This window comes from Blattabacterium clevelandi (assembly GCF_003268615.1).
GTDB classification, from domain to species: domain Bacteria; phylum Bacteroidota; class Bacteroidia; order Flavobacteriales; family Blattabacteriaceae; genus Blattabacterium; species Blattabacterium clevelandi.
The window spans coordinates 173,015-288,357 of the sequence record NZ_CP029844.1 but is presented as its reverse complement, the minus strand read 5'-3'; the positions used below and the strand labels follow the sequence as shown (position 1 = coordinate 288,357).

The window sequence follows — 115,343 nt, the reverse complement described above, 5'->3', positions numbered from 1 at the left end:
TGAACATAAATTATTCAAAGATTTATATCAATATTTTGAAGAAGGAGATACTATTATTCTCAATAATACAAAGGTTTTTCCAGCAAGATTATTTGGAAATAAAGAAAAAACAGAAGCAAAAATAGAAGTTTTTTTACTCAGAGAATTGGATATTATAGATAGAACTTGGGACGTATTAGTTGATCCTGCAAGAAAAGTAAGAGTAGGAAATAAATTAAATTTTGGAAGTGGATTAACAGGAGAAGTCATAGATAATACCACTTCTAGAGGAAGAATTTTACAACTTCATTTTAATGGATCACATGAAGAATTAATAAAAAAAATAAAAGAGTTAGGAAAAACACCTTTACCAAAATATATTAAAAGATTACCAGAAAAAAGTGATGAAAAACGCTATCAAACTATTTATGCAAAAATTGAAGGTTCTGTAGCTGCTCCTACAGCTGGATTTCACTTTTCAAAACATTTATTAAAAATATTAGAAATAAAAGGAATCAATTTAGTAGAAATTACTTTACATCTTGGATTAGGTAGTTTTTTACCCGTAGAAGTAGAAGATATATCCAAACATAAAATGGATTCTGAAAAATGTTTTATAGAAAAAAATGTATGTAGTATTATTAATAAAACTATTAAACAAAAAAAACGTGTATGTGTTGTAGGAACTTCATCTATGCGCGCTATTGAAAGTTCAGTTTCTTCTAGTAAATATTTAAATCCTTTTTCAGGATGGACGAATAAATTTATATTTCCTCCTTATAATTTTAGCATAGCTAATTCTATGATTACCAATTTTCATATGCCAAAATCTACATTAATTATGATGACAGCAGCTTTTTCTGGATATGATTTGATCATGAAAGCTTATAAAATAGCTATAAAAGAAAAATACAGATTCTATTCCTACGGAGATGCTATGTTAATTTTATAACATAAATCTTAAAAAAACCATAATATTAAAAAATGAAACATTTAATATTATGAAAAAAATCCTTGAAAAGGTGAAAATTTCCATAAAAAAAGAAATGAAAATTTTCGAAAAACAATTCATTAATATTATAAAAAGTAAGGTATCTATTGTTAATAGAATTACACATTATATCACTAATAGAAAAGGTAAACAAATTCGTCCTATGTTTGTTTTTTTAATTGCAAAAATGTTAGGAAACATACAAAAAAAAACATATCATACTGCATCTTTAATAGAATTAATCCATACAGCTACTCTTGTCCATGATGATGTTATAGATAATAGTTCTCTTCGTCGTGGAACTTTTTCTATCAATGCTATATGGAAAAATAAAGTAGCTGTTTTAATAGGAGATTATTTACTTTCTAAAAGTCTTTTATTAGCTACAAATAATAATTATCATGATCTTCTTAAAATTATTTGTAGAACTATCAAAGATATGAGTGAAGGAGAATTATTACAAATGGAGAAAACTAAAAAATTAGACATTAACGAAAAAATTTACAATCAAATTATTTATCATAAAACAGCTAGTCTAATTGCAGCCTCTTGTGAAGGAGGCGCACGTTCAGTAAATGCAGATGAAAAAACCGCTTTAAAAATGAAAAAATTTGGAGGATTTACTGGAATAGCTTTTCAAATAAAAGATGATTTATTTGATTATGAAGAATCTCATGAAAACTTAATTGGAAAACCTATTGGAATGGATTTAAAAGAAAGAAAAATGACACTTCCACTGATTTATGCTATTCAAAAATCTTCTCAAAAAAATCAAGAATGGATATTAAATTCTATCAATAATTATGATGAAAAAAAAAGAAATCAAATTATTGATTATGTTAAGGAAAATGGAGGTATAGAATATGCTAAAAAAAGAATGATAAAATTTCGTAATAATGCATTAAAAATATTAGATCACTATCCAAAAAGTACAATTAAAGAAGCATTAAAAACAATGGTAAATTTTATTATTGAAAGAAATATATAGAAAAAATTAAGTATTAACAATAAAATGAAAAAAAATTTAGTAATTGTGGAGTCTCCTACTAAAGCTAATACTATACAAATGTTTCTTGGAAAAGATTTTTATGTAGTATCGAGTTATGGTCATCTTATAGATCTTCCAGAAAAAAAGATAGGAGTTAATGTAAAAAAGAATTTTCAACCTGATTATGTCATTTTATCTAAAAAAAGAAAAATAGTTCAAAATCTTAAAGAATTAATTAAAGATTATAATATAATATGGTTAGCCTCTGATGAGGATCGTGAAGGTGAAGCTATCGCTTATCAAATTTATAAAATATTAAATATTCCAAATGAAAAAATTCGAAGAATTGTTTTTCATGAAATAACAAAAAAAGCTATTTTATATGCTATAAATAATCCTAGATTTATTAATTATAATCTTGTTTATGCACAACAAGCAAGACGAATTTTAGATAGATTAGTAGGATTTCAATTATCTCCTATTCTATGGAAAAAGGTTAATTCTGGTCTTTCTGCAGGTAGAGTACAATCCGCAGCAGTTAGACTGATAGTGGAACGAGAACAAAATATTCAAAATTTTATTCCTATTCCTGGATATCAAATATCCGGAATTTTTACTTACGAAAAAAAAATGATTTTTCATGCTAAATTGGAAAAAAAAATAGAAGGAGAAAAAAAAATGAAAAATATTCTATTATCATGTGTTAATGCAAGTTTTTTAATAAAAAAAATTATTCTTAAACAAGAAAAAAAAAGTCCTCCACCTCCATTTACAACATCTACTTTACAACAAGAGTCTTGTAAAAAATTAAATTATTCCATATCTAAAACTATGTTTTTAGCTCAAAAATTATATGAAAAAGGATACATAACATATATTCGTACTGATAGTACTAATTTATCCAAAGATATTTTATCCAAAATAAAGAATTATATTCTTTCTTTGTATGGAGAAAAATATTTATCTCAAAAAAATTTTTTATCTAATAGATTTTCTCAAGAAGCTCACGAAGCTATTCATCCTACAGAAATTAAAAAAATATCTTTAGAAACTTTAGACTTATCTCAAAAACGTCTTTATCAACTTATATGGGAACGAACTATAATTGGACAAATGACTGATTGTCAATTTGAAATAAAAAACTTTTATATTCAATCTTCAAATTTAGAAAATCATTTTATTTACACAAATAAAACCATTAAATTCGAAGGTTTTATGAAAATAAAAGAAAAAAATGTTTCTAATGAAAATAATAAAAAAAAATCATTAGAAATCTTTAAAGAAGGAATTTTTTTACAGAAAAAAGAAATCATAGCAAAACAAATTTTTACAAAACATTTACCAAGATATAATGAAGCTACTTTAGTAAAGAATTTAGAACAATTAGGAATAGGGAGACCATCTACTTATGTTCCTATTATCTCTAATATACAAAAAAGAGATTATATAAACACACAAAAAATTATTAAAAAAACAGAGATTCGTGAATCTTTTATTTTAAAAAAAAATGTTATTATTAAAAAAAAAGATGAAATCATTGAAATAGAAAAAAATAAATTTATTCCTACAGAAATGGGAATTCTAATAACTGATTTTTTAAAAAAAAATTTTCAAGAAATCGTAGATTACAATTTTACAGCAAGTTTAGAAAAACAATTTGATAATATTGCAAAAGGAGAAGTATCCTGGAATAAAATTATTAAAAATTTTTATGATGAATTTCATAAAAAAATAGAACATGTAAAAAAAAATGTAGATAAAATTAACAAAATTCGTTTTTTAGGTATGGATCCAATATCTAATAAAAAAGTTTTTTCTAAAATAGCTCGTTTTGGTCCTATTGTTCAAATGGGAGAATTTAAAGATAAAGAAAAACCAAAATTTTCTCCCTTATTAATTCATCAAAAAATTGATACAATATCTTTACAGGATGCTTTAAAACTCTTAGAATTACCTAAATCTTTAGGATTATTTGAAGAATATGAAATACTTCTAAAAGTGAATAAATATAATATTTATATTAAACATAAAAATCAATCAATTCCTATTGAAGAAAAAATTTTTTTTGATTCATTGAATTTAGAAAAAGCTATTAATATTATATTAATAAGTAGAAAAAAAAATAGTTAACTATCAAAATATCTTTGATTTAAATATGTTGTAGGATATGCTTGATCATGTCCTGTACGTCGAACATGATCTAAATATTTCGGAATATAGGATAAAGCTTTTACTCTATCAGATAAAGACATTCTATTCCATATATTTTCTGCCATTTTTTTTTTACCTACTTTGTATCTATAATCTATCCAAAAACGGTTAAAAGATAAATCTGATGGAATTTCCTCTATAGAAAAGGCCGCTTTTGTTTTTTTCATTTTATTTATAATGGACTCATTATAAGGTATATATTTTCCTATCCATATATAATGTGATAAAGAAAGTCTTTCGGGAAAGATCACTTCCCTTAAAAAACCATTAAGATCATACTTAAAAATAATCTCTCCAGATACTAAACGGCTTCTAAATATATATTCTTTACCTTTCATTTTTTTTTATTTCATCAGCATTTATGAATAAAATTATTAACTATATTTATTTGATAATGAAAATTTAAAAAAACTGAAAAAATATTTTACATAATCTAAATTTATTTTGATTGTAATCTATAAAATAATTCCAAAAAATATAATAGATAAAATGACAAAAGTTATAAATTTTTATTCTATAAAAAATAGATTAAAAAAAAAAAATTATGATCTTTTTTTCATATATTATTCTTTTTTTTTATTCAATTAAATGTTATATATCGTACCTACTCCTATAGGAAATTTAGAAGATTTTACTTTCAGAAGTTTACGAATATTAAATGAAGTAGATTTTATTTTGGTAGAAAATTATAAAGTTTCAAAAAAATTGTTAAATTTTTATAATATTAAAACGCCTATAAAAAATTATCATATTTATAATGAACATAAAATAATTCCTTCAATTTTAGAAAAAATCAAAGATGGAAAAAAATTAGCATTAATTTCTAATGCTGGTACCCCCAGTATATCTGATCCAGGATTTTTATTGATTAGATCTTGTATTAAAAATTCTATTTCTATAGAATGTTTACCAGGTCCAACCTCCATTATCCCAGCATTAGTAATTTCAGGTCTTGCTATTAATGAATTTACATTTATTGGATTTTTACCAAAAAAAAAAAGAAAAGTAAAACTTGAAAAATTGTCGAAAGAAAATAGGACTCTTTTATTATACGAATCTCCTCATAGATTACTACGTACTTTAAACGATTTAAAATTTTTTTTTGGATTGGAAAGAAATATGGTTATATGCAAGGAAATATCTAAAATTTTCCAAGAAACATTGAGAGGGAATATTAAGGAGATGATTTTATATTATAACAATATAAAAAAAATATTGGGAGAATATATTCTTATTATTGATAAAAATAAATAAAAATATTAAATATATTTTTTTTTTATCAATAATTCTGCAATTTGTACTGCATTAGTAGCTGATCCTTTACGTAAATTATCTGCTACAATCCAAAGATTTAAAGAATTTAAAAAGGAATAATCTCTACGAATTCGTCCTACGAATACTTCATCTTTTCCATGAGAAAATAATGGCATAGGATAAATATTTTTTTTTGGATTATCTTGAACAATAATTCCTTTTTTTTTCAAAAAAATTTGATATATATGATCAATATTAGGTTTTTTTTTAAATGTTATATTTACACTTTCTGAATGACCTCCTATAACAGGAACACGTGCAGCAGTAGCTGTAATAGCTATATTTTTATCATTTATAATTTTTTTGGTTTCCTTTATCAATTTTATTTCTTCCATTGTATAACCATTTTTGACAAAAGTATCACAATGTGGTAATACATTTTGATAAATAGGATATGGATATATTTTTTCATAAGAAAAAAAACCATCTTTTTCCTTGTTCATTTGATTTAAAGCTTTTTTTCCTGTTCCAGTAACCGATTGGTATGTAGATACAATAACACGATCTATGCTATATTCTAAATGTAATGGATATAATACCATAACTAATTGAATAGTGGAACAATTAGGATTTGCAATAATTTTATCATCTTTAGATAAAGAAGAAGCATTTATTTCAGGAACTATCAGTTTTTTTTTTGGGTCCATTCTCCATGCAGAAGAATTATCTATTACTGTTGTCCCAATTTTTGCAAATTGAGGGGCCCATTTTTTAGATACATCTGATCCAGCTGAAAATAAAACAATATTAGGTTTTTTTGAAAATAATTCTCTAATACTAATTATTTTATATTTTTTATAATTATGAATAAATTCTTTTCCTATTGATTTTTCAGAAGCGGAAAGATATAATTTTTCTATTGGAAAATTCCTACATTTTAAGAGATCTACCATTACACGTCCTACCATTCCGGTAACTCCTACTATTCCTATTTTCATATTAAATTTAATTCAGATTATTATTATGATATTTTTTGGATTTTTATTTTACTGATATAACATAGATAAAGTTAAAAAATAATAAATAAAATACAGTATATTCTTATTTTCATTCTTAAATGAAATAGATATCATGGAAAAATGAAAAAAGGGAAAATGATTATTTTATCTGGGCCATCAGGATCTGGAAAAACAACTATATCACAGTATTTACTTTCCAAAATTCCAAAATTAAAATTGTCTGTATCATGTACTACACGTTCTATACGGAATCACGAAAAAAATGGAAAAGACTATTATTTTATTTCTACAAAAAAATTTATTTCTAAAATAGAAAATAATCATTTTTTAGAATGGGAAGAAGTTTATCCTAATTTATATTATGGAACCCTAAAAAGTGAAATATCCAAAATTTGGAATAAATGTCAACATGTTTTATTTGATGTAGATGTAAAAGGTGGATTATCTTTACAAAAAAAATATCCATACGATACTTTATCCATATTTATCATGGTAAATTCCCTAAAAATACTAAAAAAAAGACTTTTTTCAAGAAATTATGAGGATTTATCTCAAATTAATATACGTTTAAATAAAGCAAAAATGGAATGGAAATATGCAAGATTATTCGATATTATATTACTAAATCTAAATTTAGATCAAACAAAAAAAAAAGTAATCCAATTAGTTTATAATTTTACAAAAAATCAAAGTTATTGTATTTAAAATATCAAAAATACGTCATTATCAATCTATAAAATTGACCATTTTCAATTTCAATATATGCTCCCCAGGCTGGATTCGAACCAGCGACACCCTGATTAACAGTCAGGTGCTCTGACCATCTGAGCTACTGAGGATTATTTATTTTAATTGGAATTTTTTTGATTCTTATTTTATGTCTTCCTCCTTCAAAATCGGTTTGAATAAATATTTTTACTATTTCTAAAACCTCTTTTTTATTTTCTATAAAACGAGCTGGTAAACTAATTATATTGGCATTATTATGCCTTTTTGCTAAAAAAGCAATTTCTTTTTTCCATACTAATGCAGCACGAATTTTTGGATATTTATTAGCAATCATAGCCGCTCCGTTTCCACTTCCGCAAATTACAATTCCCAAATCAGCTTTTCCTTTTTCTACAAATTCTGCTGTAGGATGAATATAATCAGGATAGTCTACCTTTTCTCCATAACGAAATAATCCAAAATCTTTTACCCGATCTCCTTTTTGAATCAAATAATTAATTATTAATTTTTTATAATCTATTCCTGTATGATCAGATCCTATTGAAATTATCATTTTTCCTCAAATTTTATAAAAATACATTAAAAATTTGGATTTTTTTTTCATTTTATGAGTTCTTTTTTTTCATAATAAAGATTCAATACTTAACATTAAGTTTGTATATTTTAATTTTTATTTATTAATTATAATTATGAAAGAGGATAATATAAAAACTGTTAATGATTTTAATTTTAAAAATAAAACCGCTATAGTAAGAGTTGATTTTAATGTTCCTATCAACAATAAATCTAAAAAAATACTAGATGATACACGGATTCAATATAGTATACCTACCATTAAAAAAATAATTAATGAATATGGAAAAGTAGTATTAATATCTCATTTTGGAAGACCAAAAGGAAAACGTTCCAAAACTTATTCGTTGAAATTTGTAGTTTCTAATTTATCTAATAAATTACAAATTCCTATAAAATTTTCAGAATATTGTATAGGAGAAACTGTAGAAAAACGTATCAATGAATTAAAAAATGGAGAAATTTTACTGTTGGAAAATATTCGATTTTACAAAGAAGAGGAAGAGGGAGATGAAAATTTTGCTTTTCAGTTATCAAAGCTTGGAGATATTTATGTTAACGACGCATTTTCAGTATCTCATCGTTTACATGCTTCTATTACTATTATTCCCAAATTTTTTGGAAAAAATAAATGTATTGGATTTCTCATGCAAAAAGAAATAAATTCTTTAAAAAAGATTTTTGGAAAAGGGAAAAAACCCATTACAATTTTATTAGGAGGAGCAAAAATATATTCTAAAATATCTATTATAGAAAACCTTATTAATTTTGTAGATCATATCCTAATAGGAGGTGGGATGGCCTATCCTTTTATAAAAATACAAGGAGGAAATGTAGGTGATTCTATTGTAGATAAATACAAATATCATGAACTTGAAAAAGTATTAAAAAAGATTTTTGATAAATATAAAAAACAAGATAAAACAAATATATTTTTTCCAAAAGATGTAGTAATAGCAGATTCTTTTAAAAATAATGCTAATACTAAGATTTCTTCCATTTATTCTATCCCAAATGGATGGAAAGGGTTAGATTTAGGTCCTAAATCTATAAAATATTTTTGCAAAATCATCAAAAATTCCAAAACTATTCTTTGGAATGGTCCATTAGGAGTATTTGAATTCTCCAATTTTTCTTTAGGTACTCAATCTATAGCAAGAGCTATTGTCAATGCAACTGAAAATGGAGCTTTTTCTTTAATAGGTGGTGGAGATTCCATTGCTTCATTAAAAATGGAACAGTGTGAAAAAAAAATTAGTTATTTATCTACTGGAGGAGGTGCTATGTTAGAAAGTTTAAAAAATAAAATACTTCCTGGAATAAAATCTATAATTTCATAGTTTATATTTATGAATAATAAATAATTTAACAAATCCTAATATTTGATCTTTTTAATTATATTTGTTTTTTAAATAAAAAAAATATGTCATTCAAACTTCCTAAATTATCTTATTCATACAAGGATTTTGAACCTTATATAGATCAAAGAACTATGAAAATCCATTATATCAAACATCATGCTGGATATACCAATAATCTAAACCAAGTTATTAATGGAACCGATATGGAAAACTTATCTATAAAAGAAATTTTAAGAAGAGCGAATATTGAAAATCCAATAGTAAGAAATAATAGTGGAGGTTTTTATAATCATAATTTATTTTGGGAAATATTAATACCTCATTCAAAAAGTATACCTCCAAGTGAATATCTAAATGAAGTTTTTAAAAAAAAATTCAAAACATTCGATCTTTTTAAAGAAAAATTTACTGCTGTAGCAATGAATCGTTTTGGTTCTGGATGGGCATGGTTATGTGTAAAAGAAAAAGAATTGACTATTTGTTCTACAGAAAATCAAGATAATCCATTAATGTTAGGGATAGGTAATGAAGGGATTCCTATATTAGGATTAGATGTTTGGGAACATGCTTATTATCTACAATATCAAAATCGTAGAATCGATTATATTTCTTCATTTTGGAATATCATTAATTGGAAAAAAGTAGAAGAAAATTATAACTGTTCCATAGTAGAATAATCGAATGGGAAAAATTATTCTAGAGAATATAAAATTATTTGGATTTCACGGTTGCATTCCAGAGGAATCCTTCTTAGGATCTTATTATACAGTCAATATAGAAGTAGAATTAGATTTTCATAAAGCTTCTATTAGTGACGATTTATCAAAAACTATTGATTATGTATATTTATTCCGTGTTGTAAAAGAAGAAATGGCTATTAATTCTAAATTATTGGAACATTTAGCCTATAGAATAATACAAAGGATAAAAAAATATAGGCTAGATTTAGTTAAAAAAACAAAAATAAAGATTTGTAAAGAAAATCCACCTATGGAAAGTAGTATGGATAGATTTTGTATTATTTTAGATGATATAAACTAATTTTGGCATGGTGGCCGATTGGAAAGGCAGGGGTCTGCAAAACCTCTTATAGCGGTTCGATTCCGCTCTGTGCCTTTATATTTTTTAATCAAGTTTTTTAAAAAAAATATTTTTAAATTATATTGGACACTTTTTAAAATATCGATATGATTGTCAATTTTTTTTGTGTGAAAATGGTAATTGTAGAGAAATTTTTTCTCTGTCAGGTTATATTTTTTATAAATTAAATTTACTTCATATTTTTTATGAAAAAAAAAATCCTGTAAAAAAAAAATTTCTGTTAGTAGATTGATCATGTTTTTTTTAGAAATAAAAACACTTATAGGTATACTATTATCTGAATAAATGAAAAAAAATAGTAAAATAATTATTTTTTTTGAAAAAAAAAATTTTTTTATACTAATTAATAATTGTTTTCTTATTCTTTCTTTTTTTGTAAATTTGCGAATTTGAATCATAGTTATAAATTTTTATTCTTTATAAATCAATGATATACACAAAAACAAATGATGAAGATCAATAATATTCTCATTTCACAACCTCTAAAAGGTTCCAATTCTCCATATTTAGAACTAAGCAAAAATGTGAGAATAGATTTTAGATCCTTTATAGAAGTCAAAGGTGTGTCTTCTATTGAGGTAAGAAAACAAAAAATTAATTTTTCTGATTTTACGGTAGTTGTTTTCATAAGCAAAAACTCTGTTGACCATTATTTTCGATTAGCAGAATCTATGCGATTCAAAGTTCCAATTTCCATGAAATATATTTGTCAAACAGAATCTATAGCTTATTATTTACAAAAATATATCGTATATAGAAAAAGAAAAATATACATTGGAAAAAAATATTTTAAAGATATATTGCCTTGTATCAAAAAAAATATAAACGAAAGATTTCTTTTACCATCTTCAGATATATTAAAAATAGAAATACCAAAAATGTTAAATAAACTAAATATTTCATGGAAAAGAGCTATTTTATATAAAACAATTTCTAGTGATTTATCTGATTTAAAGAAGATAATCTATTATGATATATTGGTATTTTTTAGCCCCGCATGTATAAAGTCTTTATTTGAAAATTTTCCTAATTTTGATCAAAATAATATAAAAATTGCTACTTTTGGAAAAAATACTTTAGATGCAGCTTATAAAGCTGGATTAAAAATTGCTATTAGAGTTCCAACTCCTGAATTTCCTTCTATGGCTAAGGCTCTAGAAAAATATATAAAAGAATATCAAAAAAAATAAAAAAAATTATTCTACAGTTACAGATTTCGCTAAATTTCTTGGTCTATCTACGTTTTCTCCTCTTAGGTAAGCAATTTGATATGCTAATAATTGAAGAGGGATTATTGTAATTAAAGGACTTAGTTCTTCCGAAATAATTGGAATTTCTATTACATGATCTGCTAACTTACTTGCTTGAATATCACCTTCATTGACTATAGCTATAATTTTTCCTTTTCTAGCTTTAATTTCTTGAATATTTCCTATTATTTTTTCATAATATCCTTTTTTAGTAGCTATAACCACTACAGGCATATTTTCATCTATTAAAGCAATAGGTCCATGTTTCATCTCTCCTGCAGGATAACCTTCTGCATGAATATAAGAAATTTCTTTTAATTTTAAAGCACCTTCTAAAGATACTGGAAAATTAATTCCTCTACCTAAATAGAGAAAATTATTGACATGATGATATAATTTAGATATTTTTTTTATAGTATTATCTATTTTTAACGTAATATTCATTTTTTTTGGAACAGATATAAGTTCTTTACATAAAAATTCATAACGAATGTCTGTGATAGTGGATCTATATTTTCCTATTTTCAAAGCTAATAAAAAAAGCACTGTTATCTGAGCTGTAAAAGATTTTGTAGAAGCAACTCCAATTTCAGGCCCTGCATGTGTATAAGCTCCTGCATCTACGTTTCGTGCAATATAAGATCCTGCAACATTACAAATACCAAAAACAAAAGCTCCTTTTTTTTTTGCTAATTTTAAGGCAGCTATAGTATCTGCAGTTTCTCCTGATTGAGAAATAACAATAATAATATTTTGTTTTTCTATAATTGGATTTCTATATCTAAATTCCGAAGCATATTCTACTTTGACGGGAATTCTCGATAGTTCTTCTAATAAATATTCTCCAATTAAACTTGAATGCCATGAAGTGCCACATGCAACAATAGTTATCCCTTTTGCATTAAGAAAAATATCTTTATTAGATTCAATTCCATCAATACATATTAATCCATCAGAAATCAATAATCTACCACGTAAAGTGTCCAAAATTGTTTTTGGTTGTTCATAAATTTCTTTTAACATAAAATGTTTATATTCTCCTTTTTCAATCTCTTTGAGATTAATTTTAAGTTCTTTAATGATTGGATTAAGTTTATGATTATCTATAATTTTTCGTAAATCTAACTCTTTATTCTTTCTAAGGATAGCCATTTCTCCATCTTTTAAATAAAGAGCATTTTTAGTATAATCAATAAATGGGATAGGATCAGATGCAATAAAAAATTCTTTTTCATTAATCCCCAATGTAAGGGGACTCCCTAATTTAGCAATTACGATTCTATCTGGATCAGATTTTTCGATTATAGCTATAGAATAAGCTCCAATTACTTCATTCAAAGAAATACGAACCGCTTCTTCTAAAGATAATTGGTTTTTTTTTTGAATATATTCAATCAAATTTACAAGAACTTCTGTATCTGTTTCACTTTTAAAAGTAAAACCATTTTTTAGTAAAATAATTTTAATTGCATGATAATTTTCTATGATTCCATTATGAATCAAAACAAGTTCTTTAGAATTAGAAACATGAGGATGTGCATTAATATCATCTGGAATACCATGCGTTGCCCATCTTGTATGGCCTATGCCTGTTGTTCCTTTTATTGAAAAAATTTTTTTTTCTAATTCAGAAACTCTTCCTTTCGTTTTATATAGACTATATTTTCCATTATAAAAAACAGCTATTCCAGAACTATCATATCCACGATATTCCAATTTTTTTAATCCATTAATAATAATAGGATAAGCTTCTCGATATCCCAAATAACCAATTATTCCACACATTCTAACCTATAGAATTAGAATTTTTCATTTTTTTTTTTATATAGATTAATTAATCTGTTCTAAAACAGTTTTTTTATAAAATTGTTGATAAACAGTTTCTATTTTTTCTACAGGATAATATTTGAACACCAATAATTTGTTTTTTTCTAAATAATCATCTATCTCTTTTGGAAATGAAAGATCTCCTTTTATGATTGCATCAGAAAAGGACATGCATAACTTTATTAGATTAAAATAATTAGGATTTTCTAATAATTTTAATTTTTTAGATTTTATTCCATCTATTTTGATTTTCTTAATAATATCCTTATTCATAGATCCTTTAAATGGTGTATTATATATAGATGTAATAATTTTTGTATTTCTATATATAGGATTTTTTTTATAAAAATTCTTAATATATAGTGGAATAAAAGAACTAATCCAACCATATATATGAATAATATCAGGACTCCAATTCAATTTTTTTACGGATTCCAAAACCCCTTTTGTAAAAAATAAAGCTCTTTCGTCATTATCAGGAAAAAAAATTCCATTTTCATCTTCATACATAGCTTTTCTTTTAAAATAATCTTCATTATCTATAAAATAAACTTGTAGTCTGGCATCTGGAATAGATGCAACTTTAATCAATAAAGGGTGATCTACGTCATTGATCATTAAGTTCATTCCTGAAAGACGAATGACTTCATGTAACTGATGTCTTCGTTCATTGATGATTCCAAAACGTGGAATAAATATACGAATATCATTTCCCATTGATTGCATCAACTTAGTAGCTTTTAAAACCGATAAAGAAATAGTAGTCTCTGAAGAAAAAGGAGATAAATCTGAAGAAACATATAATATACGTTTACCTGTCATCTTAGAGAAATTTTTTTATATTTGAAATATATATAGTAAAATATAGTAAAAAAACGAATCAATCCTTGCAAAGATAATAAATAATATTCAATACTGAGTTACATAATAGTTACATACAAATTTTATAGATATCAAAAATATCTATCATTTTTTTTTAGGTTGTAGATAAAACCTCGTAGATTGTATATTTTTTATTTTAACCGTTAATTAAAATGCCATTTTATTTGGAAAAAAAGAAAAAAAAATATTCCATTGAAAAAAAAATTCAGTATAAAAATTTGACTATTGCAACTGGATTAATCAATATAACTAGTTATGGTTATGCATTTGTTAATGTAGAAGAATTTAAAAATAAAATTTTTATTCCTAAAAAAAAAACTAATCGATCTATAGAAGGAGATTTAGTTCGAATAAAACTAAAAAATAAAAAATTAGGAAAAAAAATGGAAGGGGAAGTTATAAAAATAATCAAAAGAAATAGAGAAAATTTTATTGGAGTATTAAAAATTAAATCTAATTCCAAATATGGATCAGTCATAGTTTATAACAAGACTCTTCATGTAAATATATATATTCCTAAAAAAAAATTACAAGGATATCATCCTAATGAAAAAGTATTAGTTAGAATAATTACATGGCCAAAAAATTTAAAAAATCCTTTAGGAGAAATCATTAAAGTATTTGGAAAATCTGGAGAACATACAACAGAGGTTTATTCTTTATTGGAAGAATACGGCCTATCTGATGAATTTTCTAAAGAAGTGGAAAAAGAAGCAAAAAAAATTGTATTTAAAAAAAATTCAGATAAAAATCTTAGAAGGGATATGCGAAACATTAATACATTTACTATAGATCCTTTGGATGCAAAAGATTTTGATGATGCACTTTCTATCAGAAAATTAAATTCTAATACTTGGGAAATCGGAATTCATATAGCAGACGTTTCTTATTATATAAAAGAAGGAAGTTTATTAGATAAAGAAGCATATACACGTGCAAATTCCATTTATTTTATTGGAAAATCCATACCTATGCTTCCAAAAATATTGTCCAATGATCTTTGTTCTTTACATCCAGAAAAAGATAAATTAAGTTTTTCTTCCATTTTTAATGTAAATAGTAAAGGAAAAATATTAAAAAGTTGGTTTGGAAAAACGATTATACGATCTAATAGAAGATTTACATATGAAGAAGTTCAAAAAATTATAGAAAAAAAAAGAGGATCTTTTCACAAAGACCTTTATACCTTGTTTTCTTTTTCTAAGATTTTTACTAAAAATAGATTAAAAAATGGATCTATTTACTTGGATAAGGTAGAAATAAAAATCCATTTAGATGAAAAAAAAAACCCTTCTAAATTATATTTAGAAAGAAATAACGAAGCTCATCGTTTAATAGAAGAATTTATGTTACTAGCGAACAGAAAAATTTCAGAATTTGTTAGTTTAAATTTAGATGGAGCCCCTTCTAAAAAAACATATATTTACAGAATACACGATAAACCAGATCTTAAGAAGATTTTCATTTTAAAAAAAATAATAGAACCCTTAGGTTATTCCTTAGATTTAAAAAATATCAAAAAATCTCTTAATTGTTTATTAAACAATATTCAAGGTAAATCAGAACAAAATATGATCGAAAATTTGATTCTTCGTTCTATGAGTAAAGCTAAATATTCCACAAATAACATAGGACATTATGGATTATCTTTTATTTATTATTCGCATTTTACTTCTCCTATAAGGAGATATTCAGATATTATAGCACACCGTTTATTAAATGATTATTTAACTAATAATAATGAATCTAAATTAAAATCTCTAGATTTTTATGAAAAACAGGCTATCTATTGTAGTTATAAAGAGCGTTTATCAATAGATGCAGAAAGAGAATTTTCAAAATACATACAAGTTAAATATATCAAGAAATTTATAGGAAAAGAATTTGATGGAATTATTACAGGATTTACAGACTGGAGTGTTTTCATTGATCTATTGGAATTTCAAACAGAAGGTATGGTACGATTATGTGATATTAGAGGAGATATTTATACTCTAAATTCCAACAATTACAGTATAATGGGTAAAAAAAAACGAAAAATTTACCATTTAGGAGATAAAGTAAAAGTAAAACTTTTAGACGCAAATATAGAAAAAAAACAAATTATTCTTGAATGGTTAGATACTTAGAAAAATTTTTTATTAATTCGTACATATTTAGGAACAAATATGGTATAATTTCCTCCATTTTTTATAATATCTCTTACCATACAAGAACTAATATAAGATTTTTCATAAGAAGAAAGAATAAATATTGTTTCAATACAACTATTCTTATCTAATTCTTTATTAGTATAATAAATATTCTTTTCAAATTCAAAATCTAATTGATTTCTAATTCCTCTCAATAAAAATTGAGCCTTTTTTTTTTTACAAAAAGAAATAGTTAAACCTTTAAATAATTCTATTTCTATTTTAGGAAACTTAAAAAAAGTTTTTTTGATCCATTCTTTTCTCTTTTTAATAGAGAACATATTATTTTTTTCCGAGTTATTTCCAATAGCTATAATAATTTTATCAAATAAATTTAAAGATCTAATAATGATGTCGTAATGACCTAGAGTAATTGGATCAAAAGTCCCAGGAAATACAGCTGTTCTATTATTCATATTTATTCATGTATTTATGAATTTATATCAAAAAAAATAAAAAAAGGAATAAAAGTTTTATTTTTGTTTTTAAAATTATTTTAATAATGGAAAAATTATGTTCCGGTTGTTTAACAAATAAATGTTTTATTAACAAGGAAAATAATATTTCCAATAAAAAAAAATGTTTAAAACTTAATGTAGTGGATTGGTTATCTAATATAAAATCTCCTTTTGGAGATGAATATGATATTGTGGAAGTTCAATTTAAAAATGATAGAAAAGAATTTTTTCATAATCAAGATAAAATATCCCTTTGTAAAGGGGATTTTGTTACTGTAGAATCTAAATCTATTGGATATGATATTGGTAGAGTGACTTTAACTGGAGAATTGGTAAAATTACAGATACGAAATAAAAATATTTATTTGAGTTCTTTAAAAATAAAAAAAATATATAGGAAATCTACGGATATAGAAATCAATATTTGGAAATCTCTAAAAAAAAAAGAATCTATATATCTTTCAAAATCTAAAAAAATTGCAAAAAATTTGAACCTTTCTATGAAGATTTGTGATGTAGAATATCAAGGAGATGGAGAAAAAGCTATTTTTTATTATACCTCGGAAAATAGAATTGATTTTAGAAAATTAATTAAAAGATTGGCTTTTTTATTTCGTATTCATATAGAAATGAAACAAATAGGATATAGACAAGAATCTGCAAAAATTGGAGGAATAGGCACTTGTGGTCGAGAACTATGTTGTTCTACTTGGTTAAAAAATTTTAAAAGTGTTACGACTAATTCAGCTAGATATCAACAACTTTCTATAAATATAGAAAAATTAACTGGACAATGCAGTAAATTGAAATGTTGTTTAAATTATGAATTAGACGATTATTTATCAGCTATAAAAGATTTTCCAGATATTAATAGTCAAATATATACAGAGAAAGGAATTGCACAATGTATGAAGATTGACGTATTCAAAAAACAAATGTGGTTTTCTTATATTAAAAATCCAAATACTTGGTTCAGAATAGAAATCAAAAAAATTAAAGAAATTTTAGAAAAAAATAGAAAAAATAAAAAGGCTTCTCCTCTAGAGGAATTATCCACAATTAATGTCATTCAAAAAACAGAATTAACGTTTAAAGATTAATCTATAAATAGATGATTCTAAAATTTAGATTATGCAAATAAAAAAAAGAATTCTTTTAAGTGTATACTAAAAAAAGAAAAAAAATTAGTTTTTATTTTCGTATATTTCTTTTTTATTTTTGGTTTTTCTTTTTTCTAGGAATTTTTTCTATTTTTTTGATATTTTATGCAGCTTCTAAAGGTTATTTAGGTACTTTACCAAGTACTAAAAATATAGAAAATCCTACTATGGAAGTAGGATCAGAAATATATGATTCTAATGGAATTTTATTAGGAAAATTTTTTTCAGAAAATAGAACTCTAATTACTTATAAAAAACTTCCAAAAAATCTTATTAATGCTCTCATAGCAAAAGAAGATATTCGTTTTAAATATCATTCTGGAATTGATGCTAAATCTATTCTTAGAGCTATTGTTTCTTTAGGTAAAAAAGGAGGAGGGAGTACCATTTCTCAACAATTAGCTAAACTTCTTTTTACAGGTCCATCTGCAAAAAACAAGTTACAAAGAATGCATCAAAAAATTTTAGAATGGGTGATGGCTATTGAATTAGAAAAACGTTATACAAAAGAAGAAATTATTACTATGTATTATAATAAATTTGATTTTTTATATAATGCAAAAGGAATTGAAACAGCAGCTCATACTTACTTTAATAAAAAATCTTCTGAACTGAATTTGGGGGAATGTGCTACGTTGGTTGGTATGTTAGAAAATCCTTCATTATACAATCCAAAAATATATCCTTATAGAGCAAAAAAACAAAGAAATTTAGTTTTATCTCAAATGAGAAAATATGATTTATTAAATGAATATAAATATCAAGAAGAATTGAAAAAACCCGTAAAAATAAATTTTAAAATACAGAAAAAAGATTTTGAATTGTTAACTTATTATGGTGAATTTTTGAAAAAAGAAATTCAAGAATCATTAAATGACCATGAAAAAGAAACTGGAGAAAGACTTAATCTTTATTCTAGTGGATTGAAAATATATACATCTATTGATTCCAAAATGCAAGATTATGCAGAAAAATCTGTAAAAAAACACCTTAGTCAATTACAAATTTTATTTAATAATTCTCAAAAAAAAAATAAAAATGCTCCATTTTTAAATATTACTCCAGAAAAAACAAATAGAATTTTTCTATCTGCCATACATAGAACACAACTTTATCAAGATCTTAAACAAAAAGGGATGAAAGAGGAAAAAATTATAAAAGAATTAAAAAAACCAAAGCCTACAAAAATATTTACCTGGAATGGATCCCAAAAAGTATTGATATCTCCATGGGATTTTATTCGTTATCAAAAGAGTATTATTCAAGCTGGTATGTTATCTATAGAACCTTATACAGGATATATAAAAGCATGGGTGGGTGGTGTAGATTTTAATTATTTTCAATATGATCATGTTGCTAAAACAAAACGTCAAGTGGGGTCTGTATTCAAACCTATTTTATATGCTGCAGCAATTAAGGAATTACATTATAACCCTTGCACAAAAATATCAAATGAAAAATTTCATTTAGGAAAATGGAGTCCTAGAAATTCAAATGGAAAATATGGAGGGGCAATTACTTTAAAAGATGGATTAGCGTTATCTGTTAATACTATTTCTGCTAGGCTTATAGCACAAATCACACCAGGTCCAGTAATAGATTTGGCAAAAAATATGGGTATAGAATCCATGATTCCTGAACATCCATCTATAGCACTTGGTTCTTCTGATTTAACCTTATATGAAATGACAGGAGCTTTTAATACTTTTACTAATTATGGTTTTTATATAAAACCAAGTATTTTAGTAAAAATAGAGGATAAATATGGAAAATTAATTAAAGAACGAATAGATCTTAGTAAAAAACAAGTATTTAGTGAAGAAGTTGCCTATATGATGTTAAAATTAATGGAAGGTGTAGTACAATATGGAACTGCTAAAAGATTACATAAGTATAATTTTTTTTGGGAAAATATAGCAGGAAAAACGGGGACTACTAATGAAAATTCGGACGGATGGTTTATAGGAATGATTCCTAATTTAACTACTGGAGTTTGGGTTGGTTGGGAAGATAGATTTGCTCATTTTGAAAATATAAAATTAGGACAAGGAGCAAACATGGCATTGCCTATATGGGCTTATTATATGAAAAGTTTATATAAGGATCCAAGTCTTGTATATCATGAAAAATTAGTTTTTCATAAACCAAAAAATTCCAAATATAATTGGGATCAATGTGAGGAAAATAAAAATAATAATGAGGAAAATAGCGAAAATGAAAATAATCTTATAGAACTTGATGAAAGTGTCAATACTGACAAAACTATAGATTACGATAAATAAATAGTATCTTATTATTGATCAATGTATGATAAAAAAAATTTTAATTTTAGATAAAAATCATCCTTTTATCATATATAAATTAAAAAAAGAAGGATTGATTTGTGATGAAAATTACTATGATCCTATAGAAAAAATTCTAAAAATTATATCTCTATATGATGGAATTATTTTAAGAAGTCGATTAAAAATAGATAAAAAATTGATTCAAAAAGCTATAAATATAAAATTTATAGCTCGTATAGGATCTGGAATAGAACATATAGATCAAGATTATGCTTTCAAAAAGGGGATTACTATAATTTCTTCTCCAGAAGGTAATAAGAATGCAGTTGCAGAACATGCTATAGGTATGATTTTATCTATGATGAATCATATCATTCGTTCTAATCAAGAAATTAGAAAAGGGGAGTGGAATAGAGAAGATAATAGAGGCACAGAAATAATGGGAAAAACTATAGGAATTATTGGATATGGTAATACAGGAAAGGCATTTGCTAAAAAACTTTCTGGGTTTGAAACTAAAATATTTTGTTATGATATCCTTCCTAAAGTAGGAGATATTTATGCAAAGCAAGTAGATATGAAAACAATTTTTATGAAATCGGATATAATTAGTTTACATGTTCCTTATACAAAAAAGACTAAAGGAATGGTTAACGAAAGATTTATAAAAAATTTTTATAACCCTTTTTATTTGATTAATACATCTCGTGGGGGATGCGTACTTACCGAACATTTAGTAATAGCCTTAAAAAATGGAAAAATACATGGAGCCTGTTTAGATGTATTAGAATATGAAAAATATTCTTTTGAACATTTTTTTTATCGTCGTAAACTTCCAAAAGATTTTTTTTATCTTATTCATTCAAATAAGGTAATTTTAACCCCTCACATAGCTGGATGGACTAAAGAATCAAAATATAAGATGGAAAAAAAAATAGTAGAAAAAATTCTTTCCCTAAAAAAAAGTTTATACATTTCTTCAAATTCTTCAAATCAAAATTGAAATCTATAATAATTATTTTTTACATATTTTGTTTAATTAATCTTATGTAATTAAATCATTTAGATAATGTATAAAATATTTGATCAATATGACAAGATATCAAATTTATTTTTTTATCAGGATTCTTTCGAAAGATAGTATTTAATTTTTTTAAAGCTATTTTTCCTTCTCCAATAATGAAAATTGTTAGTTTTTCTAACTGTAGAAAAATAGGAAAAAGTCGATTATTTTCTTTTTTTTTATCATTTATATGAATATGAGTTAATGTAATATTTTGATTACAAGTAAATAAAAAATAACATATTTGATATTATGCTATTTTTATAATAAAGAAGATTTGAATTTAAAATGTTTTCTATCAAAAATGAGACCATTTTCTATAAAAAAAGTATAATTCTATAATTTCCTATTATCTTAAATCAACCAAAAATAATCACATATTTATGTAAAAAAAAATGGACTTTTTTTTTATTTTTTCCTCTTTTTTTATTGTTTTTTTTTCTAAAAAACTATCTTTTTTCATATTATCAATCAATTTAATTATCAAAAAAAAATTTTTAACAAATTAGTATACATCTTTTAAATAACGTCCATTATCTATCATTTTTTTTACAAAAAATTCTGTAGAAGAATATCCACCAACTTCTTTTATTATACGAAATATAGTATTTTCAACATCTATACTCATAGGGATTTTTTCACCACAAACATATATATAAGCACCATTTTCTATCCATGAAAAAAATTCTTTTCTATTTTCCCATATTTTATCCTGTACATAGATTTTATCTTTTTGATCTCTAGAAAAAGCAAGACTTACATAATGTAGTATTCCGTTTTTTTTCCAATTTTGTATTTCTTTCTTATATAAAAAATCCGTGGAAAAGTATTGGTCTCCAAAAAAAAGCCAATTTCTACCCGTTGCTCCTATAAATTCTCTTTCATATAAAAAAGAACGAAAAGGTGCTATTCCAGTACCAGGTCCAATAAGGATAATATCTTTATTGGATTCTGGTAACTTAAATAAATGATTTTTGTGTATATAAAAAAATAAATCATCTTCTACTTTTAATTGAGAAAGAAAATTAGAACAAAATCCATATCTCATTCTACTATTGTTTTGAAACCGATGACGTGATACTGTAATATGTATTTCAGAATGATGAACTTTAGGAGAAGAAGAAATAGAATATAATCTAGGTTTTATAGGATCCATCATTTGAACTAAATCTTTTAAAAGAATTTTCTTTTTTATAGGAAATTCTTTTAAAAGATCAAAAAAATTCCATTTTGTATTATTAGGAATATCTTTTCCTACAAATACAGAATATTTTTTTAACATATTTATAGATAAATAAAAAATACTTAATTTTTTTTTCAATAAATAAAAAAAAATTTTTAATTCATTTGAATTATATAGAATATTTTTCTCTTGGATAAAATTTATAATTTTTTTGACTTCATCTTCATAATTTTCTGCTATAATAGCTACAGAATCTCCTGGAAGATAATTGTTTTTTTCCGATTCATTATTTTTTATTAAAATTTCAATATGATGAATTTCTTTATTAGATCCTCTTTCTTTATCATTTAAAAGTATATTCGTCAAAATTTTTCCATGAATTTTTTTTTTGACCCCATTTTTTTTGAAAATATTTTTTTCTATTTTTTTTATTTGAAAAATTTTTAAAAAATTTAAAAACCAACTTTCTGATTTTGATTCAAAATCAACATCACATTTATATAATGGGATCTTTCTATCTGCACCCATTTCATATAAACGTTTATCTAAATCCTCTCCAGCTTTACAAAAAAAAGAATAAGAACGATCTCCTAATGCTAATACACCATATTTCATATTATCTAAACGAAGATTTTTTTCTTTAAAAAGAAAATTGAAAAAAGATTTTGCGGATGAAGGTGGGTCTCCTTCTCCATGTGTGCTAATAATTATGAAAAAATAATTTTCTCTTTTTAAATCTATAAAATGATATTGATCTAAACTTATTAATCTAATTTGAATTTTTTCTTTTTTAGCTTTTTCTACAATAGAAAAAGCTAAATTTTTAGCATTTCCAGTTTCTGTTCCATATACAAGTGTAATTGTCTCTTTATTTTTTTTCAATTTTTTTGAATTTTTTTGAATTTTTTTGAATTTTTTTGAAAAGAAGATAATATTCCAGATATATATCCATACATCCAAATAATTTCTTCTTTATAATAATTTTTTATTAATTCTACAAATACTTTATTTTTTGATTCAGATAACATTTTATTCAAGTTTAAAAAAAACATAAATAAATAGAAAAAATAGGATTTTAATACATAAAATAATTTTTTTTATCAATAAAATAGGGCGTATAATTCCATTTAAAATAACTATATAGATTTACAATTTTTCTAAAAATTACTATAAAAAATTTTTTTCTTTTTTTATCATATTTTTGAAATTATAAAGAATAATTGTATATACTTTGTGCATAGGATTTGTAGCTTTTTCTACAATATCTATCAATTTATCTGTGTAAATATTCTTTTTATTCATGATTAACTTATCCATAATATGATATAATTTTTGAATACACATGTAAAATACAAAAGTATCCTGAGTATCCATAAATTCATTCTACTGATTTTTATCAATAGAATTTTAATTATGAAGAGTTATAAAACGTTGAATAAACATATACTCTTTCTTTTAGAGGAATTTCTGTATATGAATAGAATAGATCCATCTTCAGTAACTACTGGCATAATTTCATAAAAAATATCATATTTTTTAAGTTCCATTAATTTATCCATAATATTCGAAAAAATAGAAACATCATCTACTTTTAATCTAACTACATATCTTCCTTTTATTTTAAAGAATGATAACCCATGAGATGGTAAATAGTTTTATGAGTATGAGTAAAAAATGATTTTTTCTCATTCTTATTATTATGTATCTCATTATACTTACCTACATAAATAATCTTTTTTTCAGAATTTAAATATTGATTTACTATTTCAGTACTTACAATACGATATACCAATACTATTTCAGATTTTTTAAATTTATTCATAGCTTTAATGGTAATTAAATCATGATATCCTGGTTCATCTGAAATAAAAATTACTTTTTTCATATTTTTTTTTAAATTTTTAAAATATATATAAAAAATTATACAAAAAGATTTTTTACTGATATATATCTTTCTCCAGTGTCATAATTAAATGTAAGTATCCTTGAATTTTCAGAAAAATCAGGTAATTTTTTTGCAATAGCAGACAAGGTAGCTCCAGTAGAAATACCAACCAAAATTCCTTCTTTTCTTGCTATTTTACGAACGTAACTAAATGCTTCTTTTTTGGAAACTAAAAAGGATCCATCCAATATATTTTTATTTAAAATAGTAGGAATAAAACCTGCACCAAGTCCTTGTAATTCATGAGGATTATGCTTCCCTCCAAATATAACTGAAGACTCTATAGGTTCTACAGAAAATATTTTTATCATTGGAAATTTTTTTTTTAATACTTCTCCTACTCCAGTAATATGGCCACCAGTTCCAACCCCCGTAATAAAATAATCTATTCCATCAGGAAATGATTTTATAATTTCCTTTGCAGTGGTATATTTATGAATATTTGTATTTGATATATTATCAAATTGTTTTGGTATCCAAGAATTAGGAATTTTACGATTTAATTCTTCGGCTTTTTTTATAGCTCCTTTCATTCCTTGCTCTCTCGGAGTAAGAAAAAATTTTGATCCAAAAATAGAAAACAGTTTTCTTCTTTCTATACTCATAGAATCAGGCATTACTAGAATAATCCGATATCCTTTTACAGCTGCTACCATGGATAACCCTATTCCAGTATTTCCAGAAGTTGGTTCAATAATGACATTCCCTTTTTTAATAATTCCTCTTTTTTCTGCATCTTCTATCATTGATAATGCAATTCTATCTTTAATACTTCCTCCAGGATTATTTTTTTCCAATTTCATCCAAACTTGATGATATGGATATAAACGACGAAGACGGATATGAGGAGTATTTCCAATAGTTTGCAATATATTTTCTACTTTCATTTTTTTTATTGGTTAACCTTTTTTTTTATATTATTGAGTTAGTTAGAAAAAGTACTATTATTCCGAATTTTTATTTCACTTTTTTGATAAACTATGGAAAAAGGTGGAATGCTATTTGTAATCCATACATTTCCTCCAAGTATACTATCATGACCAATCACTGTATCCCCCCCTAAAATTGTAGCTCCAGAATAAATAGTAACTTGATCTTCTATAGTTGGATGACGTTTTTGATTTTTCAATTTTTTATTTACATAAATAGCTCCTAAAGTAACTCCTTGATATATTTTCACACTATTTCCTATTTTTGTACTAGATCCAATTACTATTCCTGTTCCGTGATCAATAACAAAATCTTTTCCTATTTCTGCTGAAGCATGAATATCTACTCCAGTTTTTCTATGAGCATATTCAGTTATCATTCTTGGAAGAATTGGTATTTTTAAAATCCATAGTTGATGAGCTATTCGGTATAATGCAGTCGCAAAAAAACCAGGATAAGATAGAAAAATTTCCTCTATAACTGTTGCTGCAGGATCGAAATTTAATATTGCATTAGCGTCCGTGATCAATATTTGATAAATATTAGGAATATTTTTAAAAAAAATTTGAACATATTTTTTTGACTTTTTTTCTTCAAAATTAAATTCCATGAAAATAGAATATAATTTATGTTTTAATTTTTGGTAATTTTTTTTTAAGGAATCAATTCCTTCTAAAAGATATTGATCCGGAGTAAAAAGGAAATGAAATAAATCTTCTACAAATTTTTTATATGTATTTTTATTAAGAAATGGATACTTCCATTTGTTTTTATGATTTTCGAATAATTTTTTTAAAAAATTTGGATTAGACATTGTTTTAAATTTTTTCATTATTGAATCATACCATTTTCTACTGTCGAATAAATGATATAATATATTAAAATGGAGAATCTATTTTTTTTCATTTTTTGATAAGTATCATATGGAATAGGGTTAGATGATTTTATTATAACTTTTACCAAATCATTTAATATTGCATATTTTTGACATTTTTTTCTTTTTTTAAAAGTATTCACATCTATACGGTAAATGATATATTTTATAAAAATTGGTACTTTTAAACTATGAATTTGGAATAAATATTTATTTTCTCGTTTCAATAAAAAATTTTCCATCCAAAAAATAATAACATAAAATTCTTTAGAAATGATAGGAATAGGTTCATTACTCTTTACAAGAATAAGATCTCTATGGTAGATATCTATTTCATCTTCCAAATACATAATAATGCTTTGAGAAAAAAATACTTCTTGAATTCTTTTTCTATTCATTTCTATACATCGTCTTTTTGATTGATAAGGGTAAACAATTATTTCATCGCCTACCCTATAAATTCCACTGATAATTTTTCCCTCATATACACGAAGAATATTGCCATTAATATTTTTAGAATGTAAAAAATATTGTACTGGAACTCTAAAAGGTTCTAAATGGAGTAATTTTTGAATAACAATATTTTCTAATAATAAAGAAAGAAGATTAGGCACTGTATCCCATTTCATAAAAGTCGATTTAGACACTACATTATCTCCATTTTTTTCACTTATTGGAATTGTTTCTATTATTTTTTTAAAACCTACTCGAAGAGCATTAATTGGATACTTACTTATTATAGCTTTATATATCCTAAAATCATAATTTATCAAATCCATTTTATTAGATAAAAAAATTTTTGGAACATTGAGAATTTACAGTATTAAAGAATGTCTTTGGATTTGTTCTATTACTTCATAAAGTTCATCAATTAATTAATACAATTACTAAATATTTATAAGCTACTTTTCCCCTATTTTTAGTATATTGAAAATGTTTAGTAGTATCTTCTATAATAAATTTTTTTTTAGATGTAGAAAAATATTTATTAGCTACATCAATAGTAATTCCTTGTTTTCTCTAAGCACGTAATCCATTTTTTAATAACGATAAATTTATTGTTTTATTTTCTTTTACCTTTTTTTCCATTATCTACACTTTCCGATGTAATGAACCTTAAAGTATCCATAATTTTTTAAAAATATCCTTTTTTTTTCTATCTTTTATGTATTTTTCATAAATAGTATCATCAATTCTTTTTTTTCCTCTCTCACTAATTTTATTATTTAAAAGTTCCTTGATAATTTTTTCTACATTTTTAGAATCTGATTATATAGCTTCTGTATAATTCATATCTCATATAGTGCGATATCGAACTTTTTTTACATGAATATTTTCATTATTTTGAGGATTAATTAATTTAGAATATATAGCTATACATTTTACTTTAAAATTAATAACTTTTCTCTTATGTGAAAAATAAATAGAAAGCAATAAGATATTTTTTTTTTATATATAATTCCATACATATCATTTGGTCCAATTACTAATAATAAAAATTATTATATTTTCTCCTTTATGTATTTTCCCATTATATATAAAAAGATTCCATAATTAAGATCTTTGTCATTTTGGATTCCAAAATCCAAATTCATTTCGAATAGAAAAAATTTTTTTTTTAGACCTATCTTTTTCTTCATCTCTACGTCCACCTACAATAAATGAATCAAATTTAAATTCTTCAATTGTATCTATAAGTGTATATGATTGGAAAATATTTCTATTAGGAAATCTTTCTTTAGGTTCAGATAAATTTCTACGTAAAATAGTATCTTCTACTTTACGTATCATAATTTTTTCTTTTATTTTTTTTACAAAAAAAAATTTCTAAATTTTAAAGTTTCAGGAAAATTAGAAATTATATCCAGTATCAATATGTAAAAATGAAAATGGAATTTTTCTTTGTATGAAAGCTGTTAAAGCCAAATTAACTAATATAATAGAATTTTTTCCTACTGAAAATAATAAAGATGGATTATTAAATTGTCCTGCTATTTTTTATCTATTGGATAGTTTATGATTCTAATTGTTCTCAATAATTTAAATGATAATTTTTCTTATTCATTTGAATCCACTTTATATCATTATTTTTTTAATCTTCAATCTTTAAAATGCAATCCATATTATTTTTTTACATAGTTTGATTACCACCACTAACGTACAATACGATATTTTTTTACATTTTTTATAGATCGAGGACATGGAGAACATGCTATGATCAAATAGACTTTATTAATTTATTATACAAATGATTATAAGGAATATTATATTTTTGAATAATTTTTTTAAAATTCCAATCAAGAAGAGGATAATACTTAATTATTCTAATTAGAATCCCATTCTAAATGATTAAATTTTTTTCTTTCAATAGATTGTACTACTTAAAGGAATACAGTAATCCAAATTAAATTTCATTTTAAAGATCTTTTTAATGGTTCTATTTTTCGTAAAAAACAACATTTTGTTCTATTTTTAACATTTTCATAAAAAGAATTAGGACCATTTTCTGATACAAACTTTTCTAATCTATTCGTATTTTGAAAATAGTTTTAAATAGAATGATTATAACCTTGATTTTTATATGACCAAACTTTATAGGGTGCTTCAAAATTTATAGTTTTTTTCAAAAATTATACCTGTATCTAATGTAAATATTTTTATAGTAATTTTTCTATTAAGAATAAAATGAGATATCAGTTGATCTTCGATATTAAAAATTGTATAAAAAAACTATATTTCCTGGAAATATTTATGAAAGAATTCTTAATTTTTCTAATAATATTTTATTTTTTTTTAAGTTTCATCTTTTCTATTCATTGCCATTATTATTAACTACTATTTATTATTATATTATAGAAGTTACCGAACTTTTCAAAAATAAAAATATATTTTTTTAAAAGGATGATGAATAGAATAAAAATTCAAAAAAATAGAATATTGTAAAATAAATAAATAGTTTAAAAAAAACAAATATAAGAATTTCTTTTATTAATGTTTGATTAAATCAAAAAATGTAATATTTTTATAAAAAAAATTATAATATGAAAAAAATAAAAGTTACTAATCCTATAGTAGAAATCAATGGAGATGAAATGGCCAGAATTATATGGAAATATATTAAAAAATATTTAATTATTCCTTATTTAGATATTAAAATTATTTATTTTGATCTAGGGATAGATAATAGAGACTTTACAGAGGATCAAATTACTATAGAAGCTGGTAATGCAATAAAAAAATATAATGTTGGAATTAAATGTGCTACCATTACACCTGATGAAAAAAGAATGAAAGAATTTCATTTAAAAAAAAAGTGGAAATCTCCAAATGGGACAATAAGAAATATTCTTAATGGAACTATTTTTAGAGAACCTATTATAGTAGAGAATATACCTCGTCCAATTCCAAATTGGAAAAATCCAATATGTATTGCCCGTCATGCATATGCAGATCAATATAATGCAATAGATATTATTGTTAAAGAAAAAGGAAAATTATACCTTCAATTTATACCAGATAATCAAAAGAAAAAAATTCAAAATTTTGAAATTCACCATTTTATAACACCAGGAATTTCCATGGCTATGTATAATACAGATCAATCTATCTATGGATTTGCCCGTTCATGTTTCAATTATTCCGTTTACAAAAAACGTTCTCTTTTTCTCTCTACAAAAAATACTATTTTAAAAAATTATGATGGAAAATACAAAGATATCTTTCATAAAATATATCAAAAAGAATTTTTATCAATTTTTAAAAAAATTAAAATCACTTACGAACATCGTTTGATTGATGATATGGTAGCTTATGCAATAAAATCTAATGGAGGATTTATATGGGCTTGCAAAAATTATGATGGAGATGTTCATTCGGATACTATAGCTCAAGGATTTGGTTCATTAGGAATGATGACTTCAATTTTACTGACTCCAGATGGAAAAACAATAGAATCGGAAGCTGCTCATGGTACCATAACTAGACATTATAGATTACATCAAAAAGGAATAAAAACATCCACAAATCCTATTGCTTCTATTTTTGCTTGGACTCGTGGTCTCAAACATCGAGCATTTTTGGATAAAAATTCTAGTTTAAAAAAATTTTCGGAAAAAATGGAAGAAACTTGTATAGAATTAATTAAATCAGGAATAATGACTAAAGATTTATACAAACTTGTATATGAAAATAATACTTATAAAAATAGGAATAATAACTACTTAGATACAGAATCTTTTTTTATTATATTAAAATCACATTTTGAAAAAAAAATACTAAATTTAGAATAAATGTTTATTTATAAGATTTTCCATTAATTGATTTTTAATTTCTTTTCTTTTTAACTTTCCCAAAGAATTCTCTATAAAATTTTGTATAAAAAAAATATTTTTGGGTTTATAAAATCTTTTTTTTCCTATGAAGATAGATTTTGGAATTTTAATAGAAAAAACAGATCCTTCAATAATTAGTATTACTTTTTCTCCCAATATTTTATCTGGAATTGAAGAGATAAAAAATCTTTTGTAAAAAGGAATAAAAGGATATATTTCTTTTTCGACCAATTCAGGAATAATTTTGATCCCTCCACTATTAATAATATTATCATATCTACCTATCCAATGAAATTGATATTTAGAAATCATATGAACAATATCATTAGTTTGAATAAAAGAATTTATACAATATGGAGAAAATATTCCTAAACAATTTCTTTGATCTATATTAATAGAAATATTTTTTAATGTTTGATAATAATTAGTTTTATATAATCCATTAATTTTTTTTAAAGCTATATGCCCTAATGTTTCTGTCATTCCATAAGTTGCATAACAAATAGTAGAAACTTTTTGTAATTTTTTTTCTAAATCAATAGAAATTGGAGACCCTCCTATTAAAAGAATCCTTATTTTTTTTAAACTTTTTAAACTAGAATAAACTTGCATTGGAACCATAGATACAATATCAAAATCTTCTTTTATATTTTTTAAAGGATTAGATGATGGAGGAATACAATCAATATCCCAATGAAATATAATAGAACGAATTAAAAACATTTTTGCTGCTATAGTATCTGGAGATAAACATAAAAGCCCTCGAATTTTTTTATTTTTTAAATTTAAAAAATCTACCGTTTTTTTTGCATATTCATACATATACTTTTTATTAAAAAAAACTTTTTTAGGAATTCCTGTTGTTCCAGAAGTTAAACTCATCAATACCGATTGATTCCTATTATTCCAATTTTCTAAAAAAGAAAAAATGGATTTTTTCCATGGGTATAAAGGATCTCCCTTAAAAATTAAATAATTCGATTTTTTTTTTGAATAAAAATTAATTCTTATTTTTAAAAAAGATTCTTGAACTTCCATTTTTTTAATGGATTATACCAAATGTAACCTTTTTTTATATGTAAAGGAGAATAAAAATCATTATGAAAATATCCTATATTTAATCCATGAACCCCCCTATTATATTTTTCTTCCATTTTAAAAGTCCATTGTGCTATTGCATTTATTCCTATTTTACTCTCTAAAGAAGAACTTATACACCATTCTATTTTTCTTTTATATGCTTCTATTATCCATTCCTTAGATCCAAAAAAACCTCCGCATACACTGGGTTTTAATATTATATATTTAGGAGATATAATATCTAATAATCTTTTTTTAAATTTTAAATTATTAATTCCTATTAATTCTTCATCTAATGCTATAGGTAATTTTGATTTTTTACATATATTGGATAGATCTTTCCAATTTCCAATTTCTATAGGTTGCTCTACTGAATAAACAATATTTATTTCATAAAGTTTATTAATATAATATAAAGCTTCTTTACTATTCTTAAAAGATCCATTTGCATCGATACGTATTTTTATATATGGATACTTTTTTTTTATTTTTTTTAAAACTAAAAGTTGATAAGGAAATAATTTGGGACTTATTTTCATTTTAATCAATGAAAAACCTCTATTAATATCTTTTTCTATTTTTTTTACTTCATTCTCTATATTAATATTAGATAATGAAAATAACCATATTAAGCTATTTATAGAAATACCTAATTTACCATTGGTAAATTTAGAATCATACAATATGGGATATTTATTTTTTAAACCTAAAAAAGCTTGTTCTAATCCAAATAAAATTGAGGAATAAGAAATATAGGAATGATAATAATAAGATTCATTTTTTTGGATAATATTTATTTTTTCAGAAAGACATAACAATTCTTTTTCATAAACATTTAAATTTTTAAATGCATTATTATCCAATAAGGGATTACATTCTCCAATTCCTATCTTATCATCCTTTCTTACAATCAGGTACCAAATTATATTATAATTGAATGTTCTTTTAGAATTTTTTATTTTTTTTTTAAAAAAAAATTTTTTTTTAAAAAAATAATTGATTATCATATTTAATAACTATTTATATTTTAGATATTAAAAAGATTAATTTATAAAAAAAATGGATCTAAATCCATATAGATTCCTTCATTTCTAATAAAAAAAGTTTTTTTTTATTATCAAAAAAACTTTTTTTTGCTTTTTCTCGATTAATTTTTATTGATTCAAAAGTATCGTAATGTACCCCTAATATTTTATCACATTGTAAAAAATTGGAAGCAATAATAGCTTCTTCAACATCCATAGTATAAATTCCTCCTATAGGAAGAATAGATATTTTTAACTTTCCAAAGTTAGGAATAAGAGTCATTTCATATGTTAAAGAAGTATCTCCTGATAAATAAATATTTCCTTTATCTGTGTGTAATAAAAATCCTCCAGGATTTCCTCCATAAGTTCCATCCTTAAAAGCACTAGAATGAGTAGCCCAAACATATTTTAATTTTCCAAATGGAAAAGAAATGAAAGATCCATAATTGATCCCATATGTTTTTAATCCTTTTTTATTAAAAAAATTAGATATTTCATAATTTGATATAATTAAAGAATTAAATTTTTTTGCAAAAATTTCTACATCACATACATGATCATAATGAGCATGAGTTAATAAAATATAATCAATTTTTTCAAAAAATTGGATATATTTATTTGATGATAATGTACTTTTTGTTAGAATAGGATTTTCGGAAAAAAAAGGATCTACCAATAAAAAATTTTTATGGATTTCTAACATATATGTACTATGAGTAAAAAAAGTAATTTTCATTTTATTTTTATTATTAATTTTTTAAAGAAGAATATTGAATTCCTATTCCTATACTCATAGAATAAAAAAAAATAATTACAACTAATTTTTTAAGTTCATCATTGAAATCTTTTGGGTTATTTATATAAATAATTTTCTTTAAATGTTGTATCAAAAAAGGGATATTGGATATAAAAAAAATCCATTGGTATAAATTTTTATAATTTAAAAAATTAAATAAAAAACCTAAAAATATAGATAATATAATAGATAAAATATGGTATATTTTTGCATATTTAATTCCCAATATTCCTGCTACAGTATATTTTCCATTTTTATAATCATTATCTATATCTCTCATGTTATTAATATTTAAAACAGAAAGATTCAATAATCCTATTGATAAAGATAAAAAAAATATATCCAAAGGATAGAATTTTGTATATAAAAAATAACTTCCTCCTATAGAAATAAAACCAAAAAATATCAAAACAGATAAATCCCCCATTCCTAAATATCCATAAGGATAAGAACCAATACTATATTTAATAGAACTATATATACAAATCAAAATTCCTATAAAATAAAATAAAAAAAGAAAAATATTTTGTAATCTAATAGATTTATAAATTAATAAAAATCCAAAAATAAAAGATAAAATAGAAAATATATTTATTGCTTTTTTCATTGAAATTAATGAAATAAATCCATTTTGAACCGTTCTATTTGGGCCAATTCTTCTAAAATTATCTACTCCTTTTATACTATCTCCATAATCATTTGAAAAATTAGCTAATATTTGCAAAAATATAGCAGTTATAAGACACAAAAAATAAGTACAATAATCTCCATATCCTCTAGATTTAGATATTAAGAAACTTAAAGTAATTCCAGAAAAAGAAAGGAGTAAAGTATGTAAACGAATTGCATAAATCCAATATTTTAAATTCATAAAAATTTTGTAAATTTTCTAAAATTTGGTTCTCTTTTTTCTAAAAAAGCTTGTTTCCCTTCTTGAGATTCTTCCATTAAATAAAACATTAAAGTAGCATCTCCAGCTAATTGCATCAATCCATGCTGTCCATCTAATTCTGCATTTAAACAACGTTTAATCATTCTCAAAGACATTGGACTCCTTTTTTGGATTAATTGACACCATTTTATAGTAGTTGTTTCTAATTTATTTAGGGGAACTACTTTGTTAATTAATCCCATTTTTAATGCCTCATTAGCAGAATATTTTTTACATAAAAACCACATTTCTCGTGTTCTTTTTTGACCAATATGACGAGCTAAATAAGAAGCTCCAAATCCTCCATCAAAAGATCCTACTTTTGGACCTACTTGACTAAAAATAGCATTACTAGAGGAAATAGTTAAATCACAAACTACATGTAAAACATGTCCACCACCTATAGAAAATCCATTAACCATAGCAATAACTGGTTTAGGTATTTCTCGGATTTTTTTATAAAAATCTAAAATATTTAATCTTGGAATTCCATCTCTTCCTAAATAACCACCTAATCCTCTTTTATTCTGATCACCTCCAGAACAAAAAGACTTTTCTCCAGATCCAGTTATAATTAATACATCTATATCTCTTCGATCACGACATATATCTATAGCATCTATCATTTCTTTTACTGTTTCTACACGAAAAGCATTATGACATTTAGGTCTATTAATTTCTATTTTGGAAATTCCTTTCCAAAAATAGAAATTAATATCCTCATATTTTTTTATAGAATTCCAATTTATTTTAGAATACATAACAAAATAAATTATTTTATTTTTACAAAATAACAAAAAAAATACTTTTTTTAATAATGTTATATGTATAGAAATTTTTTTGCAGTATTCATAGGAATATCAGTTAGTATTATTGAAATAATTTATTCAATTAAATTAATCAAAAAATGGTTTATAAATATACAATTCATTCCATTAAAAAATATACGATATGTATTTATTCATGCTCCTTCTGGTTTTTTTATAACTTTATTTTTTTTCTATGCTTTTAGTGCTTTATTAGGAGGAATTACAACAGCTTTTTTTGTACAAAATGCTAAAAAAGCTTATGCAGGATTAACTGGAATTATTTTATTGATCATTGCCTTCATTCATATTTTTTTATATACATTTCCATTATGGTTTGAAATTATAATTCTTCCTATATTTTTCCATTTTTCATATCTTGGAGGAACATTGATAGAACTATTAAAAAGAAAAAAATGGATCAATTAATAAATATAAAAAACCAGATAAAAATCCTATAAAAGCTAACCAACTAATTTTTTTTAAATACCAAAAAAAATCTATTTTTTCCATTCCCATAGCTGTTATTCCAGAAGCTGATCCTATTAATAAAATACTTCCTCCTGTTCCAGACATATAAGCTATAAAATGCCAAAATTCATGATCTATAGAATAATTAAACATAGATATAATAGCAGCTACTAAAGGTACATTATCTATAAAAGAAGATATTAATCCTAATATAAAAGTTTTGATTTTCCATGAATAGACTATATTATTAATCCAATGAGATAAATCATAAAGTTTTCCTAAAGATTCTAAAGAAGAAATAGAAAGTAAAATTCCTAAAAAAAATAATATACTAGAAAAATCTAATTTTTTAAATACTTGATCCATAGAAAAATGACTTTTATAATAAATATTGGTTATTAGACAAAGAATTCCAAAAGAAAACATCATCCCCATATATGGAGGAATACCAGTTATAGTTTTTAAAATAGGAACAAATAATATAAGACCTAACCCCAATTTTAATACAAAAAATCCTCTTTTAAAATCTGATTTTGATAATTTATTTTTTTTAATTTGAATAAATCCATTAAAAATAGGTATTAATGAACCTATAAAAGTAGAAACACACATACATAAAGCAGATGGTATAAATACTTTTTTTATAAGATTGATAGTTGTTACTTTATTAGAAATCCATAACATAGTAGTAGTTATATCACCTATTGGAGACCATACTCCTCCTGCATTAGCCGATATAATGATTAATCCTAAATAATGTAATCGTTCTTTATAATTAACTACAATTTTTTTTAAAATAATAATTAAAATTATAGTAGCTGTAAGATTATCTATAATTGCAGATAAAAAAAAAGACAATAAATTTATTATCCATAAAAAATTTCGTTTCGTATTGGAATAAAAAAAACCTACTAAAATTTCAAAACCAGAATACATATCAATAATGGAAACTATTGACATGGATCCAATAAGAAAAAAAATAATTTCGGAAGCATTTCCTAAATGATGTAATAATAGATAATTAGGATTTTTCCATTTAATTAAATCGTTATCTAATTCAAAAACTGGTAAATTCCAAAACATGATTAATGACCAACAAATAGTTGCCATAAGAATAGATGGAATCACCTTATTTAAGGAAATAAAATTCTCAATGGTAATAAATAAATATCCTATAATAAAAACTGATATGATTACTAATTCCATGGTTTTTAAACTAAAAAAAATCGTTAACGATTTTTTTTAGTTTAAAAACCATTTTGGATAATAAGAATTTTTTCCAAGTAATTCTTCAATACGCAATAATTGATTATATTTTGAAGTACGTTCCGAACGACAAATAGAACCTGTTTTAATTTGTTCAATATTAAATGCAACAGAAAGATCTGCTATAAAAGAATCTTCTGTATCTCCAGAACGATGAGAAATAATATTATTATATTTATTTTTTTTTGCTATACTTATAGTTTCTATAGTCTCTGTAAGTGTTCCTATCTGATTAACTTTTATCAATATAGAATTTGCAATTTTTTCTTTTATTCCTTTATTTAATCTTTCAACTTGTGTAACAAAAAGATCATCTCCAACTAATTGAATTTCTTTACCTAATTCATTAGTTAATAATTTCCATCCATCCCAATCATTTTGATCCATTCCATCTTCTATAGATATAATTGGATAACGTTTCGTTAAAAATGATAAATAATTAACATGTTCTTTTCTAGATTTTTTTATTTTTTCTTTACTATTTGGTAGTTTTTCAAATTTAGAATAATTATATTTTTCTTCTTTATAAAATTCAGAAGCAGCACAATCTAATGCAATACCTATTTGATCATATGGTTCATAACCTGATAAATGTATAGATTCTAAAATATTATCTAATACATCTTCAATATTATTAAAATTAGAAGAAAAACCTCCTTCATCACCAATATTTGTAGATAATCCTTTTTTAGATAAAATTTTTTTTAATTTATAATAAATTTTATATCCCATTTGAATAGCTTCAAAAAAAGTATGTGCACCTACAGGAACTATCATAAATTCCTGAAATACTATAGAGGTATCAGAATGCTTGCCTCCATTTACAATGTTGATTAAAGGAATTGGAAGAGAATGTGCATATATACCTCCCATATATTTATAAATAGGAATATTTAATTCTTTGGAAGCTGCTTTTGTAACCGCTAAAGAAACACCTAAAATAGCATTAGCACCTAATCTTCTTTTATTCTTTGTTCCATCTAAATTTAAAATTAATCGATCTATATATAATTGATCCATTACAGATTTTCCTATTAATTCAGGAGCAATAATATTATTAACATTATGAACAGCTTTCAAAACACCGTTACCTAAAAATTCAGTATTTCCATCTCTTAATTCCATTGCTTCATTTTCCCCTTTTGAAGCTCCAGATGGTACTGATGCACGTCCTAATATGTTATTATTTGTAATAACATCTACTTCTACAGTAGGATTCCCTCTAGAATCTAATATTTGTCTTGCTTTAATAATTTTTATTTTTCTCATTATTCTATTGGGTTAATCCTTTTTTTTTTTACACTACGCCTTACCGATTTTAAATTTTTTTTGAAATTATAAATATTATTAAAATCTACTAATTCAATAAGAGATATTTTTGCCATATCTCCAAAACGAAATCCCATTTTTATAATTCTTGTATATCCACCAGGACGTTCACGAACTTTTTTAAAAGATTCATTAAAAAGTTCCGATACAGCAATTTTATCTCTTAATAAAGAAAAAATATTTCTTTTAGAATGAGTGGTGTTTATTTTAGATTTTGTTATAATAGGTTCTACATATTTTTTTAAAGCTTTAGCTTTAGCAAGAGTAGTAAAAATTTTTTTATTTTTAATCAAAGATGAAGACATATTAGATAAAATAGATTTTCTATGCCCATATTTTCTACCTAAATGATTATTTTTTTTTCTATGATTCATACAACAAAATAAAAAATCTATTTATTTTTATTATTTATTTCATATTCAGATATATTCATTCCAAAATATAAACCTTTATTTTTCATTTTAATTTCCAATTCTTCCAATGATTTTTTTCCAAAATTTCTCATATTTAACATACTAGTTTTATTACGAATTACTAAATCAGCTATAGTTTCTATAGAAGCATATTTTAAACAATTTTTTGTACGTACAGATAGATCCATTTCATTTAATTTAGATTTTAGTAATGTACGCATACGTAAAAAATCTTCATCATATTTATTTTTTTTTCCAATTTTTTCAGGCTCTTCTTTTCCAATTTTTTCATGAGAAAAAATAGAAAAATATTGAATTAAAATATTAGAAGCTTCCATTAAAGCTATTTTAGGACATATAGATCCATCCGTTTTGATTTCTAATAAAAGGGTTTCAAAATCTGTTTTTTGTCCAACACGACAATTTTCTATTATATATTTCACATTTTTAATAGGAGTATAAATAGAATCTATAGGAATATTTCCAATTAAATCATTATTATTTTTTTTATTTTCTTCTGCAGGAACATAACCTCTCCCTTCTTCAATAGTAAAACTCATTTCTAATGGAATAGACTTATTTTTATTAAAAATTAATAAATCTGTATTTAGAATTTGAAAATTAGAAATAAATTTATTTAAAATTTTTCCGGTTATTTTTTCATCTTTATTCAAAAAAACATTAACTACTTCTTTAGTTACTCCATCTACTTTCTGTTTAAAACGAATTTTTTTTAGATTTAGAATAATCTCAGTAACATCTTCAATAACTCCTTCTATAGTAGAAAATTCATATTTAACATCCTTAATTCTAATAGAAGTTATCGCAAATCCTTTTAATGAACTTAATAATACTCTCCTCAAAGAATTTCCTAATGTAATTCCATAACCAGGCTCTAAAGGTTTTAAATGAAAAATACCCTTATAATCTGAAAATTCAGATACTGTAACTTTATTAGGTTTAACAAAATCTAGAATATTCATAATATTGATTTTTATTTTGAATAAAATTCAACAATTAATTGTTCTTTAATATTTTCTGGTATTTGGATTCTTTTTGGCATAATTCTAAATATTCCAAACATATTTTTTTCATCCAAAATTAACCATTCTACTATAATTCCTATTTTTTTATTGATAGATTCTAATATAACTGGATGTTTTTTTGATTTTTCTCTTATTCCAATTTTATCCCCAGGTTTTAATCTAAAAGAAGGGATATTAACAATAGAATTATTCACAACAATATGCTTATGAGAAATTATTTGACGTGCTGATGACCTAGATGGAGCAAATTTTAATCTAAAAACAATATTATCAAGACGAGATTCACATGATTGTAATAATAATTCTCCAGTAATTCCTTTTTTTCTTGAAGATTCGATAAATAGTTTTTTAAATTGGTGCTCTAATATACCATAAGTATATTTTGCTTTTTGTTTTTCTATCAATTGAACAAAATATTCGGATCGTTTACCTCTACGACGACTATTTCCATGTTCTCCAGATGGATATTTTCTTCTTTCAAAATATTTATCTTCCCCATATATACATTCTCCAAATTTACGAGAAATTTTCGTTTTTGGTCCTATATATCTTCCCATAATTTAAAAAAATTAAACTCTTCTTCTTTTTGGTGGTCGACAACCATTATGAGGTAAAGGAGTAATATCTTTTATTAAAGTTACTAAAATTCCAGAATTGCTTAAAGCTCGTATTGCTGCATCTCTACCAGATCCAGGTCCTTTTACTTTTATTTCAACTTTTTTTATCCCTTTATTTAATCCCTCTTTTGCTACATTTTCTGCAGTTATTTGAGCAGCATAAGGAGTATTCTTTTTAGAACCTTTAAAATTCATCTTTCCAGCAGAAGACCATGCTATAACCTCTCCTTTTTTATTCGTTAATGTAATAATAATATTATTAAACGTAGATTGAATGTGAGCTTCTCCCAATGAATCAACTACAACTGATTTTTTTTTACCCGATGATAACTTTGCCATATTTTTTCTATAAAAAAATTCTATTTTGTTATTTTTTTCTTATTTGCTACAGTTTTTTTTCTTCCTTTTCTAGTTCTACAATTATTTTTAGTTTTTTGCCCTCTTAAAGGAAGACCTTTTCTATGTCTAGTTCCTCTATAACATCCAATATCCATTAATCTCTTAATACTTAATTGAATTTCAGATCTTAATTCTCCTTCTATTTTTATATTATCTGATATATATTTTCTTATATTACTTATATCTTCATCAGACCAACTTTCTACTTTTACATTTTCATCAATTCCAACATGGAATAAAATTTTACTTGATAAACTTTTACTTATTCCATACAAATACATAAGACCAATAATCCCTCTTTTATATTTTGGAATATCTATTCCTGAAATTCTAGCCATAGAATAATATATATTGTTTTAATATTAAAATTAACCTTGTCTTTGTTTAAATCTAGGATTTTTTTTATTAATAATACGTAAACGTCCTTTTCTTCTAATAAATTTACAATTATCTGTTCTTTTCTTTAAAGAAGTCCTTACTTTCATATATATAATTTATTAACTAACTTTTTTTTAATATTTTAATATCTATAAGTGATTCTACCTCTATTCAAATCATATGAAGACATTTCTAATCTTACCTTATCACCAGGTAAAATTTTTATATAATGCATTCTCATTTTTCCTGAAATATGAGCCTTAACAATACAACCATTTTCCAATTCAACACGAAACATAGCATTTGGGGAAGATTCTATAATTGTTCCATCTACTTCTATATGCTTTTGTTTAGCCATAAAAATACAAAATTAATTACATTATATTCATAATATACATAAAAAAAATAAACATAAAATTACTATATTTTTTTACTAGAAATATATCTACTATTGTTACGATTTTTTATCATCATTAAATCGTCATAATAATAATTTAATAGATATATATCTACTTGTTGTATAATATCTAATGTTACCCCTACAACTATTAATAAAGAAGTTCCTCCATAAAATAAAGAAAAATTTTGAGTGATCCCCATACGAAAAACTATAGATGGAAGTATTGCAATTATAGATAATAATATAGCACCAGGAAGTGTAATTCTTGATAAGATGGAATCTATATATTCTACAGTTTCTTTCCCTGGTTTTACTTTCGGTATATGTCCTCCATTTCTTTTTAAATCATCAGCTATTTGATTTACTGGAATAGTAATTGCTGTATAAAAAAAAGTAAATATTATTACCAATATAGAAAAAGCCAAATTATACCATAAACCATAAACATCTTGAAATAAATAAAAAAAATTTTTAATTTTTTCATTATTTACGTAATTAAAAAAAGTTAATGGAAAAAGCATAATTGCTTGAGAAAAAATAATAGGCATTACTCCAGCAGAAGTCATTTTTAATGGAATATACTGATGTTTTTTATGAATCAATTTAGAACTTAATCCTAAAGATTTATAATGAGAAACATATTGAACAGGAATTTTTCTAATAGATTGAATAATTACAATGCAAAAAAGAATTACTATTAACCATAATAAAAATTCAAGAAATAAAATAATCATTCCTCCATTTCCAATATTTAATTTATTATATATTTCTTTTACAATAGAATCTGGAAAACGAACTATAATTCCAGACATAATAATTAAAGAAATTCCATTTCCTATCCCTTCATCCGTTATTTTATCTCCTAACCACATAGTAAACATTGTTCCTGAGGTTAATATTATTATTCCAATTGTCCAAAATAAAGTTTTTCCATAAAAAGTATTTATATTCAAAAGATATGTATTGGATAAATATAAATCAGAAGATGATGAATCATTAATAGGATTAAATTGTTTAGTTAAAGAAATAAGATATAAAGGAGCTTGAATTAAACATATTCCAACAGTTAACCATCTTGTTATCAAATTAATTTGTTTTTTTCCACTTTCTCCATCTCTCTGAATTTTTTGCAAATAAGGAATGATAATACACATTAATTGTATTATAATAGAAGCAGATATATATGGCATGATTCCTAAAGCTAAAATAGAAGCACGATTAAAAGCCCCTCCAGTAAAAGAAGAAAGAATTTGCATTAATCCTTTAGATCCTGAATTCATTGGTTTCATAAAATCAATAATCCCTAAAGGATTAATTCCAGGAATAGGAATATATGCACCAAAACGATATACTAATAAAAGACTTAAAGTTATTATTATTTTTTTCCGTAATTCCTTTGCATTCCAAATATTATAAAATGTAATTAAAAAATTATTCATGAAATCCAATCTATATATTTCATACGGAAACGGAAAAGGCCTCTCCACCTGCTTTTTTTATATAAAAAACAGCTTTTTTACTAAATTTAGATGCAGTAATTTTTAACGGAATTTTTAATATTTTTCTTCCTGCTAAAACTTTTATTAATCCATTTTTCTTCTTTACTAAACGATTATTCAATAACGTTTGTTGATTAATAATATTAGATATTTTTCCCTTATCTACTAATTCTTGTAAAGTATCTAAATTAATTATAAAATATTTTTTTCTATTATGATTTTTAAATCCAAATTTTGGAATTCTTCTTTGAATAGGCATTTGTCCACCTTCAAATCCCAATTTTTTAGAATATCCAGAACGAGATTTTGATCCTTTATGTCCTCTTCCACAAGTTCCCCCTTTTCCAGAACCTTGTCCTCTACCTAATCTTAATTTTTTTTTTTTAGATCCTTTTCTTGGAATCAAAAAATTTAACTCCATCATAAAATTTATTTATATTTTTTATTTACTTTTTTACTTTAAAACCTCTTCCATTCCATTATATACTCTTTCAATAGAAATTCCCCTTTCTCTAGAAATTATCTGAACATCTCTCATATATTTTAAAGCTTTAATTGTCGCTTTAATTATATTATGGGGGTTGGATGATCCTTTAGATTTTGATAAAACATCTTTTAATCCTACAGTTTCAAGTACAGCTCTTAAAGGTCCACCTGCTATAATTCCAGTTCCTTCAGATGCTGGCTTAATGAGGATATGAGCTCCACCATACCTAGCTTCTTGTTCATGTGGTATAGTTCCATTATAAATACATACTTTACATAAATTACGTTTTGCCTGTTCTCCAGCTTTACGAATAGCATCAGAAGCTTCCTTAGATTTTCCAAATCCATATCCTACCATTCCATTTTCATTTCCTTTAATAACAATAGCACTAAAACTAAAATATCTCCTTCCTTTAGTAACTTTACATACTCTTGTAACTCCAACTAATCTTTCTTTTAGTTCTAATCCTGTATGTTTTCCTTTTTTTTCTAAAAAAATTACCATAGTTTACTTAAAAATCTAAACCCATTTCTCTTACTCCTTCTGCTAAGGATTTTATCCTACCATGATATAAATACCTTCCTCTATCAAAAATAACCTTTTTTATTTTTAATAAACTTGCTCGTTCTCCTAATAATTTTCCAACTTCATTAGATAATTTTATTTTTGTTTTCTTTATTTTCATATTATTATTTCTAAATATTTTTTCTCTAGAAGAAGAAGATACTAAAGTTTTACCAGATAAATCATCAATTATTTGTGCATAAATAGCTCGATTACTTCTAAAAACAGTAATTCTAGGTTTTTTTTTAGTTCCTAAAACTTTTTTTAATATTCTTTTATTTTTCTTCATAAAATAATAATATTTAAGCAGATTTTCCAGTTTTTTTACGAATAAATTCCTTTAAATATTTTATTCCTTTTCCCTTATATGGTTCTGGGACTCTTAATGAACGAATTTTAGAAGCTATCATACCTAAAAGTTGTTTATCATAAGATTTTAATGTAAGAATTGGATTTTTACCTTTCTTTATTTTTATTTCTACATAAATTTCTTTAGGAATTTTCATCATAATTTTATGAGAAAAACCTAAATTAAATTCTAATATTTTTTCTTCATAATAAGATACTCGATATCCAATTCCAACTAGTTCCAATTCCTTTTGAAATCCATTAGTAACTCCTTTTACCATATTATCAATTAATACACGATACAATCCATGTAAAGATTTAGTTTTTTTATCTTCTTGTATTCTACTTAAAAATAATTGATCATTTTTAAAAATAATTTTTATTTTTTCGGAAAATGTTTGGCTTAAAATTCCTAATTTTCCTTTTATAATTATTTTATTATCAATAATATTTACAGATACATCCTTAGGTATAGATATAGGAATTTTTCCAATTCTAGACATAATAAAAAAAATTTTTAATAAACATAACACAAAATTTCACCTCCTAATCTTTTTTTTCTTGCCTGTTTATCTGTTATTATACCATAAGAAGTAGAAATAATTGCAATTCCTAATCCATTTAAAACACGAGGTATATTTTTATATTTAGTATATTTCCTTAATCCTGGTTTACTTATTCTAATTAATCGTTGAATTACGGAATTTTTTTTAAAATATTTTAAAGCAATTTTAATTATTTCTTTATTATTTTTTTCCAATTTATAATCCAAAATATAACCATTTTCTAATAAAACTTTAGAAAGCTCTTTTTTTAATTTAGAAGAGGGAATTTTCAATAATTTATGTTTTGCAAAACAAGCATTTCTAATTCTCGTTAAAAAATCTGCAATAGGATCGGTATTCATATTTTATTTTTTTATTATATCAATTACCAACTTGCTTTTTTCACTCCAGGAATAAGACCTTGAGAAACCATATTTCTGAAAACAATACGAGATATACCGAATAGTCTCATATATCCTCTACTTCTTCCACTTATTGTACATCTATTCCGTAAACGTACTGGAGATGCATTTCTAGGTAGTTGTTGCAATAATTCATAACTTTTAGATTTTTTCAAACTTTCTCTTTTTTTTGCATATTTCAATACGATTTTTTCTCTTTTTATTTGTCTTGCTTTTACAGATTCTTTAGCCATTTATTTATCATTTTTTAAATGGTATTCCAAAATAAAATAAAAGGGATTTAGCTTCTAAATTACTTTTTGCAGAAGTCACGAATGTAATATTCATCCCCATATTTTTTTTAATTTTATCAATATTAATTTCTGGATAAATTACTTGTTCCGTAATACCCATATTATAATTTCCAAATCCATCAAAACTAGTTTTTTTTACTCCATTAAAATCTCTTACTCTAGGTAAAGCAACTGAAATCAGTCTTTCCAAAAATTCATACATTTTTATCCTTCGTAAGGTTACTTTTACTCCTATAGGCATTCCTTTTCTTAACTTAAATCCAGATTCATCATGTTTTGAATAACAAAAAATAGCTTTTTGTCCTACAATAGATGTTATTTCATTCATAGAAAAATCTATAAGTTTTTTATCTAATGTAGATTTCCCAACCCCTTGATGTACAATTATTTTATTAAGTCTAGGAACTTCCATAATTGAACTATAATCAAATTTTTTTATTAAATTTTGGACTATTTTTTCTTTATATAATTTTTTTAATCTAGACTGATAAGGTATCATCTATTTTCTTTTTTTCTTCTTTTTTTAAATTAGATATATGTATAGGAGCTTCCTTTTTTATAATTCCTCCTTTAGGGTTTTTTGCATTAGGTTTAATATGTTTTTTCATCATATTTATTCCAAATACAATCACTTTTTTCTTTTTAGGAAAAACTTTTGAAATTACTCCTTTCAATCCTTTATAATTTCCTGATAAAATAGAAATTTTATCTCCTTTTTTTATCATATTTAAATAAATAAAATTTTATAATTTTATAAAACTTCTTGAGCTAAAGAAATAATTTTCATATATTCCAAATCTCTTAACTCTCTTGCTACTGGTCCAAAAACTCGAGTTCCCATCATCTCTCCAGAAGGATTAATCAAAACACAAGCATTATCATCAAAACTTATATAAGATCCATCTTTTCTTCTCGTTCTTTTTTTTGTTCTAATTATTATTGCTTTAGAAATTTGTCCTTTTTTTATTATACCTCCGCTAGAAATAGCAGATTTGATTGTAACAACTATCGAATCACCTAAAAAAGCATATTTTTTTTTAGACCCTCCTAAAACACGAATAATTAAAGCTTCTTTTGCTCCTGAATTATCCGAAACTCTACATCTAGATTCTTGTTGTAACATATTATCCGTTTTTTCCTAAAACTGAAATTAATCTCCAACATTTATTTTTACTAATAGGTCTTATTTCCATAATCTTTACTTTATCTCCACTTTTGGATATATTTTCTTCATCATGAACCATATATTTTTTCTTTTTTAGAATACTTTTTCCGTAATATTTATGTTTTACTTTTTTGGTTTCAGAAACAATAATGGTTTTATTCATTTTATTACTAATTACTATTCCCATTCTTTTTTTTCTGTTATTTCTAAGAATAGAAACATTCTTACTTTCCTGATTTATTATCATTTATTTTTTTATTTAATTCAGTTTTTAATTTAGCAATATATCTTCTCAAAATTCTAATTTTTACAAAATTTTTTTTTAAATTTAAAACTTGATCAAATTTCATTTTTTGATAATTTTTTTTTTGAATTTTTATATTCGTTTGAATATCATTAACAGATAAAATTTGAATTTCCGAATATTTTTTCATTCTACAAATTCTTTTGAAAAAATAAATTTCATTTTTATAGGAAATTTTTGAGAAGCTAATCTTAATGCTTCCTTAGCAATTATCATTTCTACACCATCTATTTCAAATAATATTCTTCCAGGCTTAACAACAGATACCCAAAATTCTACAGGACCTTTTCCTTTTCCCATACGAACTTCTTGTGGTTTTTTTGTTATTGGTTTATCTGGAAAAATATTTATCCACAATCTTCCCTCTCTTTTCATATATCTAGTAGCCGCTACACGAGCAGCTTCTAATTGTCTAGATGTAATCCACGCACCTTCCATTGCTTTTATTCCATATAATCCTCTTGAAAGAATAAGCCCTTTTGAAGCATTACCACGTATTCTTCCTTTTTGATTTTTTTTATATTTTGTTTTTTTTGGTTGTAACATAAATAAAAATAATAACTATATAATCAAATTAATTATATAATAAAATCATAAAATTATACTTTTTTATTTCTATTAAAAGAAGAAAATTTATTATTATAAAAACGTGATTTTTTTTGTTGTAATCCAAATAATGGAGATAATTCTTTTTTTCCATATATTTCTCCTTTCATAATCCAAACTTTTACCCCGATGCTTCCATAAACTGTATGAGCTACTGCCATATGATAATCTACATCTGCCCGAAAAGTTCCAAGAGAAATTCTCCCTTCTTTATAAGATTCTCGTCTAGCCATATCAGATCCATTCAATCTTCCAGAAATCTGAATTTTTATACCTTGAGCATTCATTCTCATAGCTGAGATAATAGATAATTTAATTACTTTTTTATAAGATATTCTATTTTCCAATTGTCTAACTAATCCTTTAGCTACTAGAGGTGCATCTAATTCTGGTCTTCTTACTTCAGATATATTAATTTGAACTTCTTTTTTAGTCAATTTTCTTAATTCTTTTCTAATAGTATCCACTTCTTCCCCTCTTTTTCCTATAACAAGAGCTGGTCTCGAAGTTCTAATAGTTATCGTTATAAATTTCAAAGTTCTATCTATAAAAACTCGAGAAACAATTCCTTTAAGTAAACGAGCTTCTATATACCTTCTAACTTTAAAATCCTCTTGTATTCTATCCTTATAATTATTACACCAACTAGATTGCCATCCCATAACAATCCCCAATCGATTAACAATTGGATTTGTTTTTTGTCCCATATATATTTTACATTACATTTATTTTATTTTTCCTAAAGTAACTACTACATTACTTGATCTTTTTCTAATTCTATGACCTCTACCTTGAGGTACAGGACGTAATCTTTTTAAAGTTTTTCCTTGATCAACTCTAATTTCCTTTATATATAAAGATTTTTCATCAATATCATCTTCCATATATTTTTTCTTATAATTGGATAATATAGAAATAAGCAATTTTCTTAATGAAATAGAAATTCTATGTTTTTTACTATATTTTAGTATATCCAAAGCATTTTTAATTTCTTTATTTCGAATAATATCAACTACTAATCTTATTTTTCTTGGAGAACTACGAATTCTATTTAAAGATCCTGAAACAATAGTTTGTTCTTTAAAATTCATTTTTTTTAAGAAAATTCTAATTTTTTACCTTTAATCTATTTTTAGAACCGGAATGGCCTCTAAAAGTACGAGTAGGAGAAAATTCACCTAATTTATGACCAATCATATTTTCTGTAATATACACATTAATAAATTGTCTTCCATTATGAACCGCAAAAGTTTGTCCTACAAAATCTGGAAGAATTGTAGATGGTCTGGACCATGTTTTAATGATAGATTTTTTTTCAAGTTTAATATTTTTCAAAACTTTTTTATACAATTGTTGAGAAACAAATGGTCCTTTCTTTAATGATCTTGCCATAATATAAAAAATTTATTTTTTTCTTCTTTGTAAAATATATTTATTTGAATATTTATTTTTATTACGTGTTCTAAATCCTTTAGAAGGTAATCCTTTTCTACTTCTAGGTATTCCACCAGAAGCTTTACCTTCTCCTCCTCCCATTGGATGATCTACTGGATTCATAGCTACTCCTCTAGTTCTAGGTCTTCTTCCAAGATGGCGTTTTTTACCAGCTTTTCCATATATTTCTAACTGATGATCTAAATTGGAAACTATACCGATAGTAGCCATACAAGAAACCATGACGATTCTTAATTCTCCAGAAGGAAATTTTATAGTTGCATACTTTCCTTCTTTTGCAAATAATTGAGCATAAGATCCTGCACTTCTAGCTATTTTAGCACCTTGTCCAGGAATTAATTCTATACAAGAAATATTTGTTCCTAATGGAATTTCACTTAAAAAAGTAGAATTACCTATATTAAAAGGAACTTCTTTTCCAGATATCACTTGTTGTCCTATTTTAAATCCATTTATAGCTATAATATAACTTTTTTCTCCATCTTTATAATGTAAAAGAGAAATAAAAGAAGATCGATTTGGGTCATATTCTATAGATTTTATAATAGCAGATATTCCAAATTTTCTTCTTTTAAAATCAATAATTCTATATTTTTTTTTATGTCCCCCTCCAACATAACGCATAGTCATTCTTCCAAAATTATTTCTACCTCCAGATTTACATTTTCCTTTCGTCAAAGACTTTTCTGGATTAAAATTTGTAATTTCATCAAAATTATTGATAATTTTAAACCGTTGACTAGGTGTTGTAGGTTTTATTTTTTTAACTGACATTTAGATTTTTTTTTGATTAATAAAATCAATTTTTTGATTTTCTTTTAATTGAATAATAGCTTTTTTAAATCTAATTGTTTTTCCATATAGAAATCCTTTTTTAGTATATTTAGATTTATCTTTTCTAGGATAAATTATAGTTCGAATTTTTTTTGTAGTAACACCAAATACTTTATTTATTTCTTTTTTAATTTGATTTTTATTACTTTTTATACATACAAAAAAAGTATAACAAATTTGTTCTTCATTCATAGAAGATTTATCCGTAATAACAGGTTTTATTAAAATCATATATAACTAATTATTCAATATTTCATAAATTTTTTCCATTGAATTTTCGGACAAAATAATATATAAAGAATTTAATAAAGAATAACTATTTAATTCATTGATATTTAATAATTTAAAATTTTTTAAATTTCTAGATGATAAATATAAATTTTTATTTGGTTTTCCAATTATCATTAATGAGTTTTTATCTTCTAATTTTAAAAATTTCAATATTTTCAATATAAATTTAGTTTTTGGAATTTTTAATTGAAAATCTTCTATAATTTTTACTTTATTTTCCTTTAGTTTATATCCTATAATTGTTTTTTTTACTAAATTCTTTGTTAATTTATTTATTTTTTCAAAATAATGTCTAGGACGTGGTCCAAAAATTCTTCCACCTCCTCTAAATAAAGGATTTTTAATATCACCTTTTCTAGATCCACCAGTTCCTTTTTGCCTATGTAATTTTCTAGTACTTCCAGATAAATCTCCTCTTTCTTTAGATTTATGTGTTCCTTGACGCTGTGCAGATAAATATCTTTTTATTTCCAAATAAATAGAATGATCATAAGATTTTTTACCAAAAAAATTTTCATTAAATTCAATTTTTCGATCTGTATAATTTCCTTGAATATCCAAAATTTTTAATTCCATTTTTTTTTCTTAATCATTAAATATGAATTTTTATTTCCTGGAACAGCCCCCTTTAATATTAAAATATTTTGAGATATATCTATTTTTAATATTTTCAAATTTTGAATAGTTACATTTTCACCCCCCATTCTTCCAGCCATTTTTTTTCCTTTAAAAATACGTGATGGATCAGATCCTGCTCCAACAGATCCAGGTGATCTTAAACGATTATGTTGACCATGAGTTCTTTCTCCAACTCCTGAAAATTTATGTCTTTTTACTACACCTTGAAATCCTTTACCTTTAGAAATTCCTTTTACGTCTACTAATTCTCCTTCTATAAGGAAATCTGGATTTATTTTACTACCTAATTTAAAAGATTTTTTATCTATCAAAGAAATATCTCTAATTTCTATAAGTTTTTTTTTTGGAGTAAGTCCCGCTTTTTTAAAATGTCCTTTTAAAGAATTAGTCGTATGTTTTTTCTTTTTATCTTCTATTCCTAATTGAATAGATGAATAACCATCTTGTTTTATAGTTTTTATCTGTACTATATAACATGGACCAATTTTTATAATAGTACATGGAATATTTTTTCCATCTCGGGAAAAAAAACTACTCATACCAAGATGGATCCCTATTAACCCATTCATTTTATATATTTATACTTTAATTTCAGCTTCAACTCCACTTGGTAATTCTAATTTCATCAAAGCATCTACTGTTTTAGACGATGCATTATGAATTTGTAAAAGTCTTTTATGAGTTGGAAGAAGAAATTGTTCTCTAGACTTTTTATTTACATGGGGAGAACGTAAAACTGTAAATATTTTTTTTTCAGTAGGTAATGGGACTGGCCCATTCAAAACAACTCCTGTTGGTAGTACAGAGCTTACAATTCTTTCAGCAGACTTATCTAATAAATTATAATCGTAAGACTTTAATTTAATTTTTATATTATGACCCATATTATCAATATTATTTATTTTTTATTGTTTTTTTTCTTGATTAGTTACATAATAATTTCCCATAATAATGTTATCCATAATATTTTTTGGCACTATATCATAATGAGAAAATTCCATAACTGAATTTCCCCTTCCAGAAGAAAGCGTACGTAATATAGTAACATATCCAAACATTTCAGATAAAGGGACTAATGCTTGAATCACTTTTATATTTTTTCGATTATCCATATTTCGAATCATTCCTCTTCTTCGATTTAAATCTCCTATAATATCCCCCATATTTTCTTCTGGAATTATTACTTCTAACTTCATAATCGGTTCTAATAAAACAGGATTAGATTTTTTTACGGCTTCTTTAAAACCAAGTTTTCCCGCTATTTCAAAAGATAACTGATCCGAATCTACAGAATGATAAGATCCATCTAATACTGTAACTTTTGCACTGTCAATTTCATATCCTGATAAAGGACCATTTTTCATCATTTCTTTACATCCTTTTTCTATAGAAGGAATATATTCTTTAGGTATATTTCCACCTTTTATTTTATTAATAAATTCTAATCCAGATGTACCTAAGGGTCCTGGCTCTACTCGAAATAATATATCTGCATATTTTCCTCTACCTCCTGTTTGTTTTTTATAAATTTCTCTATGTTCTACTAAATCTGTTAAAGCTTCCTTATATTCTACTTGTGGTTTTCCCTGATTAACTTCTACTTTAAATTCTCTTTTCATACGGTCTACAAGAATTTCTAAATGTAATTCCCCCATCCCAGAAATAATAGTTTGTCCAGTATAATTATCCGTACGTACTTGAAAAGTCGGATCTTCTTCCATTAATTTAGATAGTGCTAAACTCATTTTATCTATATCTGACTTAAGTTTAGGTTCAATAGCTATACCAATAACTGGATCTGGAAAAGATATACTCTCTAAAAGAATTGGAAATTTTTCATCACATAAAGTATCCCCTGTTTTAATATCTTTAAATCCTACTATAGCAGCAATATCTCCTGCGCCAATCCTACAAATAGGATTTTGTTTATTAGCATGCATTTGATATATTCTAGAAATACGCTCTTTATTTCCAGATCTTGTATTCAAACTATATGATCCAGCATGAACTCTCCCAGAATATACTCTAAAAAAAGCTAAACGCCCTACAAATGGATCACTAGATATTTTAAACGCTAAAGCTGAAAAAGGTTCTTTTTCACTAGCTTTTCTCGTTTCTATTTTTTGATTAATAGGATTAACTCCTACAATATCTTTAACTTCAAGAGGAGAAGGAAGGTAACGACATACTCCATCTAACATTGCTTGTACTCCTTTATTCTTAAAAGAAGAACCGCAAAATACAGGAATTATCCTCATATTTATTGTATTCTTTTGCAAAGAAGTTATAATTTCTTCTTCAGAAATAGAAGAAGAATTATACAAAAATTTTTCCATAATCACATCATCATACTCCGATAAAGATTCAATAATCTTATTTTGATATTTTTTTACAATATTCTTCATTTTAAATGGAATAGGCCCTTCTTGATAGGTAATACCATAATTATTTTCATCCCATATAATAGCTTTATTAGATATTAAATCTACAACTCCAATAAAATTATCTCCATCTCCAATAGGAATTTGTAATGGAATAGAATTAGCTCCCAACATTTTTTTCATTTGTAAACAAACATTAAAAAAATCTGATCCTTGACGATCCATTTTATTTACAAAAGCTATTCTAGGAATATTGTATTTATCTGCTTGCCTCCATATTGTTTCTGATTGAGGCTCTACACCATCTACTGCACTAAATAAAACCACCATTCCATCTAATATTCTCAATGACCTTTCTACTTCTACAGTGAAATCAACATGACCAGGAGTATCAATAATATTAATTTGATATTTTTTATTTTTGTATATCCATTCACAAAATGTAGCTGCAGAAGTAATAGTAATTCCACGTTCTTGTTCTTGTAACATCCAATCCATTGTTGCAGCACCATCATGGACCTCACCAATTTTATGATTTATTCCAGTATAAAATAAAATTCTTTCTGTAGTTGTAGTTTTACCTGCGTCAATATGTGCCGCAATTCCTATATTCCTTGTATATTTTAAGTTCCTTTCCATTTTTCTAAAATCTAAAATGAGAAAAAGCTTTATTAGCTTCGGCCATTTTATGGATATTTTCTTTTCTTTTCACGGCTTCTCCTTGTTCTTTATGTGCATCTAATATTTCAAAAGCTAACTTACTTGACATTTTTTTTTCATTTCTAATAGATGCACAAGATATAAGTAATTTCATAGCTTTTGTTATTTTACTATTGGAAGAAATAGGAATAGGAATTTGAATATTAGATCCTCCCATACGACGACTTTTTACCTCTACATGAGGCATTACATTTTTTAATCCATTTTTCCATATTTCTAATGCTGATTTTTCTTCTTTTTCTTTAACTTTTTCTATTTTTTTCATAGCATCATAAAATATTTTATATGCTAGATTTTTTTTTCCATTTTTCATTAAATGATTAATAAAACGAGATACTAGAGGATCATTAAATTTTGGATCAGGAAAATATATTTTTCTTTTTTTCTTTATTTTTCTCATTTTAGATAGAAATTATTTTTCTTTTTTAGAAATTTTAGCTCCATACTTACTTCTGCTCTTTTTTCTTCCATTTACACCAGCTGTATCACGAGCTCCTCGGACTATTTTATATTTTACTCCTGGTAAATCCTTTACTCTACCTCCTTTGACTAATACTATAGAATGTTCTTGAAGATTATGACCTTCTCCAGTTATGTAACAAATAACTTCTTTACCATTTGTAAAACGAACACGAGCAACTTTTCGCATAGCAGAATTAGGTTTTTTTGGAGTAGTTGTATAAACACGTGTACAAACACCTCTTTTTTGAGGACAAAATCCTAATGCAACAGATTTTCTTTTTTTTAAAATAGATGATCTTCCCTTTCTAATTAATTGTTGTATAGTAGGCATGTTTTATTTCAATTTTTTTGAGAATATACAAAGGAAACAAATTATATTAATTAATAACAAATTACAATTAAAATTCAAAAATTTAATTAAAAATTATCAATATAAATTTTTTCATTTTGAAAGGGTACTTCTTCTAAAGAATGAATATTAAGTTCATTATAAATATAACGGTAAGTAGAAAGTAAACAAGGCAGTCCATCAACAATAGCTACATTATGTTCAAAATGAGCAGAAAGATCTCTATCTAAAGTTGTAATAGTCCAACCATCTTTATGAAAAATAATTTCAGGATTTCCTTTATTAACCATTGGTTCTATAGAAAGAACAAAACCTTCCTTTAATTTTAAACCTTTCCCTTTTTTTCCAAAATTAGGTATTTGAGGATTTTCATGCATTTTTTTTCCTAATCCATGACCTACAAGATTTTTTACTACACTATATCCATCATTTTCAATACAAGATTGTATAGAATATCCTATATCTCCAACATAATTCCCTTTTTTACATTTAGATAATCCAATATAAAGAGATTTTTTGGAACAATTAAGAAATTTTTTTATATTATTTGAAACATTTCCAACTTCAAAAGTATAAGCATGTTCGCCATAAAATCCATTCATATATACACCACAATCTATAGATAAAATGTCTCCTTCATATAAAGGATTTTGATTAGGAACTCCATGTACAACTTGGTAATTTGGAGAAACACATAAAGTATTTGGAAAATCATATAATCCTAAAAAAGCAGGAGTCCCTCCATGATCACGAATAAAAGTTTCAGCAAGTTTATCTAAATAAAGAGTATTTATACCTGGTTTTACTTTTTTTGTCAACATTCCTAATGTTTTTGATGCTAAAAAAGCACTTTTCTTTATAAGAATGATTTCTTCAATTGTTTTAACCATATATATATCTATCTATTTAATTATCTTTTTTATTATAGATATTCCGTTCATCATATTAGGTTTCGGTAAATTCATTAATTGAAGAATAGTAGGAGTAACATCTGATAAAGATGCAATTTTTTTTAAAAGAATATTTTTATTATTTTTAAACATTTGATCTAAAAGAATAAAAGGAACAAAAGAATTAGAATGAGAAGTATTTGGACTTCCATCAGAATTAATCATATAATCTGCATTTCCATGATCTCCAACTATAATAACTGTATATGAATTTTTGATAGCTTCTTCGGAACAAATTTTTGTACAATAATCAACAAATTCACATGCTTTTATTGTTTCTTTCATTTTTCCAGTATGACCTACCATATCTGGATTTGCAAAGTTTAAACAAATAAAATCAACCTCTTTTCTTTTTAATTCAGGAATAATTTTATTTACAATTTGTTTTGCATTCATTTCAGGTTTTAAGTCATAAGTACTAACTTTAGGAGATTTACATAAAATACGAGTTTCTCCAAAAAATGGAATTTCACGTCCTCCTGAGAAAAAAAAAGTAACATGTGGATATTTTTCGGTTTCAGATATACGAATTTGTTTCTTCCCTTCTTTTTCTAATATTTCTCCTAAAGTATTTGATAAATTTTTTTTCTTGAAAAGAACATAAACATTTTTATATTCAGGATTATAACAAGTCATAGTTATATAATATAAATTTAATTCATCTATTTTAAATAGAGAATTACTCTTCGAATTTTTTTCAAGATTATTTGTTAAAAATTCTGTTAATTGCCTTGATCGATCTGAACGGAAATTAAAACAAAAAACTACATCTTCTTTTTTTATTTTAGAAATAGGATTTCCAAAATTATCAATACTTATTATAGGTTTTAAAAATTCATCAGTAATTCCTTTATTATAAGAATCTTCTATATATCTCAATATATTATCGTATTTACAATAATATCCTTTTGAATGAACGATAGCATCATATGCTATTTTAGTCCTTTCCCATCTTTTATCTCGATCCATTGAATAATATCTTCCAATAACAGAAGATAATTTTCCAATATTTTTTTTCATAAAAGATAAAAGATTTTTTAAATAAAAAATTCCTTTTTTAGGAGAAGTATCACGTCCATCTGTAAATGCATGTACAAAAACATTCTTGATCCTTTTTTGATGAACTATTTTAAGCAAATAAAAAAGATGATTTATATGCGAATGTACTCCTCCATCTGATAATAAACCAATAAAATGAATTCTTTTTTTAGTATCCAAAACATAATCAAAAATAGAATTTACTTTTTTTTGAAAAAGTTTATTTTGAATAGAATTATTTATTTCTTCTAAACTTTGAATTACTTTTCTACCAGATCCTAAATTTATATGACCTACTTCTGAATTTCCCATTTGTCCTTCTGGTAATCCTACAGATAAACCAGATGCTTGTAATTGACTAAATGGATAATGTTTATAACAATAATCTATAAATGGGGTTTTAGCCATATGAATAGCAGATCGATAATATTTTTCAGAAGAAGCTAACCCCCATCCATCTAAAATTATCAATATCAATTTTTTCATTTAGGAAATACTTATTCTTTTATAAGAATTTATTTTTATATTTTTCGAAAATGATCTATTCATATATTCTTGAATAGTTATCTTGTTATCTTTTATATATCTTTGATTCAATAAAGTATTATCCATTATAAATTTTTTTATTTTTCCCAAAATTATTTTTTTCTTTATTTGATCTGGTTGTTTTTCTTTTTCTATCTGAAATCGAATAATTTCTAATTCTTTTTGCATTAAATTTTCTGGGATTTCTTTTTTATCTATAGCTATTGGATTCATAGCTGTAATATGCATAGCAATATTTTTTGCAATTGATTTTTGAATTTCAGAAGAAAATCCAACTAAAGACGCTATTTTATTATTATGCGTATAATTTATCACAAATGGGGAATTTATTTTTTCAAATATCTTTAATTCTAATTTTTCATTAAAAACACTGATTTTTTCAAAAATCATTTCTCGAATACTTTGTCCATGATCTAAACTAGATAAAAAATCTTCTTTTGTATTGTATAAAAATGATTTTTCAGATAATTTGGATAAAAAATTTAAAAAATCCGAACTTCTGGAAAGAAAATCGGTTTCACAACTTAAACCAATAATAGTACCAGATGTTTGATCTACATTTATAAAAGATATAACTGCACCTTCTTTAACTTTCAAAGAAGAACGATTTATAGCTATTTTTTCTCCTTTTTTTCTTAAAAAATCGATAGCTTTTTCAAAATTTCCATTTGTTTTGGTTAAAGCAATCTTGCAATCCATTATTCCAATACCAGTAATTTTTCTTAATTTATAAATTTGAAAAATTGAAATTTTCATAATTTTTCGTTTATAAATTCTTTTTCTTCACGTTCATTGTTTTTTAATAATAAAAGACCTTGTTGAATTGATTTTGTAATAAATTGTAAAATCATATCAATAGATTTAGAAGAATCATCATTGGATGGTATAGGATAATCTATCCCATTTGGATCTGTATTTGTATCTACCATAGCAAAAATAGGAATATTTAATTTTATAGATTCTGATAAAGCTATTTTTTCTTTCAATGGATCTATTAAAAAAATACCACCTGGAAGATGATTCATAAAAGAAATACTTCCTAAATTTCTGTATAATTTTGCATATAATCTATTTATTAATAATCGTTCTTTTTTAGATAAAGTATCGAAAGTTCCATTTTTTTTCATTTTTTCTATACTATTCATTTTTTTTACTGATTTTCGAATAGTAGTAAAATTTGTTAAAAATCCACCTAACCATCTTTCCGTTACACAAGGCATATTTACACTTTTTGCATAAAAAAAAACCTTTTCTTTAGCCTGAGCTTTTGTTCCTACTAATAAAATTTTTTTACCCAAGGTTACAATTTTTTTTAATTCTTGACAGGCTTGATCTAGTTTAATTACCGTTTTTGATAAATCTATAATATGAAATCCTCCTTTTTTCATGAAAATATAAGGACGCATTTTTGGATTCCATTTACGAGAAATATGCCCAAAATGTACACCTGCTTTTAATAAATCTTGAGTATTAGCTTTCATTTTTTGTATTTTATTTTGAATCAATTATCTAACGTTTTGAAAATTGAAACTTCTTTCTTGCTTTTTTTTGACCAAATTTTTTTCTTTCTACTTTTCTAGAATCCCTAGTTAACAATCCATTAAATTTCAATATTTTTCTATTTTTTTGGTCCAATTTACAAAGAGCTCTAGATATAGCTAAACAAATAGCTTCTGCTTGACCATTAAATCCTCCTCCACAAACTTTTATTTGTATATCAAATTTATTATTATTGATTAACTGAAAAGGATATAAAATTTTTCCATGGATATTCTTTGGAAAATATTTTTCTAATTTTTTAGAATTAATCGTAATAATTTTATTTCCAGGTTTTAAATAAATACGTGCAAGAGAACATTTTCTTCTTCCTATAGAATGGATCATTTTTTGTTAATTTTTTAATTGAATTGGTTTTTGTGCTTGATGTTTATGTTCAGAACCTGGATAAATATGAAGATTTTTGATAATTTTATTCCCTAAACGATTTTTAGGAAGCATTCCTTTAACAGCTTTATATATTATTTTTTTTGAATCTTTAATAAAAAGATCTTTAGCAATGATTATTTTTTTTCCTCCTGGATATCCAGTATAACGAATATATTTTTTATTAATCCATTTTTTTCCTGTAAGTTTAATTTTTTTAGAATTTATCACAATCACATAATCTCCACAATCTAAATTTGGAGAAAAATTAGTTTTATGTTTCCCTCTTATTTTTAAAGCAACCTGAGTAGAAAATCTACCTAAATATTGATCTTTTGCATCCATGATAATCCAATTTTTTGAATCATTTTTATTAATAGTTTTAAAACTTAAAAAATCCATAATTAAGTAAAATTAAATTAATTAAGAAATATAAGATATTTTAAAATAAAATTTGAATATAAATGACTTTTTGTCATTCTAATATTTCTATTTTTTTTTATATTGAAAGGATATTATGGTCATTCATTCTATGAACTTTATTATGGCATAATGATTGAACTGTTTATTGAATGACTGGATGAAAAAAAGTAATAAAAATGAGTAAAATTATAGGAATAGATTTAGGGACAACAAATTCTTGTGTTGCAGTAATGGAAATAAATGATCCTGTTGTCATACCTAATTCAGAAGGTAAAAGAACTACTCCATCTATAGTAGCTTTTATAGAAGATGGAGAAAGAAAAATTGGGGATCCTGCAAAAAGACAAGCAGTTACAAATCCACAAAAAACTATTTTTTCAATTAAACGTTTTATGGGTAGAATGTTTTCTGAAGTAACAGAAGAATCAAAACATATTCCTTATAAAATTGTCAAAGGTGGAAATAATACACCACGTGTTGATATAGAAAATAGACTATATGCACCTCAAGAAATATCTGCTATGATTCTTCAAAAAATGAAAAAAACTGCTGAAGATTATTTAGGAAAAAAAGTAAATAGAGCAGTTATTACTGTCCCAGCATATTTTAATGATGCACAAAGACAAGCTACTAAAGAAGCAGGAGAAATAGCCGGATTGAAAGTAGAAAGAATCATTAATGAGCCTACAGCTGCAGCATTAGCTTATGGTTTAGATAAAAAAAATCAAAATAAAAAAATAGTAGTATATGATTTAGGTGGAGGAACATTCGATGTTTCCATTTTGGAATTAGGAGATGGAGTTTTCGAAGTTCTTTCTACTAATGGAGATACACATTTAGGAGGAGATAATTTTGATCAAGTTCTAATTGATTATTTATCCAATGAATTTAAATATAAAGAAGGAATAGATCTTAGAAAAGATCCTATGGCTTTACAACGTTTAAAAGAAGCTTCTGAAAAAGCTAAAATAGAATTATCTTCTTCTACTAAAACGGAAATTAATTTACCATATATAACTGCTACAGAATCAGGTCCAAAACATATGGTTCTTACATTAACTCGATCTAAATTTGAACAATTATGTGAAAATTTAATATTTAGATCTATTAATCCATGTTCCAAAGCATTAGAATCCGCAGGATTATCTACTAAAGATATTGACGAAGTTATTTTAGTAGGAGGTTCTACGCGAATTCCAAAAGTACAAGAAAAAGTTGAAGATTTTTTTAAAAAAACACCATCTAAAGGAGTAAATCCAGATGAAGTTGTAGCTATTGGTGCTGCTATACAAGGAGGAGTTTTAACAGGAGATGTACAAGATGTTTTATTACTTGATGTAACTCCTTTATCTTTAGGAATAGAAACTTTGGGGGGTGTTTTTACAAAACTTATAGAATCTAATACTACTATTCCTACTAAAAAATCAGAAATTTTTTCTACAGCATCAGATAATCAATCTGCAGTAACTATAAGAGTAGGACAAGGAGAAAGACCAATGTTCAATGATAATAAAGAAATAGGAAGATTTGATCTCATTGATATTCCACCTTCACCTAGAGGAATTCCTCAAATTGAGGTTAGTTTTGATATTGATGCTAATGGAATACTTAATGTTTCTGCAAAAGATAAAGGGACTGGAAAAGAACAATCTATACGAATTGAAACTTCTTCAGGATTAAATCAAGAGGAAATTGAAAAAATGAAAAGAGAAGCGGAAGAAAATGCAAAAAAAGACGAAAAAATAAAAGGAGAAATAGATAAATTAAATGCCGCAGATAATCAGATTTTTCAATCTGAAAAACAGTTAAAAGATTATGGAGATAAATTATCTGAAAATAATAAAAAAAATATAGAAAATTATTTAGAAAAATTAAGACAGGCTCACAGTAAAAAAGATTTTTCATCTATTGATATTTGTATGAAAAAATTAAACGAAGTTTGGACTAATGCTTCACAAGAACTTTATTCTTCTAATAAAAAAAATAATCATTCAAATGATTCTAATAAAAAAAATAATGAAGAAAAAAATAATAATAAAGGAAATGAAAATGTCCAAGATGTAGATTATGAAGAAGTCAAATAAAAAAACTAATCCCCTTAGTGGGATTAGTTACTTATTGTTTTTTTTTATTGAATCATAGAAATTATAGTTTCTCCACCAATAACTTTTTCCCCCTTTTTTATAACAATAATAGAATCTAATGGTAAATAAATATCTATTCTAGATCCAAATTTAATAAATCCAAATTCTTCTCCTTTTTTAGCTAAAGAATTTTCTTTAGCATAAAGAATAATACGGCGAGCTAAAAATCCAGCTATTTGTCTAAATAGTATTTTTTGTTTTTTATTGATCGTTTCTATAACCGTAGTTGTTCGTTCGTTATTTAACGATGATTTTTTATTCCATGCTAAAAAATATTTACCTGGATGATATCTAACATAGATTATTTTTCCAGATACTGGAAATCTATTAACATGTACATCAAATGGAGACATAAATATAGATATACATATACAATTTTTTTGTAAAAATTCACTTTCAAAAATTTTTTTTATTTCTAATATTTTTCCATCAGAAGGAGAAACGACTTCTTTGTCATTTTTAGAATTTTTTTTAGATAATTTTTTTTTTGGATTTCTGAAAAAGAAAAGGAAAAATGTATAAAATATAATTAAAAAAAATATTAAAAATAAGTTAAAAACTCTAGAAAATATAAAAATAGAAATAAAAAACCCTATCAATATTAATATTAATAAATATATTAAAAATGGAAATCCTTCTTTATGGATCATCTATTTTATTTAAAAAAAATATACTATTCCAGTAACAATAGTAGCTATAATTGGTATGACAAATATAAAACTATCTAATCTATCTAAAAAACCACCATGTCCAGGGAAATATACACCTGAATTTTTTACATTGTAAGATCTTTTAATAGTAGATTCTACAAGATCTCCAATAGTAGAAAAAATAGGAATGATAAAAGAAAGAATAAACCAATATTTTTTTTCCCAAATATTGTATAATAATATTCCCAATATTAAACAAAAAAATAAACCTCCAATAAATCCTTCTATAGATTTTTTAGGAGATATAGATATATTTATTTTTCTTTTTCCCCATTTTATTCCTATCAAATAGGATAAAGTATCATTTGTCCATATAAGAAAAAATGTACCTAAAATCAATTCTTTTCCATATTTAGAATATATATAAGATGCTAAAAAAAATGGAATTAAAACATATACTAATCCAAAAGTTAAATGACTTATTTGTTTTATTTTTTCTTTATGAGAATCCCCTTTAGAAAATAATTGAATAATAAAAAATATTATAGAATATGGAATAAAACATATAATATATAAAAATATATCCTTTTCTACAATAAAATCTAAAAATATTGAAAATAAAAAAAAGAATGAATTTATTTTTATTAAAGTTGTATTTGTTTTTAAAATAACTAAAAATTCAAATAAACAAAAAAAAGATAATATCATCATTACCATTCTAAAAATTTTTTCTCCTTTTTCAATTGAAAAAATAATCATAAAAACATAAATAAATCCAGTAAAAAATCTTATCAAAAAATCATTTTTTTTTTTCATTAGTTTCATTTTCATTAAAAATGACTAACCGTAGTTAACATATCTCCGATATCATCAGAAAAAGGTCTTTCTCCAAATATTTTTTTTAAATCTTCTCTAAAAATCACTTCTTTTTCTAATAATTCATTAGCAAGGATAGATAATTTTTTTTCATTATTTTTTAATATATTTTTTGCTCTTTTATATTGTTCTGTAATAATTTTTGATATTTCTTCATCTATAATTTGAGCAGTTTTTTCACTATAAGGTTTAGAAAAAGAAAATTCATTTTGTCCTGTAGAATCATAATAAGAAATATTTCCAATTTTATCATTCAATCCAAAAATGGCTACCATAGATTGAGCTTGTTTAGTGACTTTTTCCAAATCATTTAAAGCACCTGTTGAAATATTACTAAAAATAATTTCCTCTGCAGATCTACCTGCAAGTAAAGCACATATTTCATCTTTCATTTGTTCTGGAGTTGTTAATTGTCTTTCCTCTGGAAGATACCATGCAGATCCTAAAGATTTTCCTCTTGGAACAATTGTTACTTTAACTAATGGAGAAGCATGTTCTAATAACCAACTTATTGCAGCATGGCCCGCTTCATGATAAGCAATTCTTTTTTTTTCATTAGGTTTAATAATCTTATTTCTTTTTTCTAATCCACCTATAATACGATCTATAGCATCTAAAAAATCTTGATTTTCTATTTTAGATCTATTTTTTCTTGCTGCAATAAGTGCAGATTCATTACAAATATTTGCTATATCAGCTCCACTAAAACCTGGAGTTTGCCTAGCTAAAAAATTGATGTCTACTTTATCAGATAATATAAGTTTTTGAAGATGTACACGAAATATTTCTTTTCTTTCATTTAATTCAGGAGGATCTACTAATATAGTTCTATCAAAACGACCAGGACGAAGCAATGCTTTATCTAAAATATCAGATCTATTAGTAGCAGCTAATACAATGACATTTGTATGTGTTCCAAATCCATCCATTTCTGTAAGCAATTGATTTAATGTATTTTCTCTTTCATCATTAGATCCAGCTATATTACTTTTTCCTCTTGCTCTTCCTATAGCATCAATTTCATCAATAAATATTATACAAGGAGATTTTTCTTTTGCTTTTTCAAATAAATCTCTTACTCTAGAAGCTCCTACACCAACAAACATTTCTACAAAATCAGAACCAGAAATGGAAAAAAAAGGAACTTTTGCTTCACCAGCTACAGCTTTTGCTAATAAAGTTTTTCCAGTACCAGGTGGACCTATTAATAGTACCCCTTTAGGTATTTTTCCTCCTAGTTTAGTATATTTATGAGGACTTTTTAAAAATTCTACAATTTCTTGAACTTCTTCCTTAGCTTCTTCTAAACCAGCAACTTCCTTAAATGTTATTTTAACATTATCATTTTCATCAAACAATTTAGCTCTAGATTTTCCAATGTTAAATATTTGACTTCCTGGCCCACCTCCAGAAGAACCAATTTTTCTAAATACAAAAATCCAAAAAATAATTAACAATATCAGAAATATACCATAATCAAAAAAAAATTTTGTTATAGTATATTCCTGTTGATTTTTAAAATCAATAATTGTATCTAGATTATATTTATTTTTGTATTCTTCAAATTTTTTTTGAAAAAATTGTAAATCTCCTATTTCAAATTCATATTGTAAAGGGTGTATAATAAATTTTTGATTATTTTGATTTTTTATATCATATTGATTGATATTATGATTATTAGAAGATAAATACTTTTTCTTTAAATAAACATGTACAATTTCTCTATGTTTAATTATAATTTTTTGTATTTCCCCCTTCATGAGAATTTCAAAAAAGGTATCTTGATCTATTTTTTTAGGATTAGAAAAAGAAGATTTAAAAAAAAATATTCCCAGAAATATAATTAATATAACTGCATATATCCAAAAAAAGTTATTTTTTCTTTTCACTTTTTTATCTATCATAAATTTTCTTCATTTATCTAAATATAAATCAAGCATGATTATAATTTTTCATTCCAAATATTTTCTAAATTATAATATAATCTTAGTTTTTTTTGAAAAATATGTACAACAATAGAAACATAATCTATTAATATCCACTCTCCATTTTCTGATCCTTCTATATGCCAAGGTTTTTCTTTCAACTTTTCAATTGTCATTTTTTCTATAGATCTAGAAATAGCATAAACTTGACTTTTAGATTTTCCATCACAAATAACAAAATAATCACAAACAAAATTTTTTCTATTTTTAAAGTTTAAAATAGAAATATCTTTTCCTTTTACCATTTTAATCCCTTCTATAATTTTATTTAATAACAAAACGGAATTTTTATTATATTATTTTTTTTTAAATTAATTTCAAAAAACAAAAATAAGGTTTTCACTTTAAAGAAGTTAAATTTTTCAATATAAAATATTTTGAAAAAAATTATTTGGCCAATATATTTAATTTTTTTACAAAAAGTAGATTCTACTAATCAGTATATAAAAAGAAATATATTAAAATATATTAAAAATTGGACTATTGTTTGGTCTATTAATCAAATTAATGGAAAAGGAGTAGGTAAAAATCATTGGAATACAGAAAAAGGAAAAAATTTGACTTTTAGTATTTTTTTAAAATCAATAATTTTTCCTATTGATAAAGGATATATTATAAATTTGATTATAAGTAATGCTATTCATAAAACATTATTTGTTTATAATAAAAATATCTGGATTAAATGGCCTAATGATATCATTTTATTGAATAAAAAAATAGGAGGTATTTTAATTGAAAATAATGTTTTATATAAAAAAATATATACAATTATTATTGGAATAGGATTGAATGTAAATCAAATAAAATTTGATGAAAAATTTCAAGCTTCTTCTTTAAAAAAAATTCTTAAAAAAAATTTTCAATTAGAACAACTTTTTTATGAATTAATTTATTCTATTCAAAAAGAATGGCTTTTTTTTATGACTTATGGAGAAAAATTTATAAGAAATTATTACATAAATTACCTTTATATGAAAGATAAGATATCTTTTTTTGATATTATTAATAATAATCATAAACATAAAAAAATTACTCAAGGAATTATACGAAATATAACTAAAAAAGGAAATTTGATTATAGAATTTAAAAAAAATAATAAATTATATTCTTTTTCTCAAAAAAAAATAAAACTTATCTTTTAATTAAAATTATTATTTATATTTTATTTTTCTCAATCATTTCTTTTATTTTACGATTCCAATAATTATGTTTTATTGGTTTTTTTTTATTTTCTTGAATTTTTTGATGAATTTTATCTTCATTTAACATAAATTTTTTAATAAAAAAAATAAAACCAATATTGATTACATTGGAAGTAAAATAATAAAGAGAAAGACCAGAAGCATAACTATTTATGAAAAATAACATAATTATAGGCATCAAATATAACATAAAATGCATATTTGGAATGCTATTTTTATTAGAATAATCATTTCTTCCATCACTACTTAATTTTGTATAAATTAAAAGAGCTAATGAATACAATAAAGTAAGTAAACTTATATGATTCCCATAAAATGGAATAGAAAATGGTAATTCAAAAATAGAATCATATGAGGTAAGATCTTCTACCCAAAAAAAAGATTTTCCTCTAAGATTAATGAGAGTAGGAAAAAATTTGAATAATGAATAAAAAATAGGAATTTGAAATAAAGTAGAAATACAACCAGACATAGGATTTATTCCTGCTTTTCGATATAATTCCATCGTTGCTCTTTGTTTTTTTAATGGATCTGAATTTTTAAATTTATTATTTAATTCGTCTATTTCGGGACGAATTAATTTCATCATAGCACTTAATTTATATTGTTTATAAGTTATTGGAGATAGTATTAACTTTACAACAATAGTCATTAGAATAATAATAACTCCATAATTTAAATTTGTTTTTTCCAAAAATTGAAAAATAATTAAAAAAAAATATTTATTGATCCATTTTAAAAAACCCCAACCAAATGGAATAATATTTTCAATTTCTTTTTCATATTTTTTTAATAAAGAAAAATCTAATGGACCAAAATATAACTGAAAAGAAAGATTTAAATTTTCATTATTTTTTATTTTTAAAAAAAATCTTGATTGAATTTTTTTTAAAAAATTTCCAGAAGAAAAATTTTCAGAACGAATAAAAATATTTTTCAAAGGATTTTTGGACAAAAAAATAGAAGTAAAAAATTGTTGTTTATGAGCAAGCCAATTCAAATTATTTATATTTTTTTCTTCTGAATTTTTTTCTGATAAATAATCTATTTTAGATTTATAATTTTTATTATAAGAGTAGTATACTTGAGTATAAGTATTTTCCCAATTTCTATCTTTTTCTAAAGAAAAAATATTTTGTTCTAAATCAATAAAAATAGTCTTATCGATTAAATAAGAAGAAAAACCTACTGTACGAATAAAAAAATCAATATTATATTGATCTTTTTTCTTTATAGTATATATATATTCTATAAACCCTTTTCCATAAGGATTTTTAGCTCTTATTATAAGAACTCTATTATTATTTCCTTTTTGTTTTAAAAAAAAAGGATAAAAATATAGTGAACTGGTATCTATAATCTTATGGTTATTTTTGAAATCTTTTTTTTTAAAAAAAATCATCTTATATAAAAAACTAGAATCTTTTATTAAATAAAGATTTTTATTATGTGATAAATAAATAGGATCATAAGCTTTATATTTTTTTAAAAAAACTTCGTTAATTGATCCTCCTAAACTAGAAATTTTAAGTTTAAAAACATCATTTTCTAAATGAAAATCATTATTTATTTTTTTTTTTGTTTTAGAAAATGATTTTTTTAAAAAAATAGGGTCCCTTCTAATAATTTTTTCTGAAAAATATTTTTTATCCTCAGATACATTAAAATATGTAAAAATTGTTAAAATAAATAATATAAGTAATAGACCAATAGTAGATTGATAGTCTAATTTTTTATCCTTCATACATAAGAAGAGTTCTGTCTATGATAAACAAATGATTTATAATTTTTAGAAATTTTTACAAAATAATTAAACAAAGGATGAGGATTAGAAACTGTACTTTTATATTCAGGATGAAACTGAACGCCTAAAAAAAAAATATGATTATCTAATTCTATAGCTTCTACCAATCCTGTATCAGGATTTATTCCTACAATTTTCATTCCGGCATTAGAAAAATTTTCTAAATATTCATTATTAAATTCATACCTATGACGATGTCTTTCAATAATTTCTTTTTTTCCTCCATAAATAGAAAAAATTTTAGATCCTTTTATTAAGGAACATTTCCAATTTCCTAAGCGCATAGTTCCACCTTTTTTTGTAATATTTTTTTGTTCTTTCATTAAACTAATAACTGGATAAGAAGTATATGGATTAGTTTCATTACTTTCCGCATTTCGTATTTCTAATACATTTCTAGCAAATTCTATTATCGCTATTTGCATACCTAAACATATCCCTAAAAAAGGTATTTTTTTTTCTCTTGCATATTTTGCTGCAAGTATTTTTCCCTCTACCCCTCTAATGCCAAATCCAGGAGCAATTAAAATTCCAGAAATTCCATTAAAATATTCTTCTATATTATTTTCTTTTATTTGTTCTGAATAAATCCATTTTATGTTAACATAAATTTCATTCTCTGTACCTGCATGAATTAATGCTTCAGTGATTGATTTATAAGAATCATGTAAAGAAACATATTTTCCAACCAATGCTATTTTAATTTCATATTTAGGATTTTTATATTTTTTTATAAAAATTTTCCACTTATGCAAATTTGGAGATATAAAAGTAGATAAATTTAAATGATCTAAAACAGATTTATCAAAATTTTGTAAATGTAATAAATATGGAAGATCATATATAACTTTTGTATTAATAGATTCAATGACATGTTTTGGTTTGACATTACAAAATAATGCTAATTTATTTCGAATATTTTTAGATATGTGTTTTTCTGTTCTACAAACTAGAATATCTGCTTGAATCCCATTTTCCATTAAATTTCGAACAGAATGTTGTGTTGGTTTTGTTTTTATTTCTCCAGTAGCTGATATATATGGTAATAAAGTTAAATGAATTACCAAACTATTTAATTCTCCTAATTCCCATTTTAATTGACGAACAGATTCAATATAAGGTAGACATTCTATATCTCCAACAGTCCCTCCTATTTCAGTAATAATAATATCATAATTATTAGATGATCCCAACATTTTAATACGTCTTTTAATTTCATTTGTAATATGAGGAATAATTTGTACGGTTTTTCCCAAATAAAAACCTTTTCGTTCATTATCAATGACAGTTTTATATATAAGACCTGAAGTAACATTATTATCTTTAGTAGTAGGTTGATCTAAAAAACGCTCATAATGACCTAAATCTAAATCCGTTTCAGCTCCATCTTGAGTTACGAAACATTCTCCATGTTCATAAGGATTTAATGTACCTGGATCTACATTAAAATAAGGATCTAATTTTTGAATTGTAATTTTATATCCTCTACTTTTCAATAACATTCCTAAAGAAGCCGAAATAATTCCTTTACCCAATGAAGAAGTTACACCACCAGTAACAAAAACATACTTAATCCCCATGAAATAATTTTTTATTATTTTTTTTATTTTTTTATTACTTGATTATCTGATTATTAACTATTAAAAAAACAAAAAATATATATTTTTAAAAAAAAGAATTTATAATTTTTTTTTATATTTGCCAAACTTGGAGTAAGCTCTATACAATCAGCTCCCTATGAATCCTCCAGGGTGGGAACACAGCAAAGGTAATTAAGGTTGTAGCGATGTGATATAGGTTTGCTTACTCCATGTATTCTCTATCCTTAATATTTTTATGGAAAATTTTTTAAAATGTAATTTTTGTGGTAGGAAAAAAGATGAAATAACATTTCTAATATCAGGTATTAATGGTCATATTTGTAATTTTTGTATAGAAAAAACATATTCTATAATTCATAGAAAATTTTCTACGGAAAAAAAAAATTTTGAAGAAAAAGAAAAAGGATATAATATAAAAAATCAAAAAATACAAATAAAAAAACCTAAAGAAATAAAAGATTTTTTAGATAAATATATTATAGGACAAAATGAAGCAAAAAAAATTATTTCCGTTGCCGTATATAATCATTATAAACGTATCCAATACGATCAAAATAAAAATAAAGATGATATAGAAATAGAAAAATCTAATATTTTATTGATAGGGAATACTGGAACTGGAAAAACTTTACTCGCTAAAAGTATTTCAAAACTATTAAAAGTTCCTTTTACTATAGCTGATGCAACTACTTTAACTGAAGCAGGATATGTTGGAGAAGATGTAGAGTCTATATTAACGAGATTATTACAATCTGTAAATTACGATATCAATCATGCTGAAAAAGGAATTGTTTTTATAGATGAAATTGATAAAATTTCTAGAAAAACAAATAATCCATCTATTACTAGAGATGTATCCGGAGAAGGTGTTCAACAAGCTTTGCTAAAGTTATTAGAAGGTTCCATTATTAATGTTCCCCCACAAGGAGGTCGTAAACATCCAGATCAAAAAATGATTCAAATTAATACCGATAATATATTGTTTATTGCTGGAGGTACATTTGATAGTATAGAAAAAATTATATCCGATAGAATTAATCAATTTTCTATTGGATTTATTACAAAAAACAAAAAAAAAGAAAAAAAAAATAAAAATTATTTGCAAAATATTATAGCTAATGATCTTAGAAAATTCGGATTAATTCCAGAACTTATTGGTAGATTTCCTATTATCACCTATTTAGATCCATTAAATAAAGTTACATTAAAAAAAATTTTAATTGAACCAAAAAATGCTTTAATAAAACAATATAAAAAACTATTTAATATGGATGAAATATCCATGAATATTACGGATGATGCTTTGGATATTATTGTAGATAAAACAATTCAATTAGGATTAGGAGCTAGAGGATTACGTACTTTTTGTGAAAAAATTTTTGTAGATTATATATTTGAAATGAAAGAATCTAAAAAAAATTTGAATATAGATAAAAATATGGTTATAAAAAAATTATTTTACTCTTAATTCTTGAATTAAATTCCATAATTTATTTTTTAATTGAATTATTCCTTCTTTTGTAAAAGAAGAAATAAAAATAATATTTTCTCCTAATTTTATAAAAATATTTTTTATACTTTTTTTTATTTCATTATCAATTAAATCTGATTTAGAAATAACTAATAAACGTTTTTTATTTAACAATTTTCGATTAAATTTTTTTAATTCATTCAATAATATGAAATATTCCATTTTATTATTTTTTGTTTCTGCAGAAATTAAAAATAATAGAACAAGATTACGTTCTATATGTCTTAGAAAAGTATACCCTAATCCTTTACCTTGTGAAGCTTTTTCTATAATACCAGGAATATCGGCTACTAAAAAAGTATCATAATTCATTTTAACTATTCCTAAATTAGGTATTTTAGTTGTAAAAGGAAAATTTCCTATTTTTGGTTTTGCTTTTGTAATTATAGAAAGTAAAGTTGATTTTCCAGAATTTGGAAATCCAATTAAACCAACATCTGCTAAAATTTTTAATTCTAAAAAAATCCAATTTCCTATAGTTTTTATTCCTGATTGGGCATAAAATGGAAATCGATATTTCAAATTTTTAAAAAAAATATTTCCTTTTCCTCCTTTTCCTCCTTTAAATAAAATTATTTTTTGATTATTTTTAGTTATTTCTACTAAAATATTTTTATTGATATCTTTAATTATAGTCCCTATAGGAACTTCTATAAATAAATTTTTACCATTTTTTCCGGTAATATTATTTTTTTTACCTGGATTTCCAGATCCAGCAATCCAATGTTTATTATATTTTAAATGAATAAAAGTATGAAGATTGGAATTTCCTTGTATAATAATATTACCTCCTTTACCACCTGATCCACCATCAGGAATCCCCTTTTTTATATATTTTTTTTTATGAAAATGAATACATCCTTTTCCTCCATCACCACTTTTACAATAAATTTTTATAAAATCTATAAAATTATTTTTCATAAAAATAATTATTATTTAAATATTTAAATTCAAAATTTTTTTTTCTATAAAAAAAGAGATTTCACTTATAGAAGAAGATGCATTAATTTCTATGAAATGATCTTTCCATTTTTTTTCATTCCAAATAAAAGAAGTTTCTTTATTATATTCTTCTATTCTTCTTTGAACTGTAATAATATCCGAATCATCATCACGATGACTAATTTTTCCTCTTTTTAATAATCTATTGATTAATAATTTTTTATTTATTTTAAAAAAAAAAATTATATTTATCCTACCTAATGATAAAGATTCTAATATTTTTTCTAAAGAAAAAACTTGATTTCTTGTTCTAGGATATCCATCGTAAATAATTCCTTTAGATTGAATATGTTCTTTAATTTCTATATTTAACATATTTGTTGTAATTTGATCAGGAACTAATACACCTTGATTAATATAATAATGAGAAAGTTTACCTAAACTTGTTTTATTTTTTATATGATGTCTAAATATCATTCCAGTAGACAAGTGAACTAATCCTAATTTTTTTTTTAAAATTTTTGCTTGAGTCCCCTTTCCACATCCTGGTGGTCCAAATAATATAATGTGTATCATAAAAAAATAATGATAAATAACATAAAAAATATTATTATTATGATAAAAGGTAATAAAGAATTCCGATCAGTACTTTTTATACTAATCTAATAATATTGTAAATACAATAATAATTATAATTTATTTTTTTTTATAAAAAAAATAACTACAAATGAATTGATTTTCCATAAGCATGAAAAATAGATTCAAAAATTGATTCACTTAATGAAGGATGTGGATGAATACTTCCCATTATTTCATAATTAGTTGCCTCTAATTTTCTAGCAACTACAACTTCAGAAATAAGATCTGAAACGTTATTTCCAATCATATGACAACCTAACCATTCATCATATTTTTCGTCAAAAATAACTTTAACAAACCCTTCAATATTTTCATCACAAATAGATTTTCCAATAGAATGAAAAGGGAATTTTCCAACTTTAATTTTATATCCTTTTTCTTTAGCTTGTTTTTCAGTATAACCTACTGATGCAATTTCTGGATAACAGTAAACGCATTTTGGAATATTTCCATAATCTATTTTTTGAGGATTTAATTCTTTTATATTTTCAATACATGAAATTGCTTCATGCGAAGCAACATGTGCTAATGATGGGCCTTCTATTACATCTCCAATAGCATAATAACCTTCTATATTTGTTCTATATTTTTCATCTACTACTATGAACCCTTCTTTAGTTTTAATCCCTATTTCTTCTAATCCTATATTATTAATATTTGGAATAGTTCCAATTGCAGAAAGTGCTATGTCTGCTTCTATAGTAATATCTTTTTTAGGATTTTTAATATCAACTATAATTCCTTTATCAGTATAATTTATTTTTTTTATAAAAGATGAAACATAACTTTTAATTCCTGTTTTATCAAAAATTAATTTTAATTGATCAGATATTTCTTCATCTCCACTTGGAAAAAGTTTAGGAAAATGTTCTATAAGGATAACTTTAGTTCCCATAGAATGATAAAAATACGAAAATTCCAATCCAATAGAACCAGACCCAATAATAATCATTTTTTTAGGTAATCTAGAAAGAGATAATGCTTCTTGATATCCTATTATTCTTTTTTTATTTTGTTGAAATTTTTTTTCAATTTTAGGTTTTCCACCTGTAGCTATAATAATATGCGTAGCATAATATTCCTCAATTTTTTTTTTATCTCGAAAAATTTCAATTTTTTTTCCTTTTTTTAATTTTGCTTCTCCATTAATAACATGTATTCCATTTTTTTTCATTAAAAATGAAACTCTTTTTCTCATTTTATCCACTATATTTCTACTTTTAGAAATTATTTGAGAAAAGTCAACTTTTATTTGATGTATACCAAATAATTTTTTATTTTTTTTTATTTCTTGTAAAATTTTTGCACTATTTAAAATAGATTTTGTTGGTATACATCCCCAATTTAAACATACTCCACCCAAATAATCTTTTTCTATTACAGCTGTTTTCATTCCAAGTTGTGCAGATCGTATAGATGCAATATAACCACCTGGACCACTACCTAAGACAATAACATCAAAATTCATAACTATAATTTTTGATAGATATAAATTTACAAATTTTTATTCTCAATTTTTTTATAAATTTGTTTTTCTTAATTAGAAAAAAAATATATGAAATTTTTTATAGATACAGCTAATTTAAAAGAAATAAAAAAAGCAAAAAAATTAGGAGTATTAAATGGAGTGACTACAAATCCTTCTTTAATATCAAGAGAATCTATCCAAAAAAAAGATATTTATAATCATTATATATCTATTTGTCATCTTTTAGATGATGAGGAAGGAGATGTAAGTGCAGAATTAATAAGTACAAATTATATGGATATGATTCAAGAAGGCGAAAAGCTTTCACTTTTACATCCAAAAATTGTAGTAAAAATTCCGATGATTAAAGATGGAATTAAAGCAATAAAATATTTATCAAAAAAAAATATTAAAACTAATTGTACTTTGGTATTTTCATCTGGTCAAGCTATTTTAGCAGCAAAATCAGGATCTAATTATATTTCTCCATTTTTAGGAAGATTAGAAGATTTATCATATAATGGATTAAATTTAATAAAAGAGATTAAAAATATTTATGATAATTATCACTTTGATACAAAAATTCTAGCAGCTTCCATACGTAATCCATTACAAATTATAGAATGTTCTAAAATAGGAATATATGCAGTAACATCTCCATTAAAAATAATTTTATCTTTATTTAATCATCCATTAACAAAAATAGGATTGAAAAAATTTTTAGAAGATTACGAAAATATTATTAATTAATTTTTATTTTATTATCTAATAAATATTGAATAGAAATAGATGTAGATTTTGGAAGTTTTTCATAAAATTTAGATAAATCTATTTGTTCTTTATTTTCAAAAATTTCTTCTAAATTATTTTTATTGATAAAATTGAATTCTTCCAATTTTTTGTCCAAATCTTCTTTAATTTTTTGACTAATTTTTTGACTAATTCTTTCTAGAATACAAATAGTTCCATAGATATTTTTCCCAGATTTTTTTTCCAATTCTTCACGATCTATTGTTTCTGTATTTATTGGAGCTTTAATTTTTTTAAAATTCATTATTTTAATAATTTTTCATAAAATATTTTTAATTTTTTTATATTAGGAGAATTTGGATATGATTTAACATATCTATAATATGCCTTAAGAAAATTTAAAATTTGATTTTTTTTATTTTTATTATTATTAATAGAAAGTTTATATGTAATTAAACAAATTTTGTATAAAACATCTTCTTTAAAATTACTTTTCGGAAAATTATTTAAAAAATCTTGAAAATAAATTAAAGAAGACTGATATTTTTTCATAAAAAAATATGTATTAGCAATATAATAATCTTTTTTTTCAAGTTTTTTTGATAATTTATTTAAAATTTCATTAATTTCTTCTATTTTTGAACTATTTGGATATTCTTTAATGAATTTATTTAAATTTTCAATTGCCTCTCTAGTTGTCTTTTGATCTAAATCAAAATTTAAAGATTTAAAATAATAATTCAATCCACGTTTAAATGATTCATTTTCCTCATAATTATTTCCTAAATATTTTTTTTTTGAAAAAAGATTCAATTTTCGAAAAATATTTTCCAATATAGAAATTTCATTTTTTTTATTATAAAAAGTAGGATCCCAATTTGATAAATGTTTTCCATTATAACATCCAGTTATTAAAAATAACCATAAAAAGATAATTTTTGTATAGTTCATAATTATTTAATTTTTTTCCACATTTTTTTGATAAAAATTTTTGATATCATGATTAAATAAATATAAGCCTCCTTTATCTTCTCCAATTAATTCAATTTTATCCAATATTTTTTTTATTAAAACTTCTTCTTCTATTTGTTCTTCAACATACCATTGTAAAAAATTATAAGTAAAAAAATCTTTTTCTTGTAATGATAATTCAACTAAAAAATTAATTTCTAAAGAAATTTTTCTTTCATGTTCAAATAATTGATGAAATAAATCCATCAAAGAATTATATGAAATTTTTTCAAAAATATAATATTTACTTTGATTAAAATTATCCACATATCCTCCTCTTTTATTGATATACTTGATTAATTTCAACATATGTCTTCTTTCTTCATCTGAATGATCATATAAAAAATTATATATCCCATCAAGACTACCATATTTATATTCAACCCAAGAAGCCATAGATAAATATAATTGAGAAGATTCTAATTCTCTATTTAATTGTTTTTTTAATTCTATTTGTATTTTTTTACTAAACATAAAAATTAAATAATTAATTTATTTATAGTTTTTTTAATAAACATTGCATTTTTTTTTTTAAATTAGAAGTTCCACTTAATAATGGTAATCTTACATAGGAACTACATATACCTATAATATCTAAAAAAGTTTTAATACCAGTAGGATTCCCTTCTTCATAAAGAAGATCAATCATATTAAAAATTTCATAAAAGATCGAAAAAGATTCTTTTACTTTATTTTTTTTTGCTAAAGAAATCATTTTAGATATTTTATCTGGAAATCCTTGAGCTATTACAGATATAATTCCATTTCCTCCTCCTAATATTAAAGGCAAAGAAATAAAATCATCTCCTGCTATCACACTAAAATTCTTTGGTTTTTTTTTAATAATTTTATAAGATTGTAAAATATTACCAGATGCTTCTTTTATTCCTATAATTCTATTAAAATTATTAGCTAAACGAATAATCGTTTCAGGAAAAACATTAGATCCTGTTCTCTTAGGAACATTATAAACGATTATATTTGCATCTGTATTATTAATAATAGATTTAAAATGTTGATATATTCCTTCTTGAGATGGATTATTATAATAAGGAGAAATAGAAAGAATTGCTAAAAAATCTGATAAATTAATATTTTTTATTTTTTTTATAACATCTTCTGTATTATTACCTCCTATACCTAATATTAAAGGTATTTTTTTATAATTAGAATTTTTAATACATTCAATTATATCTTTTTTTTCATTTTCTTCTAAAGTAGAAGTTTCGGCTGTAGTACCTAATATTATTAAATAATCCACTTTATCTTCTATATATTTTAGAAGTTTTTCAAGTCCATTAAAATCAATTTTTCTATTTTTTTTAAAAGGAGTAACTAACGCTACACCTGTTCCATATAATTCTTTCATAAAATCCATATAATTAATACACTAACATGATTAATTAATTATTTATTAATATTTCAGTATTTATTCATTTTCATTTGTATAATAAACAGATGTAGACGTATAGAAAAAGGAAAAAAAATTAATCCCTTTTTATCCTTGGTCTAGCTACAGAAACAATAATATTTCTTCCCATAAATTCTGTTCCATTTAATTTTTCTATAGCTTGTTTTGCATTTTCTTCATTAGACATCTCTATAAATCCAAATCCTTTACTTCTTTTATTAGAAGTAGATTCGTCAAAAATAATTTTTGCGTTAATAACTTCTCCTATAGATTCAAAATATTCTTTTAATTCTTGTTCTGTCATATCATAAGATAAATTGCCAACGTATAATTTCGTATAATCCATATTAAAAAATAAATTGTTTTAAAAGCAAATTTAGAGAAATATTCTTTCTAAAAGAAAAATATTCTTCTTGAAGAAGTTTTTTAACTTCATATATAAAAAAACAAGATTTTTTCAATTATTTTATAAAAAATTTTTTATTTTCAAGTATTCCAAATAATACTTTTTTGATAATTATCGAAAAATATATTTAATGAATTAATGAATGAATTTTCTATTGTATCGTCTTTATTAGATAATGATTTTTATAAATTTACTATGCAAAATGCTGTAATCAAATTATTTCCTTTAGTAAAAACTAAATATGAATTTATAAATCGTGGAAAACATTCTTTTCCCAAAAATTTTGCCAATCTTTTAAAAGAAAATCTTGATAAAATGTCATATCTTAAACTATCCAATGAAGAAAGGATTTTTTTAGAAAAAAATTGTCCTTATTTAGATTCTACTTATCTTGATTTTTTAAATAAATATCAATATAATCCAAAAGAAGTTAATATATCTCAAAAAGGAAAAAATATACAAATGCATATAGAGGGATTATGGTATAGAACTATTTTATGGGAAGTCCCTTTAATGGCAATCATATCTGAATTATATTATCAATTAACAGGTGCAAAAAGAATTTCAGATCAAAAAATTATTTTTTTAACTAAAAAAAAATTAAATCAATATAAAAAATTAAATATCAAAATTGGAGAATACGGTACTAGAAGGAGGTTTTCATATCAAATACATAAATTAGTTTTAAAATTAGTCAAAAAAGAAGCATCTTCTTTTTTTATAGGTAGCAGTAACGTACATTTATCCCATATTTTATCAATAAAACCTATTGGGACTCATGGACATGAATGGATTATGTTTCATGCAGCTAAATATGGATTTAATATAGCAGATAAAATCGCTATGAAAAATTGGTTAAATATATATGGAAAAAATTTAGGTATTGCCTTATCTGATACATATACTACCCCTATTTTTTTAAAAAATTTTAATCAAAAATTAGCAAATATTTTTGAAGGTATTAGACATGATAGTGGAGATCCAATTTTCTTTACTAAGGAAACTATAAAACACTATCAAAAATTTAAAATAAATCCATTACAAAAAAAAATTATATTTTCCGATAATCTTAATCCATATAAAATAGCTTATATTTCCTCTTTTTGTAAAAATAAAATTACTCCATTTTTTTGTATAGGTACTAATTTTACTAATGATTTTGGACCTCCATCAATGAATATAGTGATTAAAATGGTAAAAGCTATTCCAAAAAAAAAATGGATACCTGTTATTAAACTTTCCAATGTAAAAGAAAAATCTACAGGAAATAAAAAAATGATTTTTTACGCTAAAAAAATACTTAAAATTCCATAATATAATCATTTAATTTTTCATTTTATGACATAATGACATTTTTCTTATCTTTAAAAAAAAATTATTAAATATAAAATAACATAAATAAAAAAATGAATGGAAAAAAAAATTTTTTTTATATAGAAAGTTATGGATGTCAAATGAATATTTCTGATAATGAAATAGTTATTTCTATATTATTAAATAATGGATTTTTTTTAACAGAAAATTTAAAAATAGCAAATATAATTTTATTAAATTCTTGTTCTATAAGGACTAAAGTAGAATTAACTATAAAAAATAGATTACAAAGATTACAGTATTTAAAAAAAGAAAAACCTATATTATTTGGTATTTTGGGTTGTTTATCAAATTCAATGAAAAAAAATTTTTTAGATAATAATTTGATCAATTTTACAATTGGACCAGATTTTTATAAAAAAATACCTAGTATAATTCGTTTATCTATGAAAGGAGAAAAAATTTCTCATATTTTTTCATATAAAAAAGAAACCTATGATAATATAAACCCATTTAGAAAAAAAAATAAAATAACAGCATTTTTGAGTATCACAAGAGGATGTGATAACATGTGTACTTTTTGCATAGTCCCTTTTACAAGAGGAAGAGAAAAAAGCCGTGACCCTTATTCTATAATTAAAGAATGTAAAATTTTATATAAAAAAGGATTTAAAGAAGTCACTCTTTTAGGTCAAAATGTAGATTCTTACGTATGGTTTGGTAGCGATGGATTTAAAAAAAGAAATTATAAAAAAATATATACTGAAAATAATAAAATAATAGATTTTTCTAAACTTTTAGATGTATTAGCTATAGAAATACCTTTTATGAGAATTCGTTTTTCTACTTCTAATCCACATGATATGTCCAATCAAGTAATAGAAGTAATATCAAAACATTCCAATATATGTAAACATATTCATTTACCAGTTCAATCTGGTAGCGATAAAATATTAAAATTAATGAATAGAAAATATACTCGTAAAAAATATCTTTTTTTAATTAAAAAAATTAGATCTATAATTCCTGAATGTTCTATTTCTCATGATATTATGACTGGATTTTGTAATGAAGAGGAAAAAGATCATCAAGAAACACTTAGTTTAATGAATGAAGTAAAGTATAATTATGGTTATATGTTTTCATATTCTCCTAGACCTGGAACTTATTCTTATAATAAATTAGAAGATAATGTTCCAGAAATTATAAAAAAAAAAAGATTAAAAGAAATTATTGACTTACAAAAAGATCATTCTCTTTTTCAAATGAAAAAATATATAGGTAAAATTCAAGAAGTTTTAATAGAAGGAGAATCTAAAAAAAATAATCAATATTGGTATGGAAAAAATACACAAAATATTGTAATAGTTTTTCCAAAAAAAACTTATAAAATAGGAGAAACCGTTTTTATAAAAATAATGGATTACACATCTGCTACATTAATGGGAATAGGAATAGAAAAAAATAAATAAGTAAAATCTATATATGGAATCTATCCATAACATAAAAAAAAAATTTTCCATTATTGGAAATGATTATGCTTTGCATAGAGCTTTAGAAAAAACTATTCAAGTTGCACCAACAGATATTTCCGTTCTAGTTCTTGGAGAAAGTGGAGTAGGAAAAGAATTTATACCAAAAATAATTCATCAATTTTCCTATAGGAAACATCATTCTTATATTGCTGTAAATTGTGGGGCCATTCCAGAAGGGACTATTGATAGTGAATTATTTGGACATGAAAAAGGATCTTTTACAGGTGCTATAAGTATGCGAAAAGGCTATTTTGAAGGTGCAAATGGAGGAACTATATTTTTGGATGAAGTTGGTGAACTTCCTTTAACTACACAAGTTCGTCTACTTCGAATTTTAGAAACAGGGGAATTTATAAAAGTTGGTTCTTCTAAAATACAAAAAACTAATATACGGATTGTAGCTGCAACTAATTTAAATCTTTTAGAATCTATTCAAAAAGGAAAATTTAGAGAAGATTTATATTATCGTCTTAATACAGTTCAAATTAATCTTCCTCCTTTACGTTTTCGTAAAAATGATATTCAATTATTATTTAAAAAATTTTCTAATGATTTTTCAGATAAATATCATATGCCTTCAGTAAAATTGACTGAAGATGCTATAATATATTTAGAAAAATATCCTTGGCCCGGAAATATAAGACAATTAAAAAATCTTATAGAACAAATGTCAATAATAGAAAAAAAACGTGAAATTTCTTCAGAAAAATTAAAAGAATATATTCCAGAAAATATTCCATCTTTATCATTTTCTCATTCGAGAAATAACGAATATTTTTTTCAAAATTTTTCTAACGAAAGAGATTTTCTATATAAAATTTTATTTGATATGAAGAAAAGTTTAAATCATTTAAAAAATTTAACATTACAATTAATAAAAAATAACAATGATAATAAATTTATAAAAAAAAATCAAGAACTTATGGAAAAAGTATTTGGAAAAATAATTAATCCTTCCAATAATTCTATTAAATCTATAGTGAAAGATTCAATATTTCAATTAAAAGATTCTTCAAAACCTTTATCAAGATATGATCTTGATTATGAAGAAATAGAAGAAGATTTTTCAAAAGAAAAATCAGATTCTTTTTCATTACAAAAAAAAGAAATAGAATTTATTCAAAAGGCTTTAAAAAAAAATAATGGAAAAAGAAAGAAAACTGCAATAGAATTAGGTATTTCAGAAAGAACATTATATAGAAAAATTAAACAATATGGTTTATAAAAATATTCTTATTATATTTCTTGTTCCCATTTTTTTTAATAATAGTCATTGTCATTATGCTCCTTCTTTATTGGATAAAAAAACAATAGAAATTGGAAATTTTTCAGATAATATAAATATTTCAGGAAAATCTATTTCTTTTGAATTTAAAAAAAAATTTGAAAATTTTATTTTAAAACATACTCCTTGGAATTTTGTAACAAAGGGAGGAAATATTTATTTATATGGAGATTTTATAGATTATAAAATAATTAAGAGAAGAAATCCAAAATTAAAATTTATTAAAATGACAGTAAAAATTTACTGTAAAGATAATTTAAATCCAGAAAAAAATTGGGAAAAATATTTTGATATTATAGAATCTTTTTCTGAAAAAGATAATTTTCCATTAGAAAATTATCTTATAGTAGAAAAAATTATTAATAATTTGGTTTTTCAACTATATAATAAAATATTTAATAATTGGTAATTAATTATGTATTCAACTATATTATTTATAGGATTATTTATTATTTTAATATGTTTTCTTCTTATCATAATAATTTTGATCCAAAATCCTAAAAAAGGACTTTTTTATCAATCTTTTATGGATAAAAATTTTAGACTTTTTGGAATTAAAAGAACAAATAATCTTTTGGAAAAAATAACTTGGATATTATCTATTTTTATATTTTTTTTGACTTTATTTTTTAATTATATATTAAAACATAATTCATAAAAATATGTCATTATGGCATATAATATTAGTTAAATACAAAAAATTCAAATATTTTTTATTTGGCATGTTTTTGGCTTTGAACGGTTAGTATCATTAACTTTAAAAATTATTTTAAATATGATGGAAGTAAAGATTAAACCTTTAGCAGATCGAGTACTAGTACAACCTGATCCTGCTGAGACAAAAACAGCATCAGGTATTATTATACCTGATACTGCAAAGGAAAAACCACAAAAAGGAACTGTGATATCTGTTGGAAACGGGAAAAAAAATGAACCTATGATTTTAAAAAAAGGTGATAGAATTTTATACGGAAAATATTCTGGAACTGAATTAAAATGGGAAGGGGAAGAATATCTTGTTATGCGGGAATCTGATGTAATAGCAGTTATATAATAATTAATTATGATAGAAATCATAAATAATTATGAATAATCCATAACTTGTAATTTAAAAAATATAAAAATTATGGCAAAAGATATTAAGTTTGATATTGAAGCAAGAGATAAATTAAAAAAAGGAGTAGATGCATTAGCTAATGCAGTTAAAGTTACTTTAGGACCAAAAGGGCGTAATGTAGTATTACAAAAATCTTTTGGAGGACCTCAAGTAACTAAAGATGGAGTTACTGTAGCTAAAGAAATAGAATTAGAAGATTCAATAGAAAATTTAGGAGCTCAAATGGTTAAAGAAGTGGCTTCTAAAACTAATGATGTTGCTGGAGATGGAACAACTACAGCAACTGTATTAGCACAAGCTATCGTTAGAGAGGGATTAAAAAATGTAGCAGCTGGAGCAAATCCAATGGATTTAAAAAGAGGAATAGATAAAGCATTAGAAGTTGTTATTTTAGATTTAAGAAAACAATCTAGAGAAGTTGGAGGAAATACCGATAAAATAAAACAAGTAGCTTCTATATCTGCAAATAATGATGAAAAAACTGGAGCATTAATAGCAGATGCATTTGAAAAAGTAGGGAAAGAAGGAGTTATTACAGTAGAAGAAGCAAAAGGTACAGATACATCAGTAGATGTAGTAGAAGGTATGCAATTTGATAGAGGTTATCAATCTCCTTATTTTGTAACAAATACTGAGAAAATGATAACAGAATTTGATCAACCACAAATTCTACTATCTGATAAAAAAATTGCTGCAATGAAGGATTTGTTACCAATATTAGAACCTGTAGCTCAATCTGGAAAGCCTTTGCTTATTATTTCTGAAGAAGTAGAAGGAGAAGCATTAGCTACTTTGGTAGTCAATAAAATTCGTGGAACATTGAAAGTAGCAGCTATCAAAGCTCCTGGATTTGGAGATAGAAGAAAAGCTATGTTAGAAGATATTGCTATTCTTACCGGGGGGACTGTAATTTCAGAGGAAACTGGAAGTAAATTAGAAGATGTTAAATTAAAAATGCTTGGAAAAGCAGAAAGAGTTATTATTGATAAAGATAATACTACCATTATTAATGGTGGAGGTAGTAAAAAAGATATAAGAGCACGTGTAGATCAAATAAAAGCTCAAATAGAATCTACTACATCTGATTATGATAAAGAAAAATTACAAGAACGTCTTGCTAAATTAGCTGGAGGAGTTGCTGTCCTTTATGTAGGAGCTGCATCTGAAGTAGAAATGAAAGAGAAAAAAGATCGTGTAGATGATGCTTTAAATGCTACTCGTGCTGCAGTTGAAGAAGGTATTGTAGCTGGTGGTGGAGTTGCATTAGTTCGTGCAATCAAATCATTAGAAAACATTATAGGAGATAATCCTGATCAAGATACTGGAATACAAATAGTAAGAAGATCATTAGAAGAACCTTTACGTCAAATTGTAGCTAATGCAGGTGGTGAAGGATCTGTAGTAGTTGCTAAAGTAGCTGAAGGAAAAGGGGATTTTGGTTATGATGCAAAAATTGGAGAATATAAAAATATGATAGTTGAAGGAATTATAGATCCTACTAAAGTAGCTAGAGTTGCATTAGAAAATGCAGCATCAGTATCCGGAATGTTATTAACTACTGAATGTGTTGTTACAGAAATAAAAAAAGATGAACCAAGTTCTCCACCAATGCCTGGAGCTGGTGGTGGTGGTATGGGTGGAATGATGTAAATGTAGTAGTGGTAGAAGATATAATAAAAAAAATAGTGTCATTAGACACTATTTTTTTTATATTTATAACCAATTTTTTTGAATTTTTAAAGTTTGTTCTATTACATCTCTTACACATCCCCTCCCTCCTTTTTTCGGAGAGATATATTTAGAGACCTCTTTTACTTCTGGTACCGCATCTATTGGAGAACAAGGGAGAGCTACAGATTTCATAATTTCAATATCAGGAATATCATCCCCCATATATAATATTTTTTTTTTAGTAATATTTAAAATATTACAATATTCATCCAAATATTTTTTTTTATTATCAACACCTTGATAAATATATTGAATATTAAAATCTCTTAAACGACGAAAAACCATTAAATCTGAACCTCTTGTAATAATACATAGATTATATCCTCTATTTTTTGCTAATTGTATAGCAAATCCATCTTTAGCAAACATTTGACGGACCATATTCCCATCAGGGAATAAATTTAAAGTACAATTAGTTAATACCCCATCAACATCAAAAATAAAAGTATTAATATTCTTCATTATATTTCTATAGTTTTCCATAACATAAAAATATTATCAATGAAAAAAATACTAAAAAAATATAATATGTTACTTAACAATACTTATTTTTATATATCCTCAAAATTCATATTTGTAAGGTCTTTTTTTTCCAATGTTTTTTTATGGATTTCTTTAACTTCTTGATTAAATGTATTATTTTTAAAATCTTTTTGATGACGTTCTGAAATTACTTCTCTCCCTTTTTCATTTATAATAAATCGAATCATATCATCAAGTATACTCTGAAATTTAGAAAAATCTTCTTTATACAAATAAATTTTATGTTTTTTATAAGTAATTTCTCCACTTTCAGAAAAAATTTTTTTACTTTCAGTAATAGTTAAATAATAATCCCCTGCTCTTGTTTCCCTAGCATCAAAAAAATAAGTACGACTTCCTGTTTTTAAAGTACGTGAACAAATTTCATTTCTTTCTTTAATATTTTCTTTTTCGTCCATTTCAAACAAAATTATAAATCCTAATTAAGCAAATCTAAATAAAAAAAATGGTCCATCCTACTTTTCCAAAAATTATTCAATATTTTTTTTATAAAAATAGAAATTTTTATTACCTATTTGAAATATTTTTCCATTTTTTAATACAATAATAAGATCAAAATCAGATAGATAAGATATATCATGAGTAATAATAATAATAGTACTATTTTTCAATTCTTTTTTTATAGAAAGAATTATTAATTTTCTAGTCTTTTGATCTATAGAAGAAAAACTATCATCAAATATAAGTATTCTTGGCTTTCTTATAATAGCTCTAGCAATACATATTCTTTGTTTTTGCCCTCCAGATAATGTAACCCCTCTTTCTCCTATAATCGTTTCATATCCATTTTTAAAATTAAGAATTTCCTCTTCTATCATTACTTTTCTTGCAGCTTCATAGACTTTATATGAATTTTCTTTTTTAATACTTCCTAAAGCTATATTATTATAAATAGAATCTGAAAAAAGAAAAGATTCCTGAGGCACATAACCAATTTTACTTCTAAAATTAAAAAGATTATGATTTTTTAAAGAAATATTATCTATAAATATTTTTCCTTTATTTGGATCATAAAGTCGAGAAATTAATCTTCCAATCGTTGTTTTTCCAGATCCTGTTTCACCAGTTAAAATCAAAGTTTTTCCTTTTTTAATAGTAAAAGATACTTTATCTATAGTATTAGATTGATTTTTTAAATTAGAATTATAAATAAAACTAACATTTTTAAATTTAATTTTTCCAATAACTTCTGTTTTCCCCAAATTTTTATTAAAAATTTCAGGTATTTCTTTTAAAAATTTATTTATACGATTTTGTGATACTTTTGCTTTTTCTACTATAGAAATAACCCAACCTAAAATAATAAAAGGAAAAACTAATACATTGATATACGTAAAAAATTCTGCAAGAATTCCTATTTCTCTTATTTCTCCTTTAAAATATTTTTTACCTCCAAAAAAAATAATTAATAAATGAATCATTCCAATAAAAAAAATAATAATAGAAGATAAAATAGTATCCATTTTAGCTAATTCTATATTTTTTTTCTGATATTCTAATATAATTCTCTTATGTTTTTCTTGAAAAAAAATTTCAGATACAAATGATTTAATAACATTAATTCCAGAAAAAGTTTCTTGTATAAAAGAAGAAATAAAAGATTGATAACTTTGTACATTTTTACTTTTTTTTGTAATAAAAATACCAATATGATAAATAAAAATAAAAAGTATAGGAATAGGTATTACTACATAAAAAGTTAATATTTTATCTAATCGGAACATTTGTATAAAAACCATTAAAAATAAAACTATAAGATTAACAAAATACATTACTCCTGGTCCTATATATTGTCGAATAAAAGAAACGTCTTCTGTAAGACGATTCATCAAATCTCCAGTTGAATTTTTTTGATAAAAAGATAAACTCAATTTTTGATAATGTAAAAAAATTTCATTTTTTATATCAAATTCTATCATTCTTGACGTTGTAATAATACATTGTCTCATATAATATTTAACAATTCCTCCTATAATTGGTACTAATAATATTATACTTGTATAAATTAATATTTTTATTTTTAAATTATTAAAATAATTATAGGAATTATATTTTGAAAAAAATATAAAAATATTTTTTATCGTATTAATAGATTTTCCTATATAAGGAATAGGAAGTATAGTTAAAATATTTGATATTAAAATTAATAAAAAACCTATACATAAACGAAATTTATATTTAAAAAAATATTTTTTACTAAAAGTAAATAAACCCCTCATCCCGAATATAAAAATACAAACTTTTTAATTTAAAATTTTATTTATATAATTGTAAACTATAAAAAATTAATACCATAAAAAAATGTTAATGAGGCGATACTTCAGAATAAGAAGTTTTCAATTTTTATATGCCCAACATTTATCTAAAATAAATTTTAAAAAAGTAGAAAAAAACATGCTTCAAAATATTGAAGAACTACATGAATTATATATTTTTTTACTTTATTTAATATTAAAAATTAGAGATAAAGCTATAAAAAATATAAATGAAATTTCAACTAAAAATAAAATCAATTCTGTACAGAAAATAGCATATAATTCCATAATTAAAATATTATCTAATAATAAATATTTATTAAAGTATAAATATTTAAAATATTATGAAAAAAAATTATGGATAAAACAAGATGAATCTATTCTTTTTTTATTAATAAAAGAAATGCAAACATCACAAATTGTTAAAAATTCCATCCAAAAATTTAATTCCTCTTTTGAAGAAGAAAAAAACTTTATTATAAAATATTATAAAAATAATATAATTCCCAATAAAAAATTAATAGATTATATTGAAGATAGATATGTAATAAATGGTTCAGAAAATCTATATCTTGCACACAAGATAGTTTGTAAAACTTTAAAATCTATAAAATTATCTACCCCACAAAATTTTAAATTATATAATATTTATAAAAATAATGAAAATAAAAAATTTATTATTGATTTATATAGAAATACAATTTATCATAAAGATGAATTTAATAAACTCATTGAATATATATCCAAAAATTGGACTATAAAGAGAATAGCTACTGTAGATTTAATTATATTACAAATGGCTATTTGTGAATTTTTATACTTTCCAAATATTCCTCCAAAAGCAACTATAAATGAATATATAGAAATTACAAAAATATTTTGTATGGAAAAAAGTAAAATCTTCATTAATGGTATTTTAGATAAAGTATTCAAATTACTATACAAACAAAATAAAATATTAAAAACTGAAAAAGAGTTAATATAATTATTTTTTTACTTTACTCATTTTACTTATTATATATTCCCAAAAAAAAAATGTTAAAATTTATGTTTCCTATATTACAACAAAATTCTATAACAAACACTATTTGGATGTTTGTATTAATATTTATTGTATTTTATTTTTTTATGATACGTCCTCAAATACGAAAACAAAAAATAGAAAAAAAATTTCAAGAAAATTTAAGAAAAGGAATTTATATAGTAACAAATTCTGGATTACATGGAAAGGTAATAGAAATTACAAATCATTTTTGTATATTAGAAACTATTACAGGAAAAATAAAATTTGAAAAAAACGCTATATCTAAAGAATTAACTCAATTACGTTATGAAAATTTATTGAAAATAAACAAAAATAATAATAAAAAAAAAGAAATAGAATTTAAAAAAAATATTGAAAAAAAATGAGATCATTTTTGATAGGAATTACTGGAAATATGGGATCTGGAAAAAGTTTATTTTCCTCTTTTTTTAAAAAAAATGGAATTCCTGTATATTCATCAGATCAAAAAAGTAAAATTTTAATGAATCAAAAAAAATTATTAAAAAATAATATTATAAAATATTTTGGAAAAAAATCATATAAAAAAAATAAAATTAATACAAAATTTTTATCTAAAATAGTATTTAAAAATTCTATTTATTTAAAATTATTATGTTCTATTGTTCATCCTTGGATTTTTTTAGATTTTAAAAATTGGATTTTTTCACAAAATACTTTGTATTCTATAAAAGAATCTGCTATTTTATTTGAAAGTGGATCTTATAAAAATTGTGATTTAATTGTTACTATTATTTCTCCTATAGAGAAAATGATTGAACGAATCATTAAAAGAGATCATCTAAGTGAAAAAAAAATTATGAATCGTATTAAATTTCAAATTTCTGATAAGGAAAAAATAAAAAATTCTAATATAATTATTGAAAATACTCAGGACATTTCTTTTTTAAAAAAAAAAACAAAAGAAATCCATAATAAAATTATCCAAAAAATTTTAAAAAATGGGAAAAGGAGATAAAAAAACTAAAAAAGGAAAAATAAAAAATAAAACATATGGAAATCTTCGTAAAAATCCAAGAAATTCTAAAAAAAAGAATAAAAAATAATCAAAATTATTCATTTTTTTTATTAAAACTAAAAATAGATAAAAAATACATTAATTGAGCTAAACTACCTAAAGCTGAAACAACATAAGTCATTGCTGCCCATTTTAAAGAATCTTTTGCCTTTTCATATTCCTGAAATGTTACCATATTTTTATTTTTTAACCAAGTTAAAGCTCTTTTACTAGCATCAAATTCTATTGGAAGAGTAATAAAAGAAAAAAAAACAGCTAAAGAAAATAATCCTATACCTAATTTAAGAATAAAAGAATTTTTTCCTTCTGAACTATAAAATATTGTAAGTCCAATCATTATAGCTAAATGTGTAAATTTAGAACTAAAGTTCAAAATAGGAATTAATCCATTTCGAAATTTTAATAAATTATAACCCCATTTATGTTGTAAAACATGACCACATTCATGAGCAGCGATAGCAGCAGAAGCAGCGGAATTTTCATAATAAACTTTTTCACTTAAATTAACTGTTTTATTTAATGGATTATAATGATCAGTTAATTCTCCTTCTACAGATATAATATTTACGTCATAAATACCATTATCCGTTAACATTTTTTCTGCTATTTCTTTTCCACTCATATGATTTTGTAAATAAAATTTAGAATAAGTCTGAATTTTATCTTTCAAAATTTTACTGACTATAACACTAATAAAAAATGTTATTCCTATAATAAAATAATAAATCATAAAAATTATATAATTTTTATTAACAAAATTATTAATTTATCAATTAAAATGAAAATATAATTTTTATAATAAATTTATACGTCAAACTTTTGACTATGAATATTCCAACACAAAATAATCTAAAAAGAGTCGTAATAATTGGAGCTGGGTTTGCCGGTTTACAAGTTGCTAAAAAATTAAGAAGAGATAAATTTCAAATAGTCCTTATTGATAAAAAAAATTATCATACTTTTCAACCTTTATTATATCAAGTAGCAACAGCAGGATTAGAACCAGATTCTATTGCACATGCTATTAGAACAATTATAAAAAAAACAAAAAACTTTTTTTTTAGATTAGCTAACGTTAATTTTATCAATATAAAAGAAAAAAAAATACATACAAATGTAGGAATTTTATTTTATGATTATTTAATTATAGCTACAGGATCTGTAACTAATTATTTTGGAAATAAAAATATAGAATTTTTTTCATTACCAATGAAATCAATTCCAGAAGCATTAAATTTAAGAAGTCTTATACTACAAAATCTTGAATATGCATTACTTACAAAAAATTTTAAAGAAAGAGAAAGACTGATGACTTTTGTTATTGTTGGAGGAGGACCCACTGGGGTAGAACTAGCTGGTGCTTTAGCAGAAATGAAAAAATATGTATTACAAAACGATTATCCAGATTTAAATATTCAACGTATGAAGATTTATTTATTACAGGCATCTTCTAGATTATTAGATGGAATGTCAGAAAAATCTTCAAAACAAGCTTTTAAAAATTTAGAAGAATTAGGAGTAAATATTTGGTTAAATTGTTTGGTAAAAGATTACGATGGTAAAATTGTTTTGATAAATAATAATATAAAAATAGAATCTTCTAATGTTATATGGGCAGCAGGAGTAAAAGGTGCTATGATAAAAGGATTTATAAAAGAAGATATGATGAATGGACAAAAAATTTTAGTAGATAATTATCTTAAAACCTTAAGATATCCAAATATTTTTGCTATTGGAGATATAGCTTATATAATTAAAAATAAATATTATCCAAATGGTCATCCTATGACAGCTCAACCTGCTATTCAACAAGGAAATTATCTTGTTAAAAATTTTAATTATTTTTTATTAGATAATAAATTAGGACCCCCTTTTAAATATAAAAATCTAGGTACTATGGCAACTATTGGAAGAAATAAAGCAGTTTGTGATTTTCCTTATTTTAGATTAAAAGGATTTTTAGCATGGATTATTTGGATGTTTGTTCATTTAATTGGTCTAGTTGGATTTAGAAATAGAGTAATAACTTTAACAAATTGGATTATTCAATATTTTCATTATAATAAAAGTGTACGTATAATTATAAAACCATTTCATAGGAAAAAAAAAATTAATTAAAAATAAATTTGGAAAAAATATTTTTTATTTTATTTTCTGTTTCTAAATATTCTTGTTCAGCATTACTATGCATAGTAATTCCACTTCCTGCATATAAATTGATTTCTTTTCTATCCATTTTTATTTTTGCACATCTTAAATTAAGATATAATTCCATATTTATTTTATCAACAGGGCCAAAATATCCTGTATAAAAATTTCGATGATAACCTTCATATTTTTGAATAAAATCTAAAGATTTTTTTTTAGGATAACCACATATAGAAGGAGTTGGATACATATTTTTTAAAATTTCGAAAAAATTTGGTTTTTTAAAAAAAGAAAAATTAATTGGAGTTTTTAAATGTTGTATAGTTCCTAAATTTATAGTTGTTGTTTTTCCTATAGATAAAATTCCTGAATAATATTTTTTTAAAAAATTAGTAATATATTCTATTACTATTTTATGTTCTTCTATTTCTTTTTGTGTCCATTTATTGTTATTTTCTAAAATAGAAATAGTACCAGCTAATGCTACAGTTTGTAATTTTTTATCGTTACATTTCATTAATAATTCTGGAGAAGCTCCTAACCAAAAACCATAAAAAAAATCATACCATAAACTTATAAAAGAATTAGGATAAGAAAAAATTAATTTTTGAAAAGTTTTTTTTAAATAAAAATTATGAAATGGTATTTTTATTAATCTAGATAAAACTACTTTTTTTAAATAATTATTTTTTATAAATTTAATAGCTTTTTTAAGTAAATTTTTATATTCATATGAATAAATTAAAAGAGAGGAATTTATATCTATATCTATAAAAGAAGAAGGGATATTAATTAATTTTTTAGATATAAATTTTTTTATATCTAAAAAATAAATTTCATTAGTATAAATTTTTACGATATTTTTATGATTAAAACTTCCAATTAAAAAAAAATTTTCTTTTATTTTAATTTTTCTATTATTATCACAAGAATAAAGATAAATTTTGTTTTCATAAGGTTTTTTAAATAAAACAAAACTTTCATTATTATAATATTTTTTTATTACTTTTTTATATAGATTAATGATATTTATTTCTATAAATCGCATATTTTTTTAGGAATTATTATATTGGTCATTTTACAAAAACTAATAATATTTTTATGTTCATTATAAATATTTATTTTTATAAAATGAATTTTTTTCCCTTTATGAATTATTTTTGACTTAGCAAAAATAATTCCATTTTTAACATTTCGTATATGATTTGCAGAAATTTCTATATTAAAAATATTTGAATTATTTTGATTTAAATTTATTATAGATAAAGCACTTCCAACACTTTCTGCTAAAGCAATTGTTGCTCCACCATGGAGATATCCCATAGGTTGAAGTAATTTTTTATTTACTGACATTTTTGCTACTAAAGTATTTATTCCTATATCAATATATTTTATATCCAAAGTATACATTAAAGTATTTTTTCTTAAATTATTTAATTCATTTAATAATTTTTTTTTTTCATTTTTTTAAATTTTTTGAAATAAATTTTTATTCATTCTATTATAATTATAATATTTAAAAATCAATAAATACAATTTTTATTTTAATAGAAAAAATTAATTTTTAATAGAAATTTTAAAAAAAAGTATTTTTTAAAAAATTTTTCAAAAATTAAAATTATAATTTTTATCAAATAAAATTAATCAACTATTTTTCATAAAAAATTTTTTATATCAAATAGGAAGTATTATAAATTAAAAATTTAAAAAAATAAATCATAATGACAAAAAAAAATATTTTTATTCCTTTAATAGGAAAAAAAAATGAAATTATTGGTTTTGAAAAAAAAGAAAAAATTCATATAAAAGGATTATTACATAGTGCAGTATCAGTATTTATATTTAAATATAATCCAAAGGATAATAATAAGTTATTAATGTTACAAAAAAGATCTTCAAAAAAATATCATTCTTCACTACTTTGGACCAATACCTGTTGTAGTCATCCTAAAAAAAATGAGTCTATTTTAAAAGCTGCACATCGATGTTTAATAGAAGAAATGGGATTTGATTGTTTTTTAGAAAAAAAATTTTGTTTTACTTATTATGAATTATTAAATAATGGATTGATAGAAAATGAATTAGACCATGTTTTTATAGGATATTACGCTTATCCACCTATTATTAATTATCAAGAAGTTGATCAATGGAAATGGATTACATTAAAAAAACTGATTATAGATATGCATTTTTATCCAAATTCTTATACTATATGGTTTAAAATTATTATAAATAAATATTTGAAAAAATTAAATTTTAAATAAATAATTATTTTTATGAAAGCAACTATAAGTAGAAAAGGGCATTTTAGTGCTGCACATAGACTTTATAATCCTCATTGGGATCGTAATAAAAACATTAAAGAATTTGGGAAATGTGCATATATCAATTATCATGGACATAATTATGAATATATTGTTAGTATTACAGGAGAAATAAATTCAAAAACTGGATTTGTTTTTAGTATACAAAAATTGAAAAACCTTATTCGTGAAGAAATAGATGTTCTTTTTGATCATAAAAATATTAATGTAGATATTGAAGAATTTTATGATATTAATCCTACAACGGAAAACATTGTTATTTTTATTTGGAATAAAATCAAAAAAAAAATATCTTCTGATTTAAATTTAAAAATAACTTTGTACGAAACTAAAAATAATTTTGCAGAATATGATGGATCTTAATATATTAAAAAAAACAATATTATATAATAATCATATACAATTAGGAGCTAAAATGATCCCTTATTCTGGTTTTTCTATGCCTCTTCAATATATTTCTTCATTAAAAGAACATATGGCTGTAAGAAAATCTGTAGGTTTATTTGATATTAGTCATATGGGAAAATTTATTTTAAAAGGAAAAGATTCCCATAATCTACTTCAATATTTAACCATAAATAATTTATCTAATATAAAATCAGGACAAGCTCAATATACTTGTTTAGTTAATACTTTAGGAGGTATTATCGATGATTTAATTATTTATAAAATTTCAGAAAAAGAATTTTTACTTATAGTTAATGCAATAAATATTGAAAAAAATAAAAAATGGATAAATAATTATATAAAAAATAAAAAATTAAAGTTTTTAGATATTTCCCAAAAATATTCTATTTTATCCATACAAGGACCAAAATCTATATCTTCTATTCAAAAATTAACAAATATTCCATTATCTAAAATTCCATTTTATCATTTTGAAATAGGAAAATTTTTGGATATAGATAAAGTTTTGATATCAAGAACAGGATATACTGGATCTAAAGGGGTAGAAATTTATATTCATAATAAATATACGGAATATATATGGAATAATATCCTAAATATAGGTACTATTTCAAATATGATACCTTGTGGAATAGCAAGTAGAAATTCATTGAGAATGGAAATGGGGTATCGTTTATATGGTCAAGATATAACTGAAAAAATAACTCCTATAGAAGCTGGATTATCTTGGATTACAAAATTTGATAAAAAATTTATTGCAAAAAAAATATTGAAAAAACAAAAAATAGAAGGTACATACAAAAAATTTTTTTCTTTTTTTATAGAAAAAGGGAAAATACCTAGACAAGGATATTTATTGAGAAATAAAAAAAATTCTATTATTGGAGAAGTGACTTCTGGTTGTTTTTCTCCAGTTTTAAAAAAAGGGATAGGATTAGGTTTTATTACAGAAAAAAAATTAGATAAAAAATCTATTTTTATTTCAATAAGAAAAAAAAAAATACCTGTTAATATCGTAAAATTTCCATTTATAAAAATATAAGAAGAAAATATACCACATATTTACAGTATTTTAAAAAAAACCTTTTATTAGCAATCCCTGTATCTTTCACTCAATTAGGAGTTATAATCGTTGGATTATCTGATAATATGATGGTAGGATTTTTGGGTAAAAATGCTTTGGCATCAGTTTCATTAGCTAATTCTATATTTTTTGTTCTCGTTATTTTTGGATTTGGAATATCTACTGCTATATCTCCATTAATAGCATTAGTAGATGCAAAAAATGAGTATAAAAAAGGGGCTATTATTTTCTATCATGGATTGATACTTAATTTTTTTTTATCAATATTCATGTATATTTTTATACATATTTTTTTCTATATTCTTCCATATTTAGGTCAACCTAAAGAAATTTTAAATGATACAATATCATTTTTAAGGATTACAGCTTTTTCTTTTATTCCATGGATGATTTTTGAAATTTTTCGAAAATTTTCAGAAGGATTATCTTTAATTATTCCCAGTTTAATCATTACTTGGATATCTGCTTTTGTTAATATTATTTTGAATTATTTATTTATTCATGGTTTATATGGAATCCCAAAATTAGGAATTTCTGGAGTAGCTTATGCTACTTTAATTTCTAGAATAATAATGTTAATAGGTATTTATTGTTTATTATATAAATATAAAAAAGTTCGTAATTATTATAATCATTTCAAATATTTTTTTTTAAAAAAAAAATATTTGAAAAAAATTCTAAAAATAGGTATTCCTTCTGGATTACATATGTTATTTGAAATAAGTGCTTTTTCTATCTCTTCTTTTATATCTGGAAAATGTGGAATAAAAGAATTAGCTGCACATCAAATAGTTCTTAATCTTGTCTCCTCAACTTTTCTTCTTAGTACAGGATTTTCCGTATCTGCAACAATTAGAATAGGGAATCAATTAGCTTTAAAAAATTATTATGAATTAAGAAAAATAGGATGGTCGGTTATAATTATGGGAATAATATTTATGTTAATATGTAGTCTTATATTTTTCTTTTTTCGAAATTATATTCCTTATTTATATATTAAAAATGATTATGAAGTCATTTATCTAGCAAAAAAAATGATTATAATTGCTAGTGTTTTTCAAATATCTGATGGAATACAAGGAATAATTATTGGAGCATTAAGAGGGATACAAGATGTTAATGTTCCTATGTGGATAAGTTTTTTTTCTTATTGGATTATTGCATTGCCTATAGAATGGTTATTTTCCATATATTTTAAAATGGGTGGTCAAGGTGTATGGATAGGATTAGGAATAGGGATTACTTTATCATCTATGCTTTTGATAATAAGATATGAGACTATAACTAAAAGACTTATAAAAAAACAAGAAAAATATAAAACTTCTAATCTAGATTTTAAATAATAAACTCATTAAGTAATCATTAACAATTAAATATCTATATTTGTGATATAAAAAGTAATAATAATGTATTTATTTTTATTAATTTATTTCGTTGATGAAAACCTTTAAAGAATACAATTTTTTAAACGATAAAATTATTCAAGCTATAGAAGATATTGGATTCAAATCTCCTACTCCTATACAAAAAAAAGTAATTCCATTTTTATTAGAATCTGAAAAAGATATAATAGCATTAGCTCAAACAGGAACTGGAAAAACTGCAGCTTTTGGATTACCTATTATACAAAAAATAAATTTAGAGATTCGTTACCCACAAGCATTGATATTATGTCCAACAAGAGAATTATGTATTCAGATTACACGTGATCTTTTAAGTTTTTCAAAATATATTTCACTAATAAAAATTATTTCATTATATGGTGGAGTTAGCATAGATAATCAAATAAAATCATTAAAAAAAAGTAATCATATAATTGTAGGTACACCAGGTAGAATTATTGATTTAATTCGAAGAAATCAATTATATTTATCTCATATTAAATATTTAATACTTGATGAAGCAGATGAAATGTTGAATATGGGATTTAAAGAAGAATTAGATTCTATTATTTTAAAATTACCAAAAAAAAGACAAAGTTTATTATTTTCAGCTACAATGTCTAAATATATGAATGTAATAGCACATTCTTATTTAATAGAACCTAAAGAAATTATTACAGGAAAAAGAAATATTTGTTCTGATGATGTCAAACATATTTACTACATAGTAAGTAATTCAAATAAATATTTAGCATTAAAACGTATCGTAGATATCCATCCAGAAATTTATGGAATTATATTTTGTAGAACTAGAAAAAATACTAAAGAAATAGCAGAATCTTTAATACAAGATGGTTATAATGCAGATGCTATTTATGGAGATTTATCACAAGCACAACGTGAATCTGTTATGAATAGATTTAGAAAAAAAAATTTACAATTACTTGTAGCAACAGATGTTGCTGCTAGAGGAATAGACGTAAATGATATTACTCATGTTATAAACTATAATCTTCCAGATGAAAATGAAATTTATGTGCATAGAAGTGGTCGAACGGGAAGAGCTGGAAATACAGGTATTTCCGTTTGTATTATTCATTCTAATGAAACTAAAAATTTACGAGAATTCGAAAAAAAAATTGGAAAAACTTTTGAACGAACTATGATCCCTTCTGGAAAAGAAATTTGTGAAAAACAATTCCTCTATTTTATAGAAAAAGTAAAAAAAGTAGTAGTTGATGAACAATCAATGATTCCATTTTTTCCTAAAATAAAAAAAAAATTAGAATCTTTTGATAAAGAAGAATTAATAAAACGTTTTTCTTGGATAGAATTTAATCGTTTTATTTCTTCCTATAAAAATTCTAAAGATCTTAATATCATTTTTTCATCTAAATCTAATTCCTCTTTTTTCTATACAAAAAAATTAAAAAAAGGATCTTTTTTTAAATCCAAAAAATTAAAAAAAGAATCTTTTTCAAAACTTTTTTTAAATATAGGATCCAAAGATAATTTAACAAAATTAAGATTAATTAACTTAATTAACCAAATAGTTAATAATAATTCACGTATTAATATTGGACATATAGAAATTTTATCAAATTTTTCTTTATTTGAAGTAGAAAAACGTTATCAAAATAAAATATTAACAGGAATGAGTAGAATCAATCATTTTGGAAGACCTCTTTCTATAGAAATAAAAAATTAAAATTTTTTATATATTAATTTATGGCTGGTAATATTTTTGGAAATTTATTTCGAATTACTACTTTTGGAGAAAGTCATGGAATTTCTTTAGGAGGAATTATTGATGGATGTCCAGCAGGATTAAAATTAAATTTTGAAAAAATTCAAAAAGAATTAAATCGTAGAAGACCTGGTCAATCATCTATTGTAACTCAAAGAAATGAACCTGATCAAGTCAATTTTCTTTCAGGTATTTTAGATGGAATAACGACAGGGACTCCTATCGGTTTTATCATTGATAATAAAGATCATAAATCTGAAGATTATAAACATATCAAAAATATATATCGTCCTTCTCATTCAGATTTTACATATGAAAAAAAGTATGGAATAAGAGATTATAGAGGAGGTGGTAGATCTTCTGCTCGTGAAACAATATGCAGAGTTGTAGCTGGATCTATTGCTAAACAATTAATAAAAGATATTCAGATAATATCTTATGTTTCTTCTGTAGGAAATATTGAAATAAATAAATCTTATCAAGATCTTGATTTATCTGAAAAAAATATAGAAAATTCACCTATTAGATGTCCAGATTCATATACAGAAAAAAAAATGTTATCATTAATTCATAAAACTAAAAAAATGGGGGATACTATAGGAGGAACTATTACTTGTGTAATAAAAAATGTTTCATCAGGAATTGGAGAACCTATTTTTGATAAATTACATGCTGAATTAGCAAAAGCAATGCTTTCAATTAATGCTGTAAAAGGATTTGAATATGGTAGTGGTTTTTTTGGTTCTAAATTAACCGGATCTAAACATAATGATTTATTTAATGTTGACGGGACTACTAAAACTAATTTATCTGGAGGAATTCAAGGTGGAATATCAAATGGAATGGATATTTATTTTAAAATAGCTTTTAAACCTGTAGCAACTATTATGAAAAAACAAAAAACTATAGATAAATATGGAAATATTTCAATTATAGAAGGGAAAGGAAGACATGATCCATGTGTTCTACCTCGTGCAATTCCTATTGTAGAATCTATGACAGCTTTAGTTATAGTAGATTATTGGATGTTTAAAAAATTATCTAAATATTCTGAAATTAAAAATTGAAAAATCGTTTTCTCATTTTTATTTTAGGTCCAACAAGTATCGGAAAAACATCTATTTCAATTTTTTTAGCAAAAAAATTGAAAACGGAAATTTTATCTTGTGATTCTAGACAATTTTATAAAGAACTAAAAATAGGTACTTCTATGCCAACTATGGAAGACCTTAAATTAATTCCTCATCATTTTATAGGGCATTTAACTATTCATCAAATTTACAATGCAAAATATTTTGAGATAGAATCTCGTGAAAAAATAAAAAAATTATTTCATAAATATACTATTTTAATCATGGTAGGAGGATCCGGTTTATATGAAAAAGCGGTAATAAATGGATTATCTAATATTCCAAATATCGATTTAAATATTAGAAATAATTTAATTTTTAATTTCAAAAAAAAAGGAATCCTTTTTTTACAAAAAAAAGTTCAAAAATATGGAAAAATACCTAATTATTTAGATATTAATAATCCAAGACGTTTGATACGATATTTAGAAATATTTCAATCTACAGGTTACCCTCCTATTTTTTTCTTTAAAAAAAAATATTTAAACAATTTTACGGTTATAAAAATAGGATTAATTTTATCAAGAGATGAAATTTATTTTCGAATAAATAATAGAGTAGAAAAAATGATCCAAAATGGATTATTAGAAGAAGCAAAAAAATATTATCCTTATAGATATCTAAATAGTCTAAATACTATAGGATATAAAGAAATTTTTAGTTTTTTTTCTAAAAAAAAATATTCTATTTCAGAAATTTCAGAAGAAATAAAAAAAAATACCAGAAAATATGCAAAGAGACAATTAACATGGTATAGAAAAGACACTTCCATTACATGGTTTAATCCCAAAGAAAAAGATAAAATATTATCTTTTATTTTAAATAAAGTGGGCAATACTGGATTTGAACCAGTGACCCCCTGCTTGTAAAACAGATGCTCTAAACCAAACTGAGCTAATTGCCCTTTATATTATAATACAATACTATTTTTTACAAATTTAAGGAAAAATTTAGAATTAGAGCTTCAGAAACAATAAAAGTACTTCCACTTATTAAAATCAAATCTTTTTTTTTTGATTTTAATTTAGCGTATGAATAAGCTTTTTTTACAGAAGAAAAAAAATATATTTTTCTATAATTTTTAAAATTTTTTTTTACCAATTTTTTTAAGTTATCAATAGGAAATTTTCTTTCTATATTTGGTTGACAAAAATAATAAAAATCTTCATTAGAAAAATATTTTAATAATTTTTCTACTTTTTTTTCTTTTACAAACCCTAATATTAAATGTAAATTTTCGTATGATTCTTTTTTCAATTGATTCTTTATCATAATAAAACCACCTTCATTATGAGCAATATCACAAATAATTTTTGGATTATACTGTAATATCTGCCAACGTCCTTTAAAATGAGTATTTTTAATAACATTTTTTAATCCATTTTCTATAGATTTATTCGAAATAATGATATTTTTTCTTTTATTTAAAATATCTATAGTTTTTAATACAATAATTTTATTTAAATTTTGATATTTTGCTTCAAATGGAATTTTATATTTGGGATAGTCTTTTATATTTTCTGAAAAATATATAGGAGAATTTTTTTTAAATGATTCTTTTAAAAAAATAAATCGTATATCATTAGATATTTTATTTCCAATTACAACTGATTTATTTTTTTTTATAATACCTGCTTTTTCTAAAGCAATTTTCAATCTATTTTCTCCAAGAGATTCTGTATGATCTTCACTAATATTAGTAATCACTGATATTTCAGGATCTATTATATTAGTAGAATCTAAACGCCCACCCATTCCTACTTCAATTATAGCTATATAAACTTTTTTTTCTTTAAAATATTGAAAAGCCAAAGCAGTATTCATTTCAAAAAAGGATATTTTTTCTTTTTCAATAATTTTTTTATTTTTTTTAATAAAATCTATAATAAAATCTTTTTCTATATAATATCCATTATAGCATATTCTCTCTCTAAAATCTATTAAATGAGGTGAAGTGAATAATCCTATATTATATTTTTCTTCTTGAAAAATCGAAGATAACATATGTACTGTAGATCCTTTTCCATTTGTTCCTCCTACATGAATACTTTTAAAATAACTTTGAGGATTTCCTAAATAAGAACAAAAAGTTTTTATTCTTTTTAAACCTGGTTTATATGATTTTAATCCAATATTTTGATAACTTGGAAGACGATTAAAAATCCATTTAATAGTTTCAGAGTAATTCACTAGTATAAAATTTTATTTATATAACAAAAATAGATTTTTTAGAAAAAAAAAATTAAATTTATTGGGTATTTAATTATTATTATAATAGAATCACAATTACATTTTATTGAAAAAATTATAGAAGAAGATATAAAAAATGGATTTTCTACTAAAAAAATAAGATTTAGATTCCCACCAGAACCAAATGGATATCTTCATATAGGACATGTTAAAGCTATTTATCTCAATTTTGAATTAGGGAAAAAGTATAATGCTCCAGTAAATTTGAGATTTGATGATACAAATCCTATTGGAGAAAAAATAAAATTTATAGATTCTATCAAAAAAGATATAAAATTTTTAGGGTTTAAATGGGATCAGGAATATTATGCTTCAAACTATTTTCAACAACTTTATGAATGGGCTATAGAACTTATTAAAAATAATAAAGCTTATGTAGATAATCTACCTAAAAATATTATTCAAATTCAAAGAAAAACTCCTTTTGAATCTGGAATAAATAGCAATTATAGAAATAGATCTATAAATGAAAATTTATATTTATTTGAAAAAATGAAAAAAGGATTTTTTGAAGAAAAAACATGTGTACTAAGAGCAAAAATAGACATGAGTTCCTCAAATATGAATATGCGAGATCCAATTATGTATAGAATTTTGAAAAAAACACATCATCGTACCAAAAATAAATGGTGTATTTATCCAACTTATGATTGGACACATGGGCTATGTGATTATATTGAACAAATATCACATTCTTTATGCTCATTAGAATTTGAAAATAGGCGTCCTTTATATAATTGGTATTTGGATCAAATCGTTGAAAAAAATAAAATAAGACCTAAACAAATAGAATTTTCAAGATTAAATTTAAACTATTCTATAACTAGTAAAAGACAAATACAATTTTTAATAAATAAAAAAATCATACAATCTTGGAAAGATCCTCGGATTTGTACAATATCTGGATTACGTCATAGAGGTTATACAGCTATAGCAATAAAAAATTTTATACAAAAAATAGGAATTTCCAAAAGAAATAATATTATTGATATATCTCTTTTAAAATTTAAAATTAGAGAACATTTAAATAAAATCTCTACTAGAGTAATGGTGGTTTTAAATCCAATTAAATTAATTATTGATAATTATTCTTCAAAAAAAATAGAATGGGTTGATGCAAAAAACAATCCAGAAGATCCAAAATTTGGAAGTAGAAAAATTCCTTTTTCTAAATATTTATATATTGAAAAAAATGATTTTTTAGAAAAAAAAAGAAAAGAATTTTTTAGACTTTCCATTGGTTGTGAAGTAAGACTTAAAAATGCTTATATTATTAAAGCAAATTCAACAATCAAAAATTCTAATGGAGAAATAATAGAAGTACACTGTACTTACGATCCTACAAGTAAATCTGGTAAGGAGAAAAAAAGTCAAACAAAAAGAAAAATAAAAAGTACTTTACATTGGGTTTCTATACAACATTCTATTCCTATAAAAATACATATATATAAATCTCTTTTTTTAATAAAAAAAATAGATAAAAATTTCAATAAATATATCAATCTAAAATCAACAGATAAAAATTTCAATAAATATATCAATCCAAAATCAATAGATAAAATTATAGCTTATGCAGAACCATTTCTTCATAAAGCTAAAAAAGGAGATCATTTTCAATTCCAAAGAATTGGATATTTTTATGTAACTACAACGAATAAATACAATAAAAAATTAATTTTTCATAAAACAGTATCCATTAAAGATCAATGGAAAAAAATTAATGATAATAATAAAAAAAATTAAATTATAAAATTTCTGATAAAATATTTTCATATTCTTTTAACCCAGTTCCTGCAGGTATTTTATGCCCTACAATAACATTTTCTTTTAATCCAGATAAATAATCAGTTTTACTACTTATAGCAGCTTCACTTAAAACCTTAGTAGTCTCCTGAAAAGATGCTGCAGATATAAAAGATTTAGTTTGTAAAGCAGATCTTGTAATTCCTTGTAATATAGGTCTTCCGGTAGCAGGAATAGCATTTCTAGTTTTTATCAATTTCTTTTTTTTATATTTTAAAACTGCATTCTCATTTCTAAAATCTCTATAACTAATTATCTCTCCAGATTTAAAATTTTCAGAATCTCCTGAATTTTCAATAACTCTCATTTGAGAAATTCTATCATTTTCTTCTATAAAATCATCTTTATACTCAATATTTCCTTCTAAAAATCTAGTATCTCCTATATCTATAACTTCGATCTTTCGCATCATTTGTAAAACAATAATTTCAAAATGTTTATCATTAATTTTTACACCTTGTAATCGATAAACTTCCTGTATCTCTCTAATTAAATATTCTTGAACAGCTCTAGGACCTCTTATATTTAAAATATCATTAGGTGTTACAGCACCATCTGATAAAGCCATCCCCGCTTTAACATAATCATTTTCTTGAACAAGAATTTGATTAGAAAGTTTCACAAGGTATTTTTTTATATCACCTGTTTTAGATTCAACAATAATTTCTCTATTTCCTCTTTTTATTTTTCCATGACTAACTATTCCATCCATTTCTGATACTACAGCTGGATTAGAAGGATTACGGGCTTCGAATAATTCTGATAATCGAGGTAATCCTCCTGTAATATCACCAGATTTAGCAGTTCTTCTAGGAACTTTAACCAAAATTTTTCCTACTTCTATTTTTTCTTCATCTTCTACCATTAAATGAGAACCTACCGGTAGATTATAAACTTTCAATTCTTTATTTTTATTATCAAGAATTTTTAATGTTGGTATTAAATTTTTATTTCTTACTTCTGTAATAACTTTTTCTTGAAATCCAGTTTGTTCATCTATTTCTACTTGAAAAGATAAACCTTGTTCTAAATTCTGATAAGATATTATTCCGGTATATTCTGAAACAATAACTGCATTATATAAATCCCATTTACATATTTGATCTCCTTCTTTTAATTTATCACCATGTTTAACATATAAAGTGGCTCCATAAGGTATATTATGAATCATTAAAATAGAAGATTTTTTTTGATTAAAAAGTTTCATTTCTGTAGAACGAGAAACCACTATTTTTAATTCTTTTCCAGAATTATTTTTTATTTGTACAATTTTTAAATCTTCAAATTCTATAATTCCATCATATTTGGCTCTTATTTGCGAAGATTCAGCTATATTTCCAGCTGTACCTCCAACATGAAAAGTTCTTAAAGTTAATTGTGTTCCTGGTTCTCCAATAGATTGAGCGGCAATAACTCCTACAGCATCTCCTTTTTGAACTATCTTTCCGGTAGATAAATTTCTACCATAACATTGAGAACAAATTCCCATTTTAGATTCACAAGTAAGAGGAGAACGAACTTCTACAAATTCAATTCCAACTTTTTCAATTAAATACGCAATTTTTTCATTGATCATTTCTCCAGAAGAAACTAGTAATTGATTTGTTTTAGGATGATAAATATCATTTAAAGATACTCTTCCCAAAATTCTATTAAATAATGTATCCACTATTTCTTCATTTTTTTTTAAAGCAGATATTTCTAAACCACGTAAGGTTTTACAATCTTCTATTTTTATAATAACATCCTGTGCAGCATCAACTAAACGACGTGTAAGATATCCAGCATCTGCCGTTTTTAAAGCAGTATCTGCTAACCCTTTACGAGCTCCATGAGTAGATATAAAATATTCTAAAATAGAAAGCCCTTCTCTAAAATTTGATAAAATTGGATTTTCAATAATTTCTCCACCAGAGGATCCAGTTTTTTGAGGTTTAGCCATTAATCCTCGCATACCAGAAAGTTGACGAATTTGTTCTTTAGATCCTCTAGCACCAGAATCTAACATCATATAAACTGGATTAAAACCATTTCTATCCTCACTCATACGTTTCATTACTTTTTCTGTAAGCATTGCATTTGTATTTGTCCAAATATCAATCACTTGATTATAACGTTCGTTATTTGTAATTAACCCCATATTATAATTCATTTTTACATTATCAACTTGCTTAATAGCATCATCTACCATATTATTTTTATCTTCCGGAATAATAATATCCCCTAATCCAAAAGATAGACCTCCTTTAAATGCATTATAAAAACCTAATTCTTTAATATCATCTAAAAATTTAGCAGTAGTAGGAACATTGGTAAGATGTAAAATTTTTCCAATAATTTCTCTTAAAGATTTTTTTGTAAGGGATTCATTAATAAATCCTACTTGTTTAGGAACAACTTGATTAAATAAAACTCTACCTACAGTAGTTTCTATTAACTGATTATATAAAAAATTATCATTTTTTCGAATATTCACTTTTACCTTAATCGAAGTATGTAATTTTACTATATTTTGATAATAGGCTATTTCTACCTCTTCCGAAGAATAGAAAATAAAAACCTTTTTTTTTACTTTGTTATTCTTTGATGAAGATAAAGGTTTAGTCATATAATATAATCCTAATACCATATCTTGAGATGGGACTGTAATGGGAGATCCATTAGCTGGATTCAAAATATTTTGAGAAGCTAACATAAGAAGTTGAGATTCTAAAATTGCTCCAGGAGATAAAGGTAAATGGACTGCCATTTGATCTCCATCAAAATCTGCATTAAAAGCCGCACAAACTAAAGGATGTAATTGTATGGCTTTTCCTTCTATTAATTTAGGCTGAAAAGCTTGAATACCTAATCTATGTAAAGTTGGTGCTCTATTTAAAAGTACAGGATGTCCTCTCAGTACATTTTCCAAAATATCCCATATCATTGGTTCTCTTTTATCAATAATTTTTTTGGAAGATTTTACAGTTTTTACTATTCCTCTTTCAATCAATTTTCTTATAATAAAAGGTTTATATAATTCTGCTGCCATATCTTTAGGTAACCCACATTCATGTAATTTTAAATGAGGCCCTACTACAATAACTGAACGAGCAGAATAATCTACTCTTTTTCCAAGAAGATTTTGTCTAAATCTTCCTTGTTTCCCTTTTAAAGAATCGGATAATGATTTCAAAGGTCGATTACCTTCAGATTTTACTGCAGAAACTTTTCTTGAATTATCAAAAAGAGAATCTACAGCTTCTTGAAGCATCCTTTTTTCATTTCTTAAAATAACTTCAGGAGCTTTAATTTCCATAAGGCGTTTCAAACGGTTATTTCTTATCAGTACACGACGATATAAATCGGTCATATCAGAAGCTGCATAACGACCTCCATCTAAAGGAACTAAAGGTCGTAATTCTGGTGGAATAACAGATAAAACATGAATAATCATCCATGAAACATTTCCTCCATTTTTTTTACCCTCTCTAAAGGATTCCACTACTTGTAACCTTTTTAAGGCTTCAGTTCTTCTTTGTTTAGATGTTTCGTTGTTAGCCTGATTTCTCAATTCAAGAGATAAAAGATCTAAATCTAAACGATTTAAAAGATCTCCTATACATTCTGCCCCCATTTTAGCTATAAATTTATTAAGATCCGTATCTTCTAATAACTGATTCCCTTTCGGTAACTTATATAAAACATATAAATATTCTTCTTCTGTAAGAAAATCTCCTTTTTGAAAAATGGATCCATCTTGACGATTAGCTATCCCACCTTGTATTACTACATATCGCTCATAATAAATGATCATTTCAAGTTTTTTAGATGGTAATCCTAATAAATATCCTATTTTATTAGGTGAAGTACGAAAACACCAAATATGAACAACGGGAACAACAAGACTAATATGACCCATTCTTTCTCTCCTAACTTTTTTTTCAGTTACCTCTACTCCACATCTATCACAAACAATTCCTTTATAACGTATTCTTTTATATTTTCCACAAGCACACTCATAATCTTTTACTGGACCAAAAATACGTTCACAAAAAAGTCCATCTCTTTCTGGTTTATGAGTTCTATAATTAATTGTTTCTGGTTTTAAAACTTCTCCATTAGATTCTTTTAATATAGTTTCTGGAGAAGCTAATCGAATTGTAATTTTATTGAATCTACTATTTTTTCTATTCATTTTTTAATGTTGTATCATATAGATATATAAAATTTAGAAGTAAAGGAACATCATACAAAAAATAATAATTATCATTCTTCTAAATTAATATCCAAACCTAATCCTTTCAATTCATAACATAAAACATTAAAAGATTCTGGATTATTTGGTTCTGGAATTGAATCTCCTTTCACTATAGATTCATAAGTTTTAGCTCGTCCTATTACATCATCTGATTTAACAGTTAATATTTCACGTAAAATATTAGATGCTCCAAATGCCTCTAAAGCCCAAACTTCCATTTCTCCAAAACGTTGACCTCCAAATTGAGCTTTTCCTCCTAAAGGTTGTTGAGTAATAAGTGAATAAGGGCCTATAGAACGAGCATGCATTTTATCATCTACCATATGACCTAATTTTAACATATATATAATACCAACTGTTGCAGGTTGATCAAATCTTTCCCCTGTTCCTCCATCAAATAAATAAGTAGTTCCAAAATTTGGAATACCCGCTTTTTTTGTATATTTTGTTATTTTTTCTATACTAGCTCCATCAAATATAGGGGTAGAAAATTTAATACCTAATTTATATCCTGCCCAACCTAATACTGTTTCATATATTTGTCCAATATTCATTCTAGAAGGAACTCCTAATGGATTTAGAACAATATCTACAGGACTTCCATCTTCTAAAAATGGCATATCTTCTTCACGAAGAATACGTGCTACAACTCCTTTATTACCATGTCTTCCAGCCATTTTATCTCCTACTTTTAATTTTCTTTTTTTTGCAATATAAACTTTAGCCATTTTAATAATTCCAGAAGGTAATTCATCTCCAATAGTAATAGAAAATTTTTTATGTTTCATAATATTATTTAAATCGTTAAATGATATTTTATAATTATGCAATATTTCTGATACAATATTATTAATTTCTACATCAGAAGTCCAATTATATGGAGATATATTTATATAATCAGATATACTATTTAATAATTTGAGGCTGAATTTTGTTCCTTTTTCTATAAATCCCTGTTCTTTTTCATCGAAAAAAATTTTTTTAGAAACTTTTCCATGTAAAACAGTATATAATTTTTTTAAAAAATTATTTTTTAAATCTAAAAATTTTTTATCGTATTCTTTTTCTATATGATCTATTTTTATTTTATCTTGAGCTCTAGATTTTTTATCTTTTATACTTCTAGTAAATAATTTGGTATCAATGACAATACCAAATAAAGAAGGTTCTGCTCTTAAAGAAGCATCTTTTACATTTCCAGCTTTATCGCCAAAAATAGCTCTTAACAATTTTTCCTCTGGAGTTGGATCAGATTCTCCTTTTGGAGTTATTTTTCCAATAAGAATATCACCAGGTTTAACTTCAGCTCCAACACGAATAATCCCATTTTCATCCAAATCTTTAGTAGCCTCCTCACTAACATTTGGAATGTCATTTGTGAGTTCCTCCATTCCTAATTTTGTATCTCGGACATCTAAAGAATATTCATCTATGTGTATTGAGGTGAACCAATCTTCGCTGACTACTTTTTCTGAAATTAGAACAGCATCTTCAAAATTATATCCATTACAAGGAATAAAAGCAGCTCTCAAATTTCTTCCTAATGCTAATTCTCCATTTTCAGTCGCATAGCCTTCACATAAAATTTCACCTTTTACTATCCTCATTCCTTTTTTAACAATAGGTTTTAAAGTAATACATGTATTTTGATTTGTTTTTCTAAATTTTATCAAATCATAAACTTTCATTTCGGAATCAAAGCTTATCAATTTATCTCTCTCCGTTTGATCATAACGAATAATTATTTTTCTTGCATCAATATATTCTACTATTCCATTTTTTTCTGCATTAATCAAAATTCTAGAATCTCTTGCTACTTGTTTTTCCAATCCAGTTCCAACAATAGGTGATTCAGGATTTAATAATGGAACAGCTTGACGCATCATATTAGATCCCATAAGAGCTCTATTAGCATCATCATGTTCCAAAAAAGGAATTAAAGAAGCTGAAATAGAAGCTATTTGATTAGGTGCTACATCTATATAATCTACTTGTTTTGATTTTACTATTGGAAAATCTCCATCTTCACGAGCAATAATTCTGTCAGATATAAAATTTCCATATTGATCTATAGAATTAGCTTGTGCAATAATCCTCCCTTCTTCTTCTTCTGCACTTAAATATTTGATCTTAGATTTTAAATTTACTTTTCCATTACTAGTAGATCTATAAGGAGTTTCTACAAATCCCATATTATTAATTTTTGCAAAAACAGAAAGAGAAGAAATTAAACCAATATTAGGACCTTCTGGTGTTTCAATAGGACATAATCTTCCATAATGAGAATAATTAACATCTCTAACCTCAAATCCTGCTCTTTCTCTAGATAATCCTCCTGGACCTAAAGCAGATAATCTTCTTTTATGAGTGATTTCAGATAATGGATTTGTTTGATCCATAAATTGGGATAATTGGTTAGTTCCAAAAAAAACATTTATAACGGAAGATAATGTTTTAGAATTAATCAAATCTATAGGCATGAAAACTTCATTATCTCGTACATTCATTCTTTCTCTAATAGTTCTAGACATTCTAGCTAATCCAATACTAAATTGAGTATAAAGTTGTTCTCCTACAGTTCTTACACGTCTATTGGATAAATGATCTATATCATCTACTTCTTTTTTAGAATTGAACAATGCATTCAAATGTTCAACTATAGCAATAATATCTTCCTTAGTTAAAACTAAATAATTGGGATCTATATCCAAACCAAGACGTTTATTTAAACGATATCTACCTACAGGTCCTAAGCTATATCTAGAATCTGAAAAAAAAAGTTTATCTATAACTCCTCTAGCAGTTTCTTCATCCGGAGGTTCTGTATTTCTAAGTTGTCTATATATATATTCTACAGCTTCTTTTTCAGAATTAGTAGGATCTTTTTGCAAAGTATTGTAAATTATAGAATAATCTTTCTTTTTTCCTCCTTCTTTATGCAAAAGAATTGTTTTTATTTCGTGTTGAATAATGAGATCTATATGCTCTTGTTTTATAACAATATCTCTATCTATTAAAATTTCATTTTTTTCTATAGATACTACTTCCCCTGTATCTTCATCTACAAAATCTTCATGCCATATTTTCAATATTCTAGCAGCAATAGTTCTATCTAAAATATTCTTATTATTTTCTATTATTTTAACTTCTTCCGCTAGATTAAATATTTCTAATATATCTTTATCTCTTTCATATCCAATAGCACGAAGTAAAGTCGTCATTGGTAATTTTTTTTTTCTATCAATATACGCATACATAATATTATTGATATCTGTAGCAAATTCAATCCAAGATCCTTTAAAAGGAATAATTCTTGCAGAATATAATTTCGTCCCATTTGCATGATGAGACTGACCAAAAAAAACTCCAGGAGAACGATGTAATTGAGATACAATTACCCGTTCTGATCCATTGAAAATAAAAGACCCAGAAGGAGTCATATATGGATAAGTTCCTAAATACACATCTTGATATACTGTTTCAAAATCCTCATGTTCAGGATCTGTACAATATAATTTTAATTTAGCTTTTAAAGGAACACTATAAGTCAATCCTCTTTCTATACACTCTTCTATAGAATATCTAGGAGAATCTATAGAATATCCTTTAAATTCTAAAACAAAGGAATTTCTTGCATCTGAAATTGGAAAATTTTCGGTAAAAGCTTTAAATAAACCTTCGTTTTTTCTATTTTCTGGTTTTGTATCAAGTTGAAAAAAATCTTTAAATGATTTTATTTGAATATCCAATAAATCAGGATATTCTACTTGTTTTTTTACCGATGCAAAAGTAATTCTTTCTGCTGATTTTTCTGAAATTTTTTCTGTATTCACCAAATTTTCAAGTAATTTAAACTTTTCTAAAAACAATTAACCTATCATTTCAATTCTACTTCAGCTCCTATATCTTCAAGTCTTTTCTTTAAACTTTCTGCTTCTTTCTTATCAATAGACTCTTGAAGAACATTTGGTACATTATCTACCAATTCTTTAGATTCTTTAAGGCCTTTACCAGTAATTTCTTTAACTAATTTCACTACAGATAATTTAGAATTTCCTGGAGATTTTAATATTAAATTGAAAATATTTTTTTCTTCTTTTTCTGAATTTTTTTCTTTATTTTTAGGAATATCCATAGATGTTCCTAAAAAAGTATTAGAGGGTTCGATACCATACTTTTTTTTTAAAAAAGTTGCTAATTCATTCACTTGTTTTACAGTAAGATTAACCAATTTTTCTGCTAGATTTTCTATCATTTTATTATTTTTATTTTTTATGGAAATAAATTATGATAGAATTATTATCATCGTGATGATAATGATTCTATCATTTTAAATATTTTATATTCACCTAATTTTAAAGAAAAAAGTATTTTTTTAATTGGACATTGAAGCATATTCAAAATATCAATTATAAGATCGTTTTTAGATTTAATATTAATTAATATATCCAAATCTTTATTTCCAAAATAAAAAGATTTTTCAACATATGCAGCCTTTAAATAAGGTTTTTCAATCTTTTCTTTAAAATGAAAGTTTTTTATAATTTTTGATGGTAACCCTCCTAAATTAGATGATAAAATAGAAGTATTCCCATTTAAAATAGGCAAAAAAGAATCTAATTGTTTATTTTCAATTTTTTCTAAAGCTTTTTTCAATAAAGTATTTTTTACTACTCTCATTTGAATATAAAATTTATTAAAATTCTTTCTAAGAATAGAAATTTGATTAGAATTTAAATCGGAAATATCAATTAAATATATCGTTTCATTATCAGATAATATAGAAATTAATTTTAATAATTCTTTTCTTTTTTTTTCTTTCTTCATTTTTTTAAAAAACTTTTTGAGTCTAATGAGATACTAGGACTCATTGTCGTAGATAAATAAATTTTTTTTATATAAAATCCTTTCGAAGAAGATGGTTTATTTCGGATAACTTCGGTTATAAAAATTTTTAAATTATTCAATAAGTATTTAGTAGAAAAAGAGACCCTTCCAATAGAAGAATGAATAATACCATAACGATCTGATTTAAATGTTATCCTTCCAGATTTAATTTCTTTAATAGACTTTCCTGGATTGGTAGATACTGTATCTAGTTTAGGATTTGGCATTAACCCTCTTGGACCTAATATTTTTCCTAAAGTTCCTAATTGATTCATAACCGATGGAATAGCTACTATTACATCTATATCCATCCATCCATCCTTAATTTTGTCTATATATTTTAATCCTACATAATCTGCTCCAGCTTCTTTAGCTTCCAATTCTTTATCTTTAGTTACTAAAGCTAAAACACAAATATTTTTTCCTATACCATGTGGTAATAGAACAGTACCTCGTACTATTTGATTTGATAAACGTGAATCTAGCCCTAGACGAATAGAAATATCTATCGATTCATCAAATTTAGAAAAAGAAATTTTTTTAATAAGAGTAATAGCATCTTCTAAAGAATATTTATTATTCTTATCTATTTTTCCTAAAATTTTTTTTCTATTTTTAGTTAATTTTTTTGACATGATAAAAAAAAATAAGAATATACTTTTATTTTTTATAAATTTCGATTCCTAGAGAACGTGCAGTACCACATACCATAGATATAGCAGATTCAATTGAAGAACAATTCAAATCTTCCATTTTATTTTTTGCAATCATTTTAATTTGATTTAAACTTATTTTTCCAATTTTAGAACGATTTGGTTCCTTAGACCCTTTTTCTACTTGAATGATATTGAGTAACTGAATAGATATTGGAGGTTTTTTAATTACAAAAGAAAAAGATTTATCCTCATAAATAGTAATAATAACTGGGCATATTTCCCCCTTTTTTTCCTTAGTTTTTAAATTATATTTTTTACAAAATTCCATTATATTTACTCCAGAACTTCCTAAAATAGGACCAATAGGTGGTGATGGATTAGCATTTCCACCATTGATTTTTTGTATTTTTATTTTTTTAACTATTTTTTTACCCATTTTTACTTTTAACTAAATTTTTTCTATTTGTGTAAAATTTAATTCCAAAGGAGTTTTTCTTCCAAAAATTAAAACTGCTAATTCTAGTTTTCGTTTTTCTTCATTAATTTTTTCAATAGTTCCATTAAAACCACTAAAAGGACCATCTATTACTTTTATAGTTTCACCAATTATAAATGAAATGCTAATATTTTCATATCTTTCGGACAATTGATCCATTTTTCCCAACATCTTATTTACCTCTTCTTTTCGCATAGGAATAGCAGAGCCTCCTTTCCCATCACTTAAAAAATTAATAACACCTGGAACATTCTTAATCGCGTGAACAGCTTCTACTTCAAGATTGGTTTCGATCATGACATATCCTGGATAATGAACTTTTTCCCTGTGAATTTTCTTTCCTCTTCTCATTTGTATAACTTTTTCAATAGGAACTAAAACCTGACCTATACATTCTTTAAATCCATTATTTATTACTTCATTTTCAATATACAATTTTACCTTATTTTCTTGACCACTAATAGTTTTTAAAACATACCATTTTCTTTCTAAATTACTCATTTAACTTTTATATTTTATTATAAAGAAAACAATTTTTTAATAACAAAAATAAATAGACCATCTACACCATATAAAAACATGGATAAAAATATAGAAAAAAACGATACTATTAATGTAGTAAATTGCAAATTTATCCACTTAGGCCATGTAATACAATAAAAAAATTCATCGTAAATTTCCAAAAAATAATTTTTCTTTTTCATATTATATACGATA

The 115,343-nt window shown here is 23.8% G+C and carries 126 protein-coding genes, 3 tRNA genes and 1 pseudogene (1 of these 130 cut by a window edge); 40 read left to right on the top strand and 90 right to left on the bottom strand.

Features of this window, described 5'->3' with window-relative positions:
* The 3 genes in view from queA to topA are tightly spaced (at most 49 nt apart) and all read left to right on the top strand, a layout consistent with a single transcriptional unit that may run on beyond the window.
* On the top strand, positions 1–931 hold the 3' portion of the coding sequence (gene queA / locus DM817_RS01470; RefSeq protein ID WP_113738553.1) for a tRNA preQ1(34) S-adenosylmethionine ribosyltransferase-isomerase QueA. Its footprint begins 113 nt before the window's first position; 931 of the gene's 1,044 nt are visible here — the last part of the coding sequence; its start codon lies off the left edge, out of view; it ends in the stop codon at positions 929–931.
* 49 nt (positions 932–980) lie between these two features.
* Positions 981–1,958: a polyprenyl synthetase family protein gene (locus tag DM817_RS01465; RefSeq protein WP_113738283.1), complete on the top strand. Its 978-nt coding sequence runs from the start codon at positions 981–983 to the stop codon at positions 1,956–1,958.
* Between the two features lie 24 nt (positions 1,959–1,982).
* Positions 1,983–4,088, top strand: coding sequence for a type I DNA topoisomerase (topA, locus tag DM817_RS01460; protein ID WP_113738282.1), 2,106 nt, complete (start codon positions 1,983–1,985; stop codon positions 4,086–4,088).
* On the opposite strand, the gene DM817_RS01455 is transcribed toward topA, so the two are convergent.
* Complete coding sequence (locus DM817_RS01455; RefSeq protein WP_113738281.1) at positions 4,085–4,507, bottom strand: hypothetical protein; 423 nt, start codon at positions 4,505–4,507, stop codon at positions 4,085–4,087. The genes topA and DM817_RS01455 overlap by 4 nt on opposite strands.
* Positions 4,508–4,757: 250 nt before the next feature.
* On the opposite strand from DM817_RS01455, the gene rsmI reads away from it, so the two are divergent.
* Entirely contained in the window at positions 4,758–5,423 is a 666-nt protein-coding gene (gene rsmI / locus DM817_RS01450) for a 16S rRNA (cytidine(1402)-2'-O)-methyltransferase (protein WP_113738280.1), read from the top strand.
* A 5-nt stretch (positions 5,424–5,428) separates the two neighbouring features.
* On the opposite strand, the gene DM817_RS01445 is transcribed toward rsmI, so the two are convergent.
* Positions 5,429–6,421: an aspartate-semialdehyde dehydrogenase gene (locus DM817_RS01445; protein WP_113738279.1), complete on the bottom strand. Its 993-nt coding sequence runs from the start codon at positions 6,419–6,421 to the stop codon at positions 5,429–5,431.
* 141 nt (positions 6,422–6,562) lie between these two features.
* On the opposite strand from DM817_RS01445, the gene gmk reads away from it, so the two are divergent.
* A complete protein-coding gene (gene gmk / locus DM817_RS01440) occupies positions 6,563–7,147 on the top strand; it encodes a guanylate kinase (protein WP_113738278.1) in 585 nt (194 codons plus the stop codon).
* A gap of 60 nt (positions 7,148–7,207) precedes the next feature.
* Here the strand turns inward: gmk and DM817_RS01435 are convergent.
* Positions 7,208–7,281: transfer RNA gene (locus DM817_RS01435), tRNA-Asn, on the bottom strand.
* Positions 7,272–7,724 carry an RpiB/LacA/LacB family sugar-phosphate isomerase gene (locus DM817_RS01430; RefSeq protein ID WP_113738277.1) on the bottom strand — a complete coding sequence of 151 codons (453 nt, stop codon included), beginning with the start codon at positions 7,722–7,724 and terminating at the stop codon, positions 7,272–7,274. Before DM817_RS01430 ends, DM817_RS01435 begins: the two co-directional genes overlap by 10 nt.
* 136 nt (positions 7,725–7,860) lie before the next feature.
* Here DM817_RS01430 and DM817_RS01425 point away from each other — a divergent pair, with 136 nt between their 5' ends.
* From DM817_RS01425 to DM817_RS01405, 5 genes are all read left to right on the top strand, one after another.
* Positions 7,861–9,084 carry a phosphoglycerate kinase gene (locus DM817_RS01425; protein WP_113738276.1) on the top strand — a complete coding sequence of 408 codons (1,224 nt, stop codon included), beginning with the start codon at positions 7,861–7,863 and terminating at the stop codon, positions 9,082–9,084.
* A gap of 83 nt (positions 9,085–9,167) precedes the next feature.
* Positions 9,168–9,782, top strand: coding sequence for a superoxide dismutase (locus DM817_RS01420; RefSeq protein WP_113738275.1), 615 nt, complete (start codon positions 9,168–9,170; stop codon positions 9,780–9,782).
* A gap of 4 nt (positions 9,783–9,786) precedes the next feature.
* On the top strand, positions 9,787–10,146 hold the full coding sequence (folB, locus tag DM817_RS01415; RefSeq protein ID WP_113738274.1) for a dihydroneopterin aldolase: 360 nt from the start codon (positions 9,787–9,789) through the stop codon (positions 10,144–10,146).
* Between the two features lie 4 nt (positions 10,147–10,150).
* Positions 10,151–10,221: transfer RNA gene (locus DM817_RS01410), tRNA-Cys, on the top strand.
* A 434-nt stretch (positions 10,222–10,655) separates the two neighbouring features.
* Complete coding sequence (locus DM817_RS01405) at positions 10,656–11,396, top strand: uroporphyrinogen-III synthase (RefSeq protein ID WP_113738552.1); 741 nt, start codon at positions 10,656–10,658, stop codon at positions 11,394–11,396.
* A 6-nt stretch (positions 11,397–11,402) separates the two neighbouring features.
* On the opposite strand, the gene glmS is transcribed toward DM817_RS01405, so the two are convergent.
* Positions 11,403–13,241 carry a glutamine--fructose-6-phosphate transaminase (isomerizing) gene (gene glmS, locus DM817_RS01400; RefSeq protein ID WP_113738273.1) on the bottom strand — a complete coding sequence of 613 codons (1,839 nt, stop codon included), beginning with the start codon at positions 13,239–13,241 and terminating at the stop codon, positions 11,403–11,405.
* 45 nt (positions 13,242–13,286) lie between these two features.
* On the bottom strand, positions 13,287–14,105 hold the full coding sequence (locus DM817_RS01395; protein WP_113738272.1) for a glycogen/starch synthase: 819 nt from the start codon (positions 14,103–14,105) through the stop codon (positions 13,287–13,289).
* Between the two features lie 212 nt (positions 14,106–14,317).
* On the opposite strand from DM817_RS01395, the gene rnr reads away from it, so the two are divergent.
* Positions 14,318–16,294 carry a ribonuclease R gene (gene rnr / locus DM817_RS01390; RefSeq protein ID WP_113738271.1) on the top strand — a complete coding sequence of 659 codons (1,977 nt, stop codon included), beginning with the start codon at positions 14,318–14,320 and terminating at the stop codon, positions 16,292–16,294.
* Here rnr and coaD read toward each other — a convergent pair.
* A complete protein-coding gene (gene coaD, locus DM817_RS01385; protein WP_113738270.1) occupies positions 16,291–16,773 on the bottom strand; it encodes a pantetheine-phosphate adenylyltransferase in 483 nt (160 codons plus the stop codon). The genes rnr and coaD overlap by 4 nt on opposite strands.
* A gap of 86 nt (positions 16,774–16,859) precedes the next feature.
* Between coaD and DM817_RS01380 the strand changes: the two genes are divergently transcribed.
* The 3 genes from DM817_RS01380 to DM817_RS01370 are packed head-to-tail and all read left to right on the top strand — an operon-like array spanning position 16,860 to position 21,263.
* Positions 16,860–17,915 carry a PSP1 domain-containing protein gene (locus DM817_RS01380; RefSeq protein ID WP_113738269.1) on the top strand — a complete coding sequence of 352 codons (1,056 nt, stop codon included), beginning with the start codon at positions 16,860–16,862 and terminating at the stop codon, positions 17,913–17,915.
* A gap of 59 nt (positions 17,916–17,974) precedes the next feature.
* Positions 17,975–20,257, top strand: a complete 2,283-nt coding sequence (locus DM817_RS01375; RefSeq protein ID WP_113738268.1) for a transglycosylase domain-containing protein — start codon at positions 17,975–17,977, stop codon at positions 20,255–20,257.
* Positions 20,258–20,282: 25 nt separating this feature from the next.
* The gene (locus DM817_RS01370; RefSeq protein WP_113738267.1) at positions 20,283–21,263 is read left to right on the top strand and encodes a 2-hydroxyacid dehydrogenase; all 981 of its coding nucleotides are present in this window, start codon (positions 20,283–20,285) and stop codon (positions 21,261–21,263) included.
* Positions 21,264–21,828: 565 nt separating this feature from the next.
* Here DM817_RS01370 and DM817_RS01365 read toward each other — a convergent pair.
* From DM817_RS01365 to DM817_RS03095, 9 genes and pseudogenes are all read right to left on the bottom strand, one after another.
* Positions 21,829–23,388 (bottom strand): diflavin oxidoreductase, encoded by a 1,560-nt coding sequence (locus DM817_RS01365; RefSeq protein WP_235610892.1) that lies wholly within the window; start codon positions 23,386–23,388, stop codon positions 21,829–21,831.
* Positions 23,385–23,534 (bottom strand): hypothetical protein, encoded by a 150-nt coding sequence (locus DM817_RS03055; RefSeq protein ID WP_235610891.1) that lies wholly within the window; start codon positions 23,532–23,534, stop codon positions 23,385–23,387. The genes DM817_RS01365 and DM817_RS03055 overlap by 4 nt, the downstream gene beginning before the upstream one ends.
* A gap of 139 nt (positions 23,535–23,673) precedes the next feature.
* On the bottom strand, positions 23,674–23,880 hold the full coding sequence (locus tag DM817_RS03050; RefSeq protein ID WP_235610890.1) for a hypothetical protein: 207 nt from the start codon (positions 23,878–23,880) through the stop codon (positions 23,674–23,676).
* Between the two features lie 47 nt (positions 23,881–23,927).
* Complete coding sequence (locus DM817_RS03045; protein WP_235610889.1) at positions 23,928–24,065, bottom strand: hypothetical protein; 138 nt, start codon at positions 24,063–24,065, stop codon at positions 23,928–23,930.
* Between the two features lie 56 nt (positions 24,066–24,121).
* Entirely contained in the window at positions 24,122–24,391 is a 270-nt protein-coding gene (locus tag DM817_RS03040; RefSeq protein ID WP_235610888.1) for an SAM-dependent methyltransferase, read from the bottom strand.
* A 35-nt stretch (positions 24,392–24,426) separates the two neighbouring features.
* Positions 24,427–25,338, bottom strand: a complete 912-nt coding sequence (gene cysK / locus DM817_RS01355) for a cysteine synthase A (RefSeq protein WP_113738266.1) — start codon at positions 25,336–25,338, stop codon at positions 24,427–24,429.
* A 38-nt stretch (positions 25,339–25,376) separates the two neighbouring features.
* Complete coding sequence (locus tag DM817_RS01350) at positions 25,377–26,195, bottom strand: serine O-acetyltransferase (RefSeq protein WP_113738551.1); 819 nt, start codon at positions 26,193–26,195, stop codon at positions 25,377–25,379.
* Positions 26,196–26,212: 17 nt separating this feature from the next.
* Positions 26,213–27,034, bottom strand: coding sequence for an elongation factor 1-alpha C-terminal domain-related protein (locus tag DM817_RS01345; protein ID WP_235610887.1), 822 nt, complete (start codon positions 27,032–27,034; stop codon positions 26,213–26,215).
* A 787-nt stretch (positions 27,035–27,821) separates the two neighbouring features.
* Positions 27,822–28,181, bottom strand: a pseudogene (locus DM817_RS03095) (phosphoadenosine phosphosulfate reductase domain-containing protein).
* Positions 28,182–29,296: 1,115 nt separating this feature from the next.
* Here DM817_RS03095 and DM817_RS01330 point away from each other — a divergent pair.
* A complete protein-coding gene (locus tag DM817_RS01330; RefSeq protein WP_113738265.1) occupies positions 29,297–30,544 on the top strand; it encodes an NADP-dependent isocitrate dehydrogenase in 1,248 nt (415 codons plus the stop codon).
* Here DM817_RS01330 and DM817_RS01325 read toward each other — a convergent pair.
* From DM817_RS01325 to menB, 5 genes are read right to left on the bottom strand one after another with little or no spacing between them, the layout of a single operon-like run.
* Positions 30,536–31,624, bottom strand: a complete 1,089-nt coding sequence (locus tag DM817_RS01325; protein WP_113738264.1) for an AMP-binding protein — start codon at positions 31,622–31,624, stop codon at positions 30,536–30,538. The genes DM817_RS01330 and DM817_RS01325 overlap by 9 nt on opposite strands.
* The gene (locus DM817_RS01320) at positions 31,600–32,673 is read right to left on the bottom strand and encodes an enolase C-terminal domain-like protein (protein WP_201260536.1); all 1,074 of its coding nucleotides are present in this window, start codon (positions 32,671–32,673) and stop codon (positions 31,600–31,602) included. Before DM817_RS01320 ends, DM817_RS01325 begins: the two co-directional genes overlap by 25 nt.
* A 58-nt stretch (positions 32,674–32,731) precedes the next feature.
* Positions 32,732–33,430: a metal-dependent hydrolase gene (locus DM817_RS01315; RefSeq protein ID WP_113738263.1), complete on the bottom strand. Its 699-nt coding sequence runs from the start codon at positions 33,428–33,430 to the stop codon at positions 32,732–32,734.
* Between the two features lie 13 nt (positions 33,431–33,443).
* Positions 33,444–34,361: a 1,4-dihydroxy-2-naphthoate octaprenyltransferase gene (gene menA, locus DM817_RS01310; protein WP_113738262.1), complete on the bottom strand. Its 918-nt coding sequence runs from the start codon at positions 34,359–34,361 to the stop codon at positions 33,444–33,446.
* Entirely contained in the window at positions 34,358–35,182 is an 825-nt protein-coding gene (gene menB, locus DM817_RS01305; protein WP_113738549.1) for a 1,4-dihydroxy-2-naphthoyl-CoA synthase, read from the bottom strand. The genes menA and menB overlap by 4 nt, the downstream gene beginning before the upstream one ends.
* Before the next feature lie 63 nt (positions 35,183–35,245).
* Here menB and DM817_RS01300 point away from each other — a divergent pair, with 63 nt between their 5' ends.
* Positions 35,246–35,656, top strand: coding sequence for a hypothetical protein (locus DM817_RS01300; RefSeq protein ID WP_113738261.1), 411 nt, complete (start codon positions 35,246–35,248; stop codon positions 35,654–35,656).
* Here the strand turns inward: DM817_RS01300 and DM817_RS01295 are convergent.
* The 39 genes from DM817_RS01295 to rplM all read right to left on the bottom strand — a co-directional run bounded on the left by DM817_RS01295 (position 35,630) and on the right by rplM (position 59,769).
* Positions 35,630–36,904, bottom strand: coding sequence for an SLC13 family permease (locus tag DM817_RS01295; protein WP_113738260.1), 1,275 nt, complete (start codon positions 36,902–36,904; stop codon positions 35,630–35,632). The genes DM817_RS01300 and DM817_RS01295 overlap by 27 nt on opposite strands.
* 36 nt (positions 36,905–36,940) lie before the next feature.
* On the bottom strand, positions 36,941–38,233 hold the full coding sequence (eno, locus tag DM817_RS01290) for a phosphopyruvate hydratase (RefSeq protein WP_113738259.1): 1,293 nt from the start codon (positions 38,231–38,233) through the stop codon (positions 36,941–36,943).
* Positions 38,233–38,667 carry a 50S ribosomal protein L17 gene (gene rplQ / locus DM817_RS01285; protein ID WP_113738258.1) on the bottom strand — a complete coding sequence of 145 codons (435 nt, stop codon included), beginning with the start codon at positions 38,665–38,667 and terminating at the stop codon, positions 38,233–38,235. Before rplQ ends, eno begins: the two co-directional genes overlap by 1 nt.
* Before the next feature lie 17 nt (positions 38,668–38,684).
* A complete protein-coding gene (locus DM817_RS01280; protein WP_113738257.1) occupies positions 38,685–39,689 on the bottom strand; it encodes a DNA-directed RNA polymerase subunit alpha in 1,005 nt (334 codons plus the stop codon).
* A gap of 11 nt (positions 39,690–39,700) precedes the next feature.
* Positions 39,701–40,309: a 30S ribosomal protein S4 gene (gene rpsD, locus DM817_RS01275; protein ID WP_113738256.1), complete on the bottom strand. Its 609-nt coding sequence runs from the start codon at positions 40,307–40,309 to the stop codon at positions 39,701–39,703.
* A 12-nt stretch (positions 40,310–40,321) separates the two neighbouring features.
* Positions 40,322–40,708, bottom strand: coding sequence for a 30S ribosomal protein S11 (rpsK, locus tag DM817_RS01270; RefSeq protein WP_113738255.1), 387 nt, complete (start codon positions 40,706–40,708; stop codon positions 40,322–40,324).
* Positions 40,709–40,728: 20 nt separating this feature from the next.
* Positions 40,729–41,106 carry a 30S ribosomal protein S13 gene (gene rpsM, locus DM817_RS01265; protein WP_113738254.1) on the bottom strand — a complete coding sequence of 126 codons (378 nt, stop codon included), beginning with the start codon at positions 41,104–41,106 and terminating at the stop codon, positions 40,729–40,731.
* Between the two features lie 30 nt (positions 41,107–41,136).
* Complete coding sequence (gene rpmJ, locus DM817_RS01260) at positions 41,137–41,253, bottom strand: 50S ribosomal protein L36 (RefSeq protein ID WP_014246191.1); 117 nt, start codon at positions 41,251–41,253, stop codon at positions 41,137–41,139.
* Between the two features lie 35 nt (positions 41,254–41,288).
* Entirely contained in the window at positions 41,289–41,504 is a 216-nt protein-coding gene (infA, locus tag DM817_RS01255; RefSeq protein ID WP_113738253.1) for a translation initiation factor IF-1, read from the bottom strand.
* A 62-nt stretch (positions 41,505–41,566) separates the two neighbouring features.
* The gene (gene secY, locus DM817_RS01250) at positions 41,567–42,985 is read right to left on the bottom strand and encodes a preprotein translocase subunit SecY (protein WP_113738252.1); all 1,419 of its coding nucleotides are present in this window, start codon (positions 42,983–42,985) and stop codon (positions 41,567–41,569) included.
* A 19-nt stretch (positions 42,986–43,004) separates the two neighbouring features.
* Positions 43,005–43,466 (bottom strand): 50S ribosomal protein L15, encoded by a 462-nt coding sequence (rplO, locus tag DM817_RS01245; protein ID WP_113738548.1) that lies wholly within the window; start codon positions 43,464–43,466, stop codon positions 43,005–43,007.
* Between the two features lie 33 nt (positions 43,467–43,499).
* A complete protein-coding gene (rpsE, locus tag DM817_RS01240; RefSeq protein ID WP_113738251.1) occupies positions 43,500–44,036 on the bottom strand; it encodes a 30S ribosomal protein S5 in 537 nt (178 codons plus the stop codon).
* A gap of 7 nt (positions 44,037–44,043) precedes the next feature.
* Positions 44,044–44,385 carry a 50S ribosomal protein L18 gene (gene rplR / locus DM817_RS01235; RefSeq protein ID WP_113738250.1) on the bottom strand — a complete coding sequence of 114 codons (342 nt, stop codon included), beginning with the start codon at positions 44,383–44,385 and terminating at the stop codon, positions 44,044–44,046.
* A gap of 13 nt (positions 44,386–44,398) precedes the next feature.
* A complete protein-coding gene (rplF, locus tag DM817_RS01230) occupies positions 44,399–44,947 on the bottom strand; it encodes a 50S ribosomal protein L6 (protein ID WP_113738547.1) in 549 nt (182 codons plus the stop codon).
* A 14-nt stretch (positions 44,948–44,961) separates the two neighbouring features.
* The gene (gene rpsH, locus DM817_RS01225) at positions 44,962–45,351 is read right to left on the bottom strand and encodes a 30S ribosomal protein S8 (RefSeq protein WP_113738249.1); all 390 of its coding nucleotides are present in this window, start codon (positions 45,349–45,351) and stop codon (positions 44,962–44,964) included.
* Positions 45,352–45,374: 23 nt separating this feature from the next.
* Complete coding sequence (rpsN, locus tag DM817_RS01220; protein ID WP_113738248.1) at positions 45,375–45,644, bottom strand: 30S ribosomal protein S14; 270 nt, start codon at positions 45,642–45,644, stop codon at positions 45,375–45,377.
* A gap of 7 nt (positions 45,645–45,651) precedes the next feature.
* The gene (gene rplE, locus DM817_RS01215; protein WP_201260535.1) at positions 45,652–46,203 is read right to left on the bottom strand and encodes a 50S ribosomal protein L5; all 552 of its coding nucleotides are present in this window, start codon (positions 46,201–46,203) and stop codon (positions 45,652–45,654) included.
* Positions 46,184–46,429, bottom strand: a complete 246-nt coding sequence (gene rplX / locus DM817_RS01210) for a 50S ribosomal protein L24 (protein WP_113738247.1) — start codon at positions 46,427–46,429, stop codon at positions 46,184–46,186. The genes rplE and rplX overlap by 20 nt, the downstream gene beginning before the upstream one ends.
* 26 nt (positions 46,430–46,455) lie before the next feature.
* Complete coding sequence (rplN, locus tag DM817_RS01205; RefSeq protein WP_113738246.1) at positions 46,456–46,827, bottom strand: 50S ribosomal protein L14; 372 nt, start codon at positions 46,825–46,827, stop codon at positions 46,456–46,458.
* Position 46,828: 1 nt separating this feature from the next.
* On the bottom strand, positions 46,829–47,116 hold the full coding sequence (rpsQ, locus tag DM817_RS01200) for a 30S ribosomal protein S17 (RefSeq protein ID WP_113738245.1): 288 nt from the start codon (positions 47,114–47,116) through the stop codon (positions 46,829–46,831).
* Positions 47,094–47,303: a 50S ribosomal protein L29 gene (rpmC, locus tag DM817_RS01195; RefSeq protein WP_113738244.1), complete on the bottom strand. Its 210-nt coding sequence runs from the start codon at positions 47,301–47,303 to the stop codon at positions 47,094–47,096. The genes rpsQ and rpmC overlap by 23 nt, the downstream gene beginning before the upstream one ends.
* The gene (gene rplP, locus DM817_RS01190) at positions 47,300–47,719 is read right to left on the bottom strand and encodes a 50S ribosomal protein L16 (protein WP_113738243.1); all 420 of its coding nucleotides are present in this window, start codon (positions 47,717–47,719) and stop codon (positions 47,300–47,302) included. The genes rpmC and rplP overlap by 4 nt, the downstream gene beginning before the upstream one ends.
* Positions 47,720–47,772: 53 nt before the next feature.
* Positions 47,773–48,486 (bottom strand): 30S ribosomal protein S3, encoded by a 714-nt coding sequence (rpsC, locus tag DM817_RS01185; RefSeq protein ID WP_113738242.1) that lies wholly within the window; start codon positions 48,484–48,486, stop codon positions 47,773–47,775.
* Positions 48,487–48,504: 18 nt separating this feature from the next.
* On the bottom strand, positions 48,505–48,870 hold the full coding sequence (gene rplV, locus DM817_RS01180) for a 50S ribosomal protein L22 (protein ID WP_113738241.1): 366 nt from the start codon (positions 48,868–48,870) through the stop codon (positions 48,505–48,507).
* Between the two features lie 16 nt (positions 48,871–48,886).
* Complete coding sequence (rpsS, locus tag DM817_RS01175) at positions 48,887–49,171, bottom strand: 30S ribosomal protein S19 (RefSeq protein ID WP_113738240.1); 285 nt, start codon at positions 49,169–49,171, stop codon at positions 48,887–48,889.
* A gap of 12 nt (positions 49,172–49,183) precedes the next feature.
* The gene (gene rplB / locus DM817_RS01170) at positions 49,184–50,008 is read right to left on the bottom strand and encodes a 50S ribosomal protein L2 (protein ID WP_113738239.1); all 825 of its coding nucleotides are present in this window, start codon (positions 50,006–50,008) and stop codon (positions 49,184–49,186) included.
* Positions 50,009–50,299: a 50S ribosomal protein L23 gene (locus DM817_RS01165; protein WP_113738238.1), complete on the bottom strand. Its 291-nt coding sequence runs from the start codon at positions 50,297–50,299 to the stop codon at positions 50,009–50,011.
* Positions 50,300–50,305: 6 nt separating this feature from the next.
* The gene (gene rplD / locus DM817_RS01160; RefSeq protein WP_113738237.1) at positions 50,306–50,935 is read right to left on the bottom strand and encodes a 50S ribosomal protein L4; all 630 of its coding nucleotides are present in this window, start codon (positions 50,933–50,935) and stop codon (positions 50,306–50,308) included.
* On the bottom strand, positions 50,926–51,567 hold the full coding sequence (gene rplC / locus DM817_RS01155) for a 50S ribosomal protein L3 (protein WP_113738236.1): 642 nt from the start codon (positions 51,565–51,567) through the stop codon (positions 50,926–50,928). Before rplC ends, rplD begins: the two co-directional genes overlap by 10 nt.
* 9 nt (positions 51,568–51,576) lie before the next feature.
* Positions 51,577–51,882, bottom strand: coding sequence for a 30S ribosomal protein S10 (rpsJ, locus tag DM817_RS01150; RefSeq protein ID WP_113738235.1), 306 nt, complete (start codon positions 51,880–51,882; stop codon positions 51,577–51,579).
* 21 nt (positions 51,883–51,903) lie between these two features.
* Positions 51,904–54,018 (bottom strand): elongation factor G, encoded by a 2,115-nt coding sequence (fusA, locus tag DM817_RS01145; protein ID WP_113738234.1) that lies wholly within the window; start codon positions 54,016–54,018, stop codon positions 51,904–51,906.
* A gap of 4 nt (positions 54,019–54,022) precedes the next feature.
* The gene (rpsG, locus tag DM817_RS01140) at positions 54,023–54,499 is read right to left on the bottom strand and encodes a 30S ribosomal protein S7 (protein WP_113738233.1); all 477 of its coding nucleotides are present in this window, start codon (positions 54,497–54,499) and stop codon (positions 54,023–54,025) included.
* Between the two features lie 12 nt (positions 54,500–54,511).
* Positions 54,512–54,892: a 30S ribosomal protein S12 gene (gene rpsL, locus DM817_RS01135; RefSeq protein WP_113738232.1), complete on the bottom strand. Its 381-nt coding sequence runs from the start codon at positions 54,890–54,892 to the stop codon at positions 54,512–54,514.
* An 86-nt stretch (positions 54,893–54,978) separates the two neighbouring features.
* A complete protein-coding gene (gene map / locus DM817_RS01130) occupies positions 54,979–55,800 on the bottom strand; it encodes a type I methionyl aminopeptidase (protein WP_113738231.1) in 822 nt (273 codons plus the stop codon).
* Between the two features lie 12 nt (positions 55,801–55,812).
* Positions 55,813–57,384, bottom strand: a complete 1,572-nt coding sequence (gene gpmI / locus DM817_RS01125) for a 2,3-bisphosphoglycerate-independent phosphoglycerate mutase (protein WP_113738230.1) — start codon at positions 57,382–57,384, stop codon at positions 55,813–55,815.
* Positions 57,385–58,200, bottom strand: a complete 816-nt coding sequence (gene tsf, locus DM817_RS01120; RefSeq protein ID WP_113738229.1) for a translation elongation factor Ts — start codon at positions 58,198–58,200, stop codon at positions 57,385–57,387.
* Positions 58,197–58,925, bottom strand: coding sequence for a 30S ribosomal protein S2 (rpsB, locus tag DM817_RS01115; protein ID WP_113738228.1), 729 nt, complete (start codon positions 58,923–58,925; stop codon positions 58,197–58,199). The genes tsf and rpsB overlap by 4 nt, the downstream gene beginning before the upstream one ends.
* A 28-nt stretch (positions 58,926–58,953) precedes the next feature.
* Positions 58,954–59,328 (bottom strand): 30S ribosomal protein S9, encoded by a 375-nt coding sequence (gene rpsI / locus DM817_RS01110; RefSeq protein ID WP_113738227.1) that lies wholly within the window; start codon positions 59,326–59,328, stop codon positions 58,954–58,956.
* 6 nt (positions 59,329–59,334) lie between these two features.
* The gene (gene rplM / locus DM817_RS01105; RefSeq protein ID WP_113738226.1) at positions 59,335–59,769 is read right to left on the bottom strand and encodes a 50S ribosomal protein L13; all 435 of its coding nucleotides are present in this window, start codon (positions 59,767–59,769) and stop codon (positions 59,335–59,337) included.
* Between the two features lie 197 nt (positions 59,770–59,966).
* Between rplM and dnaK the strand changes: the two genes are divergently transcribed.
* Positions 59,967–61,874, top strand: a complete 1,908-nt coding sequence (gene dnaK / locus DM817_RS01100) for a molecular chaperone DnaK (RefSeq protein WP_113738225.1) — start codon at positions 59,967–59,969, stop codon at positions 61,872–61,874.
* Positions 61,875–61,918: 44 nt separating this feature from the next.
* Here the strand turns inward: dnaK and DM817_RS01095 are convergent, their stop codons facing one another.
* From DM817_RS01095 to rsfS, 4 genes are read right to left on the bottom strand one after another with little or no spacing between them, the layout of a single operon-like run.
* A complete protein-coding gene (locus DM817_RS01095) occupies positions 61,919–62,584 on the bottom strand; it encodes a phosphatidylserine decarboxylase family protein (RefSeq protein ID WP_113738224.1) in 666 nt (221 codons plus the stop codon).
* Between the two features lie 9 nt (positions 62,585–62,593).
* The gene (locus tag DM817_RS01090; protein WP_113738223.1) at positions 62,594–63,400 is read right to left on the bottom strand and encodes a phosphatidate cytidylyltransferase; all 807 of its coding nucleotides are present in this window, start codon (positions 63,398–63,400) and stop codon (positions 62,594–62,596) included.
* A gap of 14 nt (positions 63,401–63,414) precedes the next feature.
* A complete protein-coding gene (gene ftsH, locus DM817_RS01085) occupies positions 63,415–65,364 on the bottom strand; it encodes an ATP-dependent zinc metalloprotease FtsH (RefSeq protein ID WP_113738222.1) in 1,950 nt (649 codons plus the stop codon).
* A 38-nt stretch (positions 65,365–65,402) separates the two neighbouring features.
* On the bottom strand, positions 65,403–65,723 hold the full coding sequence (gene rsfS, locus DM817_RS01080) for a ribosome silencing factor (protein ID WP_113738221.1): 321 nt from the start codon (positions 65,721–65,723) through the stop codon (positions 65,403–65,405).
* Between the two features lie 99 nt (positions 65,724–65,822).
* On the opposite strand from rsfS, the gene DM817_RS01075 reads away from it, so the two are divergent.
* Positions 65,823–66,587 (top strand): biotin--[acetyl-CoA-carboxylase] ligase, encoded by a 765-nt coding sequence (locus DM817_RS01075; RefSeq protein WP_113738220.1) that lies wholly within the window; start codon positions 65,823–65,825, stop codon positions 66,585–66,587.
* A gap of 13 nt (positions 66,588–66,600) precedes the next feature.
* On the opposite strand, the gene yidC is transcribed toward DM817_RS01075, so the two are convergent.
* Positions 66,601–68,391 carry a membrane protein insertase YidC gene (gene yidC / locus DM817_RS01070; protein WP_113738219.1) on the bottom strand — a complete coding sequence of 597 codons (1,791 nt, stop codon included), beginning with the start codon at positions 68,389–68,391 and terminating at the stop codon, positions 66,601–66,603.
* Complete coding sequence (locus tag DM817_RS01065) at positions 68,388–70,031, bottom strand: CTP synthase (RefSeq protein WP_113738218.1); 1,644 nt, start codon at positions 70,029–70,031, stop codon at positions 68,388–68,390. The genes yidC and DM817_RS01065 overlap by 4 nt, the downstream gene beginning before the upstream one ends.
* A 256-nt stretch (positions 70,032–70,287) precedes the next feature.
* Between DM817_RS01065 and clpX the strand changes: the two genes are divergently transcribed.
* The gene (gene clpX / locus DM817_RS01060) at positions 70,288–71,520 is read left to right on the top strand and encodes an ATP-dependent Clp protease ATP-binding subunit ClpX (RefSeq protein WP_113738217.1); all 1,233 of its coding nucleotides are present in this window, start codon (positions 70,288–70,290) and stop codon (positions 71,518–71,520) included.
* Here the strand turns inward: clpX and obgE are convergent.
* The 3 genes from obgE to lpdA form a co-directional block, all read right to left on the bottom strand.
* Positions 71,506–72,504: a GTPase ObgE gene (gene obgE, locus DM817_RS01055; protein WP_113738216.1), complete on the bottom strand. Its 999-nt coding sequence runs from the start codon at positions 72,502–72,504 to the stop codon at positions 71,506–71,508. The genes clpX and obgE overlap by 15 nt on opposite strands.
* A gap of 15 nt (positions 72,505–72,519) precedes the next feature.
* Positions 72,520–73,101 carry a nucleoside monophosphate kinase gene (locus DM817_RS01050; protein WP_113738215.1) on the bottom strand — a complete coding sequence of 194 codons (582 nt, stop codon included), beginning with the start codon at positions 73,099–73,101 and terminating at the stop codon, positions 72,520–72,522.
* Between the two features lie 145 nt (positions 73,102–73,246).
* Entirely contained in the window at positions 73,247–74,632 is a 1,386-nt protein-coding gene (lpdA, locus tag DM817_RS01045) for a dihydrolipoyl dehydrogenase (RefSeq protein ID WP_113738214.1), read from the bottom strand.
* An 87-nt stretch (positions 74,633–74,719) separates the two neighbouring features.
* Between lpdA and fsa the strand changes: the two genes are divergently transcribed.
* Positions 74,720–75,382 carry a fructose-6-phosphate aldolase gene (gene fsa / locus DM817_RS01040; protein WP_113738213.1) on the top strand — a complete coding sequence of 221 codons (663 nt, stop codon included), beginning with the start codon at positions 74,720–74,722 and terminating at the stop codon, positions 75,380–75,382.
* Here fsa and DM817_RS01035 read toward each other — a convergent pair.
* The 5 genes from DM817_RS01035 to DM817_RS01015 form a co-directional block, all read right to left on the bottom strand.
* Complete coding sequence (locus DM817_RS01035; RefSeq protein WP_113738212.1) at positions 75,375–75,686, bottom strand: hypothetical protein; 312 nt, start codon at positions 75,684–75,686, stop codon at positions 75,375–75,377. The genes fsa and DM817_RS01035 overlap by 8 nt on opposite strands.
* Positions 75,686–76,333 carry an outer membrane protein assembly factor BamD gene (locus tag DM817_RS01030; protein ID WP_113738211.1) on the bottom strand — a complete coding sequence of 216 codons (648 nt, stop codon included), beginning with the start codon at positions 76,331–76,333 and terminating at the stop codon, positions 75,686–75,688. Before DM817_RS01030 ends, DM817_RS01035 begins: the two co-directional genes overlap by 1 nt.
* 6 nt (positions 76,334–76,339) lie before the next feature.
* The gene (locus DM817_RS01025; RefSeq protein WP_113738210.1) at positions 76,340–76,867 is read right to left on the bottom strand and encodes a ferritin; all 528 of its coding nucleotides are present in this window, start codon (positions 76,865–76,867) and stop codon (positions 76,340–76,342) included.
* 22 nt (positions 76,868–76,889) lie between these two features.
* Complete coding sequence (gene dapA, locus DM817_RS01020) at positions 76,890–77,762, bottom strand: 4-hydroxy-tetrahydrodipicolinate synthase (protein WP_113738545.1); 873 nt, start codon at positions 77,760–77,762, stop codon at positions 76,890–76,892.
* A 118-nt stretch (positions 77,763–77,880) separates the two neighbouring features.
* Positions 77,881–78,150 carry an RNA recognition motif domain-containing protein gene (locus DM817_RS01015; RefSeq protein ID WP_014246142.1) on the bottom strand — a complete coding sequence of 90 codons (270 nt, stop codon included), beginning with the start codon at positions 78,148–78,150 and terminating at the stop codon, positions 77,881–77,883.
* Between the two features lie 198 nt (positions 78,151–78,348).
* Here DM817_RS01015 and pncB point away from each other — a divergent pair, with 198 nt between their 5' ends.
* From pncB to groL, 7 genes are all read left to right on the top strand, one after another.
* Entirely contained in the window at positions 78,349–79,524 is a 1,176-nt protein-coding gene (gene pncB / locus DM817_RS01010; protein WP_113738209.1) for a nicotinate phosphoribosyltransferase, read from the top strand.
* A gap of 92 nt (positions 79,525–79,616) precedes the next feature.
* On the top strand, positions 79,617–80,996 hold the full coding sequence (gene miaB / locus DM817_RS01005) for a tRNA (N6-isopentenyl adenosine(37)-C2)-methylthiotransferase MiaB (RefSeq protein ID WP_113738208.1): 1,380 nt from the start codon (positions 79,617–79,619) through the stop codon (positions 80,994–80,996).
* A 13-nt stretch (positions 80,997–81,009) separates the two neighbouring features.
* Positions 81,010–82,284, top strand: coding sequence for a sigma-54 interaction domain-containing protein (locus DM817_RS01000; protein WP_113738207.1), 1,275 nt, complete (start codon positions 81,010–81,012; stop codon positions 82,282–82,284).
* Positions 82,274–82,753 (top strand): hypothetical protein, encoded by a 480-nt coding sequence (locus DM817_RS00995; RefSeq protein ID WP_113738206.1) that lies wholly within the window; start codon positions 82,274–82,276, stop codon positions 82,751–82,753. Before DM817_RS01000 ends, DM817_RS00995 begins: the two co-directional genes overlap by 11 nt.
* A 6-nt stretch (positions 82,754–82,759) precedes the next feature.
* Positions 82,760–83,002 (top strand): preprotein translocase subunit SecG, encoded by a 243-nt coding sequence (secG, locus tag DM817_RS00990; RefSeq protein ID WP_113738205.1) that lies wholly within the window; start codon positions 82,760–82,762, stop codon positions 83,000–83,002.
* Between the two features lie 117 nt (positions 83,003–83,119).
* Positions 83,120–83,398, top strand: a complete 279-nt coding sequence (locus DM817_RS00985) for a co-chaperone GroES (RefSeq protein ID WP_113738204.1) — start codon at positions 83,120–83,122, stop codon at positions 83,396–83,398.
* Between the two features lie 72 nt (positions 83,399–83,470).
* On the top strand, positions 83,471–85,111 hold the full coding sequence (groL, locus tag DM817_RS00980; RefSeq protein ID WP_113738203.1) for a chaperonin GroEL: 1,641 nt from the start codon (positions 83,471–83,473) through the stop codon (positions 85,109–85,111).
* Between the two features lie 63 nt (positions 85,112–85,174).
* On the opposite strand, the gene DM817_RS00975 is transcribed toward groL, so the two are convergent.
* The 3 genes from DM817_RS00975 to DM817_RS00965 all read right to left on the bottom strand — a co-directional run bounded on the left by DM817_RS00975 (position 85,175) and on the right by DM817_RS00965 (position 87,954).
* Positions 85,175–85,654 (bottom strand): KdsC family phosphatase, encoded by a 480-nt coding sequence (locus DM817_RS00975; RefSeq protein WP_394336194.1) that lies wholly within the window; start codon positions 85,652–85,654, stop codon positions 85,175–85,177.
* Between the two features lie 89 nt (positions 85,655–85,743).
* Positions 85,744–86,133, bottom strand: a complete 390-nt coding sequence (locus tag DM817_RS00970) for a DUF3276 family protein (protein ID WP_113738201.1) — start codon at positions 86,131–86,133, stop codon at positions 85,744–85,746.
* 72 nt (positions 86,134–86,205) lie between these two features.
* Positions 86,206–87,954 (bottom strand): ABC transporter ATP-binding protein, encoded by a 1,749-nt coding sequence (locus tag DM817_RS00965; protein WP_113738200.1) that lies wholly within the window; start codon positions 87,952–87,954, stop codon positions 86,206–86,208.
* 82 nt (positions 87,955–88,036) lie between these two features.
* Here DM817_RS00965 and nusB point away from each other — a divergent pair, with 82 nt between their 5' ends.
* The 4 genes from nusB (at position 88,037) to DM817_RS00945 (ending at position 90,099) form a co-directional block, all read left to right on the top strand.
* Positions 88,037–88,975, top strand: coding sequence for a transcription antitermination factor NusB (gene nusB / locus DM817_RS00960; RefSeq protein ID WP_113738199.1), 939 nt, complete (start codon positions 88,037–88,039; stop codon positions 88,973–88,975).
* Positions 88,976–89,037: 62 nt separating this feature from the next.
* Complete coding sequence (gene yajC, locus DM817_RS00955) at positions 89,038–89,400, top strand: preprotein translocase subunit YajC (RefSeq protein ID WP_113738544.1); 363 nt, start codon at positions 89,038–89,040, stop codon at positions 89,398–89,400.
* Positions 89,397–90,011 (top strand): dephospho-CoA kinase, encoded by a 615-nt coding sequence (coaE, locus tag DM817_RS00950; protein WP_113738198.1) that lies wholly within the window; start codon positions 89,397–89,399, stop codon positions 90,009–90,011. Before yajC ends, coaE begins: the two co-directional genes overlap by 4 nt.
* Positions 89,995–90,099, top strand: a complete 105-nt coding sequence (locus DM817_RS00945) for a 30S ribosomal protein THX (protein WP_113738197.1) — start codon at positions 89,995–89,997, stop codon at positions 90,097–90,099. Before coaE ends, DM817_RS00945 begins: the two co-directional genes overlap by 17 nt.
* Positions 90,100–90,105: 6 nt before the next feature.
* Here the strand turns inward: DM817_RS00945 and DM817_RS00940 are convergent, their stop codons facing one another.
* Complete coding sequence (locus tag DM817_RS00940; protein ID WP_113738196.1) at positions 90,106–90,801, bottom strand: zinc metallopeptidase; 696 nt, start codon at positions 90,799–90,801, stop codon at positions 90,106–90,108.
* 95 nt (positions 90,802–90,896) lie between these two features.
* On the opposite strand from DM817_RS00940, the gene DM817_RS00935 reads away from it, so the two are divergent.
* Positions 90,897–92,189 carry an NAD(P)/FAD-dependent oxidoreductase gene (locus DM817_RS00935; protein WP_113738195.1) on the top strand — a complete coding sequence of 431 codons (1,293 nt, stop codon included), beginning with the start codon at positions 90,897–90,899 and terminating at the stop codon, positions 92,187–92,189.
* Here DM817_RS00935 and DM817_RS00930 read toward each other — a convergent pair.
* The gene (locus DM817_RS00930; protein WP_113738194.1) at positions 92,182–93,267 is read right to left on the bottom strand and encodes a chorismate-binding protein; all 1,086 of its coding nucleotides are present in this window, start codon (positions 93,265–93,267) and stop codon (positions 92,182–92,184) included. The genes DM817_RS00935 and DM817_RS00930 overlap by 8 nt on opposite strands.
* Positions 93,255–93,629 carry a PaaI family thioesterase gene (locus DM817_RS00925; RefSeq protein WP_113738193.1) on the bottom strand — a complete coding sequence of 125 codons (375 nt, stop codon included), beginning with the start codon at positions 93,627–93,629 and terminating at the stop codon, positions 93,255–93,257. The genes DM817_RS00930 and DM817_RS00925 overlap by 13 nt, the downstream gene beginning before the upstream one ends.
* 311 nt (positions 93,630–93,940) lie before the next feature.
* On the opposite strand from DM817_RS00925, the gene DM817_RS00920 reads away from it, so the two are divergent.
* The 7 genes from DM817_RS00920 (at position 93,941) to miaA (ending at position 101,163) form a co-directional block, all read left to right on the top strand.
* Positions 93,941–94,483: an isopentenyl-diphosphate Delta-isomerase gene (locus DM817_RS00920; RefSeq protein ID WP_113738192.1), complete on the top strand. Its 543-nt coding sequence runs from the start codon at positions 93,941–93,943 to the stop codon at positions 94,481–94,483.
* A gap of 12 nt (positions 94,484–94,495) precedes the next feature.
* Positions 94,496–94,906, top strand: coding sequence for a 6-pyruvoyl trahydropterin synthase family protein (locus DM817_RS00915; protein ID WP_113738191.1), 411 nt, complete (start codon positions 94,496–94,498; stop codon positions 94,904–94,906).
* Positions 94,896–95,993: a glycine cleavage system aminomethyltransferase GcvT gene (gene gcvT / locus DM817_RS00910; RefSeq protein WP_113738543.1), complete on the top strand. Its 1,098-nt coding sequence runs from the start codon at positions 94,896–94,898 to the stop codon at positions 95,991–95,993. The genes DM817_RS00915 and gcvT overlap by 11 nt, the downstream gene beginning before the upstream one ends.
* Before the next feature lie 107 nt (positions 95,994–96,100).
* Positions 96,101–97,378, top strand: coding sequence for an MATE family efflux transporter (locus tag DM817_RS00905; RefSeq protein ID WP_235610886.1), 1,278 nt, complete (start codon positions 96,101–96,103; stop codon positions 97,376–97,378).
* Between the two features lie 94 nt (positions 97,379–97,472).
* Positions 97,473–99,125: a DEAD/DEAH box helicase gene (locus DM817_RS00900; protein WP_113738189.1), complete on the top strand. Its 1,653-nt coding sequence runs from the start codon at positions 97,473–97,475 to the stop codon at positions 99,123–99,125.
* A 20-nt stretch (positions 99,126–99,145) separates the two neighbouring features.
* On the top strand, positions 99,146–100,231 hold the full coding sequence (gene aroC, locus DM817_RS00895; protein WP_113738188.1) for a chorismate synthase: 1,086 nt from the start codon (positions 99,146–99,148) through the stop codon (positions 100,229–100,231).
* A complete protein-coding gene (gene miaA, locus DM817_RS00890; protein ID WP_113738542.1) occupies positions 100,228–101,163 on the top strand; it encodes a tRNA (adenosine(37)-N6)-dimethylallyltransferase MiaA in 936 nt (311 codons plus the stop codon). The genes aroC and miaA overlap by 4 nt, the downstream gene beginning before the upstream one ends.
* On the opposite strand, the gene DM817_RS00885 is transcribed toward miaA, so the two are convergent.
* Positions 101,123–101,198: transfer RNA gene (locus DM817_RS00885), tRNA-Val, on the bottom strand. The genes miaA and DM817_RS00885 overlap by 41 nt on opposite strands.
* A gap of 26 nt (positions 101,199–101,224) precedes the next feature.
* Positions 101,225–102,484, bottom strand: coding sequence for a bifunctional folylpolyglutamate synthase/dihydrofolate synthase (locus DM817_RS00880; protein WP_113738187.1), 1,260 nt, complete (start codon positions 102,482–102,484; stop codon positions 101,225–101,227).
* Positions 102,485–102,562: 78 nt separating this feature from the next.
* Here DM817_RS00880 and glnS point away from each other — a divergent pair, with 78 nt between their 5' ends.
* Positions 102,563–104,287 (top strand): glutamine--tRNA ligase, encoded by a 1,725-nt coding sequence (gene glnS, locus DM817_RS00875; protein ID WP_113738186.1) that lies wholly within the window; start codon positions 102,563–102,565, stop codon positions 104,285–104,287.
* Between the two features lies 1 nt (position 104,288).
* On the opposite strand, the gene rpoC is transcribed toward glnS, so the two are convergent.
* From rpoC to secE, 8 genes are all read right to left on the bottom strand, one after another.
* On the bottom strand, positions 104,289–108,524 hold the full coding sequence (gene rpoC, locus DM817_RS00870) for a DNA-directed RNA polymerase subunit beta' (protein WP_113738185.1): 4,236 nt from the start codon (positions 108,522–108,524) through the stop codon (positions 104,289–104,291).
* A 71-nt stretch (positions 108,525–108,595) separates the two neighbouring features.
* Positions 108,596–112,405 (bottom strand): DNA-directed RNA polymerase subunit beta, encoded by a 3,810-nt coding sequence (rpoB, locus tag DM817_RS00865; RefSeq protein ID WP_449374855.1) that lies wholly within the window; start codon positions 112,403–112,405, stop codon positions 108,596–108,598.
* A gap of 59 nt (positions 112,406–112,464) precedes the next feature.
* On the bottom strand, positions 112,465–112,842 hold the full coding sequence (gene rplL / locus DM817_RS00860; RefSeq protein ID WP_113738184.1) for a 50S ribosomal protein L7/L12: 378 nt from the start codon (positions 112,840–112,842) through the stop codon (positions 112,465–112,467).
* Positions 112,843–112,889: 47 nt separating this feature from the next.
* Positions 112,890–113,414, bottom strand: coding sequence for a 50S ribosomal protein L10 (rplJ, locus tag DM817_RS00855; protein ID WP_113738183.1), 525 nt, complete (start codon positions 113,412–113,414; stop codon positions 112,890–112,892).
* Complete coding sequence (gene rplA / locus DM817_RS00850; RefSeq protein WP_113738182.1) at positions 113,411–114,109, bottom strand: 50S ribosomal protein L1; 699 nt, start codon at positions 114,107–114,109, stop codon at positions 113,411–113,413. The genes rplJ and rplA overlap by 4 nt, the downstream gene beginning before the upstream one ends.
* Before the next feature lie 25 nt (positions 114,110–114,134).
* Positions 114,135–114,566, bottom strand: coding sequence for a 50S ribosomal protein L11 (gene rplK, locus DM817_RS00845; RefSeq protein ID WP_113738181.1), 432 nt, complete (start codon positions 114,564–114,566; stop codon positions 114,135–114,137).
* Between the two features lie 12 nt (positions 114,567–114,578).
* The gene (nusG, locus tag DM817_RS00840; protein ID WP_113738180.1) at positions 114,579–115,127 is read right to left on the bottom strand and encodes a transcription termination/antitermination protein NusG; all 549 of its coding nucleotides are present in this window, start codon (positions 115,125–115,127) and stop codon (positions 114,579–114,581) included.
* A 17-nt stretch (positions 115,128–115,144) separates the two neighbouring features.
* A complete protein-coding gene (secE, locus tag DM817_RS00835; RefSeq protein ID WP_113738179.1) occupies positions 115,145–115,330 on the bottom strand; it encodes a preprotein translocase subunit SecE in 186 nt (61 codons plus the stop codon).
* Between the last annotated feature and the right edge of the window lie 13 nt (positions 115,331–115,343).

Bases quoted from the DNA above. Each gene is read 5' to 3' on its own strand.
- DM817_RS01465 (WP_113738283.1), top strand. From the start codon at position 981: ATGAAAAAAATCCTTGAAAAGGTGAAAATTTCCATAAAAAAAGAAATG.
- topA (WP_113738282.1), top strand. From the start codon at position 1,983: ATGAAAAAAAATTTAGTAATTGTGGAGTCTCCTACTAAAGCTAATACT.
- DM817_RS01455 (WP_113738281.1), bottom strand. From the start codon at position 4,507: ATGAAAGGTAAAGAATATATATTTAGAAGCCGTTTAGTATCTGGAGAG.
- rsmI (WP_113738280.1), top strand. From the start codon at position 4,758: ATGTTATATATCGTACCTACTCCTATAGGAAATTTAGAAGATTTTACT.
- DM817_RS01445 (WP_113738279.1), bottom strand. From the start codon at position 6,421: ATGAAAATAGGAATAGTAGGAGTTACCGGAATGGTAGGACGTGTAATG.
- gmk (WP_113738278.1), top strand. From the start codon at position 6,563: ATGAAAAAAGGGAAAATGATTATTTTATCTGGGCCATCAGGATCTGGA.
- DM817_RS01430 (WP_113738277.1), bottom strand. From the start codon at position 7,724: ATGATAATTTCAATAGGATCTGATCATACAGGAATAGATTATAAAAAA.
- DM817_RS01425 (WP_113738276.1), top strand. From the start codon at position 7,861: ATGAAAGAGGATAATATAAAAACTGTTAATGATTTTAATTTTAAAAAT.
- DM817_RS01420 (WP_113738275.1), top strand. From the start codon at position 9,168: ATGTCATTCAAACTTCCTAAATTATCTTATTCATACAAGGATTTTGAA.
- folB (WP_113738274.1), top strand. From the start codon at position 9,787: ATGGGAAAAATTATTCTAGAGAATATAAAATTATTTGGATTTCACGGT.
- DM817_RS01405 (WP_113738552.1), top strand. From the start codon at position 10,656: ATGAAGATCAATAATATTCTCATTTCACAACCTCTAAAAGGTTCCAAT.
- glmS (WP_113738273.1), bottom strand. From the start codon at position 13,241: ATGTGTGGAATAATTGGTTATTTGGGATATCGAGAAGCTTATCCTATT.
- DM817_RS01395 (WP_113738272.1), bottom strand. From the start codon at position 14,105: ATGACAGGTAAACGTATATTATATGTTTCTTCAGATTTATCTCCTTTT.
- rnr (WP_113738271.1), top strand. From the start codon at position 14,318: ATGCCATTTTATTTGGAAAAAAAGAAAAAAAAATATTCCATTGAAAAA.
- coaD (WP_113738270.1), bottom strand. From the start codon at position 16,773: ATGAATAATAGAACAGCTGTATTTCCTGGGACTTTTGATCCAATTACT.
- DM817_RS01380 (WP_113738269.1), top strand. From the start codon at position 16,860: ATGGAAAAATTATGTTCCGGTTGTTTAACAAATAAATGTTTTATTAAC.
- DM817_RS01370 (WP_113738267.1), top strand. From the start codon at position 20,283: ATGATAAAAAAAATTTTAATTTTAGATAAAAATCATCCTTTTATCATA.
- DM817_RS03055 (WP_235610891.1), bottom strand. From the start codon at position 23,534: ATGTTATCTGAATCAAAAAATAAAGTATTTGTAGAATTAATAAAAAAT.
- DM817_RS03050 (WP_235610890.1), bottom strand. From the start codon at position 23,880: ATGGATACTCAGGATACTTTTGTATTTTACATGTGTATTCAAAAATTA.
- DM817_RS03045 (WP_235610889.1), bottom strand. From the start codon at position 24,065: ATGGATAAATTAATGGAACTTAAAAAATATGATATTTTTTATGAAATT.
- DM817_RS03040 (WP_235610888.1), bottom strand. From the start codon at position 24,391: ATGAAAAAAGTAATTTTTATTTCAGATGAACCAGGATATCATGATTTA.
- cysK (WP_113738266.1), bottom strand. From the start codon at position 25,338: ATGAAAGTAGAAAATATATTGCAAACTATTGGAAATACTCCTCATATC.
- DM817_RS01350 (WP_113738551.1), bottom strand. From the start codon at position 26,195: ATGTCTAATCCAAATTTTTTAAAAAAATTATTCGAAAATCATAAAAAC.
- DM817_RS01345 (WP_235610887.1), bottom strand. From the start codon at position 27,034: ATGGATTTGATAAATTATGATTTTAGGATATATAAAGCTATAATAAGT.
- DM817_RS01330 (WP_113738265.1), top strand. From the start codon at position 29,297: ATGAAAAAAATAAAAGTTACTAATCCTATAGTAGAAATCAATGGAGAT.
- DM817_RS01325 (WP_113738264.1), bottom strand. From the start codon at position 31,624: ATGGAAGTTCAAGAATCTTTTTTAAAAATAAGAATTAATTTTTATTCA.
- DM817_RS01320 (WP_201260536.1), bottom strand. From the start codon at position 32,673: ATGATAATCAATTATTTTTTTAAAAAAAAATTTTTTTTTAAAAAAAAA.
- DM817_RS01315 (WP_113738263.1), bottom strand. From the start codon at position 33,430: ATGAAAATTACTTTTTTTACTCATAGTACATATATGTTAGAAATCCAT.
- menA (WP_113738262.1), bottom strand. From the start codon at position 34,361: ATGAATTTAAAATATTGGATTTATGCAATTCGTTTACATACTTTACTC.
- menB (WP_113738549.1), bottom strand. From the start codon at position 35,182: ATGTATTCTAAAATAAATTGGAATTCTATAAAAAAATATGAGGATATT.
- DM817_RS01300 (WP_113738261.1), top strand. From the start codon at position 35,246: ATGTATAGAAATTTTTTTGCAGTATTCATAGGAATATCAGTTAGTATT.
- DM817_RS01295 (WP_113738260.1), bottom strand. From the start codon at position 36,904: ATGGAATTAGTAATCATATCAGTTTTTATTATAGGATATTTATTTATT.
- eno (WP_113738259.1), bottom strand. From the start codon at position 38,233: ATGAGAAAAATAAAAATTATTAAAGCAAGACAAATATTAGATTCTAGA.
- rplQ (WP_113738258.1), bottom strand. From the start codon at position 38,667: ATGAATCATAGAAAAAAAAATAATCATTTAGGTAGAAAATATGGGCAT.
- DM817_RS01280 (WP_113738257.1), bottom strand. From the start codon at position 39,689: ATGAATATTCTAGATTTTGTTAAACCTAATAAAGTTACAGTATCTGAA.
- rpsD (WP_113738256.1), bottom strand. From the start codon at position 40,309: ATGGGAAGATATATAGGACCAAAAACGAAAATTTCTCGTAAATTTGGA.
- rpsK (WP_113738255.1), bottom strand. From the start codon at position 40,708: ATGGCAAAGTTATCATCGGGTAAAAAAAAATCAGTTGTAGTTGATTCA.
- rpsM (WP_113738254.1), bottom strand. From the start codon at position 41,106: ATGGCTAGAATTTCAGGAATAGATATTCCAAAATATAAAAGAGGGATT.
- rpmJ (WP_014246191.1), bottom strand. From the start codon at position 41,253: ATGAAAGTAAGGACTTCTTTAAAGAAAAGAACAGATAATTGTAAATTT.
- infA (WP_113738253.1), bottom strand. From the start codon at position 41,504: ATGGCTAAACAAAAGCATATAGAAGTAGATGGAACAATTATAGAATCT.
- secY (WP_113738252.1), bottom strand. From the start codon at position 42,985: ATGAATAATTTTTTAATTACATTTTATAATATTTGGAATGCAAAGGAA.
- rplO (WP_113738548.1), bottom strand. From the start codon at position 43,466: ATGGAGTTAAATTTTTTGATTCCAAGAAAAGGATCTAAAAAAAAAAAA.
- rpsE (WP_113738251.1), bottom strand. From the start codon at position 44,036: ATGGTAATTTTTTTAGAAAAAAAAGGAAAACATACAGGATTAGAACTA.
- rplR (WP_113738250.1), bottom strand. From the start codon at position 44,385: ATGAAGAAAAATAAAAGAATATTAAAAAAAGTTTTAGGAACTAAAAAA.
- rplF (WP_113738547.1), bottom strand. From the start codon at position 44,947: ATGTCTAGAATTGGAAAAATTCCTATATCTATACCTAAGGATGTATCT.
- rpsH (WP_113738249.1), bottom strand. From the start codon at position 45,351: ATGAATACCGATCCTATTGCAGATTTTTTAACGAGAATTAGAAATGCT.
- rpsN (WP_113738248.1), bottom strand. From the start codon at position 45,644: ATGGCTAAAGAATCTGTAAAAGCAAGACAAATAAAAAGAGAAAAAATC.
- rplE (WP_201260535.1), bottom strand. From the start codon at position 46,203: ATGATACCTTATCAGTCTAGATTAAAAAAATTATATAAAGAAAAAATA.
- rplX (WP_113738247.1), bottom strand. From the start codon at position 46,429: ATGATAAAAAAAGGAGATAAAATTTCTATTTTATCAGGAAATTATAAA.
- rplN (WP_113738246.1), bottom strand. From the start codon at position 46,827: ATGTTACAACAAGAATCTAGATGTAGAGTTTCGGATAATTCAGGAGCA.
- rpsQ (WP_113738245.1), bottom strand. From the start codon at position 47,116: ATGATAATAAATCAGGAAAGTAAGAATGTTTCTATTCTTAGAAATAAC.
- rpmC (WP_113738244.1), bottom strand. From the start codon at position 47,303: ATGAAAAAATATTCGGAAATTCAAATTTTATCTGTTAATGATATTCAA.
- rplP (WP_113738243.1), bottom strand. From the start codon at position 47,719: ATGTTACAACCAAAAAAAACAAAATATAAAAAAAATCAAAAAGGAAGA.
- rpsC (WP_113738242.1), bottom strand. From the start codon at position 48,486: ATGGGACAAAAAACAAATCCAATTGTTAATCGATTGGGGATTGTTATG.
- rplV (WP_113738241.1), bottom strand. From the start codon at position 48,870: ATGAATTTTAAAGAACAAACTATTGTTTCAGGATCTTTAAATAGAATT.
- rpsS (WP_113738240.1), bottom strand. From the start codon at position 49,171: ATGGCAAGATCATTAAAGAAAGGACCATTTGTTTCTCAACAATTGTAT.
- rplB (WP_113738239.1), bottom strand. From the start codon at position 50,008: ATGTCAGTTAAAAAAATAAAACCTACAACACCTAGTCAACGGTTTAAA.
- DM817_RS01165 (WP_113738238.1), bottom strand. From the start codon at position 50,299: ATGATTTTAATAAAACCTGTTATTACGGATAAATCTTCTATGAATGAA.
- rplD (WP_113738237.1), bottom strand. From the start codon at position 50,935: ATGGAATTAAAAATTTTGGATATTCAAGGAAATTATACAGATCGAAAA.
- rplC (WP_113738236.1), bottom strand. From the start codon at position 51,567: ATGAATGGGTTAATAGGGATCCATCTTGGTATGAGTAGTTTTTTTTCC.
- rpsJ (WP_113738235.1), bottom strand. From the start codon at position 51,882: ATGGGTCATAATATAAAAATTAAATTAAAGTCTTACGATTATAATTTA.
- fusA (WP_113738234.1), bottom strand. From the start codon at position 54,018: ATGGAAAGGAACTTAAAATATACAAGGAATATAGGAATTGCGGCACAT.
- rpsG (WP_113738233.1), bottom strand. From the start codon at position 54,499: ATGAGAAAAATAAAGAAAAAAAGAAAAATATATTTTCCTGATCCAAAA.
- rpsL (WP_113738232.1), bottom strand. From the start codon at position 54,892: ATGCCTACTATACAACAATTAATTAGAAAGGGAAGATCATCTATTTTA.
- map (WP_113738231.1), bottom strand. From the start codon at position 55,800: ATGGTTAAAACAATTGAAGAAATCATTCTTATAAAGAAAAGTGCTTTT.
- gpmI (WP_113738230.1), bottom strand. From the start codon at position 57,384: ATGAAAAAATTGATATTGATAATTTTAGATGGATGGGGGTTAGCTTCT.
- tsf (WP_113738229.1), bottom strand. From the start codon at position 58,200: ATGAAAATTTCAATTTTTCAAATTTATAAATTAAGAAAAATTACTGGT.
- rpsB (WP_113738228.1), bottom strand. From the start codon at position 58,925: ATGAAAGCTAATACTCAAGATTTATTAAAAGCAGGTGTACATTTTGGG.
- rpsI (WP_113738227.1), bottom strand. From the start codon at position 59,328: ATGATCCATTCTATAGGAAGAAGAAAATGTTCTCTTGCACGTATTTAT.
- rplM (WP_113738226.1), bottom strand. From the start codon at position 59,769: ATGGATTTTTTAAGTTTTAAAACTATTAATAAAAATGATTCAAAAAAT.
- dnaK (WP_113738225.1), top strand. From the start codon at position 59,967: ATGAGTAAAATTATAGGAATAGATTTAGGGACAACAAATTCTTGTGTT.
- DM817_RS01095 (WP_113738224.1), bottom strand. From the start codon at position 62,584: ATGATCCATAAAGAAGGATTTCCATTTTTAATATATTTATTAATATTA.
- DM817_RS01090 (WP_113738223.1), bottom strand. From the start codon at position 63,400: ATGAAAAAAAAAAATGATTTTTTGATAAGATTTTTTACTGGATTTATT.
- ftsH (WP_113738222.1), bottom strand. From the start codon at position 65,364: ATGATAGATAAAAAAGTGAAAAGAAAAAATAACTTTTTTTGGATATAT.
- yidC (WP_113738219.1), bottom strand. From the start codon at position 68,391: ATGAAGGATAAAAAATTAGACTATCAATCTACTATTGGTCTATTACTT.
- DM817_RS01065 (WP_113738218.1), bottom strand. From the start codon at position 70,031: ATGGGGATTAAGTATGTTTTTGTTACTGGTGGTGTAACTTCTTCATTG.
- clpX (WP_113738217.1), top strand. From the start codon at position 70,288: ATGGAAAATTTTTTAAAATGTAATTTTTGTGGTAGGAAAAAAGATGAA.
- obgE (WP_113738216.1), bottom strand. From the start codon at position 72,504: ATGAAAAATAATTTTATAGATTTTATAAAAATTTATTGTAAAAGTGGT.
- DM817_RS01050 (WP_113738215.1), bottom strand. From the start codon at position 73,101: ATGATACACATTATATTATTTGGACCACCAGGATGTGGAAAGGGGACT.
- lpdA (WP_113738214.1), bottom strand. From the start codon at position 74,632: ATGAATTTTGATGTTATTGTCTTAGGTAGTGGTCCAGGTGGTTATATT.
- fsa (WP_113738213.1), top strand. From the start codon at position 74,720: ATGAAATTTTTTATAGATACAGCTAATTTAAAAGAAATAAAAAAAGCA.
- DM817_RS01035 (WP_113738212.1), bottom strand. From the start codon at position 75,686: ATGAATTTTAAAAAAATTAAAGCTCCAATAAATACAGAAACAATAGAT.
- DM817_RS01030 (WP_113738211.1), bottom strand. From the start codon at position 76,333: ATGAACTATACAAAAATTATCTTTTTATGGTTATTTTTAATAACTGGA.
- DM817_RS01025 (WP_113738210.1), bottom strand. From the start codon at position 76,867: ATGTTTAGTAAAAAAATACAAATAGAATTAAAAAAACAATTAAATAGA.
- dapA (WP_113738545.1), bottom strand. From the start codon at position 77,762: ATGAAAGAATTATATGGAACAGGTGTAGCGTTAGTTACTCCTTTTAAA.
- DM817_RS01015 (WP_014246142.1), bottom strand. From the start codon at position 78,150: ATGGATTATACGAAATTATACGTTGGCAATTTATCTTATGATATGACA.
- pncB (WP_113738209.1), top strand. From the start codon at position 78,349: ATGAATGAATTTTCTATTGTATCGTCTTTATTAGATAATGATTTTTAT.
- miaB (WP_113738208.1), top strand. From the start codon at position 79,617: ATGAATGGAAAAAAAAATTTTTTTTATATAGAAAGTTATGGATGTCAA.
- DM817_RS01000 (WP_113738207.1), top strand. From the start codon at position 81,010: ATGGAATCTATCCATAACATAAAAAAAAAATTTTCCATTATTGGAAAT.
- DM817_RS00995 (WP_113738206.1), top strand. From the start codon at position 82,274: ATGGTTTATAAAAATATTCTTATTATATTTCTTGTTCCCATTTTTTTT.
- secG (WP_113738205.1), top strand. From the start codon at position 82,760: ATGTATTCAACTATATTATTTATAGGATTATTTATTATTTTAATATGT.
- DM817_RS00985 (WP_113738204.1), top strand. From the start codon at position 83,120: ATGATGGAAGTAAAGATTAAACCTTTAGCAGATCGAGTACTAGTACAA.
- groL (WP_113738203.1), top strand. From the start codon at position 83,471: ATGGCAAAAGATATTAAGTTTGATATTGAAGCAAGAGATAAATTAAAA.
- DM817_RS00975 (WP_394336194.1), bottom strand. From the start codon at position 85,654: ATGAAGAATATTAATACTTTTATTTTTGATGTTGATGGGGTATTAACT.
- DM817_RS00970 (WP_113738201.1), bottom strand. From the start codon at position 86,133: ATGGACGAAAAAGAAAATATTAAAGAAAGAAATGAAATTTGTTCACGT.
- DM817_RS00965 (WP_113738200.1), bottom strand. From the start codon at position 87,954: ATGAGGGGTTTATTTACTTTTAGTAAAAAATATTTTTTTAAATATAAA.
- nusB (WP_113738199.1), top strand. From the start codon at position 88,037: ATGTTAATGAGGCGATACTTCAGAATAAGAAGTTTTCAATTTTTATAT.
- yajC (WP_113738544.1), top strand. From the start codon at position 89,038: ATGTTTCCTATATTACAACAAAATTCTATAACAAACACTATTTGGATG.
- coaE (WP_113738198.1), top strand. From the start codon at position 89,397: ATGAGATCATTTTTGATAGGAATTACTGGAAATATGGGATCTGGAAAA.
- DM817_RS00945 (WP_113738197.1), top strand. From the start codon at position 89,995: ATGGGAAAAGGAGATAAAAAAACTAAAAAAGGAAAAATAAAAAATAAA.
- DM817_RS00940 (WP_113738196.1), bottom strand. From the start codon at position 90,801: ATGATTTATTATTTTATTATAGGAATAACATTTTTTATTAGTGTTATA.
- DM817_RS00935 (WP_113738195.1), top strand. From the start codon at position 90,897: ATGAATATTCCAACACAAAATAATCTAAAAAGAGTCGTAATAATTGGA.
- DM817_RS00930 (WP_113738194.1), bottom strand. From the start codon at position 93,267: ATGCGATTTATAGAAATAAATATCATTAATCTATATAAAAAAGTAATA.
- DM817_RS00925 (WP_113738193.1), bottom strand. From the start codon at position 93,629: ATGTATACTTTGGATATAAAATATATTGATATAGGAATAAATACTTTA.
- DM817_RS00920 (WP_113738192.1), top strand. From the start codon at position 93,941: ATGACAAAAAAAAATATTTTTATTCCTTTAATAGGAAAAAAAAATGAA.
- DM817_RS00915 (WP_113738191.1), top strand. From the start codon at position 94,496: ATGAAAGCAACTATAAGTAGAAAAGGGCATTTTAGTGCTGCACATAGA.
- gcvT (WP_113738543.1), top strand. From the start codon at position 94,896: ATGGATCTTAATATATTAAAAAAAACAATATTATATAATAATCATATA.
- DM817_RS00905 (WP_235610886.1), top strand. From the start codon at position 96,101: ATGATGGTAGGATTTTTGGGTAAAAATGCTTTGGCATCAGTTTCATTA.
- DM817_RS00900 (WP_113738189.1), top strand. From the start codon at position 97,473: ATGAAAACCTTTAAAGAATACAATTTTTTAAACGATAAAATTATTCAA.
- aroC (WP_113738188.1), top strand. From the start codon at position 99,146: ATGGCTGGTAATATTTTTGGAAATTTATTTCGAATTACTACTTTTGGA.
- rpoC (WP_113738185.1), bottom strand. From the start codon at position 108,524: ATGAATAGAAAAAATAGTAGATTCAATAAAATTACAATTCGATTAGCT.
- rplL (WP_113738184.1), bottom strand. From the start codon at position 112,842: ATGATAGAAAATCTAGCAGAAAAATTGGTTAATCTTACTGTAAAACAA.
- rplJ (WP_113738183.1), bottom strand. From the start codon at position 113,414: ATGAAGAAAGAAAAAAAAAGAAAAGAATTATTAAAATTAATTTCTATA.
- rplA (WP_113738182.1), bottom strand. From the start codon at position 114,109: ATGTCAAAAAAATTAACTAAAAATAGAAAAAAAATTTTAGGAAAAATA.
- rplK (WP_113738181.1), bottom strand. From the start codon at position 114,566: ATGGGTAAAAAAATAGTTAAAAAAATAAAAATACAAAAAATCAATGGT.
- nusG (WP_113738180.1), bottom strand. From the start codon at position 115,127: ATGAGTAATTTAGAAAGAAAATGGTATGTTTTAAAAACTATTAGTGGT.
- secE (WP_113738179.1), bottom strand. From the start codon at position 115,330: ATGAAAAAGAAAAATTATTTTTTGGAAATTTACGATGAATTTTTTTAT.